Below are 115343 nucleotides of genomic sequence, written 5' to 3' on the forward strand. Positions count from 1 at the left end.
GCTGTGAAAGAATCGGTGGAGCGGTAGTTCAGTTGGTTAGAATACCTGCCTGTCACGCAGGGGGTCGCGGGTTCGAGCCCCGTCCGTTCCGCCACCCTATTAGGGGCGTAGTTCAATTGGTAGAGCACCGGTCTCCAAAACCGGGTGTTGGGGGTTCGAGTCCCTCCGCCCCTGCCAGAAAACGATCCTTTGCTTCGGCAAAGGATTTTTTTTGCCTTTAAAAAAGCAAAAAAGAAAAACCAGCTAAATCTAACTGGCCTCTGATCTTCTCTGCTTACTGTCCTGCCTGCAAATTCAGCTATTTTGCCTGACCAGAATCGGGAATTTAAGCAACTGACGGATATGTGCCTGCTGATCGCTGTTCTGCAACCAGACAGCATAGAGCGGACGAACGGCGACGGGCGTATCCGGAATCACCATCAACTCACTGTACACACTCTGCCAGAAGTCCGGCAGAAATGCGCACGCTCCGGTGGTATGCAGCAGTTCACGGGTGACATGTGCCGACGTGGTGGTCAGTACCGGTACATCATCAGCCCCGGAGAGATAGCTCTGATGCTGATGAAAATCTGCTCCCCATTCCAGCTTGATATAATCATATTTTTCACGCTTCTCGCTCTGCCGGGCGCAGAAAAGCGCCAGTGAAATATGACCAATCTGCTGACTGGTTAACTCATCCATCTTAGGTGCTTCAGTGGTGATCAACAGATCCAGCTGGCGCTCATGGAGTTGCTTAACCAGCAGATGTCGTTGTGCCACGCGCGCTTCTAAGTGCAGGCTCTCCCGATTCTCGTAGAGCGTCTGTAGCCATGGCGTCAGATAAGCCTCCCATAGTGATGCACTGGCACCTATTGAAAGCTCATGGTGCTGCTGAGTGTGAGAAACCTCCTTCTTCGCCATCATCCAGGTGCTCATCAGGCTTTCAGCATAGGGGAGCAGTCGCTCTCCGGCCGCCGTCAGACGTATGTTATTGCGATGCCGTGTAAAAAGGTTAACGCCAAGCTGATTCTCTAACTGACGGATGCGAAAACTGACAGCAGATTGCGTGAGGTAAAGTGCTTCTGCAGCACGCCCGAAATGGCGAGTTCTGCTCACTTCCAGGAAAGTTTTCAGTAATTCCGTATCCACAGCGTTCTCCCAAAAAATGTTTGTCGTATAGATTTAAATGTTTTGTTTTACACTCTGTCAAGCCTATCTAATACTCCGCGCCATTAACAGCACGGCATTAGAAAATCAGGAGCGTGTAACATGGCGGAAAGCTTCTCAACAGAGAATCGTTTCTTTGATAACAAACATTACCCGCGTGGTTTCTCACGCCACGGTGACTTTACTATTAAAGAAGCTCAGCTTCTTGAACGCCACGGTTTTGCCTTTAATGAGCTGGATTTATCAAAGCGTGAGCCTGCAACCGAAGAAGAACGTTTGTTTATTGAAGTGTGTCGTGGCGTGCGTGAGCCGCAAACGGAAGCTGAACGTGTATGGTCTAAGTATATGACCCGCATTAAGCGTCCTAAACGTTTTCATACGCTGTCTGGCGGTAAACCGCAGATGGACACCGTTGAAGACTTCACCGACAGCGACGATTAACAGAGAAGGGGCGAAAGCCCCTTTTTTATTGCAGGCTGTTATGCAGATGGATCATTAATCGATCTATCGTGCGATAGCTGACCGCTTCCTGCAGATGATGCCGGGTGATGTCTGTTTCCCCAGCCAGATCGGCCAGGGTACGCGCCACTTTTAAAATCCGCTGCCATGCCCGTACAGATAAACCCAGTTTCTCCAGCACTGACTCCAGCCACTCCGCATCCTCTTTAGCCGGCTGACACCAGCGCATAATCTCTGCATTGTTTAAATGCGCATTTATTTTTCCTGCACGAGCCAACTGAATGTCACGCGCTGCGACCACACGATGACGAACCTGCTCAGATGCTTCCGCCCTGGGGCGCTGACCGCTGAGCATGCCGCTGGGAAGTAGCGGCACCTCCAGCGAAAGATCAAAACGATCAAGAAAAGGGCCGGATAGCTTACTGAGATAACGCAGCACCTGCTGCGGTGAGCAGCGGTTATGCTGTCCCTGATAGTGTCCGGTTGGACTTGGATTCATTGCAGCAATCAGCTGAAACCGTGCCGGATAGGTAACTTTCGCCCGGGCGCGTGAAATAGCAATGACGCCCGACTCTAATGGTTCGCGCAGGGAGTCCAGCACCTTGCGATCAAATTCCGGTAATTCATCCAGAAACAGCACGCCGTTATGCGCCAGTGAGATCTCACCGGGCCGTGGCAGTGAGCCGCCGCCAATCAGAGCATAGAGAGAGGCGCTGTGGTGAGGTGATCTGAAAGGCCGGGTGCGCCACTGTCGATGCAGGGTATTGCTGTTCACCAGGCTGGCGATTGCCGCGCACTCCAGTGCTTCCTGATCGCTTAAAGAGGGCATGATGCCGGGCAACCGGGTAGCGAGCATGGTTTTACCGGTGCCAGGGGGCCCGATCAGCAACAGGTTGTGCCCGCCAGCCGCAGTGATCTCCAGTGCTCTGCGTCCCTGTTCCTGACCAATGATATCAGCGAGATCGTCAGCAGGTGCATCGCCCTGATGCTCAGGATATTGGGCTGTCGGTAATGTGAGTTCATTGCGCAGAAAGGCGCACACTTCGCTGAGGTGAGAGGCAACCAGCGACGAGCCCTGACGGATTAGCCCGGCATCACACTGATTCTCAGCGGAGAGGACCAGCTGTCGTCCAGCCTGAATGGCTACCATGGCCGCTGGAATCGCGCCCTGTACACCGCACAGTGCACCGTCGAGTGCCAGCTCACCCAGAAACTCATAGTGCGTCAGCTTGTCGGCAGGAAGCTGCTCAGAGGCCACCAGAATGGCAATCGCCATGGGTAAGTCATACCGCCCGCCCTCTTTGGGTAAATCTGCGGGTGCCAGATTGATGGTGACGCGTTTTGCCGGGAAGGCAAAACTGCTGTTGATAATGGCGCTGCGTACCCGCTCACGCGCCTCTTTCACCGTGGTTTCAGGCAGCCCCACCAGCGTTAACGCAGGCAGTCCGTTACTGATGTGTGCCTCGATGGTCACCAGCGGGGCTTCCACTCCCAGCGCTGCCCGGGTCAGAACTTTTGACAATGACATACTCGCTCCTTGTTACCGTCAGTCTGGTGACAGCATCAAAGGAAAGCCAGGGCATCATCAGCACTATTCGGGTCATTGCACAACCTATCAGAAGTTTTTTCACAACCTGTTAAAACGCTGCGTGTCTGCGCGCAAATTCACCAAAAAATTATTACGTCAGTAAAGTGATGAATAATTATCATCATGTAATTATTTCTTGTATTACAAATTGATAGGCCGCGATTTAGCGCCAGGCGCTAAAAAAACTCTGTAAAAAAAGTTGTGTCATGCCCCCTGACTATGATAACTCTGTAGGCATTACTTCGAACAAGCGAAAGAATTGAACAACACATGAAAGCCCTTCTACAAGTGATTAGCCTGGTCGTGATTAGCGTGGTGGTGGTTATTAACCTACCGTGCGGGGCAACGCTTGGAGAAAGAAAGGCTTAAAAATCAAGCCTCGAATCCGAAAAAACCCCCGCACCGAAAGGTCCGGGGGTTTTTTTTCGACCAGAGGAAATATCAGTAAATCCACAAGGAACAAACAATGAACAGTAGCATAAAATTCTGTTGTTCCGGTCAGGACACAGGAGAATAGCGATGACAGGTGCACAGTGGGTAGTTCAGGCTTTACGCGCGCAGGGTGTTGATACCGTATTCGGTTACCCTGGCGGCGCAATCATGCCGGTATACGACGCGCTCTACGACGGCGGCGTGGAACACCTACTGTGTCGTCACGAGCAGGGCGCTGTGATGGCGGCGATCGGTTATGCGCGCTCAACCGGCAAAACCGGCGTCTGTATCGCCACCTCTGGCCCTGGCGCGACCAACCTGATTACCGGCCTGGCAGATGCCATGATGGATTCGGTTCCGGTGGTTGCCGTAACGGGTCAGGTCTCTTCCGCTTTTATTGGTACCGACGCCTTTCAGGAAATCGACGTACTGGGCTTATCGCTGGCCTGCACCAAACACAGCTTCCTGGTTGAATCGCTGGATGAGCTGCCCGCCATCATGGCAGAAGCCTTTGCGCTGGCGCAGTCAGGCCGTCCGGGTCCGGTACTGGTGGACATTCCTAAAGATATTCAGATTGCGCAGGGAGAACCTGCCCCGCATCTGGTTCCGGTAGAAGAGGGAAGCGCGCTGCCGCATCAGGCGATTCAGGAAGCACGCGCACTGATGGCGCAGGCCAGAAAACCAATGCTCTATGTTGGTGGAGGCGTTGGCCTGGCACAGGCTGTTCCGGCACTGCGCGCGCTGGCAGAAGAGACCGGCATCCCGGCAGTGGCCACCTTAAAGGGGCTGGGCAGCGTAAACCCCCACAGCGAGGTGTATCTCGGCATGCTGGGGATGCACGGTACTAAAGCCGCCAACCTGGCGGTGCAGAGTTGTGACTTACTGATCGCGGTCGGTGCCCGTTTCGATGACCGCGTGACCGGCAAGCTGGACACCTTTGCCCCCCATGCCAGCGTGATTCATCTCGATATCGATCCCGCTGAGTTAAACAAATTACGTCGTGCACACGTCTCTCTGCAGGGTGATCTCAACGAACTGCTGCCCGCCCTGAGTCAGCCTCTGCATATCAACGCCTGGCGCGATGAGATGAAAGCGCTTAAGGCCAGTCACCCATGGCGCTACGACCATCCGGGCGAAGCGATCTATGCACCGCTGTTGCTGAAGCAGCTTTCCGATCGCAAACCGGCCAATACCGTAGTGACCACCGACGTCGGTCAGCACCAGATGTGGACGGCGCAACACATGGCATTCAGCGCGCCGGAGAACTTCATCACCTCCAGCGGCTTAGGCACCATGGGCTTTGGTTTACCCGCCGCCATCGGTGCGCAGGTTGCACGCCCGGAAGATACGGTTATCTGTGTCTCGGGCGATGGCTCCATCATGATGAACATCCAGGAGCTGGGCACCATCAAGCGCGGCAAACTGCCGGTCAAAATCGTACTGCTGGATAACCAGCGTCTGGGCATGGTGCGTCAGTGGCAGCAGCTGTTTTTCGATGGCCGCTACAGTGAAACCAATCTGTCCGACAACCCCGACTTCCTCACGCTGGCCAGCGCTTTCAATATTCCCGGCCAGCGCATTACCCGTAAAGATCAGGTCGACGCCGCCCTTGATGCTCTGCTGAACAGCGAAGGTCCTTACTTCCTGCATGTTGCAATTGATGAGCATGAAAACGTCTGGCCACTGGTACCGCCGGGTGCCAGCAATGCAAACATGATGGAGAAAACTGTATGAACCAGCATCAATTGTCTATCGAAGCCCGTTTCCGCCCTGAAATATTGGAGCGCATTTTACGCGTAGTGCGTCACCGCGGTTTTCAGGTCTGTTCTATGAACATGGCCTCAGTCGCCAACGCAGAAAACATTAATATTGAAATGACCGTTGCCAGTCAGCGTTCCGTCGATTTACTGTCTTCGCAGTTAAGCAAATTGATCGACGTTGCATGCGTTCAGATTCAACAACAGACAACACAACAAATCCGCGCTTAGCCGCGAGAGGGAATAACAATGAGCACGAAGAAAGCAGACTTTATTTGGTTCAATGGTGAGATGGTTAAGTGGGAAGAGGCGAAGGTCAGCGTCATGTCCCACGCGTTGCACTACGGTACGTCGGTATTTGAAGGCGTGCGCTGCTACGACTCTCACAAAGGACCGGTTGTGTTCCGCCATCGCGAACACATGCAACGTCTGCACGACTCCGCCAAAATCTATCGCTTCCCGATTAAAAGCAGCGTTGATGAGCTGATGGAAGCGTGCCGCGAAGTCATCCGCGTGAACAAACTGAAAAGTGCTTATATCCGTCCGCTGGCCTTTGTCGGCGATGTGGGCCTGGGCGTGAACCCGCCAGATGGTTTCACCACCGATGTGATCATTGCGGCGTTCCCGTGGGGCGCATACCTGGGCGCTGAAGCCCTGGAGAACGGCATCGATGCCATGGTCTCCTCATGGAACCGCGTAGCACCGAATACCCTGCCAACCGCCGCTAAAGCGGGCGGTAACTACCTATCTTCATTGCTGGTGGGCAGCGAAGCCCGTCGTCACGGCTATCAGGAAGGGATTGCGCTGGATACCAATGGCCTGATCTCAGAAGGTGCAGGCGAAAACCTGTTTGAAGTTAAAGATGGCGTGCTCTTTACCCCGCCATTTACCTCTTCAGCACTGCCGGGCATCACCCGCGATGCCATCATCACGCTGGCGCGTGATATGGGCATTGAAGTGCGTGAGCAGACCCTGTCGCGTGAATCTCTCTATCTGGCTGACGAAGTCTTTATGTCTGGCACCGCGGCAGAAATTACACCGGTGCGCAGCGTTGACCGCATTCAGGTTGGCGAAGGCAAACGTGGCCCGGTGACCAAACGCATCCAGGAGGCCTTCTTTGGCCTGTTCACCGGCGAAACCGAAGACAAATGGGGCTGGTTAGATCCGGTTAACCCATAATCAGATACAGCGCGGGCGTCATCTGACGTCCGCGAGCTTATTCTTACTGGAGTAAATAGAGTATGCCTAAGTACCGTTCCGCCACCACCACCCACGGCCGCAATATGGCGGGTGCCCGTGCCTTATGGCGCGCGACAGGAATGACCGACGACGATTTCGGCAAGCCGATTATCGCTGTGGTTAACTCATTCACCCAATTTGTGCCGGGCCACGTTCACCTGCGTGATCTTGGTAAACTTGTCGCCGAGCAGATCGAAGCGGCAGGCGGTGTGGCTAAAGAGTTCAACACCATTGCGGTGGATGACGGTATTGCCATGGGTCATGGCGGCATGCTGTATTCACTGCCGTCGCGTGAGCTGATTGCTGACTCGGTCGAGTACATGGTCAACGCCCACTGTGCCGATGCCATGGTCTGCATCTCTAACTGCGACAAAATCACCCCGGGTATGCTGATGGCGTCATTGCGCCTCAATATTCCGGTGATCTTCGTTTCAGGCGGACCGATGGAAGCGGGTAAAACCAAGCTTTCTGACCAGATCATCAAGCTGGATCTGGTGGATGCGATGATTCAGGGTGCCAACCCGAACGTCAGCGATGCCGACAGCGAGCAGATCGAACGCTCTGCCTGTCCGACCTGCGGCTCCTGCTCCGGTATGTTCACCGCCAACTCGATGAACTGCCTTACTGAAGCACTCGGTCTGTCGCAGCCTGGCAACGGTTCACTGCTGGCTACGCACGCCGATCGCAAAGAGCTGTTCATCAATGCCGGTAAGCGCATCGTAAGCCTGACCAAGCGCTATTACGAGCAGGATGATGTCAACATGCTGCCGCGTAACATCGCGAACAAGGCCGCTTTTGAGAACGCCATGATGCTGGATATCGCCATGGGTGGCTCCACCAACACCGTGCTCCACCTGCTGGCAGCCGCACAGGAAGGCGATATCGACTTTAATATCTCCGACATCGATCGCCTGTCACGCAAAGTGCCTCAGCTCTGTAAAGTGGCGCCAAGTACCCCGAAATACCACATGGAAGATGTGCATCGCGCGGGTGGCGTCTTCGCCATTCTCGGCGAGCTGGATCGTGCCGGCCTGTTCGACAGCAGCGCCCGTAATATCCTGCAGCAGACCATGCGTGAAACGCTGGATCAGTACGACATCATGCTGACCAAAGATCAGGCGGTAAAAGATATGTTCCGCGCGGGTCCGGCGGGTATTCGTACCACTCAGGCGTTCTCACAGAACTGCCGCTGGGACACGCTGGATGATGACCGTGCCGAAGGCTGTATCCGTACCCGTGAAAATGCTTACTCGCAGGATGGCGGTCTGGCCGTGCTCTACGGCAACATCGCGGAAGATGGCTGTATCGTAAAAACTGCGGGCGTAGACAAAGAGATCCTGACCTTCACCGGTCCGGCCAAAGTCTATGAAAGCCAGGATGACGCCGTTGAAGCGATTCTGGGCGGCAAAGTTGTCGCGGGCGATGTGGTCGTCATTCGCTACGAAGGACCAAAAGGCGGGCCAGGCATGCAGGAGATGCTCTATCCGACCACTTATCTGAAATCGATGGGGCTGGGCAAAAGCTGCGCGCTGATCACCGATGGCCGTTTCTCTGGCGGTACGTCGGGCCTCTCTATTGGTCACGCCTCGCCTGAAGCAGCCAACGGCGGCACCATTGCGCTGGTCAAAGATGGCGATACCATCGAAATCGATATCCCTAACCGCGGTATCAAGCTCGCCGTACCGGATAACGAACTGCACGCCCGTCGTGAAGAGCAGCAGGCACGTGGCGATGCGGCGTATACGCCGGTCAATCGTCAGCGTGAAGTCTCCTTTGCGCTGCGTGCCTACGCATTACTCGCGACCAGTGCTGACAAAGGCGCCGTCCGCGATAAGAGCAAGCTGGGAGGCTAACGATGGCCGAGTCTCAACCGCTACCCGAGGCGCCTTGTGGCGCTGAGTATTTGCGCGCAGTGTTGCGTTCACCGGTGTATGAAGTGGCACAGGTGACGCCGCTGCAGGTTATGGAAAAAATCTCATCGCGTCTCGGCAACACCATTCTGGTGAAGCGGGAAGATCGCCAGCCGGTGCACAGTTTCAAGGTGCGCGGTGCCTACGCGATGATTGCCGGTCTGAACGAAGAGCAGAAAGCGCGCGGCGTGGTAACGGCGTCAGCCGGTAACCATGCGCAGGGCGTGGCGCTCTCCGCCACTAAGCTGGGCATCAAGTCACTGATTGTGATGCCGCTGGCGACGGCAGACATCAAGGTTGATGCGGTGCGCGCATTTGGCGGTGAGGCTTTCCTGTTCGGGGCCAACTTTGACGAGGCGAAAGCCAAAGCGATAGAACTCTCTGAACAGCGCGGTTACACCTTCGTACCGCCGTTTGACCATCCGGCCGTCATTGCCGGACAGGGCACGCTGGCGATGGAGCTGCTGCAACAGGATGCGCATCTCGACCGGGTCTTTGTCCCGGTTGGCGGTGGAGGTCTGGCAGCCGGCGTCGCGGTGCTGATCAAGCAGCTGATGCCGCAAATCAAAGTGATTGCGGTGGAGTCAGAAGATTCAGCCTGCCTGAAAGCAGCGCTGGAGGCGGGTCATCCGGTCGATCTGACGCGCGTCGGGTTGTTTGCCGAAGGGGTGGCGGTGAAACGGATTGGCACCGAAACCTTCCGGCTCTGTCAGGAATACATCGATGACATCATCACCGTCGACAGCGATGCCATTTGTGCCGCAATGAAAGATCTGTTTGAAGATGTCCGTGCTGTGGCGGAGCCCTCTGGCGCGCTGGCGCTGGCGGGCATGAAAAAGTATATCCAGCAGCACGGGATCAAAGGCGAGCGGCTGGCGCATGTGTTATCCGGGGCCAACGTCAATTTCCACGGCCTGCGCTACGTTTCTGAGCGCTGCGAGCTGGGCGAACAGCGTGAAGCGCTGCTGGCCGTAACGATTCCGGAACAGCAGGGCAGTTTCCTGCGTTTCTGCCAGACGCTGGGTGGACGGTCGATTACCGAGTTCAACTACCGCTACGCCGATGCGGACAAAGCCTGCATCTTTGTTGGCGTACGACTGACGCGCGGCGTGGAAGAGCGCAGCGAGATCATCAGCGAGCTCACCAGCGGCGGTTATCAGGTGGTCGATCTCTCGGATGATGAGATGGCGAAACTGCACGTGCGTTACATGGTGGGTGGACGTCCTTCTAAACCACTGCGTGAACGCCTCTTCAGCTTTGAATTCCCGGAGGCACCCGGCGCGTTGCTGAAATTCCTGCAAACGCTGGGCACCCACTGGAATATCTCGCTGTTTCATTACCGCAGCCACGGCACCGATTATGGCCGTGTGCTGGCCGCTTTTGAACTTGGCAGCGATGAGCCACGCTTCGAAGAGCATCTCACCGATCTGGGTTACGACTTTCATGACGAAAGCCAGAACCCGGCATTCCGCTTCTTCCTGTCAGGCAACTGATTACAGCTGGCTCCAGAAAGCACTGATCAGCGGCTCTCCGAGCCGCTTTTTTTGCACGCAGATGCCGAGTTCGAACGGCGCAACCGAGTCAATATTCTCCAGTAGCAGCACGCGGTTACGCACCGGATCCGGGCTGTTTTCCAGCACCACATCCGGTAAAAGTGCGATACCGCAGCCCAGCGCCACCATCGAAACAATCGCCTCATGCCCCGAGACCGTGGCGTAAATCACCGGATTCGGGATGCGCTGGCGGCGGAACCAGAGATCGATACGTCGCCGTGCCGGTCCCTGCACCGGCAGGATAAACGGAATTTTTGACCAGTCGGGCTGCGGCTGTGTTGCCTGAGTACGAACGGCACAGGGCAGTGCAGGCGCGATCAGCACCAGCGGGATCAGCCCCAGTGGCATAAAATCAATGCTGGCGGGCAGCGTTTCAGGACGGCCGGCAATGGCCAGATCGGCATCGCCGGAGTGCACTTTTTCCACCGCATCCGCGGCATCGCCGGTATCCAGTTTGATTTCGACCTGCGGATGTTCAGCGCGAAAGCGGTCCAGGATGGGCGGCAGATGACTGTAGGCCGCCGTCACCGAACAGAACAGGCGCAGCTCGCCGCTGAGCGACGGACCGTTAAGATCCATCACATGGCGCAGTTGCTGATACTGCAACAGCGTCTGCTGGGCAAACTGGCGCAGCCGTTCGCCCGCTTCTGTCAGCGTCACGGTGCGGTTATCGCGCAGAAACAGCGCATGGCCGACATCTTCTTCAAGCCGCTGGATCTGGCGTGACAGCGTGGAAGGGCTGACGTGCATAGCACGCGCAGTGCGCCCGAAGTGGCAGCTTTCTGCCAGATGAAGAAACAGTTTCAGATCCCGTAAATCCATGTGCGCGTCGCCTCTGGGTGGTGTTGCATTTATTGCAATGTGACGTTGTTAATATATCAATTTAAGCAACAGAATTCCTGTCATATGATGGGGTCATTCGCGGCGCTGCATGACACGCCGTTCCTGAACAAAAAAAGCAAACACAACCTTACCGGAGTACCCATGGCTAACTATTTCAACACATTGAACCTGCGCAACCAGCTGGCGCAATTAGGCAAGTGCCGTTTCATGGCGCGCGATGAATTCGCGGATGGTGCCAGTTTCCTGAAAGGCAAAAAAGTCGTTATCGTTGGCTGTGGTGCGCAGGGCCTGAATCAGGGTCTGAACATGCGTGATTCCGGTCTGGATGTGGCCTATGCACTCCGTGCTGAAGCAATTGCGGAAAAACGCCCTTCATGGCGCAAAGCGACCGATAACGGTTTCAAAGTGGGCACCTACGAAGAACTGATCCCGCAGGCTGACCTGGTGGTAAACCTGACGCCAGACAAGCAGCACTCCGCTGTAGTTCAGGCTGTTCAGCCGCTGATGAAAGATGGCGCTGCGCTGGGCTACTCGCACGGTTTCAACATCGTTGAAGTGGGCGAAAGCATCCGTAAAGACATCACCGTGGTGATGGTGGCACCGAAGTGTCCGGGTACAGAAGTTCGTGAAGAGTACAAACGTGGCTTTGGTGTACCGACGCTGATCGCGGTTCATCCGGAAAACGATCCAAAAGGCGAAGGCATGGCGATTGCCAAAGCCTGGGCAGCAGCAACTGGCGGCGATCGTGCTGGCGTGCTGGAGTCCTCTTTCGTTGCAGAAGTGAAATCTGACCTGATGGGTGAGCAGACTATCCTGTGCGGCATGTTGCAGGCTGGTTCACTGCTCTGCTTCGACAAGCTGGTGGCTGAAGGCACTGACCCGGCTTACGCAGAAAAACTGATCCAGTTCGGCTGGGAAACCATCACCGAATCACTGAAGTTTGGCGGCATCACACTGATGATGGATCGCCTCTCTAACCCGGCTAAACTGCGCGCTTATGCGCTGTCAGAGCAGCTGAAAACCATCATGGCACCGCTGTTCCAGAAACATATGGATGACATCATCTCCGGCGAATTCTCTTCCGGCATGATGGCGGACTGGGCTAACGATGATAAAAACCTGCTGACCTGGCGTGAAGAGACCGGCCAGACCGCGTTCGAAACCGCTTCACAGTATGAAGGCAAAATCGAAGAGCAGGAGTATTACGACAAAGGTGTGGTGATGGTTGCGATGGTTAAAGCGGGCGTTGAGCTGGCGTTTGAAACCATGGTGGACGCCGGCATCATTGAAGAGTCTGCTTACTACGAATCACTGCATGAGCTGCCGCTGATCGCGAACACCATCGCCCGTAAGCGCCTGTATGAAATGAACGTGGTGATCTCCGATACCGCCGAATATGGTAACTACCTGTTCTCCTTCGCCGCGGTGCCGCTGCTGAAAGAGTTCATGACCACGCTGCAGCCAGGCGATCTGGGTAAAGCGGTTGAAGGCACGCAGGTTGATAACGCGCAGCTGCGTGACGTTAACGAAGCGGTTCGCCAGCATCCGATTGAAACCGTTGGCCGTAAGCTGCGTGGCTACATGACCGACATGAAGCGTATCGCTGTGGCGGGCTAATTATCGTCATCACAGTTTTCAGCAAAACAAACCCCGGCTTGCCGGGGTTTTTTGTTGGTGAACAACGGCTGGACGGTTCTCTGTGAGACCGTGCCTGCACTGCTGTGAGACCGTGCCTGCCTGCTGTGAGACCGTGCCTGCACTGCTGTGAGACCGTGCCTGCACTGCTGTGAGACAGTGCAGGCACATGGAATACGGTCAGATCGGAAAGACGCAAAACCGCCATCCATGGCATGCTCGGCCCGCGCGATTACGCACCTCATCCCTGAGGTGCGCCCGTTTCCGGGCCAACGCTTTGCGTTGTTCAAAAACGCTCCCGGCGTTTTTGTCCCTGGCGCGGGACGCTTTCCTCTTCTGACCGTATTCCCTGTGCCCTTAAGCTTCTTTATTGCTGCCAGTATCAATACGCTTTTCAGCGAGGTCCGGTTTTTTCAAACAGAAAGCTAACCCGCTTAAGGCGTATGCTCCCTGAGCCTGTCGCCTGACCATAAGGCGATGTTTTGTTTAGCCCTTCAGAGCGGTTGTACTCTGTGAGCCTGCTCCATAAAAAAACCCGGCAGCCGCCGGGTTTTCACTGACCTTCATCCAGCCGGATTAAACGTCATACAGCGTCTGATTACGCGTCTCTTTACAAGCGAGCAATGCAATCAGCGTCAGCACGGCCATCGACGCCAGATAAAGTCCCACCGCCTGCAAACCATAATGCGCATTCAGCCAGGTCGCGATATAAGGCGCAACAGAGGCACCCAGAATCGATGAGAGGTTATAAGAGAACGATGCGCCGGTATAACGCACTTCGGTCGGAAACAGCTCCGGCAGCAGCGCCCCCATCGGACCAAAGGTCAGGCCCATAATGCTCAGACCCAGCAACAGAAACGCCATCACCAGCGCCTGCGATCCGGAACCGAGCATCGCCGGGAACAGGAACGAAAACGCGATAATCATCAGCGTAATGGTAATCATCGTCTTGCGGCGACCAAAACGGTCAGCCAGCAAACCGGCAATCGGCACCATCACTCCAAAGCCAATCACCGCCAGCATCAGCATCCACAACATACTATTACGCGGAATACCCAGACCGGCCGGTGCTGCCGTGGTGCCGTAGCTCATCGAATAGACGGTCATGATATAGAACAGCGTATAGGTCGCCAGCATGATAAAGGTGCCGAGAATGGTGGCAGTCAGATGCTTGCTCAGCAGCGCTGCAATGGGCACCCGAACCTGCTTCTTCTCTTTCTGTACTTTGGCAAACACCGGACTCTCATGCAGCGAAACGCGCACATACAGGCCAATCAGCACCAGCACGGCGGAGAGAATAAACGGCACGCGCCAGCCCCACTGCATAAACTGCTCGTCGGTCAGCAGCCACGAAAGCAGCAGAAAAGTGCCGTTAGCGAAGAAAAAGCCAATCGGCGCACCCAGCTGAGGGAAGGAACCGTAAAGCGCACGCTTCTTCGCCGGGGCATTTTCCGTCGCCAGCAGCGCCGCGCCACCCCATTCACCACCCAGTCCCAGTCCCTGTCCAAAACGCGCCAGCGCCAGCAGCAGCGGAGCCATCACGCCGATGGTTTCATAGCCGGGCAGCAGACCAATCACCACGGTGGAGATCCCCATGGTCAGCAGCGAGGCAACCAGCGTGGCTTTGCGACCCACGCGATCGCCAAAGTGACCAAACACGGCGGAGCCAATCGGACGCGCGATAAAGGCGATAGCAAAGGTGGCCAGCGACTGTAGCGTCGCGACCGTGGCATCACCCTGCGGGAAGAAAATGTGCGGGAAAACAATCACCGCAGCAGTGGCATAAATATAAAAGTCGAAGAACTCGATGGCCGTTCCGACCAGCGAGGCAATCACCACTTTACTGCGTGAGTTAACCGGCGTGGGATCCTGCTGTTTGTCGAGCGTGTCTGTGAGGGAGGCTTGCATAACTGTTTCTTATTTGTAAATACAGACAAAGAATCTTACGCATCTGCCAGAGCGCATTCAATGAAGAAAACCCGCGCCGCGTCTGGCTTCAGCGGGCAAAAAGAGGATAATTTCTGAGGTGCGACGAATGTCGGGTGATACCGGGGTAATCCGGACGATATCTGGCGGGATACTCTACGAAAGGGCTAAATAAAAGTGACCCCTCAGCTATTCATCCTGTTATCTGGTTAAAAAATAGCCGAGGGGTAATATTTTCCGCTGTTGTTAACGGATTACGATGATTTGTGTCGTGACGCGCTGCCCGCTTCAGGCATTTGTGGGTCGTCTTTATATTTGGCGGTGGCGATCCACGCCGCACAGAACAGCGTCAGACGGGCGAAGAAGTAGAAAAACGCCATCAGGCCGAGCACGGAACCAAAGGCCGCACCGGAAGGCGAGGTCGCCAGCTTCGGCAGCGTTAGCGTCATCACAAACTTGATCACCTCAAAACCGATTGCCGCCAGCAGCGTGCCGCGGAACAGTGCTTTCTTACGCGGCTTATGACGCGGCAGGATCCAGAAAATCCACAGGAACAGCAGATAGTTAGCCATAACGGAAATCGAGGTGGCAATAATGGTCAGGGCGGGCCGTAACCAGTCGATGCCATCCAGCCCCAGTGCGCTGACGATCATTGCCTGCGCTGAACCGGCTACCGAGGTCAGCGACAGCGTAATCACCAGCGCCAGCATCAGACCGGTCAGCGACAGGAAATCGCGAATATAACGCTTCCAGATCTTCTCTTTGTCATCCGGTTTGCGTTCCCACACGTCGCGCGACTGGGCACGAATCGCTTCGCGCAGGTTACCCATCCAGTTAAGACCGGAGTAAAGCGCCAGCAGTAAACCGGTAATACCCACGGTGGCACGCTGCTGAATGGCGGTATTTACCGTATTCTTCAGCGTGGTTGCCAGCGTCGGGTCGCTGATGCTGCTGACGATTTTGTTGATGATATCGGTCAGCAGATCCTGGTTCGATGCCAGCACAAAACCCACGGCGGCAAACGACACCATCAGAATGGGGATCAGCGATAAAAAAGAGAAATAGGTAATGGCCGCGCCAAACTGGCTGCCGAGCCGATCATTAAAGCGGTCAAGGGCGCGAATAAAATGCGCCACTGCCGGGATCGCCTGAAACCAGGCGGCAAAACGCGACACGCGCACTATCGAATGATCAACCGTCTCGTTGCCGGTTTTAATATCGATAAGTGGCTTTTGCGGCTGCGTATCCTGCGGATTTTCCTGCTTGTCTGTCATAGACCTTCACTGTCCTGTTTATCATTAAAATCAAAGTATAGCCGCTCAGGTGACGTACTCCTGTAACACCTGACTCAGCCACTCCATAAAAACCCGCACGCGACGCGCCACATTGCGCCGGTGCGGATAGAGCAGGTGGATCGGCATCGGTCTGGCGGGAAAGCGATGCAGCACTTCTACCAGCTCGCCTCTTTCCAGTAATGTCTGAATCCCGGCGGCAGGCACCTGAATAATGCCTAACCCCGCCAGACAGGCGGCGCGATAGGTTTCGGTGCTGTTCACGGTGACCACACCGCCGGTGTGAACATAGTGACACTGCCTGCCATCAAAATATTCAAAACCCGGTGAGGCCTGACCCAGTTGCTGGCTGTAATGCACCATCGCATGCTGCGACAGCTCTTCCAGCCGGATCGGCATGCCGAAACGCGAAAGGTAGCCAGGGCTGGCGCAGTTGATCAAGGTATGGGTACCAATTTTTCGCGCAATCAGGCCAGAATCTTTGAGCTCGCCGACGCGGATTACGCAGTCAAACCCTTCCCGGATCACATCCACCTGACGATCGCTGCTGCTCAGCTCAATCTCTACGCCGGGGTAGTGCTGCAAAAATTCCGGCAGCCGTGGCAGGATAAAACTGGTGGCCATGGCCACAGACATATCAATCCGGAGTTTACCGCTGAGCGAGGCAGGCTCGTGCTGGAACAGGCTGTCCATATCGTCAATCATTGACAATAAATCCAGACAGCGATCGTAATAGACCAACCCATCCTGGGTTAGTTGCACCCGGCGCGTGGTGCGATGCAGCAAACGTGTTGCCATTTGATTCTCCAGCGCCTGTATCTGCCGCGAAACGCTGCCTTTAGGGACACCTAAACTCTCTGCCGCGCGGGTAAAACTGCCCATTTCGGCCACCCGCACAAACACCTGCATTGCGTGAATTTTGTCCATGTTGTTCACCGATTGTTGTTTTTATTGAAACAGTGATGCGCATTTAACACTGTTTATAGATCAATAATTCGCGAATATCCTTAACCTGTGTTCAATTTTTCAACAGGTGCGAGAGATGAATCAGAAAGTGGCGTTAATTACCGGTGCAAACCGCGGTTTAGGCCGCAATGGCGCGTTAAAACTGGCGGCCAGGGGGACAGACATTATCCTGACTTACCGCAGCCATGCCGATGAGGCACAGACGGTGGTGAAGGAGATCGAGGCGCTGGGGCGACGTGCAGTGGCGCTGGCGCTGGACGTCGGCGAAACCGGTCAGTTCGATCGCTTTGTCGTCCAGGTGAAAGAGGCACTGCAACAGCAGTGGCAGCGGGAGCGCTTTGACTATTTAGTGAACAACGCCGGACACGGACACTACAAGCCGTTTACCGACACCACCGAGGCGGAATTTGATGCGCTGGTTAATGTGCATTTCAAAGGGCCTTACTTCCTGACCCAGAAGCTGCTGCCGCTGATCAACGACGGTGGCCGCATCCTGAATATCTCCAGCGGTCTGACCCGGCTGATCTATCCTGGCTCCTCGACCTATGCGTCAATGAAAGGGGCGATGGAGGTACTGACGCGCTATCAGGCGAAGGAGCTGGGCGAACGGCGCATTCGCGTCAATATCCTGGCACCTGGCGCGATAGAGACCGACTTTGGCGGTGGCCGGGTACGCGATACCCCAGAGATTAACCATCAGATTGCCGGGCTCACGGCGCTGGGCCGGGTCGGACTGCCGGATGATATCGGCGACGCCATCAGCGCGATCCTCAGTGACGAAACCGGCTGGATCACCGCTCAGCGTATTGAAGCCTCAGGCGGGCAGGGGATTTAACCGCTGGCGGCGTCGCGGAAAGCACCCCGCGACGTCGCCGCCGCCTTTTACAGCGTAATGGTGCCATCGATGACGGTAACGGTATTACCGCCAATCCAGATGGTTTCACCATTAAAGGTTACGTTCACCCGACCGGCACGCTGCAGGGCAGTACCCTGACGCACGCGATAGGAGGTGGTATGGCCTGCGGCTGCAAAGTAACGCGCCAGACAGGCGTTGGCGCTGCCGGTCACCGGATCTTCGGTCAGGCTGCCATTTTCCACCAGCAGGCCACGCACTTCATACTGTTCATGCTCGCCCGAGGGCAAACGGCCAAAAGGCATCACGCCCGAGACACCCGCATGTTTAATCAGGCGCTGCAAATCGCTGACATTGGGCTGCAGCGCCAGCACGGCCTCGGCGCTGACCATCGGCACCAGCAGCCAGCGGATACCCATATCCACCACGGTCGGGCTTTGCGTCAGATCGAATGCATCGCTGTTTAAGGCGTTACCCATCAGCGCATCCTGCCATGGCATCAGGGTGGCAGCTGGCGCGGCAAAGGCCAGTCCGCCCGTCTCATTAATCTTCACCGTCACGTTACCGACGCCGCACTCCTGCACGATTTCACCCGGCGTACGGGTTGGCCAGCCCGCCTCCAGCAGCGCGTGTGCGGTGCCCAGCGTCGGGTGACCGGCAAACGGCAGTTCGCCTTCAACGGTAAAAATACGCACCCGGTAGTCCGCCTCTTCATGTTGTGGCGGCAGCACAAAGGTGGTTTCCGACAGGTTAGTCCAGCGGGCAATCGCCGCCAACTGGCTGTCGCTCAACCCCTGAGCATCCATAATCACCGCCAGCGGATTGCCATTAAAGGCTGCTGAGGTAAACACATCGACTTGCTTAAACGCGACCTTCATGGTGACTCCTTGCGATTGGGTTCAGTGCGGCCTTTTCTCTGCCGGATGATTGCTTATAACAGCTAACAGCGTTATCAATAAGTTAAAGATTTTACCGGAGACTGTGAATGCTAACGATCCTGGGACGCGCCTCCTCAATCAACGTGCGCAAAGTATTATGGCTGTGTGACGAGCTTGACCTTGATTACCAGCGCGAAGAGTGGGGCGATGGATTCCGCTCAACGCACCTGCCCGAATTTATGGCACTTAATCCCAATGCGATGGTGCCGGTACTGAAAGATGATGACTTTGTGATGTGGGAATCCAACGCCATCCTGCGCTATCTGGCGAATGCCTATGGCGGCGAGTGGCTCTATCCTCATCATCCGCAAACGCGTGCGCCTGTCGATCAGTGGATGGACTGGCAGTCCACTGAACTCAACACCTCATGGCGCTACGCATTTATGTCGCTGGTGCGAAACTCACCGGCTCATCAGGATCCACGTCTGCTGGCCGCGGCCAGCAAAGGCTGGGCACACACCATGAGCATTCTCAATCAGCAGCTGGAAAAAACCGGTCGCTACGTTGCCGGACGTAATTTCACGCTGGCAGACATTCCGATTGGTCTGGCGGTGAACCGCTGGTTTGAAACCCCGCTCGAACACCCTGATTATCCGGCGGTACGCACCTATTACGAACGCCTGACTGAACGCCACGGCTATACCGTCTGGGGCCGCAACGGTACACCCTGAGCCTCGCCGCAGGATACTCCCGCCAGTTCACAGGCGATTTCGCCCGCGCGTCTGATCGCCCAGCTGTAGCGCGCATCAAACGGATAGCAGCAGGAGAGGCGCAGTGCATGGTTGTAGCGCTCGCTCAGCGAATAGAGCGCGCCGGGCGTGACGCAAATCTGCTCCTGCAGCAGCCGATCAAACATCTCGGTGGTATTTACGCCGCCCGGTAACTCGACCCAGAAGACGAAGCCACCGCGCGGCAGCGTCGCGCGGGTGCCCTCCGGGAAGTAGCGGGCGATCAGTCCCCGCGCCTCATCCAGATTGGCCGCGTAGCGACGGCGCAGCGTGCGCAGATGGTGGTCATAACCGCCGGAAGCAAGAAACTCCGCCAGCGTTTCAGAGAGCAGGGCGGATTCTGCCATCGACGACACCGCTTTCAGTCGGGCAATCGCATCATGAAAACGGCCAGCGGCGGTCCAGCCAATACGGAAATCAGGTGCCACGGTTTTGGTGAAGCTGGTGCAGTAGATCACCCAGCCGTCGCGATCAAAGGCTTTTACCGCGGGCGAGAGCGGCCAGTCGAACTGCAACTCGTCATACAGCCCATCTTCTATCAGCGGAACGTGGTAAGTATTCACTAACTTCGCCAGCCGCTTCTTGTTCTCCAGCGACATGCCGCAGCCCAGCGGGTTCTGTGCGCTCGGCATCGCAATCAGCGCCTTAATTCGCTGCTCCTGAAGCAGCATCTCCAGCGCATCCAGCGACAGCCCATGCTGCGGATCGGTGGGGATTTCCAGCGCCTTAAGGCCCAGTGAAGCCAGCAGCGGGAAGAGGAAAAAGTAGGTTGGCGACTCCAGTCCGACGCAGTCGCCGGGCTGCGTGACCGCCCGCAGCGCCAGCTGAAGCGCCTCCATGCAGCCGTGGGTCAGGGTGATCTCATCGGCGGTGAGCGTCTGTCCGGCGTGCAGCGCCCGTCGCGCAATCTCCTCCCGTAAGCGCTCACTACCGGGCGGAAGCGCATAGCGCCCAATCATGTTCGGATGACGGCGCAGCAGTGAGGCGGTAATCCGGGCAATACGCGCCGCAGGAAACAGCTCGCTATCCTGGGGACAGGCCAGGGAAATATTGATGTAGTCGGGATGGTTCTGCGCCGCAAATACCTTATCGATCAGGTCGAGCTTGCTGCTGCTGGGGTCGCGTACCCGGGTTTTATGCTGACCATGACGGGTCACGGCGGGCAACACGCCGCGCACGTAATAGCCCGACTGGGGACGCGCCTCAATCAGCCCGCGATCTTCCAGCAACTGCCAGGCATTCAGTACCGTATTGACGCTGACCTGATGTGACTGGGCGACGCGGCGGATCGCCGGAAGACGTTTGCCGGGTTTCAGCGTGCCCTGATGGATAGCCTCAGCGAAGCTGTCTGCCAGCTGCTGATAGAGCGGCTGATCGGAAGTAGGAGCAAGGGACACAGTAGCCTCCGGATTGGATGGGTACAATTGCTGTTAACGGGAACTGTAACCATAACAATAGTGATTTTGTGTCACTGTTACCATCCCTTTTGCCGCCGTAGCATAGAACTCTGTCTGTTTTCAGGAGAGTCACCATGCTCGATCCCTCTTTCTTCAGTTACGTTACCGTCATGTCGATTACGCCAGGCCCGAACAATCTGCTGCTGGCGACCTCAGGCGTCAATTTCGGCATGCGCCGCACGCTGCCGATGGTGTTTGGCATACTGGTAGGTTGTGCGCTGCAAACGGTGATCGCCGGCGTTGCACTGGAGGTCTTACTGCACTGGATGGCGGCGATTCGCCTGCCGCTGACGCTGGCAGGCTGTGCCTATCTGTTGTGGCTCTCGTGGAAGATTTTCCGTGCGTCTGCGCCTGAAGTGCGCAGCAAGCCGCAGCCCATGACGCTGCTGGGCGGAGCCTGTTTCCAGGCGATCAATCCCAAAGCCTGGCTGATGGCGACCAATGTGGCGCTGTTGTACAGCGCCAGCAGCGGCGTGCTGACGGTGATGATCGGCTTTATGCTGCTGAACCTGCCCTGCATTCTGATCTGGGCTGCGCTGGGCGATCGCCTGCGCAGCCATCTGCAGGTTGCCTGGAAGCGTCAGTTATTCAACAGCCTGATGGCGCTGTCGCTGGTGGCGACTACCATCTGGATGCTGACCGACGCCTTGCTGGCCGCTTAATCGGGTGCACCAGGTGCTGTGGCCGACGGCCATTTCCAGTTCTGCACCTCCGGCACATCTTCACCATGTTCACGCACATAGCGATGATGTTCCGCCAGACGCTGCTGTAAATCCTCCAGTAGCTCAGGATGCGCATCGGCCAGGCCAGGCACGCGCAGAATCGCCTCCTGCGCCAGATGATAGCGGTCAAGTTCGTTCAGCACCGTCATATCAAATGGCGTGGTGGTGGTTCCCTCTTCATTAAAGCCGCGCACATGGAAGTTGCGGTGGTTGGTTCGCGAATAGGTCAGGCGATGTATCAGTGCGGGATAGCCGTGGAAGGCGAAGATCACCGGTTTATCCTGGGTAAACAGCGCGTCGAACTCCGCATCAGACTTGCCATGCGGATGCTGATCCTGCGGCTGCAGCGCCAGCAGATCGACCACGTTCACCACGCGGATACGCAGCTCGGGCAGCATACCGCGTAGCAGATCCACCGCCGCCATCGTCTCCATGGTCGGCACATCACCGGCACAGGCCATCACCACATCCGGCTCCTCATGATCTGGCGTGGTGCCCGCCCAGCGCCACTCGCCCATGCCCGCTTCACAATGGGTCACCGCACTCGCCATATCCAGCCACTGCGGCGCAGGCTGCTTGCCCGCCACAATCACATTGATGCGGTCCCAGGTGCGCAGGCAGTGATCGCCAACCCACAGCAGGGTATTGGCATCGGGCGGCAGATAGATGCGCACAATGTCCGCTTTTTTATTGGCAACGTGATCGATAAATCCCGGATCCTGATGGCTGTAGCCATTGTGATCCTGTCGCCAGACGTGCGAAGAGAGCAGATAGTTCAGCGACGAGATCGGCTTACGCCAGCCCAGTTTACGCGACACTTTCAGCCACTTGGCGTGCTGGTTAAACATCGAATCGACAATGTGGATAAAAGCTTCATAACAGTTAAACAGCCCGTGGCGGCCAGTCAGCAGATAGCCCTCAAGCCAGCCCTGACACTGATGCTCACTGAGAATTTCCATCACCCGGCCATCACGCGCCAGCTGCTCATCGTAAGGCTCTGTTCGTTCCAGCCAGGTACGGCTGGTCACGTCGAAGACCGGCGTCAGGCGGTTAGAGGTGGTTTCATCCGGGCCAAACAGGCGGAAATTATCGCGGTTGCGCTGGAACAGCACGCTGAGATAGCGGCCCAGATGCTCAGTGGCCTGCGCCATCTGTGCGCCTGGCTCGCTGACATCGCAGGCAAACTCCGCGAGTTCAGGCGCATCCAGCTCACGGCGCAACAGGCCACCATTGGCATAAGGCGAAGACCCCATGCGTTTATCACCTTCCGGTGCCAGCGCCTGCAGTTCCGGCTTTAAGCGACCCTGTTCATCAAACAGGTCGTCTGGCTGATAACTCCGCATCCACGTCTCAAGGATCTGGCGATGTCCTTCATCTTCGCGACAGGCCGCGACCGGCACCTGGTGTGCCCGCCAGAAATCTTCCACTTTCTTGCCGTCGACCGTTTTGGGGCCGGTCCAGCCTTTGGGGCTGCGCAGAATAATCATTGGCCAGCGCGGCACCCCGGTGGTGGCTTTGCCCTGGCGCGCCTCGCGCTGATAATCGGCGATTTTACTGAAGGCACTATCCAGCGCCTCCGCCATCAGCGGATGCATTTTTTCAGGCTCATGCCCGCAGACGAACAGCGGCTCATAGCCGTAGCCACTGAACAACTGGTGCAAATCTTCATCGCTGCTGCGACCCAGCAGCGTCGGGTTGGCGATTTTGTAGCCATTGAGATGCAGAATCGGCAGGACCGCGCCGTCACGTTCAGGATTCAGGAATTTAATGCCGTGCCAGCTGGAGGCCAGTGGACCGGTCTCCGCTTCGCCGTCGCCAATCACGCAGGGTACAACCAGTTCGGGATTATCGAAGGCCGCGCCAAACGCATGGGAGAGCGAATAGCCCAGTTCACCGCCTTCATTAATCGAGCCAGGCGTTTCCGGTGCCGCGTGACTGGGAATGCCCCCCGGAAAGGAGAACTGTTTGAACAGACGCTGCATGCCCGCCGCATCCTGCGTGATGTGCGGATAAATTTCGCTGTAGCTGCCCTCAAGCCAGGTATTCGCCACCATGCCGGGGCCGCCATGTCCTGGTCCGCAGATGTAGATCATATCCAGGTTTTGCTTCCGGATAACGCGGTTGAGGTGGGCATAGATAAAATTCAGGCCTGGCGTAGTGCCCCAGTGACCCAGCAGACGCGGTTTAATGTGTTCAGGCCTGAGTGGCTCACGCAACAGCGGGTTATCCATCAGGTAAATTTGTCCGACGGAGAGGTAGTTTGCGGCCCGCCAGTAGCGGTCGAGCAGCGTGAATTCCGGTGAAGCAGGGGAGTAAGACATGCAGTTTCCTCCTGATCGTGCAGCTAAAAGATGCCTTAACCCTAATAGAGAATGCCCGGATCAACCAGGTAACCGGCCAATAAAAAAGGCCCCGCAGTGCGGAGCCTTTTTATCAATGGCGCTGAATTATTTGCCGACGACGAACGCGGTTTCACGTCCTTCATCGTTTGCTGCCATCGGGGTAACCGGCGAATAGTCGAGCTGCAGAATCCGGCTGGTTTCGGCTAACACTTTCTCTGTCAGCGCTACGTCGCCGTTCAGCTTACGTCCCCAGGATGGGATCACCGTACGGATTTTGTTCTGCCATTCCGGCGAAGCCATCTGCTCAGGACAGACCTTGTGCAGCAGCTCCAGCATGATCGGTGCCGCCGTAGAAGCGCCAGGCGATGCACCCAGCAGTGCTGAAATCGAGCCATCCTGTGAGGCGACCACTTCGGTGCCCAGGCGTAACACGGCGCCCTCTTTCTCATCTTTCTTGATGATCTGCACACGCTGACCGGCAGTCACTAAGCGCCAGTCCTCCTGCTTCGCCTGCGGCACATAGGCGCGCAGGGCGTCCATCCGGTCGCGATCGCTTTGCAGCACCTGATCCATCAGGTATTTCACCAGATCAAAACTTTTCAGTCCTACTTTCACCATCGGCAGCATATTGCTGCTGTTCAGTGAGGTGAACATATCCATCAGCGAACCCTGCTTCAGGAACTTAGTCGAGAAGGTGGCGAACGGGCCAAACAGCAGCACCTGCTTGCCATCCAGCACGCGGGTGTCGACGTGCGGCACGGACATCGGCGGCGCACCGACGCTGGCTTTGCCATAGACCTTAGCCATGTGCTGCGCGACGACCTGCGGATTTTCCGTTACCAGGAATGAACCGCCCACCGGGAAACCAGCGTAACCGTTGGCTTCCGGGATGCCAGCCTTCTGCAACAGCGGTAACGCTGCGCCGCCAGCACCGATAAATATTCTACCCGCCGTCAGTGTGCGACGCGTGCCGCTGTTCAGACACTGCAGCGTCACCTGCCAGCGACCGTCGGCGAGCTGCTTCAGCTCACGCACTTCCTGACGCAGACGCAGCTGGAAATTCGCTTTCTTCTCTAACGAGGCGATCAGCTGACGGGTGATTTCACCGAAGTTCACGTCGGTACCCATCTCCGTCCAGGTCGCGGCTACTTTCTGGCTGCGGTCACGGCCATTCATCACCAGCGGGATCCAGCGGGCAATCTGCTGCGGATCTTCGGAGTAGGCCATGCCACGGAACAGGGTGCTTTTCTGCAGCGCCTTAAAGCGCTTGCGCAGGAAGTCGACATTGTCGTCACCCCAGACAAAGCTCATGTGCGGCGTGCTATGAATAAAGCTTTTAGGGTTGCGCAGGTTGCCTTTCTGAACCTGATAAGCCCAGAACTGGCGGGAAATCTGGAACGATTCGTTGATCGTTACCGCTTTAGAGATGTCGATGCTGCCATCCGCCTGCTGAGGCGTATAGTTCAGCTCTGCCAGCGCCGCATGACCGGTGCCCGCGTTATTCCAGCCGTTGGACGACTCTTCGGCCACGCTATCCAGCCGCTCCACCATTTCGATGGACCAGTCCGGCTCTAAATCCTGCAGCCACGCGCCGAGGGTGGCGCTCATCACACCTGCGCCAATCAGCAGCACGTCAACGTCTTTGCGCTCCTGCGCGGTAGTAGTGGTGTCCTTTGCCATGGCACTCATCGCGAGCGCAAGGTTTACAGCTGAATTGCACATGAGGCGACATCTCCTCTTCTGTTGACCTGAAGCCCAACAGTTTTGCAGGCGAAATAGTCACGCTTCTTACGAGCGCGTTGCGCTATTTCTCAAAGGTTAAGTCTCAGGTATAGGGTTAAAGCGGTAATAACGCGTTAACTGCACGTTATGCTTTGTCATCTGAATATAACATTCTCGCATCTGAATTAAACATTTGTTTATTTTTTAAATGCAGAAATGATTCAGCATAAGAATTAATCATCAGGGCCAGCGGCGTATTAGGGTTTTTTTAGTGTGAAGTCAGTGGGTTAACGGAAATGGCATGTTGCTGAAAAGCCCCATGCTGGTGCAACGACGGAATGGATATGAACCGTGCGGAATTATTTAATCCGCTGAAATTTAGCGATTTATTATGCAGTAAGGAATAACGGGAATCGGGGGAAGAGAGCCTGAAAGGCTGCTTGTGTAAAAATAATGTTACATTTTTGTGAGTCCGAAAATGCGTGCACACCGGCGCACGCATCGGATTCACTTATGACAGACTGGCGCTGGCGGGCAACTTTTTCAGACTTATCGCCATGCGGTTGTAGGTGTTCATCAGACCAATCGCGATGTTCAGATCGACAATCTCTTTTTCACTGAAGTGCGCTTTCAGTGCGGTATAGCGGTCGTCTGGCGAACCCTGCTGAGCAATCAGGGTCAGGCATTCAGCCCAGTGCAGGGCAGCCTTCTCTTTATCACTGAACAGCGTACCGGATTCCTGCCAGACCGAGGTCAGCACGATCTTATCCCAGCCCATGCCCGCTTTATTCAGTGCTTTGGTATGTAAATCAATGCAGTAGGCACAGCCATTAATCTGCGATATGCGCAGGAACAGCAGTTCCAGTAAAGTGAGCGGCAGATCGGTTTGTGCCAGATAACTGTATACGCCGCCCAGCGCTTTCATGCCTGCCGGTGCTGCACTGTGAAAATCGATACGTTCGCTCATCTTATTGCCTCATTCAGGGTTGATAAGGCGATTTTCAGCCTTTCAATGGAGCAGATAAAGTGCCAAAAAATGAGAGTCTGACTGGTCCATCGCCGCTTTCCACGCTGACACTGCAGCGCGGCGCGTCACGTGGCCTCAGTGAACAACTGCGCCAGCTGATCGAACAGGCGATTGGTGAAGGACGTTTACAACCTGGCGCACGTCTGCCTTCCTGCCGCGATCTGGCGGCTCAGCTCGGCGTGGCGCGTGGCACCGTTCGCGCCAGTTATGACATGCTGGTTGATGGTCAGTTTCTGCAGGCCAGAGGCGCAGCGGGTACCTTCGTCAGCCCATTACCGCCGTTAAAACCGGTCAATGCCGAGGCTGAACGCCAGCTGCTGGAGGGTGCAGAGGAGTATGAAGCGCCACCGCTGACCTTCCAGATGGGCATTCCTGCCAGCGATGCATTCCCGGCCAAAGTCTGGCTGCGCATTCTGCAGCGTCAGACGCGCATGCAGGTCAGCAGACCGGCCAGCTATCCCGATCCCCGCGGCAGCTTAGCGTTGCGGCAGGCGCTGGTGGCCTACCTGGCGGTGGCACGCGGCCTGCGCTGTCAGGCGGACCAGATCATTATTACCAGCGGCTATGCTGGCGCAATGGGACTGATTGGGCTGGCGATGAATTTTCAGGGTAAAACAGCATGGCTGGAAGATCCCGGATTCTGGGTGGCGCGTCGCGCGGTTGAAGCGCTGCGCGTCACGCCGGTTGCCGTGCCGGTTGATGCCGAAGGGTTGCAGGTTGAGGCCGGGATTGCTCGCGCGCCGGATGCCGCTTTTGCGCTGGTCACACCGGGACAGCAGGCGCCGCTTGGCATGACGATGAGCCTGGCACGCCGCCATGAATTGCTTAACTGGGCCAGCCGCGCGCAGCGCTGGATTATCGAAGATGACTATCTCGGCGAGCTTCAGCCCGGCAATCGCGCCGCGCCGGCACTGGCCGCGCTCGACAGCCAGGGGCGGGTGTTGCACATCGGCACGTTCAGCAAGACGCTGACGCCGCAACTGCGTCTCGGTTTTATGGTGGTGCCACCCGCGCTGACGGCCCGATTCGGTGAGGTCTGCGCGTTGCTTTCGCCTGCCTCCTCCGGATTGCTGCACAACGCGGTGGCGGAATTTCTGCGGGATGGCCACTTTATGCGGCATCTGCGGCGCATGAAGCGCGTCTATCATGAGCGGCTGGAGCAGATGATCGCGGCGCTGCATCCTCACTTTCCTGACCTGCAACGCGCCGGGCTGGCGGTGATTGTCCGTTTACCCGCCGGTTCACCGGATCAGGTGATTGCGCAGCAGGCGGTGGAGTGGGGCATGGCACCGTCGCCGCTGTCGATCTGGTATCAGCAGGCGGATCAGCGCGGTGCGGGCCTGTTACTGGGGACGGCCCATCTGCCACGTGAAGGTTATGCGCGCAGTGCCGAACGGCTAAAAGCGCTGGTCGATGCGCAGGCGGTCAGCCCCTGAACCAGCGACGCCAGACAAAACGGATAACAAAAAACTCCAGTGCGCCCAGCAGCAAAAACCAGACGCAAAACACCACCGTGTAGAGCTGATTCAGGTCCTGCAAATGGAACATCTGCAACAGATGCTGCGCTACCGTCACGCTAAAGGCGGGCGCGGGCAGCAGCAGCGCCGAGAGAAAGCCCAGCAGTAAAATGCCACCAGGCACGATCAACGTTTCAAAAGGGTTATTCATAACCGGTATCCCATATTTATCAGCCCGGCATTTTCCGGTAAACGGCGACACGGTTCAATGGTGGCGCGCTGCTTCGTGCGCATCCGGCATACTACATGGCCAGAGAAATGGTCAGAAAATGCTTTGCTACCATCGACTTAGCGCGATTCATAGCGGATGATAAGAGTTATAGCCTTTGCTATACTTAAATCCCTGATTTTACTGTCTTTTTATCTTTGGGTTTGCATGGTAGACTGCGCCCACTTTTTCATAACTGAACACTTTGTGTGGTGAATTCAGCGTGAATTGCCGCTTTTTCGCCCCAGGTGAATAAATCATGACCTTTATTGCCACTTTAATTCTTGCGCTGGGCATGTCGATGGACGCGTTTGCTGCTGCTCTGGGCAAAGGTGCCACATTGCATCGTCCCGGTTTTAAAGAAGCGCTGCGTACCGGTCTGATTTTCGGCTCAATTGAAGCGCTGACGCCGCTGATTGGCTGGGCGCTTGGCCTGGCCGCCAGCCGTTACATCATGGCGTGGGATCACTGGGTCGCCTTCATCCTGCTGGCGTTTCTGGGTGGCCGTATGATGATGGAAGGCTTCCGTCAGACTGCTGTTGCAGAACCCTGTGAAGCCCCGCAAAGCCATGGCTTTATGGTACTGGCGACCACCGCGGTAGCGACCAGCCTGGATGCGCTGGCTGTCGGTGTGGGTCTGGCTTTCCTGCAGGTGAACATCATTACTACCGCGCTGACCATTGGTGCAGCCACTACGGTGATGGCGACGACTGGCGTATTAGTCGGGCGCTTTATTGGTCCGATCCTGGGAAAATGGGCGGAAGTGCTGGGTGGAGTAGTGCTGATTGCCGTCGGCTCCACCATTCTGTTGCAGCATCTCGGCTACACCGCGTAGGGCTTTTGCACATAAAACCGTCATTTTTGTGATCTGGTTCAAATTTATTTGCTGTTAAAACGCACAGGAGCTATACTTTTTCGGTATATGTTCAACTAAATTTGAATCAGGTGTTCCATGAAACGTATTTTTAAACACGTGTTCCGCGCTTACGTTGAGACGTTCAAACACGTACCGCCGGGTGCCATGTACTAAGCACCTCGCAAGAAACCCTCGATAATCGCGGTCAGGGATCGACCTGTGATTATCACCTTTTCTGCTTTTTCTGCCTTTGCTTCTGCTGATTTAAACCCGCGTTTTTGCACTTCGGGTGCATCCTGTTTGTTGCTACTCCTCTCCTTCTGATTTCCCGTTATGCGCCACTTTGAGCCAGAAAAGACGTTGCTGCAGTGATCTAATCTGCCCGGGAGATTTCCGGATGCCAGACAAAATGGCGGCATACCTTAAACAGGAAACAAGCACTTTTAATGGGTCACGGGATTGCCTGTGCCGAAACAAAGATTCACGGTTAACCCTGATGATTCTTCCTGAATATTTCAGTAAACCATTCGATAAAGACCCGGACCTTAGGCGGAAGATAGCGTCGGTCAGGGTAGAGTATAGAAACCGGTTTCGTCACAGTCGCATAACCCGATAATACTTCCTTCAGCTGGCCTGTTTCGAGGCAGGGCTTTAATGCCGTATATAATGCGTGAAGCATGCCGAGGCCCGCCACGCCACAGGAAAGAAGGACGTCAGAATTGTTAACTCGTATGCTGCTTCCCGGATGCCGTGAAACAATTTCGCCATTCATGACAAATTTCCATTCCTGGATGTCCCGACTGTGTTCATTAAAAAAATAAATGGCTTTGTGATCTTTAAGGTCATCAGGCGTTAAAGGAGTGCCATATTTATCCAGATAAGAGGGTGCTGCACAGGTGACCATCTGCAGGCTGCCCATTCTGCGCGAAATAAAATTCGAATCAGCAAGCTCACCGAGACGAATAACACAGTCCACACCTTCTGTAATTAAATGGGTCAGGCGATCTGAAGCGGTTAAGACTATTTCAATTTCAGGATATAAAGCCTGAAACTCGCTTAATTGTGGGATCAGGATACTGTGCGCCAGCGCCAGTGGAACATCAATGCGCAGCTGGCCACGAGGTCGCTGATTTGAAGAGTAAGAAGCCATTATATCGCTGGCATCACTCAGCAGCGTTTTAGCCCGCTGATAAATTTCCTCCCCTTCAACGGTCACACTCAGACTGCGCGTGGTGCGGTGCAATAGCTTAACGCCAAGCTTGTCTTCCAGTTGTTGTACGGACTTACTGACCGCAGGGCGATGCAGCTGCAAGGCGTCAGCGGCCCGGGTGAAACTACGGAATTCAACGACGTGAACAAAAATATCCATCAATTCCAGCATGTTCGAGCGCATCATTTAACTCCGCAAAAAATATTCCTGCCGAAATAGTGTATTGCGGATTATATCTCATTCCGATTGTTTCTCCTGCAGTAACACTGAAGTCCTTTTACGTGGCTTTTTACGCCTCCCTGCTTTTTTTATCATCGTCCTATTCGATGCATACACATGGGAAATGACAAAATGAAAGCATGGTTACTGAAAGATTTTGGCCTTGAAAACTTAAAGCTTGAAGAGGTGGAAACGCCTGTACCTGGTCCGGGTGAACTTCTGGTTAAAGTTGGCGCGGTGTCTCTGAACTTCAGGGATAAGGCAATAGTAGAGGGCTTCTATGAGCCTCATCTGGTTCCAAAGCCACTGATTCCTGTCTCTGATGCCACGGGTACCGTTGTTGCCACGGGGCAGGGTGTGTCCCGTTTTAGCACGGGTGATCGCGTTAACTCGCATCTCTATTCACGCTGGTTAGAGGGTGAACCTGCGGCCGATGAGCCAGCATGGTGTATTGGAATGCCGTTACCCGGCGGGCTGGCTGAGTACATGATTATTCATGAGGACAGCGCAGTTAAAGCGCCTGACAGCATGACCGATGAAGAAGCTTCTACACTTCCCATCGCTGCGCTTACGGCATGGTACTCGCTAATGGATATCGGCAATCTGCAGCCCGGTCAGACCGTGCTCGTACAGGGAACCGGTGGCGTATCGGTCTTCGCTGCTCAGATAGCGCATGCCTATGGTGCACGTGTCATTGCCACCTCCAGTAACGATGCAAACCTTGAGCGCATTAAATCACTGGGAGCAGATGAAGGGATTAACTATAAAAAATACCCTGACTGGGAAAGAAAAGTGCTTGAAATGACTGATGGTAAAGGCGCTGACGTAACGATAGATGTCGCCGGGGGCAATGGCATCAATCAGTCAATTGCTGCGACAAAAGTTGCCGGTACGATTGCTCAGGTAGGATTTCTGACCGGCCAGACAGCACAACTTGATTTGATGCCGTTAATTTTCCGTCAGACAAAAATCCGGGGCATTGCGGTTGCACCACGCTCCTCGTTTGATCGGATGAATCCGTTCCTCAATAAACATAATATTAAACCCGTCATTGAACAGGTTTACAGTTTTAATGAGGCGGTTGAAGCCTTCCGGCATCTCTCCCGTGGTGCATTTGGCAAAATCGTCATCAGAATTAGTGACTGATAACGAATTTTTATTCCTCAATTCTGGCAGTTTTCACCGACTGCCAGATACTTTCGGATCCCATTCTCACCGCGTTAAACCCCTTCTCAAAGCGTACTTATATCCTTTCTGCACATCGTCAAAAGGGCCGCTTTTCGTATCACCACGACCGGCAGCGGTGAGTTACTTTTGCGGGGGGATAAGCCGAAAAGTACGGACAATTTTCGCCCGGCAAAAACGCTCCTGTCTTAAATCGCATCGGCCAAAAATTCAATAAATATCCGTACTTTCGAATTGAGTGCCGAACGTTCGGTGACACAGGCATAGATATTCATCGGCAGGGACTCAATGGTGCTCTCGCCACTGTGACCTGACCAGGACAAAGGCCTTAGCAGACCGCTGTCTATCAGTGGCTGAGCAACAAAACTTGCCAGACGGGCAATGCCGCCGCCGTTTACGGCTATTCTGGCGATGATATCAATATCATCGCTGATAAAACTGGGGTTAAGTTTTGCATTAACAGGCTGTCCGTTGACCATAAACGTCCATGGCAGAAACCGTCTGTCGGTGGGATAGCGGAAAACCAGGCAGGCGTGCTGGCTAAGTTCTCCAGGTGTCTGAGGCGTACCAGCGCGATCAAGGTAAGCGGGAGCCGCACAGAATATAAAGGGTAACGATGCAATTTTTCTGGCGATTAGTTGATCATTCAGCTGTGCTTCGATGCGGATACTGACATCGACGCCTTCCAGGCGATGATCGACGTTGCGATCGGTACTGATCAGTTCAATATCTATATCGGGGAAAGACGCTTTGAAAGCGGGCATAAGGGGAGCCAGAACGTACCGACCAAACGCGGCTGTCGTAGCGATACAAAGTGGCCCCTGTGGTTTGGTTTCATTCGCAGCAGCCTGAGAGGCGAGTTCGATATCATGTGGGATGTGACGGACTTTCTCGAAATAGCGTTTACCGTTTTCCGTTAAGGTCATGCTGCGGGTGGTGCGCGATAGCAGTCGCACGCCCAGATGCGCTTCAAGACGGGAAAGACTCTGGCTGACTGCTGCCGGACTCATACCTTTAGCGCGTGCCGCCGCTGCAATACTGCCGTTTTCCACCACGCGAATAAAAGTGCTAATCAGCCCTAAAATGTCCATCGTATCCTCAACCGTTAATTCGTCACTTTTACTTAATAATGATTAAAGCATAACCGCTCTACAACCCCCCGCATAAGCTTGTTAAGTTAGCCACAGTCTTATCTACTTTTGTTAAACAGGATATTCAGATGACTGATGCTGCAACAAAAAAAACCTTACGAACCCGCTTGCCGGTGCGCACGACACCTTACATATTTGCGCTTTATATGGCGATCATCATGGCGTTCCTGATGAGTCTGGTCATCACGTTAGCCGAATTCGGAATGGGGCCTCATTACATGACAAATGTGATGAATGCTTACCGGGTCGCCATGCCAGCGGCTTTCTTTTGCATACTGGTTGTCCGTCCTGTTGTTATCCGGCTCGTAGGATTGACCGTTCACGGTCACTGAGACAGTCAGCATGCCCAAAATGGGCGGACAGGTAGGGTTTAGCCCGCTTCTCGCTCATCGCGGCAGGCTGCTTCTGCACCAGAATGGAGGCGGGTGGCAAACCTCCAGCATTTCAGATGCAGGGTGAGGGCGGGCAGGTCGTCCGGATACTGACCGGTATCAGGATGAAAGATACCGAAGAGCCGGGCGTACGATATGCAGCAGGTAAAGCTCACAGATGAAGAGGGCGGTGACAGCGCTTCGCTGGCCGTGCGGAAATTTTTAGGCGATGTGACATTACAGGCTCTGTTTATTGTTAAGCATCAACGTTAAATCGGCACCGTCATTATGACAGGATTAGCCTGCTCCTCTTCGCACACAGCGGAGCCTGAAGCACTTCCTGAGCAGTCAAAATAAAACAGCCATTCAGCCATCTGAGCGTTTAAATGGTTAAAATAAATAAACATATACATTGCTAAATTATTATCGCTATGTCTTAATGCGTCATCGGTTTGGAACACAGACCTTATGAAAGCAGTTTTAGTAAAGTAGTCCTCAGTTCAAGTGTTATCCACAGATATCCTTCTTCGAGAGCCTCCTCCTAAGTGCCCAATAAGTAAATCTCTAACTACAGGCCATCTTCGCCGCTCTTAGTGGCTAATCGATTAAGGAAATATCTATGTCTAACAAAATGACTGGTTTAGTAAAATGGTTTAACTCAGATAAAGGTTTTGGCTTTATCACTCCCGATGATGGCAGCAAAGATGTATTCGTGCATTTCTCTGCTATCCAGGGTGATAACTACAAAACGCTTGATGAAGGTCAGAAAGTCTCCTTCACCATTGAAAATGGCGCCAAAGGCCCTGCAGCTGGCAACGTCACAGCGCAGTAAGCCGCGCTCATTATCAGCGATGCTTACAATAGCGATGAAGACATAAGTCTGAGCAGATAAGCTCTGCTGATAATAAAAGAAACCCGCCCATTGCGGGTTTTTTATTGCCTGAAATTCGTATTATCTCTGGTCCGTTGACCTGCTCCACGTTTATCAGGCTACCCCGATGTTAATCCTCTCTTCATAAGCCCTGCCCGTGATGAAATGTTACGTTAAGCCATCGGGCAAAAGCCATAACGCGCCTTTTGAAATCAGCGATGCTCCCCTGAGGTGTATTACTGATTACCAGCAAGTAATCCATTTCTTTTGCTAACGCTGGATATCGGGCATTGAATGTAAAGCGATACTCCTCGAGTGTTTCAGTCATTGCCTTCCCGCTTACACCAGACAGATCTCCCGCCAGAGTTCATCACCCGCAATGCCAGCGTCTTCTTAGGCGAAACCCCATACTTTTTCACACCATCGCGCGGATAACCCGCCTGCTGCCTGATCCCGACCTACACTGAATTATTCTCCCCAAACCAGGAGCAGCGGATGATCCAGAAGCATCGACGAAAACAGGCAGCGATTGTGGCAGGTGTTGGATTGGGTGTGGCGGCCACGTTATGGGGCATGAAACGCTGGCGGCAACTTAAGGAGACGCCGCCGGTGTCGCCGAACAGTCATCACGCCGGTCTGGCCGGTTATTATCAGCAGATTGGTGACTGGCGCATGTTTACCCGCGTTACGCCCAATGAGGATCAGGGACTGCCGGTCGTGTTAATCCACGGTCTGGTGATGTCGGGCCGGGCGATGGAGTCACTGGCGCTGGCGCTGGGGCGCGACTATCACGTGCTGGTGCCGGATCTGCCCGGTTTTGGCGCCAGCACACTGCCCCCTTCTGCGCCGATCATGTCGGTGGATCAGCTGGCGGATGCGCTGTGGCTGTGGTTACAGCATAACGGTTTCCAGCGCGCTATCTGGGTCGGCAATTCGTTTGGCTGCCAGATTCTGGCCGCGCTGGCGGTGAAACATCCACAGGCTGTGGCGGGACTGGTGCTGCAGGGACCGACGGTCGATCGTCATGCCCGCAGTCTGCCGCGTCAGCTCTGGCGCGACTGGCGTAATGGCCGGCTGGAATCCCGTCGTCCACCGGGGCCACTGGCCCGAATCGATTACGCCAAAGCGGGCCTGCGGCGCGCCTTCGGTACCCTGCGCGCCATGATGCGCGACCGCATTGAGCATCGCCTTACTTACATTAACGCACCCACGTTGCTGCTGCGGGGCTCGCGCGATCCCGTCTGTCCGGCGCGCTGGCTGGATGAACTCGCCGCCCTGATGCCGCGTAGCGAAAGACTGACATTACGCGACGGGACGCACACTTTGCACTACGTCTACCCGTGGAGTTTCTGTCACGCCATCCGCCCGTTCCTGGCACGTATTCAGCAGGAGGATCAACATGAGTAAACCACCAAGAGGGATTGCCCGCTTTGACTCTGCTGCCGCCATGCTGCTGGCGCTGGCGAATGCGCTACACGATCGCCCCTTTGCCAGCCCCAGCCAGTCACCGACGCTGGATCGCCTGTTGCCGTCGCTTAACCGGCTGCCGACCGGGCTGCGTGAGTGGGGCTATGCGCTGGGCGGCATGGCAGAAGGCATCAGCCTGCGTCAGGCGGGTGAACTGGATGTGGAAGGGATCGCCGAATGGATGGTGAGTGAATACCCGCAACAGGATTATCCGGCGGCCTTTATCGGTTCATCGAACGGTGCACTGGTGCATCTGGCGGCGGCGATGGGTGTGCCCTGGTTGCCCCAGACTTTTCTTTGCCCGGTGCGGGCCGCAAATAACGATCCCGATGACGCACAGACCAGCTTTGAGCAGGGCAAAGAGATTGCTGCCGCGCTGCTGGCTGCCTGGCCACGGCTGGCGGTGCACCATATGCAGGACCCGAATCAGGATCGGTTGATGCTCGATCAGATGCGCTACTTCCGGCTAAAACTGCGCGAGCTGCCGCTGGCCTTCAACGAATTCCTGATGGGAAGTCTGCCCGCCGGATCAACGCTGTTTATCAATCATTGTACCCGACAGTGGCCGGTAACCCGCACCAGCGATCGCTCGTTTTTCCAGTTTGGTGCGCTCGGCGGCGCAACCGAAAAAGAGTACTTACAGGGCGGCCCGCGGGTGGCGGAATATCTGGCACGCTATGGCATCGATCGCGAGCGCTGGACGCCGCCGGCCATTACTGACCACGTGCCGGAAGCGGAGTGGGGACTGGATGGTTATCTGATTTCGCCGCTGAAAAAACTGGCGGAAGCTCAGAACTGGAAGCTGATGGAGATTCGTTATGAAGATCCAGAGGCGATGAGCTATGTGGTGGCAGAGATCTACCGCGACTGGTATCTGGCGGCGGGAATTTTACCGACCCGGCTGACGGTGGACAGCTTCCTGCTGATGGACCCGTGGTGCAGCATGCATCAGCACGCCATCCCGTTCTGGCTGGTCTTTTGCACCGAGCCTTCGGCCGCGGCCCTGCAACGCTTCCTGGAAAAACAGCCGCCGTTCCGCAACATCGACATGATGCTCTTTTCTCACGGCACCGACAGCATCGGGCTGGCGGAGATTGACCGCTGGCGGGTGCTGCTCTCCCATGCACGTGATGAAGGCGTATTGATTGGCGTGGATGAAGAACGTTTCCCGCGTGATTTCGCGACGTTTGCCCGCTTCGACTCGGCGCTGCGTGAACGGGCACCGCTGTTGCCACCACCACCCGCGCTGAGCGCGGAGAAGGTGATGACGGGTATTCAGCGTTATGGTGCGAAATATGGGGTCACCCTGACGGCGCTGACGTAGCAGTCGCGCCGTCAGTCGTGATTATTCGCCGTCGGTGATCGGCTGGCGCACCAGCAGCAGGTAGGCGAGTGCGCCAACCAGCGTCACGCAGGCACAAATCATCAGCGCCATGCTGAACGATTTGGTGGTGTCGAGCACCCAGCCGGTGATGACCGGCGCGAACGAGGCGAAGATAAAGCTGGCGAAGTTCTGGATGCTGCCGACAGACGCTGTCATACGGGCGGTGACGTTGGCGTGGATCAATCCCCAGCACGACGTTCCGGCGAAGTGGATACAGAACAGCGCCATCCCAATCAGCGTTACGGCGCTGGTGGTGTCGGTCGCGCGGGTCACCACGGCGGTAAAGCCGGCGGACAGCAGCATCCCGCTGACGATGCAGACTTTGCGGGTTTTCACCGCGTTAAAGCCGCGACGTACCAGCGAGTCGACCACATAGCCATTCAGCAGCATACCCGCCGCACCGAACAGGAACGGAATCGCCGCCAGCAGGCCGGTACTTTTAAGATCGAGATGATAGGTCGACTGCAGGTAGCCCGGCAGCCAGGCGATATAGAGCCAGGCGGTATAGTTGATGCCGCTGAAGCCAATCATCATGCCCCACATGGTGCGCTGCTTAAACAGGCCGCGCCACTCTTTAAAGCTGATCGGCTCTTTACGCGAGGCAACGCTGCCCGCCTGCAGATAGTGGATCTCTTCAGCGCTCAGGGTGTTGTTGTCGCGGTCGCGGTAGATCATATACCAGCCGATAGCGAGGAACATGCCGAGGATACCGATCGTGACGAACATGCCACGCCAGCCCATCACCAGCATCATCGCCGCCAGAATCGGCGGAGCCACCGACAGTCCAATCATCGAAGCCGCATTGAACATCCCCATCGGCATGCCGCGATCTTTAATGTTGAACCAGTCGTTGATTACCTTCACGCCGCACGGGTTCATCGGCGCTTCGCCAATGCCGAGGCCGATGCGCACCAGGATGAACTGGGTAAAGTTATGCACCAGGCCAGAGGCGGCCTGGAACAGCGACCAGATAAACATGCCAATGCCGAGCATAATGCGCGGCCCTTTACGATCCAGCAGCGCGCCGCATGGCAGTTGCGCCAGGCCATAAGCCAGCGAAAAGGCGGAGAGCAGGAAGCCGATTTCGGTGGCGCTCAGCCCCATCTCCTCGCGGATGGTCATATTCGCGACCGACAGCGAGCTGCGATCCAGATAGTTGATGATGGCGGCGAACAGCAACAGCAGCATCGCCGTGATCTGAATCTTGCGGATACGCGGTGAACGCACCACGTCGCTACGCATCGGCACGAAATCCTGGTCTGATGGCGTGTCGCCAGTTGCACTGTCGCGGCCGGTTACTGAAGTCTTTTCCATTGCACTCTCCCGAAACTGGGTACTTATCGTTATGGTGAGAAGGGGTCTGCGCGCAGCGGCAAAAGGCCGCCGTGACGTTGCAGTCGAGACTAAGAGCAAAGGGTTAAGGATGTTGCAAAGATGTTTCTGAATCGTGCGGGAGCTAATGCTTTGTGGTTTTTAATCGGTTTTTAATTGTACTGACCGATTGAGCGCACCATCGAGGTTTTAGCGGTCGCCAGATGATTATGTAATGCACAGAGGGCGTCGACATCCTGACGGCCAATCAGCGCGGTCAGAATCGCCATATGCTCCTCCAGCGCCACAATATTTCGCTGCTTGAGGTCGCTCTCGTCCCACTGATAATGCGAGTGAAAGATCACCGAGATAATCTCCAGCGACTGATTGAAAAATGGGTTGTTGGCGGCGGATAAAATCAGCGAATGCATCTGACGATCCAGCGCGGCAAAGTGGCGATAGTTGCTGGCGATGGTGTCGCGCATCGATCGGTGACGATCCAGCAGATCCCGCGCCTGAACCCAGCGCTCGTCGCCTGCGGGCAGATTCAGGAAGCGGCTCAGGGCGTGGGTTTCCAGCATCTCGCGCAGTTCAAATAGCTTCTCGGCGTAATCCTGGGTGAATTTTTTCATCCGCCACTGGCCGCGTCTGACCGGCTCCAGCAGGTCATAGCGCATAAAGCGCAGCAGGAATTCGCGCACCACCACCGGACTGACTTTCACCTGCTGCGCCAGTTGCAGCTCGCTGAAGGTATCGCCGGGCACCAGCTGCCGCTGATTAATCATATTAAAAAACATCTGCTCAAAGTGGCTGGCCTGCTGCTCAATCGGCGGCGTTAACGCGCTAAAACCGTCATCTTCGCGCGGATCGCGCACGATAACCCAGGTTTGATCCACCTTATCCAGCACGCCGCACTGATGCAGATAGTGCAGGGTGTGGCGCACCGTAGTCCGGCTGATATTGAACATTTCCGCCAGTGCTGCCTGGGGCGGCAGCGGTGAACGAATGTGGTGCTGAGCGATGCTTTCCAGCATCTGGTTGATGACGTTCTGGCGCAAATTCTGGCTGCGGCTCATCTCACTCTCCGGTTTTTTATGCATTAAAAACCATTCAAAGCCCAAAAAAATCGCGGTGCTTCACACTTCCCGCAAACGAACACCGCAGCGCGTGCAGGATTCGCCATAACTGCCTGCAGGACAACCGGAGAATCACCATGACAACAATGAAAGCACTGGTCATCGCTGAACCACGTAAGATGGTATGGACCACCCGCGATATCCCCACGCCCGCCGCTGGCGAGGTAGTGATTAAAATCCTCACCGCGGGAATCTGCGGCACCGACATCCACGCCTGGTCCGGTAATCAGCCATTCTTCAGCTATCCACGGGTGCTGGGCCATGAAATCTGTGCCGAAGTCGTGGCGCCGGGAAGTGGTGCGGAGAGCTTTCAGCCGGGCCAGCGGGTGGCGTTAATGCCCTACATCTCCTGCCTGTGCTGTGACGCCTGCCAGAGCGGCAAGACCAACTGCTGTGAGCAGATCTCAGTGATTGGTGTGCATCAGGATGGCGGGTTCTGCGACTACCTGAGCGTGCCGGTCAGCACGCTGCTGGTGGTGGATGATGTCGCGCCGGAAGCGGCTGCGCTGATTGAGCCCTTTGCCATCAGCGCCCATGCAGTGCGTCGTGCCGCAATTGTGGCGGATGAGCAGGTGCTGGTGGTGGGTGCCGGACCGATTGGGCTGGGTGTTGCCGCTATCGCCGCCGCCAGCGGCGCGCAGGTGGTGGTGGCGGATACCAGCGAATTTCGTCGCCAGCATGTTGCTGACCAGCTCGGCCTGGCGACACTGAATCCGGCTGATGAAGCGTTTTACAGCGCGCTGCGCGAGGAGTTTGGTGGCCGTCTGGCGCTGAAGGTGATCGACGCCACCGGCAGCCCGGCGGCGATGAACAATGCGGTCAACCTGATGCGACACGGCGGCACGATCGTTTATGTCGGCCTGCACAAAGGCGATCTGGTGATCCCGGACAGTGAATTCCATAAAAAAGAGACCACCCTGATGGGCAGCCGCAACGCCACCCGTGAAGATTTCGATCGGGTGCGTGCGCTGATGGCCAGCGGCCAGCTGCGCGCCGAAATGATGCTGAATCACCATCTGGCCTTCTCCACGCTGGATGAAACCTTCGAGGCGCAAATCATCAACAACCGCGAGCTGATCAAAGGCGTGATTCATTTCGACCGGTAACGCGGCCAGTCGGTTCGCGTGGTTCAGGGCGCGGTGAGAGTCTGAAAGAAGTGCGCCCGCACCGCATCAGCATCCACGCCAAGTGCGATGCGTTGGGCGGGCAGGCCGTTAAAGGGATCCTGACGGGATGCCAGCGCGCTCAGCTTACGCACCGTCTGACCGCAGGCGATGCCCTCCGTGATCACCCGCAGCGGGCTTTCGGTCAGGGTAAACGCCTGTGGCAGAGTGAGCCACGCCACCGCCAGGGTGTCGTGCAGCGCCATTCCCTCGAACCCCTCTTTCTCCAGACTGTAAGCCAGGTAAGGGCGACAGATCGCACTCAGCACCGGCTGATTCAGACGCTGAACCTCATCGCCGCTGATCAGCACCTTGTGCGTGACATCCAGCGGGATCACCACCACGCTCAGTGCCGAGGCGAGCACCTGATCGGCAGCATGCGGATCTTTCCAGATATTAAATTCGCTGAAGGGCGTCACGTTGCCACTGTGCCCGTCGGTGCCAAATGCGCCACCCATGATGACCAGCTCCTTCACCAGCGGAATAATATCCGGTGCCTGATTAATGGCCGTGGCGATATTGGTCAGCGGACCAATCGCCACCAGGGTGATTTGATGCGGCTGCGCCCGCACGCTGTCGATAATAAATTGCACCGCGCCCGGCGCCTGATCGCTGCACGCATTATCAAACGCATCGCCCAGCCCATCTTCACCGTGCAGTCTGGCGGGCGCAGAGGGTGGCAGCGCCAGCGGTCGTGAACAGCCGCGATAGACCTCCGCGTTAATCGCCATTTTCCCGCAAAACAGTCGGGCATTTTTCACCGCCTGACCCACCGCCACGTTGCCGAAGACCGTGGTAATCCCCAGCAGATGCTGCGTCCGCGCCGCATAAGCCAGCGCAAAGGCGTCATCCACGCCAATATCGGTATCAAAAATCAGGGTACGCATAGGGTCTCCGCAACAGGCTGTAAACCATCAGCATTACTCCGTCTGTGGCGTGCGCGTCAAGGTTTTCAGCCGCCATGACCTCACTGTTGCCAGCCTGAAACGGGCGTCGTATTATCACCGGCTCAAGGTGATGGCGTGCCACCTTTCCCAACCGCCGGTGGGCTTTACACCGGCTGATGACGCCTGACACTCAATCCTTTCGCGGGAGCTGAGGTGTCAGGCGCAGTTTATCTCTGCCTTTCCCCCTCAGCCCGGCGTCAATCTGCAATCAGGAGCAAGACATGTTGAAACCGTTATTGGCTGTGATGATCGGCGGCTCTGCCGGCTGTGTACTGCGCTGGCTCTTTGCGATGCGCTTTAATGCGCTCTTTCCCAATCTGCCGCCGGGCACGCTGCTGGTGAATCTGATCGGCGGTCTGGTGATCGGCGGCGCGATGGCCTGGTTTGTTCGCCATCCCGACATCGACCCGATCTGGAAACTGCTGATCGTCACCGGACTGTGCGGCGGGCTGACCACCTTCTCCTCTTTTACGGCGGAATTAATGGGGTTGCTACAATCAGGGAACTATTTCTGGGCGATGACCAGCGCGCTGGTGCATGTGATCGGTTCGCTGCTGATGGCGTTTGCCGGTTTCGCACTGGTCACGATGCTGGGCTGATCCGGCTAAGCGGCGCTTGTCATACTCCTTAAGAGGTAGATACTGTTTCAGGTTTTACGCCCGACCATCCCGCATGAACGGGCGCAGAAGCTGAACGTCACCGATTATTCCGGACGATTAAGGAGCCGAGCAATGCGAACTAACCCCACATTCCTTAACCTGGTGCTGTTAAGCGGTGAACCCGGCCAGAAGCTCCAGGCGGCGCATGACGCCGGTTTCGATCAGGTGGAGATCTGGCGCGAGGATGTCGAGGCGTGCGAGGGCGGCGCGGCGGCACTGGCTCAGATCGCTGCCCGGCAGGGACCTGGCTTTACCAATCTCCAGGTGCTGCGCGATTTCACCGGGGCACCCAGCGCGTTGCGCGGACAGAAGCGCGAAGAGCTGCGCCAGTTTATTCAGATTGCCCAGGCGCTGGGCTGCGACACCATTCAGGCGCCGGCCAGCACCCGCGAGGATTGCTGCGCCGACCAGATTGATGATGACCTGCGCTGGATGGCCTCTGAAGCTGCGCGCTACAACATGCGCATTATGTATGAGCCGATGGCCTGGTGCAGCGTGGATAACACCCTGCCGCTGGCGTGGCAGCGATTGCAGCGGCTCGATCAGCCCAATATCGGGCTGGTGGTCGATCTGTTCCATATCTGCGCGCTGGGCGGCGACGCCTCACAGCTGGACGGCATTCCAGCCGATCGCATTTATGAAGTGCAGCTGTGTGATATGGCCGCCGTTCCCGCGCAGGATAAGCAGAGCCTGATGGCGATGGCAAAGCATCAGCGTCTGCTGCCCGGCGATGGCATTATCGACATTGAACGCTTTGTCGATAAGCTTAAAAGCGCGGGCTATCAGGGGCCGGTGGGCATTGAAGTCTTTAATGATGCGCTGAAACGCCTGCCGCCTGAGGTCGCTGCCCGTCATGCCTGGCAGGCATTAAAGCGCTGCTGGGGTTAATCCTGTATGCACTGCGCGATAAACGCGGCGGCGTGCATGGCACCCTGAGCGGAGATGGTGTGGCCGGTGGCGGGTTCAAATCGCGCTTCTACCGGCACCAATGCGGCCCTGAGTCGTGCTGCGGCAGATTCGCTCTCCTGCCACGGGATCACCTCATCGGCCTGGCCGTGGATCAGCAGCGCGGGCAGATGAGGCTGTGGCGTCAGCTCACCGTCAACCGCCAGACGACCCGAAAAGGCGACCACGCCCGCCAGCGGATAACGGCCAGATGCCAGCGCATCCAGCGCCATGATCGACCCCTGTGAAAAGCCGACCAGCACTACATCCTGCCAGCGGTCGGCGAAGGCGTGCTGTGCGATAACGTCGCTGAGGGTCGCGTCAAACGCCGCCCGCGCGGCCCGTACCCGACCTGGCCGGTTCTCTGGCGTCACCTCCTCCAGGCTGAACCACTGCCAGCCAAAACCGGCGGTAAAACGTTCGGGCGCATTGGGTGAGGCAAAAATCACATCCGGCAACAGCGTCGCCCAGTGACGGCCAATCGGTGCCAGATCGTCGCCGTTACTGCCTACGCCATGCAGAAAAATTACCAGTGCTTTTGCCATTATTGCTCCTTTAAAGACCGTACTCACTCAGATCCGGGCCTGCCGGAACGATTCCGTTCGGGTTCAGTGCCTTGATTGAGTAGTAACCCTGTTTGATATGATCGATGCTGACCGTCTCTCGCACGCCGGAGACTGACAGCATGCTCTTAAGATAGCGATTCAGCAGCGTATAGTCGCGTATCCGGCGCAGGTTGCATTTGAACAGGCCATGATAGGCGACGTCAAAGCGAATCAGGGTGACGAACAGACGAATATCGGTTTCAGTCAGCCGTTCACCCAGCAGAAAGGTGCGACCATCACTGAGCAGGGCTTCCAGTTCGTCGAGCTGGCTGAAGACGTCGTTAAAGGCCTGCTGATAGCTGATTGATGTGGTGGCGAACCCGGCGCGATAGACACCATTATTCAGACGCGGATAGAGACTCTCATTCAGCGCATCAATCTCAGAACGCAGCGCGGCGGGATAGAGGTCGATGCGGTTATCGGCCAGATCGCCAAAGCCGCTGTTGAACATACGCACAATGTCAGCGGACTCGTTGCTGACAATGGTGCCGGTTTTCTTGTCCCACAAGACCGGCACGGTGGCCCGGCCCGTGTAATCGGGCGCGACGCGGGTATAGATTTCATGCAGGTACTGCGCGTGATTCAGCGGGTCCTGCTGTGCGCCGGGAAAATTGCCAAAGCGCCAGCCCTGGGCACCGAGCTGCGGTTCAACCACCGTCACGCTAATCAGCGACTCCAGCCCTTTGAGCTTGCGGGCAATTAACGCGCGCGACGCCCATGGACAGATCAGCGCCACATAAAGATGGTAGCGATCCGCTTCTGCCGCAAATTCAGTGGAGCCATCGCTGCTGATAAAATGCCGGAAACCGGACGTCTGACGGACAAATCCGCCCTGTTTATCGGTCGACTGCACCGGGTGCCAGTCACTACTCCATTTGCCTTCTACTAACATCGCGCGACTCCTCTGTAATGTGAGAAGCAGCTTAACTGATGACTAAACGGCTGATAATGCGGTCATAAAGACAATCATTTCTTCCATTCTGGAAGAAATTACGCGGGCGGAAAACGGGTAAAGTGACTCACCAGGAAGTCGATAAGCAGGCGCGCCCGGTGTGCCAGATGACGGGCGGGCGGATAAACCGCAAACAGGCCAAGTGGTGGCGTGTCAAAATTCTCCAGCAGCCGGACAATCTCACCGCGTTGCAGCGCGGGAGCCGCGATAAAACCGGGCAGCCGCGCAATGCCCAGTCCGGCCATCGCGGCCTGCAGGCAGGCTTCGGTGTTGGCGAAGCGCAGACGCCCGCGGACCGGTACGGTGACAATCTCGCCGCCGCCGCCGCCGCCGCCGCCGCCGCCGCCGGCAAACGGCCAGTGCCAGGGATCGCGAAAATTGGTGTCGATGATGCACTGATGCTGGGGCATCTCGCGCCAGTGCTGCGGCGTGCCAAACTGCTCAAGATAGACCGGCGAGGCGGCGATGCGCACATGCACCTCACCCAGCTTGCGCGCGACCAGGCTGCTGTCGCTGAGGGTGCCGATACGGATCGCCATATCAAAGCCTTCATCGACGATGTTGACGGACCGGTCTGAAAAGCTGACATCCAGTTCAATCAGCGGATAGCGCCGGGCAAACGCCACCAGCACCTCAGACAACACCACAGTACCAAAGGAGCCGGGGGCGCTGATTTTCAGCCTGCCGGTGGGCGTGGTGGCGCTTTCACGCACGCTGGCATCCAGCGTCTCAAACGCATCAAGCAGATTTTTGACCCGCTCATAATAGCTGCGCCCGACATCGGTGGGTGACAGGGCGCGCGTGCTGCGCTTGAACAGCTGGACGCCGAGCCGCTGCTCCAGCTTTGAAACCAGCTTGGAAGCCTGACTGCTGCTGGTGCCGAGACGTAACGCCGCCGCAGAAAAGCTGCCGGTTTCCAGCACCGTGACAAACATCCGGTCACAATCGAGTCGATCCATGGCGGTGTCCTGTGGAGATAAAGTCGCAGTATAGAAGCTGGGCTCCGCTGATGCAGCCTTCACTTTGCGTGCCTTAACCCTTTCGCTGACGCGGAAAACCTGCTTGACTGACTCTCTGCCCGACGTTCTCTGGAGTAATTCATGTCGCTGATTCACCTGACGTCACTGGCGGAGATCCCGGCCGCCGAGTGGGATGCGCTGTTGCCTGATGACCAGCCCTTTTTGCGCCACGCCTTTCTGCTCACGTTAGAACAGAGCGGCAGCGTGCGGTTAGAGGCGGGCTGGCAGCCCGATCATCTGCTGTGGCGGGAGGAAGGGGTGACCCGCGCCGCGCTGCCAGGCTACCGCAAACGCCATTCACAGGGCGAGTACGTCTTTGATCACGCCTGGGCGGATGCCAGCCAGCGCGCCGGGATCCGCTACTACCCGAAATGGCTGGGCGCGATCCCCTTCAGCCCGGTCAGCGGTGCGCGCCTGCTGGGCGAAACCGCTGCCGCGGCGCAACTGCTGTCGGCCCTGCCTGAGAGCCTGTTACAGCAGGGCTTAAGCGGGGCACATATCAACTTTACCGATGCGCAGGCTAACCAGCTGCTGGCCGATCAGCCCGACTGGCTCTCCCGGCTCGGTTGTCAGTATCACTGGCATAACCGTGGCTACCGCGATTTTCAGGATTTCCTGGATTCGCTGATGTCGCGCAAGCGCAAACAACTGCGTAAAGAGCGTGAGCAGGTGATGCAGAGCGGCTTTGAGTTTGACCGCTACCTGGGCTACCAGCTGCGCGAAGATCAGTGGGATTTTGTCTACACCTGTTACGCCAACACCTATGCGGTGCGCGGTCAGCGTCCCTATCTGACGCGTGACTTCTTCAGCCTGCTGGCGGAACGCATGCCGCAGAATATTGTGGTGGTGATCGCCCGTTTACAGCAGCAACCGGCCGCGATGGCGTTTTATCTGCGGGACAGCAACGCGCTCTATGGCCGCTACTGGGGCTGTCTGGCGGAGTTTGACCGGCTGCACTTCGAAACCTGTTTCTATCAGGGAATGGATTTGGCCCTTGATGAGGGGCTGACGCGGTTTGATGCTGGCGCACAGGGCGAGCACAAGCTGGTGCGCGGCTTTGAGCCGCAGATTACCCACTCCTGGCACTATCTGCTGCATCCCGGCCTGCGCGATGCCGTGGCAGATTTTCTGGTGCAGGAGCGGGAAGGCGTGCGCGGCTGGGCGGAAGAAGCCCGCGACGCCTTACCCTATCGACGCGGCGATTAATCGATGCCGACAAAACCGCCGGTCTGATGCTGCCACAGCCGGGCATAGAGACCGTTTTGCGCCAGCAGCTCGTGATGGCTGCCCATCTCGGCAATGCCGCCTTTATCCAGCACCACCAGCCGATCCATCTTCGCGATGGTCGACAGGCGGTGCGCGATGGCGATAACGGTTTTGCCCTGCATCAGTGACTCCAGGCTCTCCTGAATCGCCGCTTCCACCTCAGAGTCGAGCGCCGAGGTGGCCTCATCCATGATCAGAACCGGCGCATCCTTCAGCAGCACGCGGGCTATCGCCACACGCTGACGCTGACCGCCCGACAGTTTCACGCCGCGCTCGCCCACGTGCGCGTCCAGCCCGGTGCGACCCAGTGAGTCAGAGAGCAGCGGGATAAACTCATCGGCGCGGGCGCGGTGAATCGCAAGCTGCAGCTCCTCTTCGCTGGCGTCGGGACGACCATAAAGCAGGTTTTCACGGATTGAGCGGTGCAGCAGCGAGGTGTCCTGCGTAATCATACCAATCTGGCTGCGCAGGCTCTCCTGCGTCACGGCGGCGATATCCTGATCGTCGATCACAATCCGCCCCGCGTTCAGGTCATAGAGGCGCAGCAGCAGGTTCACCAGCGTCGATTTACCGGCACCCGAGGGACCAATCAGCCCAATCTTCTCACCAGGTTTGATGTCGAGGTTAAAACCGTTAATCACCTGACGGCCACCGCCATAATCGAAGCGCACATCCTCAAAACGGATGTTGCCGCGCGTCACCTTAAGCTGCTTCGCCTGCGGCGCATCCTGCACGCTCAGCGGCTGCGCGATGGTTTTCAGGCCATCCTGTACCGTACCAATATTTTCGAAAATGCCATTGACCACCCACATGATCCAGCCGGACATATTCACCAGGCGGATGACCAGACCGGTCGCCAGCGCAATCGCCCCGACGCTAATCAGCGACTGGCTCCATAACCACAGCGCCAGCCCGGAGGTCGAGACAATCAGCAGGCCGTTCAGCGCCGACAGGGTCAGATCCATGCTGGTGACCATGCGGCCGGCGTTCTGGGTTTTTTCGGTCTGCTCCTGAATCGCCTCACGCGCATACTGCCTTTCCAGATCGCTGTGGGCGAACAGCTTGATGGTGGCGATGTTGGTATAACCATCGACAATGGTGCCCATCAGCTTAGATCGCGACTCTGAGGAGACCACCGAACGCGCTTTAACGCGCGGCACAAAGAAACGCAGGGAGGCGCTGTAGGCCACCATCCACAGAATCAGCGGGATCATCAGCCGCCAGTCGGCACCGGCAAACAGCACCAGTGAAGTCACCGCGTAGATCAGCACGTGCCAGATGGCATCCACCAGCTGCACCGCGGAATCGCGCAGTGAACTGCCGGTCAGCATAATGCGCTGGGCGATGCGACCCGCGAAATCGTTCTGGAAGAAATTGAGGCTCTGGCGCAGCACGTAGTTGTGATTCTGCCAGCGGATCATGCTGGTCATGCTCGGGCTGATGCTTTGATGTACCAGCATGTCGTGCAGGGCGATAAAAATCGGCCGCAGAATCAGCGCCACCGCCCCCATCCACAGCAGTATCGGCCAGTTATCCCGAAACAGGGTGGCGGGCGTGGAGTGATTGACCATATCGATAATGCGGCTCAGATAGCTGAACAGCGACACTTCAATCAGGGCTGACGCCAGTCCCACTACCAGCAGTGCCGCGAAACTCGGCCAGACCTGCCGCAGATAGTAGAGGTAAAACGACCAGACCGTTGAAGGGGGCGAGTCGGTGGGCGCGTCATGAAAAATATTGATAAAACGCTCAAAACGGCGATACAACATAGCGATACTCTTTCCGTCCGGTAAAGAGCTACAGCTTAGTGCATGAACCCCGTTCGGCTAAAAGGAGAAAATATGGAAATCATTATTCGGGCACGGGAACCGCAGGATGCCGCCGCCTATCAGCGACTCTACAGTCATCCCGATGTTTATCCCTGGACGCTGCAGCTGCCGTTTCCCAGCGTTGCCACCTGGGAGAAAAAAATCGCCAGAATGGATGCCGAGGGGTTTATCGCCTTTGTCGCGGAGATCGAGGGCGTGCTGGCCGGTGAGCTGACGCTGTTTGTGGATAACAAGCCGCGCACCCGCCACTGCATCAGCTTTGGGCTGGGTGTGCATCCCGATTACGCCGGTCGCGGCGTCGGTGAGCGCCTGATCCGCACCGCGCTCGACTATTCCCGTAACTGGCTGGGGATTACGCGTATGGAGCTGGAGGTGTTTCACGACAACGAACGGGCGCTGCGGCTCTATGAGCGGCTGGGCTTTGAGCGTGAAGGGGTGATGCGGCAGGCCGCCCTGCGCGACGGTCAGCTGCGCGATGTGGTGATGATGGCGAAACTGCTGCACGAGAAGTGATAACCGGAGCGGCAGCGCTGCCGCTCCGCTTTTCATTACGGATTTTTATTGCTGTATTGCTGCATGTTCTGCTGCGTCACCAGTTCAAACGGGATCCACTGGTGGGAATCGACTTTTTCCCCTTTGATCATCTGCTGCGCCACCTCGACCGATTTTTTGCCCTGACCCACGGCATCCTGGAACACGGTGACGGCCAGTTTGCCGCTTGCCAGGGCTTTCAGGCCATCCGGCGTGGCATCAATGCCGCCCACCAGAATGGTTTTCTTCGGTTTCGCCTGGGCAATCGCCATGGTTGCGCCAATCGCCATTTCGTCGTTGTTGGCGGCGACAATATCGATCTCTTCCCCGTTCGACAGCCAGTTGAGCATTAAATCCATGCCCTCATTACGCGAATAGTTTGCGGTCTGCTTCAGCACCACTTTCATGTCGGGATACTTTGCCACCACCTGCTCGACATCTTTGGTGCGCTGCAGCGCACCCGCATCGCTGAGGTTACCGATGATAATGGCGACCTTGCCACGATAACCCGCCTGCTTCGCCAGCGCTTCCATCTGCAACGTGCCCGATTCGCGTTCGTCAGAGCCGACAAACACCACGCCCGGCGGCAGGGTTTTATCGCCCGGCGTGCGGTTAACGTAGACCAGCGGAATGTGAGCCTGCTGCGCCAGCCTGGTCAGGGCAGGGGTGCTGGCGGAGTCGACCGGATCGACGATAATCGCGTCCACCCCGGAACTGATAAAGCTCTGCACCTGATCGGTCTGACGGCCCACGTCGCCGCGTGCATCTTCGAACTGCGCATCCAGCTGACGCGCTTTGGCCTCTTTCTCGATCGACTGGCGGATAATGGTCAGAAAGTTCTGGTCGAAATAGGCCATTGAGACGCCAATCTTCTCTGCCAGCGCCGACGTGGAAAGAGAGAGCAGACAGAGTATTGCCCATGCACGTTTTTTCATTGCAGACTCCCGAGGTTAACTGAGTGGAATAGATTTTTCATTTATTATAAAAATGGACAAAGATTATCATTTGCAGCTTATGAACAGTCGCCGGGTTTGACAACCGGCCCTTTTAACTCTTGCTAGCGCCGCCACACTTTGCCGTAAAATCGCCGCGTCATAGCTGCCAGCGCCGATGAAATCCTCGACGTGGCGCACACTCTGCGGCAGGCAGCCGCGGCTTTTTGCGCTTTTGTGCAGCATCGCACTGGCCTTTGTGGTGGTTGTCAGAAAACCGTTGAATCGGGCCTGACGATCTCAACATCCGCACAATGATCCATCGTTAGCCTCCTATCTATATTTCCTTAAGCGGGAAATCTCAGCGTTATTCCTGAAAAAAACCTCGTGGCGCAACCTGCCGCTTTTTAAGGAATTCAGCTCATGCTTAAAGACCAAACGACTCACCGGACGTCTCATGTACGCATCTGGATCCTCTGCCTGATCCTCTTTCTGTCGGTCGTGGCTTATGCCGACCGTTCGATCCTCTCGATCTCCGGATCGGCAATCAAAGAGGAGTTCGGCCTGTCAGCGATCCAGCTGGGATTGATCCTCTCTGCCTTCAGCTGGGCCTACGTTATTGGTCAGATCCCCGGCGGGCTGTTTCTTGATCGCTTCGGGGCTAAAAAAGTGTATGGCGTCACGCTGGCGCTCTGGTCAGTCTCGACGCTGGCGATGGGATTCGTTGGTGAGTTCTCCAGCGGCATGACCGGCGCGCTGATGCTGATGTTTGGTCTGCGCTTTATGCTGGGATTGATCGAGGCACCCAGCTTTCCCGCCAATGCGCGCGTGGTGATTATGTGGTTCCCTGGCGCAGAGCGGGGACGGGCTTCATCGCTGTTCAGCTCGGCGCAATATTTTGCCGTCGCCATCTTCTCACCGCTGTCAGGCTGGCTGGTGTCGCGCTTTGGCTGGGAGTGGCCGTTCTTTGTGCTGGGCGGCATCGGCCTGCTGGCGGTGTTTGTCTGGGCTGCCTGGATGCGCGAGCCGCGCAATCACCCTGGCGTGTCAGAGAGTGAACTGCGCCACATCGTCGACGGTGGTGCGCTTGTGGATATCGACTCGGCGCAGACGCTGAAAGCGCGGCCACCGGTCAGTAAAGCGATGTTCAGAAAGCTGCTCACTAATCGCATGCTCTGGTGCGCCTATCTCGGTCAGTACTGCATCATCGCGCTCAGCTACTTCTTTATTACCTGGTTTCCGATCTATCTGGTGCAGGCGCGCGGCATGAACATCATGGAGGCGGGCTTCGCCACCGTTGCTCCGGCGCTGTTTGGTTTTCTGGGCGGGATCAGCGGCGGCTACCTGTCAGACAAGTTAATCGCTCGGGGCTGGAGCGTCTCCTGGGCGCGTAAAACGCCCTATATCGTCGGCATGCTGATGGCGTCCAGTCTGGTGCTGGCGGCGATCATTCCGGGCAATAGCGGCATTATCGCCATTATGTCCTTCGCCTTTTTCGGTAAAGGCATAGCGGCCGGGGCAGGCACCTGGACGGTGATCAGCGACACCGCACCCAAAGAGGCGGTGGGCCTGGCAGGTTCCATTTTTAACGGCATCGGCAATATTGCCGGTTTCACCACGCCGCTGCTGTTCGGCATCATCGTCGGTCTGACCGGCAGCTACAGCATCGGGCTGGCGTTTGTGGCGGCACACTGCGTGGTAGCGGCGCTGCTGTTCCTGCTGGTGATGGGACCGATTGAACGCGTCGGTGAAGAGAGCGATCGCCCGGCATCCTATAACAATCAGGAGAAAGAAGATGGCATTAAAGCAATGTAAGGTGCTGATCAGAGGGAAATTCCTGCCGCCGCAGCTGATAGAGAACATTGAAAAGACGTTCACCGCGTTCCGGCTGTGGGAGGCGGAAGATGAGGCAGCCTTTCTGGCTGAGCAGGGCGCAGATATCGACATGCTGGTCACCAGCGGCAACGCGGTGATGGGCGCACCGGCCGCGCTGATCGCCGCGCTGCCAAACCTGAAAGCGATCTGCAGTAACGGCGTCGGTTATGACAGCATTGATACGGAAGCCGCCCGGTCGCGCGGCATTGTGGTGACCAACACGCCGGAGGTGCTCAATGATTGTGTCGCCGATCTGGGGATGGCGCTGCTGCTGGATGTGGCGCGCCGCATCAGCGAGGCCGATCGCTTCACACGCGCCGGTCACTGGACGCAGGGCCGCTTTCCGCTGAGCAGCAAAATCGGTGGCAAGGTGTGCGGTATCGTCGGGCTGGGCAATATCGGTCAGGCGGTAGCAAGGCGCGCGCAGGCGTTTGATATGGCGATTCACTATTACAACCCGCGTTCACGCCCCGATGTGCCCTACACCCGTCATGAGAGCCTGGTGGCGCTGGCGCAGCAGGCCGATTTTCTGGTGCTGACCCTGCCGGGCGGTGCCGCGACGCGCCACATTATCAATGCGGAAGTACTGCAGGCGCTGGGACCGCAGGGCTATCTGATTAACATTGCGCGCGGCAGCGTGGTGGATCAGCAGTCGCTGGTGGATGCGCTGGAAACCGGGCAGATCGCCGGTGCCGGGCTGGATGTGTTTGAACAGGAGCCGCAGGTGCCTGACGCACTGCGCCAGCGCGACAATGTGGTGATCACGCCGCATATCGCCAGCAGCACCCGCGAAACCATGGCGGCGATGGCTGACCTGGTCTTTGAGAATATGCTGGCGTTTGCCCGTGGCGAGCCGGTGCTGACCCGGGTAGTGTAACCGCAGCGGCGTCTTAACCCCCCTGCTGAAACGGGGGCGAGGCAGGACGACTCTCCTCTGACCACTCACCAGACCCTCACCTTCGCACAAAACAGCCTGAAGAAAATTTGTCCGGCTGCCGATATCACCTTACCACCCGCTGATATTAAAGAGTGATAGCGTGATAAAGCTGATTACCATTGATGAATTGCGCCCAGGGATGTTTATCCACAAGCTGGAGGTCTGGTGGATAAAAGACCAGCGCATTCATAATGAGATGCTGATCACCGATCCCCGACAAATCGCCATGCTTCGCACTGAAGGGATCCGCCAGCTCTGGATCGACCTAGATCGATCGGTGCAGGCGCCGATCGCCTCCACGGTCGCGAAGAGAACCATTGGCCGCACCCCGTTTTTCCAGGAACTGGATCAGGCACAGCAGATCTTTTTGCAGGGCAAACCGAAAGTGCTGGCAATGTTCAACGAAGCGCGGCTGGGTAACGGCCTGAAGCTCGATTATATGATGGATCTGGTGGATGAAATCGCCGGATCGATCACGCGTGAACCCTCCGCCATGCTGAGCGTGGCGCGACTGAAAAATCATGATGACTACACCTATCTGCACTCCATGGCGGTCTGCGGGCTGATGATTGCGCTGGGTAAAAAACTCGGGCTGGATGAGCAGGAACTGCGTCGGGTGGGCATGGGCGGTTTACTGCATGATGTCGGCAAAGCGGCTGTGCCGCTGGCAATCCTGAACAAAGCGGGCAAGCTGACTGAAGAGGAGTTCAGGGTGATGCGTGAGCATCCGGTGGTCGGTGCGCAGATGCTGATAGAAGCCGACGCCGATGACGATCTGCTCGATATCACCCTGCATCATCATGAGAAATATGATGGCAGCGGCTATCCGCACCGCCTGAAAGGCGAGGCGATTTCGCTCTACGCCCGCATGGCGGCGGTGTGCGATGTCTATGATGCCGTGACCTCGACCCGCTCCTATCGCAACGGCTGGACACCCGCCGAGGCGATGCACCAGATGCTGAGCTGGCGCGGCCATTTCGACCCTGGCTTGCTGCACACCTTCGTACGGACCATCGGCATCTATCCGGTGGGATCGCTGGTGCGTCTGGCCTCCGGCCGGGTGGCGCTGGTGGTGAAAGCGGGCGAAAAATCGCTGATGCGTCCCTGCGTGCATGTCTTCTGGTCGCTGCACGCCCAGCGTGAAGTGAAACCGGAAGAGCTCGACCTTGGCGACAGCTTCTGCACCGACAGCATTGTGGGCGCAGAGGACAGCACGCTGTGGGGTAACGTCGATCTCAATCGTATCTGGGCGCTGGAAGTCGCCTGATTTTTCGCCATTTTTACACTATTTTTACGCCCGCCCGCTGCATTTTAACCCCTTCTTTATACGCCTCCGCGCAAGCTAAGCCATAAATCCAATCCTCTGGAGGTTCCTGTGAGCGTGGGCGTAATAACCGGCATTGTGCTGGTGGTGTTGTTACTGGGCTATCTGATCTATGCCCTGTTAAATGCGGAGGCCTTCTGATGGCGGCCAATGCTTTTTTACTCATCGCATTCTATCTGCTGCTGCTGATGGTGCTGGCGCAGCCGCTCGGACGGGGTCTGGCGTCGTTAGTGGCTGACAAGCCGGTGTTTACCCGCCTGGAATCGCCGCTGTGGCGACTGCTGGGCGCGCAACAATCGGACATGCGCTGGCCGCACTACCTGCTGGCGATTCTGCTGTTTAATGCGCTGGGTTTCGTGGTGCTGCTGGCAATATTGCTGATGCAGGGCGCGCTGCCGCTGAATCCGCAGCAGCTGCCTGGCCTGAGCTGGCATCTGGCGCTGAACACCGCCGTGAGCTTCGTCACCAACACCAACTGGCAATCCTACAGCGGCGAAAGCACCCTGAGCTATTTCAGTCAGATGGTGGGCCTGACGGTGCAGAATTTCCTCTCAGCCGCGACCGGTATCGCCGTGGCGTTTGCATTGATCCGTGGTTTTGCTAATCGCAGCTCTGCGACCCTGGGTAACGCCTGGCGCGACCTGACGCGCATCACGCTCTATGTCTTACTGCCTATCAGCCTGCTGATGGCGCTGTTCTTTGTCAGCCAGGGCAGCATCCAGAACTTCGCGCCTTATCACAGTTTCTCCACGCTGGAAGGCGTGCAGCAGACGCTGTCGATGGGACCGGTAGCGTCGCAGGAAGCGATCAAAATGCTGGGCACCAACGGTGGCGGCTTCTTTAACGCCAACTCCTCCCATCCGTTTGAAAACCCGACGGTGCTGACTAACCTGGTGCAGATGCTGAGCATCTTCCTGATCCCGGCGGCGCTCTGCTTCGCGTTTGGCGAAAGCGTGCGTGACCGTCGTCAGGGCCACATGCTGCTGTGGGCGATGACGCTGATGTTTGTGGCGGCGGTATCGGTCGTCATGTGGGCCGAACTGCAGGGCAACCCGCACTTCCTCCAGCTGGGTGCTGACAGCGCCATCAACATGGAAGGTAAAGAGACGCGCTTTGGCATTCTTAACAGCAGCCTGTTCGCGGTCATCACCACCGCCGCCTCCTGCGGTGCGGTGAATGCCATGCACGACTCCTTTACCGCGCTGGGCGGCATGGTGCCGATGTGGCTGATGCAGCTGGGCGAAGTGGTGTTTGGCGGCGTCGGTGCCGGTCTCTACGGCATGCTGCTGTTTGTGCTGCTGGCGGTGTTTATCGCCGGGCTGATGATCGGTCGTACCCCGGAATTCCTGGGCAAAAAAATCGACGTCTGGGAGATGAAAATGACCGCGCTGGCGATTCTGGTCACACCGGCGCTGGTGCTGATCGGTACCGCACTGGCGATGATGACCGACGCCGGACGCAGTGCCATGGCCAATCCCGGCATTCACGGCTTCAGCGAAGTGCTCTACGCGGTCTCCTCAGCGGCCAACAACAACGGCAGCGCCTTTGCCGGACTGAGTGCTAACACGCCGTTCTGGAACCTGCTACTGGCTGCCTGCATGCTGCTGGGCCGCTTCGGCATCATCATTCCGGTGATGGCGATTGCCGGTGCGATGGCGGTGAAAAAAGTGCAGCCGGTGGGTAACGGCACGCTGCCAACCCACGGTCCGCTGTTTATCGGACTGCTGATTGGCACGGTGCTGCTGGTGGGTGCACTGACCTTTATTCCTGCTCTGGCGCTGGGCCCGGTGGCTGAGCATCTGCAACTTGTTCAGGGACAATCCTCATGAGTCGTCAACAACAGGCGTTATTTGACGCAGCATTGCTGCGTACCTCGGCCTGGGATGCAGTGAAAAAGCTCGATCCCCGGGTGCAGTTCCGTAACCCGGTGATGTTTGTGGTCTACCTCGGCAGCATTCTGACCTCGCTGCTGGCGCTGGCGATGCTGACCGGCCGGATCAGCGGCAGCGCCAGCTTTACCGGGGCGATTGCGGTCTGGCTCTGGTTCACCGTGCTGTTCGCCAACCTGGCGGAGGCGCTGGCAGAAGGGCGCAGTAAGGCCCAGGCCAGTAGCCTGAAAGGGGTGAAAAAAACCAGCTTTGCCAAAAAACTCTCAGCGGCGCGCTATGGCGCCGAGTGGCAGCAGGTCAGTGCCGATGAGCTGCGTAAAGGTGACGCGGTGCTGGTGGAAGCGGGCGACATCATCCCCTGCGACGGTGAAGTAATGGAGGGCGGTGCCTCGGTGGATGAGAGCGCCATTACCGGTGAGTCCGCACCGGTGATCCGTGAGTCGGGCGGTGACTTCGCCTCCGTCACCGGCGGGACCCGCATTCTCTCTGACTGGCTGGTGATCACCTGTAGCGCCAACCCGGGCGAAACCTTCCTTGACCGGATGATCGCTATGGTGGAAGGCGCGAAACGCCGCAAAACCCCGAATGAGATTGCCCTGACCATCCTGCTGGTATCACTGACCATCGTGTTCCTGCTGGCGACCGTGACACTCTGGCCGTTCTCGGCATGGGGCGGAACGCCAGTCAGCATCACGGTGCTGGTGGCGCTGCTGGTCTGTCTGATCCCGACTACCATCGGCGGCTTACTGTCGGCGATTGGCGTGGCGGGGATGAGCCGGATGCTGGGTGCTAACGTCATTGCGACCAGCGGGCGTGCGGTGGAAGCCGCGGGCGATGTGGATGTGCTGATGCTGGACAAAACCGGCACCATCACGCTGGGTAACCGTCAGGCGACCCAGTTCCTGCCCGCGCCGGGCGTCAGCGAAGAGCAACTGGCCGACGCCGCACAGCTCGCCTCGCTGGCCGATGAGACGCCGGAAGGGCGCAGCATCGTGGTGCTGGCGAAACAGCGATTTAATCTGCGTGAGCGCGATCTCAGCAGCATGGGTGCCAGCTTTATTCCGTTCTCTGCGCAGACCCGCATGAGCGGCGTGAACGTGCAGGATCGACTGATCCGCAAAGGCGCGGTCGATGCGGTACGTCGCCACATCGAAGCGAACCATGGCCGTTTCCCGGCCGAGGTCAATGCGCAGGTGGAAGAGGTGGCACGCAGTGGCGGCACGCCGCTGGTGGTGTCAGAGGGCGCGAACGTGCTGGGCGTGGTGGCGCTGAAAGATATCGTCAAAGGTGGCATCAAAGAGCGCTTTGCCGAACTGCGCAAAATGGGTATCAAAACGGTGATGATCACCGGCGATAACCCGCTGACGGCCGCAGCGATTGCCGCGGAAGCGGGCGTGGATGACTTCCTGTCAGAGGCCACGCCGGAAGCCAAGCTGGCGCTGATCCGCCAGTATCAGGCGGAAGGGCGTTTAGTGGCGATGACCGGCGACGGCACCAACGATGCGCCAGCACTGGCGCAGGCGGATGTGGCGGTGGCGATGAACTCCGGTACCCAGGCGGCGAAAGAGGCGGGCAACATGGTCGATCTCGACTCGAACCCGACCAAGCTGCTGGAAGTGGTGCATATCGGTAAACAGATGCTGATGACGCGCGGTTCGCTGACCACCTTCAGTATCGCCAACGACGTGGCGAAATATTTCGCCATCATTCCGGCGGCGTTTGCGGCGACCTATCCGCAGCTCAACATGCTTAACGTGATGCACCTGCACTCGCCAGCCAGTGCGATTCTGTCGGCGGTGATCTTTAACGCTCTGGTGATTGTCTTCCTGATCCCGCTGGCCCTGAAAGGCGTCAGCTACCGCCCACTGAGCGCTGCTGCGCTGCTGCGCCGCAACCTGCTGATTTACGGTCTGGGTGGCCTGCTGGTGCCGTTTGTCGGCATCAAAGCGATCGATCTGCTGTTAGTGTTTTCAGGCATGGCCTGAGGAGAGAAAAATGAGTCAGTTACGTCCGGCAATTTTACTGTTGTTGCTGCTTACGCTTGTTACCGGCGTGGTTTATCCTTTGCTCACCACCGGTCTGGCGCAGTGGCTGTTTCCGTCCCAGTCCAGCGGCTCGCTGCTGGATGAGGATGGCGTGGCGCGCGGATCGGCGCTGATTGGCCAGAACTTTACCCAGCCCAACTATTTCTGGGGCCGCCCTTCAGCCAGTGGCGATAAACCTTATAATCCGCTGGCCTCAGGGGGCAGCAATCTGGCCGCCAGCAACCCGGCGCTGGACAAAGCGGTAGCCGATCGCGTCGCTGCGCTGCGGGCCGCGAATCCGCAGGCACCGGCCGCCGTCCCGGTTGAACTGGTCACCGCGTCAGCCAGCGGGCTGGACCCGGATATTTCGCCACAGGCCGCCCTTTGGCAGGCACCGCGTATCGCCGCCAGCCGCCAGTTGCCGTTGCCGCAGGTCGAGGCGCTGATAGATAAGATGACGCATCGTCCGCTGCTGCCATTCCTCGGCACACCGACCCTCAATGTGTTGCAGCTGAATATGGCGCTCAACGAACTGTAATGGTGTTAAGAGCCTATCCCATTAGGCTATTTTATTTGTCAGTCTGAACCTGGGCAGTGCTCACACAGGCTGCTTTAGCAACCTGAACGCCCGTCAGGGCGGCCCTGAAGGGGCGAGCGCAGCGAGTCATCCTCACGTACTACGTGTACGCTCCGGTTGTTCCGCGCTGTCCGTGTCCAGACTGTCTGCAACAATTACGCCTACTGGCATAGGCTCTAAGGAAGCGATGAACCACGAACCCCAGCGTCCCGATCCCGACGCGCTGCTGCAGGCTAACCGCGAAAGTCATCGTGGGCAGCTGAAAATTTACTTTGGTGCCTGTGCGGGCGTGGGTAAAACCTATGCCATGCTGCAGGAGGCACAGCGGCTGCGCGCGCAGGGTCTGGATGTCTTAATCGGCGTGGTAGAGACCCATGACCGGCCGGAAACCGCGCAGCTGCTGACAGGGTTAACTCTGCTGCCGCGTCGCGCAACCGGCCGCTCGCGTCATGCGGAGTTTGATCTCGATGCCGCGCTGGCTCGCCATCCGGCGGTGATCCTGATGGATGAGCTGGCGCACACCAACGTGCAGGGCTCGCGCCATCCCAAGCGCTGGCAGGATATTGAGGAGCTGCTGGAAGCGGGCATCGATGTACTGACCACCGTCAACGTACAGCATCTTGAGAGCCTCAACGATGTGGTGGGCGGCGTCACCGGCATTCAGGTGCGCGAAACCGTGCCCGATCCCTTTTTCGACAGCGCCGACGAAGTGGTGCTGGTCGATCTGCCGCCCGACGATCTGCGGCAGCGGCTGAAAGAGGGCAAAGTCTATATTGGCGACCGCGCGGAACGCGCCATCGAAAACTTTTTCCGCAAAGGTAACCTGTTCGCCCTGCGTGAGCTGGCCCTGCGTCGTACCGCCGATCGGGTGGATGATCAGATGCGTGCCTGGCGCGATCAGCAGGGACGGGAGCGCGTCTGGCACACCCGCGACGCCATTCTGCTCTGCATTGGCGACGACAGCGGCAGTGAAAAGCTGGTGCGCACCGCCGCCCGACTGGCGGCGCGGCTTGGCAGTGAATGGCATGCGGTCTATGTCGAAACGCCCCGGCTGCACCGGCTGCCGGAAGCGCGGCGACGGGCGATTCTGCGTACGTTACAACTGGCGCAGGAGCTGGGCGCGGAAACCGCGACTCTCTCTGAGCCCGATGAAGCCGAAGCGGTACTGGGTTACGCCCGCGCGCACAATCTGGGCAAAATTGTCACCGGTCGTCGCCCGCTGCGGCGCTGGCGGCGTGACAGCTTTGCCGAACGGCTCGGCCAGCTGGGGCCGGATCTCGATCTGCTGGTGGTGGCGCTGGATGAGCCGCTGAAGGATGCGCCGCATCCGCTGCCGGATGGCCGCGTCACCAGCGAAAAATGGCGTATTCAGCTGCGCGGCGTAATGATGGCGCTGGTGCTCTGTATCCTTGTAACCGCCGCCGGGCAGTCGGTGCTGATCGGTTTCGATCCCGCCAACTGCGTGATGATCTATCTACTGGCGGTGGTGATCGTGGCGCTGCGCTATGGCCGCTGGCCGTCGGTGATCGCCACGGTGATGAATATCGTCGCCTTTGACCTCTTCTTTGTCGCCCCCACCGGCACGGTGGCGGTCTCCGATCTGCAATATCTGGTCACCTTTGGCGTGATGCTGGCGGTGGGCGTAATCGTCGGCAATCTCACGGCAGGCGTGCGTTATCAGGCGCGGGTGGCGCGCTACCGCGAGCAGCGGGCGCGCCAGCTCTATGAGATGGCGAAATCGCTGGGCAGTGCGTTAACGCCGCAGGATATCGCCGCCACCAGCCAGCGGGTGCTGGATGCCACGTTACAGGCGCGCTGCCTGCTGCTGCTGCCGGATGAGCAGGGCGAACTGCAACCGGTGGGCGATGCGTTACCAGCCAGCGAGCCGGATCGCGCGATTGCTAAATGGAGTTACAGCAAAGGCCAGCCTGCGGGTGCGGGCACTGATACCTTACCGGCGGTGCCTTATCAGATCCTGCCGCTGAAAAGTGGCGCGCACTGCCGGGGTTTGCTGGTGGTGGAGCCGCAGAACCTGCGTCAGCTGATGATCCCCGAGCAGCAGCGGCTGGTGGAAACCTTTACGGTGCTGATTGCTAACGCACTGGAGCGAATGGCTCTGTCGCATAGCGAGGCGGCGTCCCGGCTCTCGGCGGAGCGTGAACAGCTGCGCAATGCGCTGCTGTCGGCGCTGTCCCACGACCTGCGCACCCCACTGACCGTGCTGTTTGGTCAGGCGGAAATGCTGATGCTCGACCTGGCCAGCGACAACTCAAAATATGTGCCGCAGGCCAGTCAGATCCGCGAGCAGACGCTGAGCACCATCCGGCTGGTGAGCAACATGCTGGATATGGCGCGCATTCAGTCGGGCGGCCTCAACCTGCGTGAGGAGTGGCTGGCGCTGGAAGAGGTGGTCGGCGGGGCGCTGAGCAGCATGGCACCGTCGCTGAAAGGGCATGAGGTCCGGCTCGATCTGCCGGACGACATCGTGCTGATCAAAGGCGACAGCACGCTGCTGGAGCGGGTCTTCACCAACCTGATTGAGAACAGCCTGAAGTATGCCGGTAACAGCGCACCACGCGGCATTCGCGCCTGGCGTGCGGCGTCACGGCTGGAGATCTCGGTCTGGGATAGCGGACCGGGCATTGCCGAAGACGATTTAAGCCGGATATTCGATAAATTCTGGCGGGGCGACAAAGAGTCGGCGGTGCCGGGCGTCGGGCTGGGTCTGGCAATCTGTAAAACCATTATCGAGAGCCACGGCGGTCAGATCTGGGCAGAGAACAGGGCCGAAGGTGGCGCGGCATTTCGTCTCTCGCTGCCGCTTCCGCCGGTCCCTGAAATTTCTGACGAAGGGCTGAAATAACTTCACAGTTGATCGGTTATACTTCCGGACCTGTTTGATTATTCGTGGGATTGTATGGAACGTTTTACCGAAAACCTGATGTATGCATCGCGCTGGTTGCTGGCCCCGGTTTACATTGGACTTTCGCTGGGATTACTGGCGCTGACCATTAAATTTTTCCAGGAAATTTTCCACCTGCTGCCCAACATTTTCAGCATTGCGGAAAACGATCTGATCCTGCTGCTGCTGTCGCTGGTGGATATGACGCTGGTTGGCGGCCTGCTGGTGATGGTGATGCTGTCGGGTTATGAGAATTTCATCTCTAAGCTTGATATCGACGAAGATAAAGAGAAGCTGAGCTGGCTGGGCAAGATGGACTCCGGCTCGCTGAAAAACAAAGTCGCCGCCTCCATTGTCGCCATCTCCTCGATTCACCTGCTGCGGGTGTTTATGGAAGCGCGCAACGTCGAAAACGACAAGCTGATGTGGTACGTGATTATCCACCTGACCTTTGTGCTCTCCGCCTTTGTGATGGGCTGGCTGGATCAGATGTCGCGCAGCGATAAAAAACAGAAGTAACCTCTCTGGCGGCCCGCTGAGGCGGGCGCCTGCTTTACCCTTTCCGCTCTGCTCCCCCTGAACGACCCGCTGGCTGTGAGGCCGGACGCGTGCCCGCCAGCTGCGGCATCACCTCTTTGATCATGGCAAAAAAGTGTTGCAGCCTGGCCGGGTAGTAACTCGCCCAGGGATAGGTCAGCCACACCGGCAGCGGCGGTGCCTGCCACGCAGGCATCAGCTGAACCAGGCCGCCATCCGCCAGATCTTCCTGCACCGCCCAGGACGAGACGATCGCGGCTCCCATCCCCGCCAGTGCCGCTTTACGCACCGCATATAAACTGTCGCTGCTCAGCCGGGGCGTAATCGCCAGGTTGACCGGCTGGCCATCGTCAATCTTCTGCAACGCCACTTCGTTACGGTAAAAACTGGTCAGTGCCAGCCACGGCAGGTCGCGCAGCTGTTCAACCCGCTCTATCGGCGGCTGCTGCGCCAGCAGGTGCGGGGCGGCCACCACAATACGTGGCACTTCTGCCAGCAGTATCGCCACCACCGAAGGATCGGTTGGCGCACCGACCTGAATGGCGCAGTCCACATTCTCCGCCATAAAGTCGGGCGTGCGGTCATTCAGCATCCACTCAATATTGAGCCGGGGGTAGCGGTGCAGATAGTCCACCAGCGGGGCGATCAGCTGATCCTGACCAAAGGCGTGTGGGGCGCGAACCCGCAGCGTACCGACCGGGTCATCGCTGGCCCCGGTCAGCTCATCTTCCAGCGCATGCCAGGTCGCCAGCAGCTGCCGCGCCTGGGCGTAGCAGCGCTCGCCATCATCGGTAAGCTTCAGCGCATGGGTGGTGCGCAGGATAAGCTTGAGGCCCAGCCGCTGCTCCAGGCTCTGCAGTCGGCGGCTGACGGTGGGTTGTGTCGTGCCGAGCTGCGCGGCGGCGGCGGATAAGCTGCCGCTCTCGACAATACGGATAAAAGTCTGCATCAGATCGATGCGATCGCTGCTGTTAGGATTGTTCATACGCACCACGCATAACGGTTTTGCCTGATGTCAGTCTACCGCGTATAACCGCAATGCGCTTTAATGGCAGGACGAAATGATGAGGATTACAGCATGTCAGCCATACAGACCCAGACTCAAAATGAACCGCTCTCTGCGCCGCTGGTGTTTACCCTGGCCGCCGGTGCCGGACTCAGCGTCGCGTCGATCTACTACAGCCAGCCGATGCTGGATATTATCAGCAAGCAGTTTAACGCCGGCATCGGCGCGGTCGGCATGGTGCCGATGCTGACCCAGGCGGGCTATGCGCTGGGCATCCTGCTGCTGGCTCCGCTGGGCGATCGCCATGACCGGCGCACCATTATCTTTATCAAAGGCTTAATGCTGGTGGCGGCGCTGCTGCTGTGTGGTTTTTCCGGTGGACTCAGCGCGTTGCTGATTGCCAGTTTTATCACCGGCCTGACCGCCACCGTGGCGCAGGATATTGTGCCCGCTTCGGCGGCGCTGGCGCCGGAACGCAGCCGGGGTAAAACAGTCGGCACGGTGATGACCGGGCTGCTGGTGGGCATCCTGCTGTCGCGGGTGGTCAGCGGGGTGGTGGCAGAGTATTTCGGCTGGCGCACCATGTATATGATTGCCGCGCTGGCGGTGCTGCTGATTACGCTGACGCTGTGGCGGGTACTGCCGCGTTTCGCGCCAGGCACCTCGGTGAGCTATCCGCGCCTGTTGCTGTCGCTGGTGCACCTGTGGCGTCACCATCAGACGCTGCGTCGTGCCGCACTGGCTCAGGGGCTGTTGTCAGTGGGTTTTAGCGCCTTCTGGTCGACGCTGGCGTTAATGCTCAGCGACCGCTTTCATCTGGACAGTGCCGTGGCCGGGGCGTTTGGTTTAGCCGGTGCGGCGGGTGCCATGGCGGCACCGCTGGCGGGCAGTTTTGCTGACCGCATCGGTCCGGCAAGGGTCACGCAGGCTGGCGCCGCGCTGGTAACAATCTCCTTTGCGCTGATGTTTCTGCTGCCGCTGCTGCCAATGCCAGCCCAGCTGGCGCTGATTGTCCTCTGTACCATCGGCTTCGATTTAGGGGTGCAGGCCACGCTGGTGGCGCATCAGACGCTGGTCTATGGCCTGGCGCCGGAAGCACGCAGTCGCCTGAATGCGCTGCTGTTTACCGTGGTGTTTATCGGTATGGCCACCGGTGCGGCGCTGGGAAGTCTGGCGCTGGCACACTGGGGCTGGAATGGCGTGGTTGCGCTCTCGACCTTAGCCGGTGCAGCCGCGCTGGCGGTCCGCTTCGCCAGTCGACACCTGAAAAACTGACACCTCGCCCGTCAAAAAATGTGCCAGGCTTATTCATAAACCCGAAATAATCTGGAGTGTTATGAACTTTTTAGCCTGGACAGCAGCGACGGGCGGCCTTCTGCTGCTGATGTCGCTGGCTTCCGGTTGGATTCACCGGGGGCCAGTCACTTCATTTGGTCTGTTCCTTATCGCGGGCATGCTGTGCGGCCCGTGGGGATTTGATGTTATCCACATCGATATTGTTACCCATTCCGAAGCCGTGGCGCACATCACTGAAATCACCATGGCTGCCTCGCTGTTCATCACCGGCCTCAAGCTGCGTCAGCCGCTGCAAAATAACTGCTGGCACACCGGGCTGAAACTGGCTTTTCCCGCCATGCTGCTGACCGTGGCCGCGATGACCCTGCTGTCGCACTTCCTGGTGGGATTAGACTGGCCGATTGCGCTGGCGTTTGGTGCCATTGTTGCGCCGACCGATCCGGTGCTGGCGAGCTTAATCTCGGTCAACGATGCGCAGGATGATGACTCGCTGCGCGTGGCAATCTCCAGCGAAGCGGGTATGAATGATGGTTCCGCGCTGCCGTTGCTGATGCTGGCGCTGCTGCTGTTTAATGGCGAAAGCCTGAGCGTGGCGATGCTGGGGCACTGGGGTGCGGTCGAGGTGCTCTGGGCAATTGGCGGCGGTCTGATCATCGGTTTCGTGCTGGGGCAGTTGATTGGCCTGCTGGCGACCCGACTGCGCAATGCCAATGGCGATGTGGCACCCAATGATTTCCTGGCGCTGGCGCTGATTGCGCTGAGTTATTCACTGGTGGAGTGGCTGGGTGCCTCCGGCTTCCTGGCTGCCTTCGCCGCCGGGCTGGGATTACGCCGTGCTGAGATGGGCGTATTCCGTCGCCATCAGCCGGACGATCTCTCTGACGACGAGCGCGTGCTGCCCTCTGAAGCACTGGTGAACCCTAACAAACGCCTGGCGCATCAGGGCGACAACAATATGGTGAAGTCGATAGGGTTTGTAGTAGGCGACGCCCTCTCTTTTGGCGATACTATTGAACGTTTACTGGCGGCTGGCATGATGGTGGTGCTGGGCGTCACACTGGCGCAGCACTGGAACATCTACGGCGTGCTGATTGGCCTGGTGCTGTTTGTGGTGGTGCGGCCACTGGCCGTCTGGCTGGTGACGCTGCGCGCCGGACTGCCGCTGGGGCAGCGTCTGCTGATTGGCTGGCTGGGCATCCGCGGGATTGGCAGTCTGAACTACATCGCCTATGCCTGGACGCACGGTATGGAAGGCCCGCAGATGGAAATTATGACCAATATGGCGTTAACGCTGGTGGTCTGCAGCGTGGTGGTCCACGGCACCACCGTGTCGCCGCTGCTGAACTGGCGTCAGAAACGCCTTGAAGCCCTTCAGCGTAAGGTTTAACCCGAACTAACAGGAGTTAAGAATGAAAGTAACTCAGATAGTGCTGCTGAGCATCCTCGCCACCGGCAGCGCGCTGGCGGCGGACGAGGCTGACACTGAGCAGAATGTTTATGCCAGTCAGCTGTGCCACATTGTCAGCGGCGAGAAAAAGGTCGCCAGTGCGGATCAGTATGTCGAACAGATGAAATCGACCGTGGCGCGCAGTCAGTCGCCGTCGGCGATGAATCAGCCTGAATTTGATGAAGAGTCCGCGCGTGAAGTGGCCAGTGCCTGGCTGCAGCTGGGTGATGATGAGCGTGCCAAACTGCGCGTTAACGAACAGCAGTGTGAGCAGGCCGTGATGGCGCAGTTCCAGCAGGAAGATTAACCGCATCGGATTAAATAAAAACGCGCCTGCCGGGCTAATGCCAGCCAGTTAAGCGACAGGTGATAACGCAGTCTGGTGCCGCTCAGGGGCTGGCGGTCCTCGCGCCGCTGCGCGGTTCCTTCACTTCATTCGCCTGCCTGACGGACCGCCGGGGATGGCACATCCTGTGCCGCCCCGCCTTTCGCCCGCGTCCTGCGGGCTCTCCTGGCAGACTCATTCTGTTCAGCGCTGCGGATTGCCTGCTCCTGATCGCCACCGGCCTGCTCTGAAACTTCAGTGTGCATTGTTAAAAAGGGCACGAGAGTGGAGGCCTGAGCGCCTCTGCTGCTGAAAGGGTTATCCGCAGCGCTGAGGCGTGACGGTGGGCCAGAAGTCCACGCCGGGAAGCGTGGACAGTTCGGGGCCGGCCAGGGAGGGCCGATCCCCGAACGGTTCGTCGGCACGACGTCAAAGCCGAAGGTACCGCGTGAGCGGCGCGAGGACGGCCCGGCAGCAGCAGAGGTGCTCAGGCCCGCACTGCGGCTCGCTCGCCCGGAAAAAAGCTGCCACGTTTGACCGTGACAGCCTTTACAAATCTAATCTTAACTGATCAGCATTACGCCTGGCGGGCGCGTTTTTTTATGGCTTTTCAGGGGCCATTGCGTACATAATCGCCAGCCATGGCACCCGACTTGCATCTGTTGATTCTACCGCAGCCTGCCGCAACGGTTTGCTCACTCTTCTGGTATCACATAACAGGCATTATGATTACGCGTCGACGCTTTATTCTCGGCACGGGAGCGCTCGGGCTCTCCATGACCACCGGCAAAATATTTGCCCGCGATGACATTATTCCCCTCTGGCCGGACGATCCGCCCGGCGGCGGCGGCCCATCGGGCCAGTTGCATATTAACAGCACCGGTTCCTGGTCAAATATCGTCAGCCCGGCGATTCAGCGCTTTAAACCGGAAAATCCCAATGGCGAAGCGGTATTAATTGCAGCGGGTGGCGGTTATCGCTGGATCGGCATGGGACGCGAAGCCTGGCCGGTCGCGCGCTGGCTCAATGCCAATGGCTATACCGCCTATGTGCTCAGCTACCGGCTGCCGCATGAGAAGTGGCAGGCGGGGCGGCTGGCACCGCTGCAGGATGCGCAGCGTGCCATCCGGCTGGTGCGATCCTTTGAGCGCAAGGTGCATGTGCTGGGCTTCTCGGCAGGTGGGCATCTGCTGGGGCTGGCGGCGGCGCGTCCGGACTTTGAATCCTATCCGGCCATCGATCCGCTGGATGAGGTGGTGCCCAAAGTCGATAGCGTTGGCCTGATCTATCCGGTCATCACCCTGGAAGCACCTTATCAGCACACCAATACCCATCTGATGATGGTCGGCAAAAATGCCACGCCGCAGGATGAGGCGAACTGGTCAGTGCAGAACTACGTGACCCGGCAATATCCGCCGACGTTTCTGGCGCAGGCCGAGGACGATCACACCTCAAATCCATTTAACACCGAGTTGATGCGCGACACCTGCCGCCGTAATCGTGTGCCGGTTGAGCTGATTCAGATCAGCAAAGGCGGGCATGGCTTTGGCCTTGGCAAGGCGGGCACGCCAGCGGCGTTATGGGATCAGGCTTATGTTCGCTGGCTGGATCGCGTGAGCTGAGTTGCACTGGCGCGGTGCACGACTGCACCGGGGGATCCGTTCTCCCCCTGCCTGGCGCAAGGTCACCAGATCGAAGGTGGCCTTTTGTCCCGGTCCCGGTTAATGCTGCGTCCTCTGTCATCTTAAATCTCCCAATCCAGAGCCAGGCCCAGCCCCTCAATATTGATATCAGCGGACTATGCTGACAGGTCAGGGCGCATTAATAACTCATTCTTATTTATCACGTTAACGAGGGTGTACGGAGCTAAGGGGCACTCACGCTTATTTCTGACTCTGTATACAATGAGATGACAATCTCCTGCCGTTAGTAGGGTACAAAATAGCTAAATAAGGACGCTTTAATAATTATCTTAATAAACAAACGGATCTGATTAATTCCCGGGCAAAGAACATTCCTATCTCATATCTTTTGCTTCTGTTTTTCCGCCATTACTTTGCTTTTTCCATCGATATATTGCCAGTTGATACAGATCAAAAATTGGCCAGAAATATCAGGTCTTATGGATTATAAAAAAACTAATGAAAGCGTTGAAGCGGGCGTGTTCGGATGACGCAATCGTCTTTCAATCCAAAGCGATTCTTCTTTTAAGCTTTATTTTGGCTGATTCTGCTACAGATGGTCGTAATAAAAACCGTAAGTTTTGAACTAAAATAAAAATCCCACTTTATTGTCTTCATTAACGTTAGATGATTTCATAACGGCTACGCATAAGATGAGGCAAATCAGACAGCAATCCATCCTGGTCAGTTTATCGGTGGTTTCTGATTTAACTAAGAAATATTTAAGTTTTCTTGCCGGCGATGATAAGCAACAACATCTTATTGCACTCTGTCGGATGAGTATTAAGGTCAGTCTGCTTCTCCGCCAGAACAGACTTATTTATTATTACTTTTTATTAACGATGTGGCGAGGTGGATAGCCAGGATTTTAACACACAACAAAGGGTTATATGCATGACGATCATCGAGGCATCGCTATTACAGACCAGGAACAATGGAAAGACGTGGCCAGGGCTGATTAAAAAGTGATGTACAAATAATGAAGGGATGTTTTTTAAATACCTGAATAAAAGTTATTATCTTGTTTTCATCATTGTTCTGGAGAATATCATGCTACCGGGTAATGAAGTAAATTTTATTGGCTATCTTATTGAAGAGAACGTGGTTTATTTACACAAGACAAAGCGACTAATTTGTCTGAATGGGTATGGTGAAGATATCATCCTGAGAAAAACCATGTCGCACGTATTAGAGTATCTTTTTGAAAATGCCACTATTGATGTTGTCACGGATTCGGAACTTATGGAGAACGTCTGGGATAAACATGGACTGAGTTCTTCTACGCAGCGGGTCTGGCAGGTTATGTCTAATTTAAAGTCGAAGCTCTTTTTTCTGGGTTTAAGTGATGATGTGATCCTGAGAGTTTCGAAGAAAGGCTATCTCCTCAAAAGCGACAGCGTGGAGAGGTTATTTAGCAGTCGTATCACTTCAAACATTCATTAAGCACAGCGATAAATTCACTAACGATAATCCTGTGGAAATGGACGCCGCGCCTGTGAATATAATCGGTAGTCATTAAATAATTTCATATATAAATGGATTTAATTACTGTCGGTTCGGTTTTTTCGCTGTTAATCAGCCTGGCTCTTGCTGGGTGTTGATAATATGAAGAGAAACGCAGGTTTTACATTTCGCGTCAGCGGGCGCATTAATTTTCGTTGAGCGAAGTTGCAGGAAAAAACTGGCCCTGATGACCAGTTTTTCCCAATAGTATTTTGTTCGGGGAATTAACGCATCGTCACGAACTCTTCGGAGGCGGTCGGATGGATCGCCACGGTGTTATCGAAGTCCTTTTTAGTGGCACCCATTTTCAGCGCCACAGCGAAGCCCTGCAGCATCTCATCCATGCCGAATCCGATACCGTGAATGCCGACAATCTTCTCATCTGCACCCACACAGACCAGCTTCATGCGACACGGCTGACGATGCTGGGTTACCGCAGTGTACATGGCGGTAAATGACGATTTATAAACCTTCACCTGGTCGTCGCCATACTGTTCCCGTGCCTGCGGCTCGGTCAGTCCCACGGTACCAATCGGCGGATGACTGAACACCACCGTCGGAATATTGCTGTAATCCAGATGCTCGTCCGGTTTGTTGTTAAACAGACGCTCAGAGAGACGACGGCCCGCCGCGACCGCAACCGGCGTCAGCTCAACCGCACCGGTGTTGTCGCCCACGGCGTAGATGCCTGACACATTGGTGTTCTGGAATTTATCGACTTTGATATAGCCTTTGTCGTCCAGCGCGACGCCAGCGGCGTCAATATTCAGGGCATCGTTGGCGGGCTCACGGCCAATCGCCCAGACCAGGCAATCCACGGTATATTCGCTGCCGTTTTCCAGCTGCAGCGTCAGACTGCCATCGCCGTTTTTAATCACAGCTTTTGGAATAGATTCGGTGTGCAGCGCCGGGCCTTCGCTGTTCATCACTTCGACCAGCGTTTCGGTAAGCAGCGGATCGAAGCTGCGCAGCGGCGCGTGTTTACGGACGAACAGATGCGTTTCCGATCCCAGCGCGTTAACCACGCCAGCCAGCTCAACCGCAATGTAGCCTGCGCCGATGACCGCAGTGCGTTTTGGCAGCGCGTCCAGCTCAAAGAAACCGTCGGAATCAATGCCGTACTCTGCACCCGGGATAGAAGGGTGGACCGGACGACCGCCGGTGGCGATCAGAATATGGTTAGCCGTGATAATCTCGCCGTTGACTTCAACACTGTGCGCATCGACAAAGCGGGCAAAGCCTTTGATCACTTCAACTTTGTTTTTACCCAGCACGTTGTCATAGGAGTTGTGGATGCGATCGATGTAGGCGCTGCGGTTTTTCACCAGTGTGGCCCAGTCGAAGCGATTCACGGTGGTGTCGAAGCCATAATCCGGTCCGTAGAGATGGATCGCTTCGGCGATTTGCGCGGCATGCCACATGATTTTCTTCGGCACGCAGCCCACGTTCACGCAGGTGCCGCCCAGCTCTTTCGCTTCAATCAGGGCACATTTCTGGCCATACATAGCCGCACGGTTAATTGAGGCGATGCCGCCACTGCCGCCGCCAATGGCGAGATAGTCGAAATGTCGGGTCATTGAAGTATCCATCCGGTTGCATAAAAAATTGGGGTTGAGTGTAACGCTGCGGGTCGAAATGACGCAAAGTTTGCGCCTATGATTGTAATAGGGTTCTGTTTTTTCACTCGCTTACAGGGAAGCATACCATGCACCTTACTTTTCTCGGCACCGGCGGCGGTGCTCCCAGCCTGCAACGTAACGTCACGTCTATTGCTTTTACCCGCGCGCTGAGTGGTGAAACCTGGCTGTTCGACTGCGGGGAAGGCACACAATTACAGTTTATGCGCTCCAGCCTCAAACCGGGCAAGCTGGATAAGATTTTTATCACCCATCTGCATGGCGATCATATTTTCGGGCTGCCGGGATTACTCACCAGCCGGTCAATGGCCGGGCTGACCACACCGATGACGGTCTATGGCCCCAGGGGATTAAAAACCTTTGTTGAGACGGCGCTGTCGATCAGCGGCTCCTACACCGACTACCCGCTGACCATTGTTGAGATTGAGGCGGGCTGGACGCTGGACGACGGTGAGTTTCGTATCAGCGCCTGGCCGCTGAGCCATCCGGTGGAGTGTTTTGGCTATCGCATTGAACAGCATGATAAACCCGGCCTGCTGGATGCCGCGCGGCTGAAAGCGGAAGGTGTGCCACGCGGCCCGTGGTTTCAGCAGCTGAAGCAGGGTGAATGCGTGACGCTGGAAGATGGGCGGGTAATCAACGGTGCTGACTATCTTGGCCCCGCGACACCCGGCAAAACGCTGGCCATCTTTGGCGATACGGCACCTACTGAGGTCGCGCTGCAACTGGCGGCCAATGTTGATGTGATGGTGCATGAAACCACGCTGGAGGCCGCGATGGTGGAAAAAGCCAACGGGCGCGGGCACTCCACCACACTGCAGGCCGCCGAAGTGGCAAAACGCGCCGGGGCAAAACGGCTGATCGCCACCCATTTCAGTTCACGCTATCTGGCAAAAGACATGAACCGCCTGCTGGCGGAGTGCCAGACGATTTTTCCCTGCACCGAGCTGGCCTGGGATCTGGCGGTTTTTAACCTCTAATGATGCAGTGCGGGATAAGTGAAAAACAGCAGATGGGTCAGGTTAAGGCCAAAGTGCAGGGCGGTCGCCAGCCATAAGCGGCCGCTCCAGTGCCACGCCAGCCCATATAACAGCCCGGCCAGGGTGGCGAAGATCACCAGCAACAGGCCGCCGCTCAGATGCACCAGACCAAACAGCAGCGCGCTCAGTAACAGCGCAGAGATGCCGCCTACTACCTGCTTTAATCGCTGCTGCAGATAGCCACGAAACAGGGCCTCTTCCGCCAGCGAAACAAAGAACAGGTTGGCGAGCATAAATGGGCCCAGCCAGTCCGGTGTATGTCGCTCAAACGCTAATCCGCCCAGTAATAGCGCGGAGTACAGCAGCAGCGGAATGGCAGCGATCAGCGCCAGTGCGGCGGGTAGTCGATAGCGTGGTGGCGTGGCAGGCGCGCGAAACAGCGTCGGCAGGCAGGCCAGCAGTACAAAAGGAATAAGCGCTTTATCGAAGTTAAACCCGAAGCTGAAAGGCACGCTGCGCGGTCCGGCCTGCACATCCTCTGCCTTAAGGGGATTATTAAAGCCTGGAAAAAGATGGAGGAGCAACCCGATGGCGATCAGCACCAGCAGCGCTTCGGTCCCTATTTGTCGTCGATGATGGTCACGGTCATAAATACAGAGTGCCACCACAGCGGCGGTGCCGGTAAACAGCAGCAGCGCCGGCCACGCTAATACGTCCTGATAAAAACCCAGCAGTGTGGCGAGCGCCAGTAATAATAATGCCAGCCGTCGGGCCGGTTGCAGCGCGGCCAGCGCGCCAGCCAGTATGATCCACATGGTAAAGACCTGATACAACGCCGCAGCACCGGTAGTGAGCGGCGTAGAAGACAAAGAGAGTTATTCGGGTACGATCTGGTTAACCGCGTAGTGGCCGGTACCCGTCGGAACCAGTTTCTGGTGCAGCCAAGGCAGCAGGGTATTCATCTGCTGGGCCAGTTTCCACGGCGGGTTAATCACGATCATGCCGGAGGCGGTCATGCCGCGCTGATCGCTGTCCGGACGGGCCGCCAGTTCGATCTGCAGAATATTGCGAATGCCGGTCGCTTCCAGGTCGCGCAGCATATGTTTGATCTGCTGGCGTAAAACCACCGGATACCACAACGCAAAGACGCCGGTGCCAAAACGTTTATGGCCTTCCTGAATCCCTTTCACCACTGCCTGGTAGTCGCTTTTCATCTCATACGGCGGATCGATCAGCACCAGACCGCGACGTGACGGCGGTGGCAGTTTCGATTTTAACTGCTGATAACCGTCGGCACGATCGACGCGGGCGCGGTCATCTTTGCTGAATTCGTTACGCAGCAGCGGATAGTCGCTGGAGTGCAGCTCAGTGAGTTGCAGTTTGTCATCTTCACGCAGCAGATGGCGGGCAATTAGCGGCGAGCCGGGATAATAACGCAACGTCCCGTTACGGTTTAATGCACGAATCGCATCAAAATAGGGTTGCAGCAATTCCGGCGCATCGGGCTGCTGCCAGATACGTGAGATGCCTTCCAGATATTCACCGGTACGCTCGGCGTGCTCGCCGCTGAGCTGATAGCGACCTGCGCCCGCATGGGTATCCAGGTAGAAAAACGGTTTCTCTTTCTCTTTCAGCGCCGTGATGATCAGGCTCAGAACGGTGTGCTTCAGCACGTCGGCGTGGTTGCCAGCATGGAAGCTATGGCGATAACTCAGCATTGTTTATCCTGTTGAATGTATAAGGTTTTAATTGATGGAAAATCAATTTATACCAATTATTACCTCACGTATTACCCACAGAACGACGCACAGCAACCGACGCAGGAAAAGCATGAGAATCCGCGATTATATCAGGGATGACCTGTTGATGGGCCAGAAGCGTGATAACAAATCGGGATTACCGCGAGCCGCTCAGGGCGGGGCGTGTGGTTCCCGGCACGCAGTCACGGAAAGCGACCGCAAATCCTCCCCGACGCGCCAGCCAGCATTACGTGCATGAGATAAAAGCGTGCATCTTCCGTGCTGCTATTCGCGCGTTTCTTCCCCACCTCATCCTGGCTGCCATTGATTTTCGCTACACTAAGCCGCATGTTACTTAGATTGCGTTGCGCGACCCGCTGCGCCCCATACATCTATAAAGGACTGCGCTATGACCAATCCGCTACTGACATCTTTTACGCTACCCCCTTTTTCTGCCATTAAGCCTGAACATGTGGTGCCTGCCGTGACGGAAGTGCTGAGCCACTGTCGCGCAGAAGTCGAAAAAGTCGTGGCGCAGAGTGCGCCGTATACCTGGGATAATCTGGTTCAGCCGCTGGCGGAAACTGACGATCGCCTGAGCCGTATCTTCTCACCGGTCAGCCACCTTAATGCGGTGAAAAACAGCCCGGAGCTGCGTGAAGCCTATGAGCAGACGCTGCCGCTGCTCTCTGAATACAGCACCTGGGTTGGTCAGCATGAAGGGCTCTATCAGGCGTATCGCAACCTGAAAGAGGGCGATCAGTACGCTGCACTGGATCTGGCGCAGAAGAAAGCGGTCGATAATGCCCTGCGTGATTTCGAACTCTCCGGCATCGGCCTGCCAAAAGATAAACAGCAGCGCTACGGCGAAATCGCCGCGCGCCTCTCTGAGCTGGGCTCGGCTTACAGCAACAATGTGCTCGATGCCACCATGGGCTGGAGCAAGCTGATTACCGATGAAAGCGAGCTGGCCGGTATGCCGGAAAGCGCGCTGGCGGCGGCTAAAGCACAGGCTGAAGCCAAAGAGCAGGAAGGCTGGCTGCTGACGCTGGATATCCCAAGCTATCTGCCGGTCATGACCTACTGCGACAACGCTGCGCTGCGTGAAGAGATGTATCGCGCCTATGCGACGCGCGCCTCCGATCAGGGTCCGAACGCCGGTAAGTGGGATAACGGCCCAATCATGGCGGAAGAGCTGGCGCTGCGTCACGAGCTGGCACAGCTGCTGGGCTTCGACTCCTACGCCGATAAATCGCTGGCGACCAAAATGGCGCAAAGCCCGTCCCAGGTAATCGACTTCCTTAATGACCTGGCGGAACGCGCCCGTCCGCAGGGTGAAAAAGAGCTGGAGCAGCTGCGCGCCTTTGCCCGTAAAGAGCACGGCGTGACCGAGCTTAATCCGTGGGATCTCACCTATTACGGTGAAAAGCAGAAGCAGCATCTCTACACCATCAGCGATGAGCAACTGCGCCCTTATTTCCCGGAAGAGCGTGCGGTCGCCGGTCTGTTTGAAGTGGTGAAACGCATTTACGGCATCACGGCGAAGCAGCGTAACGACGTTGAGGTTTATCATCCTGACGTGAAGTTCTTCGATCTGTTCGATGAAACCGGCGAACTGCGCGGCAGCTTCTATCTCGATCTCTACGCCCGCGAACATAAACGTGGCGGTGCCTGGATGGATGACTGCGTCGGCCAGATGCGTAAAGCCGATGGCAGCCTGCAGAAGCCGGTTGCCTACCTGACCTGTAACTTTAACCGTCCGGTGAAAGGCAAACCTGCGCTGTTCACTCATGACGAAGTGATCACCCTGTTCCATGAGTTTGGTCACGGCCTGCATCACATGCTGACCCGTATCGAAGCGCCTGGCGTCTCCGGTATCAGCGGTGTGCCATGGGATGCAGTCGAACTGCCAAGCCAGTTCATGGAGAACTGGTGCTGGGAACCGGATGCGCTGGCCTTTATCTCGGGCCACTTTGAAACCGGCGAACCGCTGCCGAAAGAGCTGCTGGATAAAATGCTGGCGGCGAAGAACTATCAGGCTGCGCTGTTTATCCTGCGTCAGCTGGAGTTCGGCCTGTTCGATTTCCGTCTGCATACCGAGTTTAATCCGGAGAAAGGCGCACAGATTCTGGAAACCCTGCGCGAAGTGAAAAGCCGCGTAGCAGTGGTTCCGGGTCCGGAATGGGGCCGTTTCCCGCACGCCTTCAGCCACATCTTTGCGGGTGGCTATGCGGCGGGTTACTACAGCTATCTGTGGGCAGACGTGCTGGCGGCGGATGCTTACTCCCGCTTCGAGGAAGAGGGCATCTTCAACCGTGAAACCGGTCAGTCATTCCTGGATAACATCCTGACGCGTGGCGGTTCTGAAGAGCCGATGGAGCTGTTCAAACGCTTCCGTGGCCGTGAACCGAAGCTCGATGCGATGCTGGAACATTACGGCATTCAGGGATAAGTCGGTTCGTGAAAATCTGTTTGCTCGATGAATCAGGCGCCGGAGACGGCGCCTTATCACGTTTAGCGCAGCGCTGGCAGCTGGAGCACGATGAAGACGCACTGCTGGCGCTGGTGCAGACCCCGACGCACCTTGAACTGCGCAAGCGTGATGAGCCAAAGCTGGGCGGCATTTTTGTTGATTTCGTCACTGGCGCGATGGCCCATCGCCGTCGCTTCGGCGGTGGACGCGGCGAAGCCGTCGCCAAAGCGGTCGGCATCAAAGGCGGTTATCTGCCGGATGTGGTCGATGCCACCGCCGGGCTGGGACGAGATGCGTTTGTGCTGGCGGCGCTGGGCTGCCGGGTGCGAATGCTGGAGCGCCATCCTGTTGTCGCTGCGCTGCTGGAAGATGGATTGCAGCGCGGGTATCAGGATGCGGAAATTGGCCCCTGGCTGCGCGATCGTCTGACGCTGATTCATGCGGCCAGCGCGCAGGCGCTGGGAGATATCACGCCGCCGCCGGATGTGGTCTATCTCGATCCGATGTATCCCCATCGCCAGAAAAGTGCGCTGGTGAAAAAGGAGATGCGGGTGTTTCAGTCGCTGGTGGGGCCGGATGAAGATGCTGACGCATTACTGGAACCCGCTCGCCGGCTGGCGAAGAAACGCATCGTGGTTAAACGGCCAGACTACGCCCCGCCGCTGGCGGGTATTGTGACGCAGGCGGCCGTGGTGACCAAAAGCCATCGCTTTGATATTTACCCACCGCTTTAAAGCATAAAAAAGCCGGCTCTGCGCCGGCTTTAATCATTTATACGGCGAAATTACGCCTCGTCTTCATCGCGCAGCGGCACAATCAGCATGTCGATATGCACGGTGTTGATCAGCTGACGGGCTGAGGACATCAGCTTGCTCCAGAAATCCTGATGATGACCACATACTACAAGGTCAACGTCATATTTTCTGATCGCGTCAACCAGTACCTGGCCGAGGTCGCCACTGCCGCTCAGCGTCTCACTGATCGGGTAGCCCGCCGCATCTGACAATCCTTTCAGCGCCGCATGCGTCTCTTCAGAGATACGCTTCTGCATATCCCCTAAGTTGACATCAATCAGGCCGGTGTAGAGGTCGGAGTAATTGACATCAACGTGAATCAGGGAAATTCTGGCATCGTACGGACGAGCCAGCGAGACGGCCTTATCCACCAGCAACTGGCTTTCGGGAGAAAGGTCTACTGCAATCAGGATATGTTTATAAGCCATGATAAAACTCCTTTCACGAGGTTAAGGATGGCATCCGGTGTTCCTGCCGCGTCACAGCTTAGCGAAATCCCTTGCGCGAGCGGGCGATGAGCGCCACCAAAGTGTCTACCTGCATTGCAGGTGATGATGTTGTTATGTCCTCAGTATAGCCTTCTCCCACTGTAAATGCTGCCGTTGCCGCCTGGCTTATGAATAAGATCAAGGCTATGCCAGATTTACTCGCGCTGAACGAAAATCATCGTTGGAAAAAATGTAAAGATTTCTCCTACACTGAAAAAAGGCGGTCCGATTCGCAACCGCTCAGGGGGTCGAAAAACTTTCGCAGTCCGGTGATTCAGTGGCTGGTTATTTCTGCAGGTGGACTCAGTGTCTGACGCTGGGCCTGTTGCTGCGATTCCAGCCGGGAGGGGGAGAATATGATCAGCACTATTGCGCTTTTTTGGGCGCTTTGCGTGGTGTGTATCGTGAATATGGCGCGCTATTTTTCATCTCTGCGCGCTCTGCTGGCGGTATTACGCGGTTGTGATCCGCTGCTGTATCAGTATGTCGATGGGGCGGGTTTTTTCACCTCTCATGGTCAGCCGAGCAAGCAGGTGCGGCTGGTCACTTATATCTGGGCAAAGCGCTATCTTGATCATCACGACGATGAGTTTATCCGGCGCTGCGAGCGGGTGCGTGGGCAGTTTATGCTGACCAGTGCGCTGTGCGGACTGGTGGTCATCAGTCTGGTGGCGCTGGCGATCTGGCATTAAAAAAGGGCGACTTGCGTCGCCCTTTTTTTAGCTGGCATCACACCAGTTTTAAGGCAATCCAGTAGAGCGAACCTGACAGCAGAATACAGACCGGCAGGGTGAAGATCCACGCCATGGCGATGTTCTTGATGGTCCGGCTCTGCAGCCCGCCACCGTCGACCAGCATGGTACCGGCAACCGATGAGGAGAGGATATGCGTGGTGGAGACGGGCATGCCGGTATAGCTGGCGACGCCAATCGACAGCGCTGCTGTCACCTGTGCTGACATTCCCTGCGCATAGGTCATGCCTTTTTTACCAATCTTCTCACCAATGGTGGTGGCAACACGACGCCAGCCAATCATGGTGCCGATGCCCAGCGCCAGCGCGACGGCCACAATAATCCAGATAGGCGCATACTCGATGGTGCCAAGCAGGTCGCTTTTCAGCTTATTGAGGAAGCGTTTGTCATCTGGCGAGGTTTCCTGCAGACGAGCCGCTTTATCGGCGGTATCGGAGATACACAGCAGCAGACGACGCATCTGACCGCGCTGATCAACCGTCAGCTGATCGTAGCTCTGCAGGTTATTCAGCAACACCTGCGCACCCTGTACCGCCTGTAATGCGCGCGCGCTGTCACAGTGGAACTCCTGCGGGCTGGTTGCTGGCACTTCTTCCGGCGTTGGCAGCTTAGGCGGTGCCATCTGGATGATATGGGTCAGCGAGGCGTTATGCTGCTGATAATACTGCTCCAGGTGATTGACCGCATCGCGGGTTCGCGTGATGTCGTAACCGGAGGCATTCATATTCACCACGAAACCGGCAGGTGCCACGCCAATCAGAACCAGCATGATCAGGCCGATCCCTTTCTGACCGTCATTCGCACCGTGGGAGTAACTCACGCCAATTGCCGAAACAATCAGGGCGATACGGGTCCAGAACGGCGGCTTTTTCTTGCCGTCGATCTTCTCACGGTCAGCAGGCGTCATATGAATACGCGCACGCTTTTTGGTATTGCTCCAGTAGCGACGCAGTATAAAGATTAAGCCGCCCGCCATCACCAGACCGACAATCGGCGACAGGATCAGAGAAAGGAAGATGTTCAGCACTTTCGGGATGTTGAGCGCATCAACCACCGAGGTTCCGCTCATCAGGGCGTTGGTCAGACCGATACCGATAATGGCGCCGATCAGCGTATGGGAGCTGGAGGCTGGCAGACCGAGATACCAGGTGCCGAGGTTCCAGATAATCGCCGCCAGCAGCATAGAAAACACCATGGCGAGACCGTGAGCCGATCCAACGTTTAACAACAGATCGGTGGGAAGCATATGAACAATAGCGTAAGCGACACTCAATCCACCGAGCAGCACGCCAAGGAAGTTAAATACACCCGCCATGACCACAGCAAGCTGGGCACGCATGGCACGCGTATAGATGACCGTCGCAACTGCGTTGGCCGTGTCGTGGAAACCGTTGATCGCTTCGTAAAACAATACAAACAGCAGGGCAAGAACCAATAACAGGCTAGTACTGAGGTCTAGACCAGCAAACAGATGTAGCATAAACGTTACGCCATTTTTGGAGGACATGAACGCGGCGCATTATCCGCGACAACGTGCTGTATGGGAAAGGAAAATATAGCGCTAATTTAACCTTTCGATGTAAGGCGTAAGGGTAACTCAGAGAAAAAGGGTTAGATATTAGACAGATACAATATGACACATTTGCGGCATTTTTTTGACGCTGGCGTCTCAGTGAGCAGATCACTACAATCTGCGCCTTTCCAGTTAAGTGAGCGAGTCGTAGTGGAACAGTTTGACGTTATCATCATTGGTGCCGGTGCCGCAGGGCTGTTCTGCGCCGCCCAGGCCGGGCAGCGGGGACGCCGCGTGTTACTGCTGGATAACGGCAAAAAGCCGGGACGTAAAATTCTGATGTCTGGCGGTGGCCGCTGCAACTTCACCAATCTCTACACCGAACCGGCGGCGTATCTGTCGCATAATCCTCATTTCTGTAAATCGGCGCTGGCGCGCTATACCCAGTGGGATTTTATCGATCTGGTTAATCGCCACGGTATCGCCTGGCATGAGAAAACCCTGGGCCAGCTCTTCTGCGACGACTCCGCCCAGCAGATTGTCGATCTGCTGCTGGCCGAATGTGACAAGGGCAATGTCACCCTGCGGCTGCGCAGTGAAGTGCTCAGCGTGGCGCGCGATGAAAGCGGCTATACCCTGCAACTTAACGGCAGCACGGTTCAGGCGGAGAAGCTGGTCATCGCCAGCGGCGGTCTGTCGATGCCAGGCCTGGGCGCCACGCCGTTTGGCTATAAAATAGCGGAGCAGTTCGGGCTGAGCGTCTTTCCGACGCGGGCGGCGCTGGTGCCCTTTACCCTGCACAAGCCGCTGCTGGAGCAGTTGCAGACGCTGTCAGGCGTCGCGCTGGAGACCACTATCGATGCCCAGGATGGCACCCGCTTCAAAGAGGCGATGCTGTTTACCCACCGCGGCCTCTCCGGCCCGGCGGTGTTACAAATCTCCAGCTACTGGCTACCCGGAGAATTCGTCACCATCGATCTGTCGCCTGCCACGCCGCTTGAGGCGTTTCTGACGGCGCAGCGTGAAGCACACCCGAATCTCAGCCTGAAGAACAGCCTGGCGAAAATCCTGCCGAAGCGTCTGGTGGAAGTATTGCAGGCGCTGAAGGTGGTGCCGGATATCACTCTGAAGCAGCTCAACAGCAAACAGCAAACCGAGCTGGCGCAGACGCTGCACGCCTGGCGCATTCAGCCAAACGGTACCGAGGGATATCGAACTGCTGAAGTGACGCTGGGCGGCGTGGATACCACACAGCTCTCCTCGAAAACGATGGAGGCGCGTGCAGTGCCGGGACTTTACTTTATTGGTGAAGTGGCTGATGTCACCGGCTGGCTGGGCGGCTATAACTTCCAGTGGGCGTGGAGTTCCGCCTGGGCCTGCGCCCAGGCGTTGTAAGGCGCTTACCAGCGCTGATGCACGTGAGGCGCGATCTTCTCCTGGTAGATCTGCTTCAGCGCCGCCATCGTATCTGCAGAGAGCGCATCGACATCGCTGGCGCGGGCATTGGCTTCAGCCTGTTCGCGGTTTTTCGCGCCAGGGATCACTACGCTGACATCTTCGTTCATCAGGATCCAGCGCAGGGCAAACATCGCCATGGTGGTGTCGCCAGTGACAAAGCGGCGAATCTCTTCAACCGCCTCCAGCGCCACCTCATAAGGTACGCCGGAAAAGGTCTCGCCTTTATCGAACGCTTCGCCATTACGATTAAAGGTGCGGTGGTCGTCAGCGGCAAACACGCTGTCGGCACGCATTTTGCCGGTCAGCAGGCCCGACGCCAGCGGCACACGGGCGATGATCGCCACATCACGGCGTTTCGCTTCACGCAGCAGCAGTTCAGCCGGACGCTGGCGGAAAATGTTGTAGATCAGCTGAATTGACGAGACGTTTGGAAACTCCAGCGCCTTCAGACCTTCTTCAACTTTCTCAACGGAGACACCGTAGTGACGGATTTTTCCGGCAGCGACCATCTCATCCATCACCGCAAAGACGTCCGGGTTGTAGTAGACCTCGGTCGGCGGGCAATGCAGCTGCACTAAATCCAGCGTGTCGGTTTGCAGGTTCTCGCGTGAACGGTCAATAAAGGCGTTGAGGTTTTCAGCATTGTAACCTTCAGCCACATGTGGCGAGAGGCGACGCCCCAGCTTGGTGGCGACAAACGGACGTTCACCGCCGCGCTGATTCAGCACCTCTGCGATGATTTTTTCGGAACGGCCATCGCCATAGACATCGGCGGTATCAATAAAGGTAATGCCCGCATCCAGCGCAGCATTCAGCGCGGCTTTGGCATCCTCCATGCTCACTTCCCCCCAGGTTCCGCCAATGGCCCATGCGCCAAAGCCAATTTCGGAGACGCGCTGACCGGTACGGCCCAGTGTTCGTAGTTTCATGCAAACATTCCTCGATGCGTTTCAGACAGGGTGACAGAAAGCGGCTAACCAATGAGCTTAGCGCTTCCTGGCAGAGAGGCGATGTGACGTCGTTGCAGACCTGCACGGTAAAAATACGATGCTGCTACGCCATGCTGCTGGTTACGTTGAAGATTTCAGCGGAAAACGGCATGGGCAAGGTGACTACCGCTTCGCTAATTAATTGATTTTAAGAAATTTCACCCGAAATTAAACAGGCGAGAGTGTGGATTCGGTCACATACTTCAATTTTAAGGCCAACAAGTGGATCGCTATGTTTAAATTTGTTAAGTCGGTCTTTGCCAGTCCGGATAAGTTTCTGCAGATCATGACCCGTCAGGATATCAACGACTCGATCGCTGAAGGTGAGCGCATCATTATTGATGAAAACGGCAATATCTCGGTCAACACGCTGAGCGAGGAAGTCCATGAAGATTTTGCCCGCCACGTGAATACGTTAAAGGGAGTGTGAGGTGGGTACCGCAATATTTATGGTGTTGATGGTCAGTGGTTACTGGTACACCAGCCGTGATTTGAACAGCCGCTTTAAAATCCGTCGTTCGTCGGGCTGGGATGTCTATTTCCTGGTCGCGCTTTACGGTTGTATTTTCGTCCTGCAGGGTGTGTTTGCGACCGGTATCATCTGGCTGGTGCTGCTCTGTATCTCCGGCATCGCCAACGCCGTCCAGATGATCCCCGGCGTCCACCTGAAGTGGCAGGTGGAGTTTATGAACTGGAGTTTCCTGGGCATCCAGGCTCCCGTGGTGATCATGCTCACCTTTGCCATTCTTCTCTGCCTTTACCGCTCAAACTGGGCAGGCAGTGCACGACTGAACGTCTCCGGTCGTAAAGACCTCTATCAGCAGCTGTCACGCTCTAATGGTGTGGAGCAACTGTTATTTCAGTGCATGGAAGAGGGCGAACTGGCGTGGATTACAATGAAGTCGCGCCGCATTTACATCGGCATGATTCATGCTTCGACTTTTGAATATGAGAGCACCAAAAATATCGTGCTGATCCCGATGCTGAGCGGATATCGCGACAGCAAGACGCTGAAGCTGGCGGTGGAACATAACTACAGCAAGTGGTACGCCGAGCACGACATCACGCTCGACTCGAAACCCAAAGATGCGATGTCGTTCCGTAAAGTGATCATGGTTGACCAGATTGAGAGTCTGTCGCTGTTCGACCCGGCCAGTGCGGCTGCGCTTTCGATGGGACATCCGCAGGAAGTGGAGAAGAGCCAGGGTAATGACGATGCGGACAGCCCGGACGATAAAAGCCGGGATGCCGCGGGTTAATCGAGCCCAATCTGTTTCCCTTAATGACAGCGCTTCATCAGGGGAAACAGTTTCCACCTCACACCATATTTTCCGCCGTAAACAGCCGAAAGGCCACTTTGCCCGCCTGATAGACATCTGGCTGATAGCCGGTTTCGAGATGACTCAGCATCAGATCAATCGCTAAACGGGCATGCTGCTGAGCATGCTGATCCAGGGTAAAGGCCACTTCATCGTTCAGCAGTAGCTGGCGGGTGACATCATAAAGCTCATGGGTGATGTAGGTGCATTTACCCAGCAGCTGGTGGGCGCGCAGGGTGTCGCTGACATCACTATTCCCCATCCCGGTGTTATAGACCCCTGCAATCGCCTGCGACGGACGCAGATGGCGGGCCAGTTCACTGCGAATGGTTTCCCGCTGATCCTGACCCGACAGCACTTCACGCAGATGACGCTGCGGCGCGCGCTGCTCCATGGCCTCACGAAATCCCGCGATGCGCTGACGATGGGCGCGGTAATCAAAACGGCCACTGACCATCATAATGTCGCCGGGCTGATTCACTGTCTTACTCATCAGCAGTCCGGCTGTGCGTCCCGCCTGATACTGGTCGATACCAACATGACACAAGCGGTCGGCATCGGGCAGATCGGTGACGATGGTGATCACCGGCACATTGCGGCTGCGGCACAGCGCCAGTGCCCGATAGATGGGCGGCGAGTCATGCGCAAAAACAATGATGCCGTCGCGGGTGCTGCTGCGGGCGATAATGCTTTGCGCCAGCTGCTCAGGCTGCGCTTCGGCCACCAGGGTTTTGTGTAGTTTCAGGCGGCGATAGCCAAGCTGACTGGCGACCTCGCTGAAATGGGTGGTGAGCTGTTGAAAAAAGGATGAGCCGTTATTGCTGAGGAACACCTCAATCTGCCACGGATGCTGGTACTCCTCTGGCAGCAGACGCTTCAGCCCCACTTCGCGTGCGGCTTTCAGGACTTTACGGCTGGTCTCCAGGGAGACACCGCCGCGCTCATTCAGCACCCGATCGACCGTCGCAATCCCGACGCCTGCCATTTTTGCCACCACCTCTAAGGTGAGCTTTTTCATTCAGACTCCATGCGAAAATGGCAAATTGACTGCTGCCTGCCAGACTGTTTATCTCTTCTAACCGGTTAAAAGTAAAAGATAAAGCGATTTAATGATGGAAAACCATCAACAGCGCTACGCCGTGGGGTTTTACCTGCAGTGCGGTCGTCTGGCTAAAAAGCACAACTGGCCGCTGCCTGGGCAGATTTACCGTTAAGCTTGTGACGAGACAATCAACGAGGAATGAATATGGCTCAGCAAAAAGAGGTTCTGATTATTGGTGCTTCACGCGGTATCGGTCTCGCGGTGGCACAGGCCTTTGCCGATGAGGGCTGGCAGGTCACGGCCACGCATCGCAGTGGCATCCCGGAACAGGGTAACCGGCCAGACATTCACTGGCATTCGCTGGATATGACCCACTCATCAGCGGTTCAACAGTTTGCCAGCCAGCTCAGTGGCAAGTCGTTCGATGCGATTCTGATTAACGCCGGGATTTCCGGGCCTGCGCACCAGAAAGTGTCGCAGAGTGACGATCAGGCGCTGGCGCAGCTATTCCTGACCAATGCGATCGCCCCGGTTCGCAGCGCAGAGATCCTGTTGCCGCTGCTGAAACAGGAAGGCGTGCTGGCGCTGACCTCATCTCAGCTCGGCAGCCTGAATGAAAATCCGGAGGCGCAGATGCCGATTTACTCGGCCAGCAAAGCCGCACTGAATATGCTGAGCCGCACGCTGACTCCGGCAGTGGAAGCGCAGAGCGGGACGCTGCTGACGCTGCATCCCGGCTGGGTGAAAACGAATATGGGCGGCGAGAGTGCGCCCCTGACGGCAGAAGAGAGTGCCGCCGGTATCGTCCAGCAGCTGATCCAGTGGCGCGGTCGTGGTGGTCATCACTATGTCGATTACGCCGGCCAGCAACTGCAGTGGTAGGCTGAAGCGGGGCGGTTACGCCCCGATGTCACGCAGCGCTTTACCCTTCATCAGATTGCGTTCAATGTGCTCCAGCGTCACATGTTTGGTCTCCGGCACCAGCATCAGCGTCAGCACGATAAATACCAGGTTGAGTGCGCCGTAGAACCAGAAGGTGTTGGCATTACCCAGCTGATCCAGCATGGTCAGGAAGGTGGCGCCAACAATCATATTGCCGACCCAGTTAGTGGTGGTGGAGGCGGTAATGCCGAAATCACGCCCTTTCAGTGGCTGAATCTCTGAACAGAGCAGCCAGATCACCGGTCCGGCCGCCATCGCAAAGCCGACGATAAACATCAGCAGCATCGCGACAGCAAAGTATTTGCGGAAATCTGTTTCAACGCCGATGTGCAATAGCGTTCCCAGCACGCCCATGCCAACCGCCATCACCAGAAAACTGGTGGTGAGCATCGGCTTGCGACCCCAGCGATCGACAAAGAAGATCGCAATCAGCGTGGCCAGCATATTGACCAGCCCGACAATCACCGTGCCCCACATCTGCTCACTGGTGCTGGAGAAGCCGGCGATGTTGAAGATTTTAGGCGCGTAATACATCACCACATTCATGCCGGTAAACTGCTGCATAACCTGTAGCAGCATACCCAGCCACACCGCGCGGCGGAAATTGCCATTAGAACGGAACAGCGACCAGCCGCGCTGCTTCACCTGCAGGCTTTCCCGGATCTCTTCCAGTTCCTCCCGGGCCTGTTCGCTGCTGTTACGCAGCCGATCCAGCACCCGCTGCGCCTCGTTAAAGCGTCCGTGCGCCGCCAGCCAGCGCGGACTGTTGGGCAGAAACAGCACGCCGATAAACAGGATCACCGCCGGAATGGCGATCACGCCGAGCATCCCGCGCCAGTTACCGCTGTAGCTGAACGCGGTGTCGGAGAGATAGGCCACGACAATGCCGGTGGTCAGCATCAGCTGGTACATCGAAATCATTGAGCCACGAATACGTTCAGGCGCAATCTCCGCCAGATAGAGTGGCGCGGTGTAAGAGGCGATTCCCACCGCCAGACCCAGCATCACGCGGGCACAGACCAGCGACTCCACATCCGGTGAGAAGGCTGACCACAGCGAGCCAATGACAAACAGCGTCGCGCCCGCCAGCATACTTTTCTTGCGTCCCAGCTTTGATGACATCCAGCCCGCCGCTAGTGCGCCCAGCGCCGCGCCAAACATCATCGAACTCACTACCCACTCCTGCTGATGGTTAGTGATCTGCAAATCCTTCGCCAGAAACGGCAAGGCACCTGCAATGACGCCGATATCCAGACCAAACAGCAGGCCGGACAGCGCAGCCATAAAACAGACGAACCAGGTAAAGCGGTTCTGTTGATTTCCCGATTTTTTTGCCGCGACCATGCGAGTCTCCTTGCGGGGGGTCAGTGTCAAGATTGTTAATGTTATGTAAACATAGTCGATGCCAGTGTGGGGGCGATCACACTTCCGGCTATCACCGGTGCCACACAGCATTGCTGCGATAAGAAAGCATCAGAGATCAGCGGGTTGGTTCAGGAGAGGGAAACCGCGGCCGGGGCACGATTACGCAAAACAGGGCGCGTCAGGTCAGGTTTTGCAACTGCCCGCCTGCGGCATTACACTGCCGCTTTACTGCTATTGATTGAAGGTGCTTATGTCTGAACCTTTCCAGCGTCAGCCGCTGCCTCTGCCGGGCGGCCATAAAAAAGTCCTGCTGCACTCCTGTTGCGCACCCTGCTCGGGTGAGGTGATGGAAGCGATGCTGGCATCCGGCATTGAATACACGATCTATTTCTACAACCCGAATATTCATCCGCTCAAAGAGTATGAGCTGCGTAAAGAGGAGAATATTCGCTTTGCCGAAAAATTTGGTGTGCCGTTTATTGATGCGGACTATGACCGGGATAACTGGTTTGAGCGGGCGCGCGGCCTGGAGTGGTCACCGGAACGGGGTGAACGCTGCACCATGTGCTTTGATATGCGCTTTGAACGTACGGCACTCTATGCCCATGAGAACGGCTTTCCGGTGATGACCAGTTGCCTGGGTATTTCGCGCTGGAAAGATATGAAGCAGATTAACAGCTGCGGAGTCCGCGCAGCGGCGGCGTATCCGGATCTGATGTACTGGGATTTTAACTGGCGTAAAGGCGGCGGGTCGTCGCGCATGATTGAAATCAGCAAGCGCGAGAGTTTCTATCAGCAGGAATATTGTGGCTGTGTCTATTCACTGCGCGACACCAATCGTCATCGCGTCACCCAGGGACGTGAGCGTATTAAGATTGGTGTGCAATATTATCAGCCGGATGAATCCTGATTAACCTGGATCGCGGAAAGCGTCTGCCGGCGCATATCCGCGCGCTGAGCGCGTAACAGGCCGGATTGTTACGCCACAGCTCTGCTTTATGCTTTCCGCCCGACCGTAACTGCACAACGCACAGGGATCATCAACGTCGTCCAGCTGCTGCTTTGCCTCGTCCTTCATCAGACGTTTACGGCAGACGCTCGGCGTGCAACCCATAATCTGCTTAAAAGATCGGGTAAAAGATTGCTGGCTTTCAAAATGGTATTTCAGCGCCAGGCTGATGATGGGCGTGCGGCTGTTTTTTAAATCATGAACACTGGCGTTAAGCTTTTTCTTACGAATATATCGCGCCAGGGTTTCATTATGATAACGGGCAAAAAGTTTCTGTAAATACCACTTAGAGTAACCCGCCTTTTCTGCAATATCATCAACGCTTAAACGCTGATCCAGATTATTATTAATCCACTCAGTGATAGAGACGATTACGCTTTCGTTATATTTATTTTCGTTCATAGAACCCCCTGTTTGATTTAAGAAGATTCTAAAATATTTATCTTAATGTGCTTATTCTTTGCGTAAAGATTTTTCAGGATTTTAATCGTTATCTCTGAAGATATTCATTTGAGGGGGTGTTATTAATAAAAAAGATGAATTGTGATTAATCTGTTGGTAATTGTAGGTGAATGAATAAGTGGTTCCGCGGGACAATAATCAAAATGAGCCGTGAGTCCGCAGCCAGACTCACGGTTTACCTTGCCGGAATCTCTGTAATCACGGCTATAGCACGGCACATCAATAGATTTTTGGCTGCGACATGCCAGGCTTACGGCTCACCTTTAACCTGGAGAACCCCCCGGATGAGCCCGACATACGCGCTGAAAAAACCGCTTGCCGCCTTGCTCACCTCGCTGGCGTTATTTGCTCATGCACCTGCCAGTGCCGCTGGTGTGTATGGCGAACAGCTGGAAGGATTTCAATACCCCTATCCGTTGCAGCATTTTGATTTTAAATCCCAGCAGCAATCGCTGAGTATGGGCTATATGGATGTGAAACCGGCGCAACGGGCCAACGGCGAAACCGTGGTGCTGATGCACGGTAAAAACTTCTGTGGCGCGACCTGGGAAGAGACCATTCGCGCACTCAGTCAGCAGGGATATCGCGTTATCGCGCCCGACCAGATTGGCTTCTGCAGCTCGACCAAACCAGCCAGTTACCAGTACAGTTTTCAGCAGCTGGCAGATAACACCCATCAGTTGCTCACCCGGCTGGGTGTGAAGAAGGCGGTGATTATGGGTCACTCCACTGGCGGGATGCTGGCAACACGTTATGCGCTGATGTACCCGGAACAGACACAGAAGCTGGTGCTGGTTAACCCGATCGGGCTGGAGGACTGGAAAGCCAAAGGCGCACCGTGGCGATCCGTGGATCAGTGGTATCAGCGCGAACTCAAACTCAGCGCAGAGGGCATTAAGAAGTATGAGCAGCAGACCTACTATGTCGGTCGCTGGAAACCCGAATATGACAAGTGGGTTGATATGCTGGCCGGACTCAACAGTGGGCCAGGGCACCAGAAGGTGGCGTGGAACTCCGCCTTAATCTACGACATGATCTTCACTCAGCCCGTATTTTATGAATTCGGCGATCTGAAAGTGCCCACCACGCTGATGATCGGCACCTCAGACACGACTGCCATCGGCAGTGATATCGCTCCGGCAGAGGTGAAAGCCCGGCTGGGTGATTACGCGGTACTGGGGAAAGAGGTCGCAAAACGCATTCCGGGGGCGCGCTTAATCGAATTCCCCGGTATGGGACACGCGCCGCAAATGGAAGAGCCGGCAAAATTTAACCAGACGCTGCTCGACGATCTGGCGCGTCCCTGAACCGTCAGGCGCTGCGGCGCCTGACCTTAGATCGCCACGCGTTTCTGCTTTTTACTGAGGTACATCTGCTCATCGCTGTCGTGCAGCAACTGCTCCAGCGATTGCGGATGCGCCGCGTCAAACTCCACGACGCCGGACGAGAATTGCAGGCGGTAACGGCGGTTCAGACTGACTGATTGCTGTTGCAGATAACGGTCAAACTGCAGGAGCAGCGCTTCGCTCTGCTGCTGCTGCAGACCATTAAACAGCACCACAAACTCATCGCCGCCCAGACGGGCAAACAGATCCGAATGCTTAAACACCACTTTCATCGCATCGGCAAAGTCCATCAGCGCGCGGTCGCCTTCGCGGTGGCCCAGCGAGTCATTAATCTGCTTAAATTTGTCGAGATCGAGAAAGGTCAGGCAGGCGGGCCGGTTTTTCAGCCGGCACTCGTTCAGCACCATCTGTCCCAGCGTCATAAAGCCGCGACGATTGGTGATCTGCGTCAGTTCATCACAGGTGGCAGTCTGAAAGGCGACCAGTTCCGCTTCGGCCATGGCGGCCAGGTCGCGCATCGTGGCCTGATCCTCTTCATTAAACTGACGCGGTTCACGACCAATGATACAGAGGGTACCCATTTTAGCGCCGCCCGGTGCCCGCAGCGGACAGCCGGCATAAAAGCGGATGTGCGGTTCGCCGGTAACCAGCGGATTATCATAAAAACGTTCATCTTCTGCGGCATCTTCAACGATCATAATCTCATCCTGCAGGATGGCATGACCGCAAAAGGAGATGTCGCGGGGAGATCCTGCGGGTTCATAGCCCTGAGCGGATTTAAACCACTGATGATCAGCTTCCAGCAGGCTGACTAACGCGATAGGAACGTCATACAGGCGGCGCGCCAGACGGGTTAAACGATCAAATCGTTCTTCCGCTGGTGTGTTCATTATGTTCAGCGCACGCAACTGCGATAAACGTTGTGCCTCGTCGGCAGCGATTTCAGGTGCTTTCATCACAGAGCCCTTTATTTTTTTAGCTCAAGCCAGGTTCTGGTGTTTGCCTTACGGCGAAGAAGAAGAGCGTGACATAGCCATCACGCTCTTTATAAGGAGGGGATCAGAGCACTTTTTGTTCGGCGAGATCAAGGGCGAAATAGCTGAAAATAAGGTCTGCACCGGCACGTTTAATCGCACCCAGGCTTTCCAGCACCACATTGCGTTCATCAATGGCACCGGCCTGAGCGGCAAATTTGATCATCGCGTATTCACCACTCACCTGATAAGCCGCCAGCGGCAATTCGGTACGTTCACGGATATCGCGCAGGATATCCAGATAAGCACCTGCCGGTTTCACCATCAGTGAATCCGCGCCCTGTGCCGCGTCGAGCAGCGATTCACGGATCGCTTCACGGCGGTTCATCGGATTCATCTGGTAGGTTTTACGGTCGCCTTTTAGCGCCGTTCCGGCCGCTTCACGGAACGGGCCGTAAAACGAGGAGGCGAATTTGGTGGAGTAGGACATGATGGCGGTCTGAGTGAAGCCCGCCGCGTCCAGTGCCCGGCGAATCGCCTCAACCTGACCATCCATCGCCGCTGACGGGGCGATGAAATCCGCACCGGCTGCTGCGGCAACGACGGCCTGCTTACCCAGGTTTTCCAGGGTAGCATCGTTATCGACGCCGTGATCACACAACACGCCACAGTGGCCGTGGCTGGTGTATTCACAGAAGCAGGTGTCAGACATCACGATCATTTCTGGCACGGTATCTTTGCAGATGCGGGACATACGTGCCACCAGACCGTTCTCGTTCCAGGCATCGCTGCCGGTGGCATCGGTGTGGTGCGAAATACCGAAGGTCATCACCGAGCGGATACCCGCTTTGGCGATGCGCTCAATTTCATAGGCGAGACGTTTTTCCGGAATACGCATCACGCCAGGCATCGCCTGAATCGCTTTGTAATCGTCGACTTCTTCTTCAACAAAGATGGGCAGAGCCAGATCGTTCAGGCTCAGTGAGGACTCCTGGAACATTTCACGCATTGAGGCGCTGGCGCGCAATCTTCTTGGGCGCTGGATAAGGGAATAATCAGACATTTTCATTCTTACGCAGGTGAAAAAAGTGACAACAGTTTACTCCCTTTGCCCGCGAGGGATGAAGGTTTGTGTGCGGTCAGAGAGGGGGAAAAGAACTCTCCCGCCGGACGGCGGGAGAGCAGAACGGTTACTCGTTGATATCCGGATGCTGCTGCACCAGGTTTTTACGTTTCGCTTCCAGGCGGGAGATCTCTTCGTCGATATCTTCGATTTTGTGCTCGATGTTATCGTGATGTTCCTGCAGGATTTCGCGCGCTTCTTCCATATCAGAAGCCGCCGGTGTCGCGCCTTTCAGGGGCTTATTGGCAGTTTCTTTCATGTACAGACCGGTAATCAGACCAATCACTGCCACCACCATCAGATAGTAGGCTGGCATGTAGAGGTTATTGGTCGTTTCTACCAGCCAGGCGGCCAGCGTTGGCGTCAGACCGGCAACCAGTACCGAGATGTTAAACGCACTCGCCAGCGCACTGTAGCGGATGTGCGTCGGGAACATCGCAGGCAGTGAAGAGGCCATCACGCCAGTAAAGGCGTTGAGGATTACCGCCAGCAGCAGCAGACCACCAAAAATCAGTCCCAGTACGCCACTGTTGATCATCATAAAGGCGGGAATTGCGAAGATCATCAGGGCGATACTGCCGATGATGACAAACGGACGACGACCGAAACGGTCACTCATCATGCCGATCATTGGCTGGACAAACAGCATACCGATCATGATGGCGATGATAATCATCACACCGTGGTCTTCGCTGTAGTGCAGGTTATGTGACAGGTAGCTCGGCATGTACGTCAGCAACATGTAGTAGGTGACGTTAGTGGCGATAACCAGACCGACACAGGAGAGCAGGCTGCGCCAGTGTTTGGTCGCAATCTCTTTAAACGATACCTGTGGACCATCCTGCAGGCCTTCGCGGTCGCCCTGTTCCAGTTTGTCTACGTGCTGCTGGAATGCCGGGGTCTCTTCCAGCGCATGACGCAGGTAAAGACCGATAATTCCCAGCGGCAGCGCGACGAAGAACGGCAGACGCCAGCCCCACTCAAGGAAACTCTCTTCTCCGATAATGGAGGAAATCAGCACCACCAGGCCCGCACCGAGCACGAAGCCCGCAATCGAACCAAAGTCGAGCCAGCTTCCCATAAAGCCGCGTTTACGGTCAGGCGAATATTCGGCCACAAAGATTGAGGCACCGGTATATTCACCGCCCACCGAGAAGCCCTGAGCCATCTTCGCTAACAGCAGCAGAATAGGTGCCCAGATGCCGATGGAGGCGTAGGACGGTATCAGGCCGATACAGAAAGTACTGACCGACATGATGATGATGGTGATGGAGAGGATTTTCTGACGACCATATTTGTCGCCCAGCATACCGAAGAACAGTCCACCCAGCGGGCGAATCAGGAAAGGAACAGAGAAAGTGGCGAGCGCCGCTATCATCTGAACGCCCGGCGAAACGTCCGGGAAAAAGACCTTACCCAGCGCATAGGCCACAAAGCCATAAACACCGAAGTCGAACCACTCCATCGCGTTGCCCAGAGAGGCCGCGGTGATGGCTTTACGTAAACGGGTATCATCGATGATAGTCACATCATCGATCCCAATTGGTTTTACACGCTTCCTACGCAATTTCATAGAATTACCCTGTATTGGAACACGAAAGTCCTCAACGGCGCGAGCCGGGTGTGAGTCGTTCAGACCGCTGCGTTGAGAAATTTAAGCATAGCCGTAAATAAGCACTGTTTATGCGCCGGCAGACACAATAATTACTGTTGTGATTATTGCGAACAGCGACAGAGTATACCGTTTTTGTGTGATATCTGTCATGTTTGGGCTACATCCGGCCTGTTTTTACAACAAATAGAGCTGTTTGCAACCGCAGAAAAATTATCACTGAGCGTGACGACCGCCGTTTTTTTCAGCAAAACAGGGTCAAAGAGAGGGAAGTTACGGGCCATGCTGGCACCGGAAGCGGTTATCCGCTTTGCATCACAGGGCGGAGAGCAGAAAGATGAGTGAATGTTGCTCGACTGGCGGTTCAGCTGCAATCTGCTCTGGTTCAGACGTCGGGTTCCTGCCGGGTCTGAAGAGCCAGCTCCCGCTCAATCGGCTGTTCGCCCCGATCGGTCAGCCAGGCAACCAGCGCCGTGTTGTCCATCGGGCGGGCATAATAATAGCCCTGGATAAAGACCACGCCGCGCCGTTGCAGATAGCTGAACTGTAACGCGGTCTCAACGCCTTCTCCCAGCACTTCCAGCTCAAGCTCATGGCTGAGCTGGATAATGGCGTCCAGCACCGGCGTTCTGCCTTCCAGAGATTCAATCGCGTTGATAAAGCCGCGATCGATTTTCAGATAATCTATCGTGAAGGTCTGTAAATAGCTCAGCGAACAGTGACCGGTCCCAAAATCATCAATCGCGACCTTCATTCCGCAACCACGTAACTGCTCCAGCTTGCGAGCCACCTCAGCGCCATCTTTGATCAGGCTGCGTTCGGTCAGCTCCAGGGTAATCAGGAACTGCTTATCTTTGATCCGTTCGGCAAACTGCAGCATATCGTCGACAAAGTCAGGATGCTGCAGATGATCCGCCGCCACGTTAATGGCCAGGTGGAAATGGGGCTCAACCTGCCACGCCTGCACATCCTCTGCAATTAAATCGAGCAGATGGCGGGTCAGCGGCACAATCATGCCTTCCGCTTCTGCTGCGCCGATAAAAATATCTGGCCGCACGCCTTTACCGTCGGGCGTTGTCCAGCGCAGCAGGGCTTCAGCGCCGCTGCAGCGTTGCAGCCGGTTGTCGTAGACCGGCTGATAGTGCGCCCTGAACTGGCCGCTGGTGATGGCCCGGCGAATCTCATCGCGCCATGAAATACGCCGTTTCAGCCAGTTCGCCATCAGCATCATCAGCAGAATAGAGAAGATAGCGGCCATCGGCATGATGATAAACATCACCTGACGCCAGGCCGAGATCAGTTCAGAGGGTGAGGCAATGAGGGTGACAGAGAGCGGATAGCGGTGGGAGAGGGCCTGATAAATCATGGGTTCAAACCAGCTGGACGCGGCGATGTGCGGATCGCCAAACGAGATCGGCGCGCCGCCGCTGAACGTCATGCTGAAATGATAGAGATGGCTGCTGCTGATCGCGCGCATAAAATCGATCAGATACTGGCCATCAATCACTGCCCAGAATCCCTCGCCATCGGGCAAATCGCGCATAAAAATCACGGCCGGACGATTCGGTACGCCCGATGTCCCGGCAATGGACAGACTCCACCAGGCTTTTCCGGTAACCGGCGCGTCGCGCATGATCATCTCTTTCAGCAGGCCTGGGCGTGAACCATACACCGACGAGCAGGCGATGTGATCCTGCTCCATTTTACCGATCGCGCGAAAATAGGGGTTGAGCGAGCCAATGCGCTGCAACTGGTTTTCAATCTGGCTGCAGGGCTGATGATGAAACTGGCGCAGCACGGTAATCATATCCCAGGCGCTGTCGCTCATTCTCTCAGCCTGAGATAACAGCGTATTCGCCGCGGTGACCTGCTGCTGATGCACGGTGTGGCGCGCATCCAGGGCGGTGAAAAAAATGCCAATAATCAAAGGCAGCACGCCGGAAATAATAATCACCAGCCTGGCGTAGTCGCGTTTTCGTTTCAGTAGCGGCACCGCTGAATCCTCTGAGTATTATTGGTGTTATGCGGAGGTGCTGATCAGTGGCGCAGCATAGCATCTCTCCGGGCGGTGCAGATTAGCGTTTTTGCGATCAAGAGAACTGACTAAGGTCAATTATCGACCAGACATTGCATTTTTTGACAGGTTGTTTGGTTTTCGTTGCGATGCAGCAAAACAATCAGGTGAAAACGGGAGGCAGGCAGGGTAAAAGGCCGATCCGCCGCAGTGGCCAGGAGAGACCCTGGCCCGTCACAGGGCGGGCGCAGGGCAGGACGTTTTACTTAATCGGCAAAATAGATCTGTTTCAGCGCTACTTCAACGCCGCGCAGTTCGGCAAGGCCTTTCAGGCGGCCAATGGCGGAATAACCGGGATTGGTGCGCTTATGCAGGTCGTCCAGCATCTGATGGCCGTGATCGGGACGCATGGGAATCGCCCGCAGGTTGCCCGCCCGACGGCGGCGCTGCTCTTCCGCCAGAATAACCTTGATCACGCCGACCATATCGACGTCGCCCGCCAGATGCGCTGCTTCATGGAAGCTGGCTGGGTTTGCCTCGCGTTTCGTGGCGCGCAGATGGATAAAATTAATGCGGTCGGCATAGGTTTCCGCCATCTCAACCAGCGCATTGTCGGCACGCACGCCATAGGAGCCGGTACAGAAACAGAAACCGTTGTGCAGACTGTCCACGGTTTCTTTCAGCCACTGCATATCTTCCTGGGTAGAAATAATGCGTGGCAGGCCCAGAATAGGACGTGGTGGGTCATCCGGATGCACCGCCATTTTAACGCCCGTTTCCTCCGCAACCGGCACAATGGCGCGCAGGAAGGTGGCCATATGCTCGCGCAGTTTCGCTTTGTCGATGCCGTCATACTGCGTCAGCTGCGCCTGAAACTGCTCCAGGGTGTAACCCTCTTCGGCGCCTGGCAGACCGGCGATAATATTGCGCACCAGGGTGCTTTTCTCTTCTGCGCTCATGGCGGCAAAGCGCTGAGCGGCGGCCTGCTGCTCGGCAGCGCTGTAATCCTGCTCCGCCCCCGGACGCTGCAACAGATAAAGCTCGAAGGCCGCGAAAGCGTCGGCGTCGAAGCGCAGCGCTTTTGCGCCATCCGGCAGCGTCCAGGCGAGGTCGGTTCGCGTCCAGTCCAGCACCGGCATGAAGTTGTAGCAGACGGTATCAATGCCGCAGGCGGCCAGATTGCGTATCGACTGCTGATAATTAGCGATATAGCGAAGGTAGTCACCACGCTGGGTTTTAATCGCCTCATGGACCGGGATGCTCTCTACCACCGACCAGACCAGACCTTTTTCCGCCAGCAGTGCCTGACGCGCTTTAATCTCCTCAACCGGCCATACCTCGCCGTTAGGGATATGGTGCAGCGCCGTCACAATGCCGGTCGCGCCCGCCTGACGCGCATCATCCAGTGAGACCGGGTCGTTGGGGCCGTACCATCGCCATGTATGTTCCATTTTTACTCCTCAACTGTGATGTGGCCCAGTGGTCAGGCCGCTGGGCCAAGAGTATGATAGTGGACAAAACAGGGCCGTGATCCGGATCGCAGCATGACAAACTGCATCGGTGAAGAGATCGCTTTTACGTGCAATCAGAGGAGAGGGTGATGACGCTGCCAGTAATAAAAACCGAGCGCCTGTACCGTCAGATCGCCAACGTCATCATGGCCGGTATCACGCGCGGTGACTTTGTGGCAGGTGGGTTGCTGCCACCGGAGCGTGAGCTGGCAAAACAGCTGGGTGTCAGTCGTTCATCAGTGCGTGAAGCATTGATTGCGCTGGAGATGACCGGCTGGGTCGATATCCGCACGGGCAACGGCGTTTACGTCGCCCAGCCGTTGCCGCAGGCTGCGGTTCCGCAGGAGAGCGAAACCTGCAGTCTGCAGGATCTGTTGCAGGCGCGTGAAGCCTTTGAAGGGATGCTGGCAGGATTTGCCGCACGTAACGGCACTACCGTTCAGCGGGCAGCACTGCTGGCGCTGACCGCTGAACTGCAGCAGTACAATGAAAACGACGCGGCCTTTCTGGAGCAGGACAAGCGCTTCCATCTGCTGATCAGTGAGATGAGCGGCAATGATGTATTACGCGACCTGCTGGAGCAGTTATGGAACCGGCGCCACAGCCCGCATGTGCAGCGACTGGAGCGCCATTATGCCGATAACAGCTTCGCGCAGGAGATGAACGCTGACCATCAGCAGATCGCCAATGCGATTGTGGCGGGCGATGAAGCAGCAGCCCGTCAGGCGATGGAGAGCCATCTCCAGCACGTGCAGCAGCGGCTACTTGGTTAATGCCCGTGCCCGCTTAGGTCGTCCGGTGCCCAGCATAATCGCCAGACGGCTGCCGCCTGGCGTGGTTTCCATCAGAATTTTAGTAATGCTGGTGAGCGGCACCGAGAGCAGCATGCCGACCGGACCGAGCAGCCAGCCCCAGAATACCAGCGACAGAAACACCACCAGTGTCGATAAGCCAAGACCGCGCCCCATCAGGCGCGGCTCCAGCATATTGCCAAACACCATATGAATCGCGGTAAACAGCGCCGCCACCATCGCGGCATCAAACAGGCTGTTCAGTAACAACGCCTGCAGGAAGGGCGGGATACCGGCAATAATCGGGCCGATATTGGGAATAAAGTTGAGGATAAACGCTACGACACCCCATAACAGCGCAAACTTCACATCCAGCAGATAGAGACTCAGCCAGACCGCGATGCCGGTTATCAGACTCACCAGGGTTTTCAGCGCCAGATAGTGCGTGACGCCTTTCAGCGCTTTATGCAATCCGGCGATGCGGATTTTCGGATTCACCAGCGCGTTGCGCATTTTATAGGGCAGGTGATGGACCTCAAACAGCATAAAGACCACGGTCAGCACCAGCAGCACGGTATTGGTCATCGCGCCGGAAAAGCCGCTCAGTGCCACGGTAGCCAGGTTCATCATGGTATTAGGATCGAAACGCTGTACCAGCGCATCGGTTGAAATATTAAGATGAAAGCCCGCCGCCAGATGTTGCAGCACCGTCATTTTCTGCTCCATGGTGGCGCGCAGTTGCGGATAGAGATCGGAAAACTCGCTCATTGAGCTGGCAATAATGGCACCCAGCAGCACGAGAGCGCAGAAGATCACCGTGATCACCAGTCCAATCGCCAGTCCACGGCGGAAGCCACGCCGCATCAGCATCGTCACCAGCGGATTCAGCACAATGGCAAAGAACGCCGCCAGCAGCAGCGGAACCAGAATATCGGACGCTGCCCGAACCCCGGCGAGGATAATGACCAGCATCGCCAGTTTTATCAGAATATTTTGTCCGATCTTTTCCCGTTGCAGCTCGCTCATTCTCTCTCTCATAACGTAATTTGGCTGTTGAAAGTGTAGCTGAAACAAAATTAACAATCTGATTTATCAGAGAAACGGTAAAGCGCGGTGGCAGGTGGGTGAGGTAATCAGCGCCACAGCACTCAGCTATCGCGGCAGAGCAGCAACTCCCCATTGTTCCGGTTTTTACCCGGCTTTCTGCTGCACGTCCGGGCAGGGGCAGCCGCCCGATAGCCGTGTCATTAAGATGCGCCAGTGGCGAAAGCGGGTATAGTTAAAGGATAAACCTTATCATTCAGCCAAATACGAGCGCGAGGACTCATGCCTGAACAGCCTGCCGCGGAACCGAACACCCCATCCGGAAACCTGCACATCTCTCTGCTGATCCTCTCTATCGTGGCCTACAACTTTGCCAGCTATCTCACTATCGGTCTGCCGCTGGCGGTATTGCCAGGATGGGTGCATGACCAGCTGGGCTTCAGCGCATTCTGGGCGGGCCTGGTGATCAGCCTGCAATATGTGGCGACGCTGCTGAGCCGCCCACACGCCGGACGCTATGCCGATCTCTGGGGGCCAAAGAAAGTGGTGGTGACCGGCCTGGTGGGCTGTCTGATCAGCGGGTTATGTATTTTGCTGGCGGCGCTCATCGAATCACCGCTGTTAAGCCTGACGCTGCTCTGCGTGGGCCGCTTGATTCTGGGCGTGGGCCAGAGTTTTACCGGCACCGGCACCTCGTTGTGGGGTGTGGCGCGGGTGGGTTCGCTGCACATTGGCCGGGTTATCTCCTGGAACGGCATTGTCACTTATGGCGCGATGGCGATTGGTGCGCCGCTCGGCGTGGTGATATTCCGGGCGGGTGGCCTGCTGTGGCTGTCGCTGGTCATTGTTGCTATCTGCGTGGTAGGCATCGTCTGCGCGGTGCCGCGTCCGGCCGTAAAAGCCAGCCGGGCCAGACCTCTGCCGTTTCGTGCGGTGCTGGGGAAAATCGCCGGTTTTGGTGCGATTCTGGCGATGGGTTCGGCGGGTTTCGGTGTCATCGCCACCTTTATTACCCTGTTCTATCAGGATAAAGGCTGGGAAGGGGCCGCCTTTGCGCTCTCCCTGTTCAGCGGCGCTTTCGTCGGCGCGCGCCTGCTGTTCCCGAATGCGATTAACCGCCACGGCGGTCTGCGGGTCGCCAGCATCTGCCTGGCGGTTGAAGCCGCCGGACTGTTTCTGGTGGCCGCAGCGGGTGATCCCTGGATGGCAAAAGCAGGCGCATTTCTGACCGGTGCCGGGTTCTCGCTGGTATTCCCGGCGCTGGGCGTGGTTGCGGTAAAAGTGGTGCCGCAGCAGAATCAGGGCAGCGCGCTGGCGACCTACACCGCCTTTATGGATCTGTCGCTGGGCATAACCGGGCCACTTGCCGGATTCATCATGACTTATGCGGGTGTCTCACGCGTCTACCTGCTCACTGCGCTGCTGGTCTGCGTCGCTTTTTTCTGCACGCTGCGCATGCAGCGGCGTCAGGCGGTGTTGCCGGCAGCAGACGATTCTTCAGGATAAAAAAAATGGCCCAGCAGCGGGCCAGAACGTCTTTTCAGACACAGATAAACCGATTAATGGTGCGCGCAAAGCGCAGAACAGGATTCAGGCTTGCAGCAGTTCAATACTGTTGCGGATCTGGCGTTCAACCTCCGCAGGGGTCCAGTTGCTGAGCTGACTGGAGAAAGGCTCAAAGGCATAAACGCCCTTATAGCCAAGCATCTCCAGCCGCTTCACCTGCACCACGCTCTTCAGTACATCGTTATCACTTAGCATGATGCGTTCTTCATCGGTCAGTTCGGCGGTCGGACGGCGATCTTCCACGCCCGAAAGGTGCACCAGACCAATCTGGTTAACATCAATGCCTGCTGGGAACTCCTGCTCAGCCTGCTCATAGAGATGATGGTGAAAGGTATCCAGCAATAACTTAAAGGGCACGTCCGCCGCGGCGATCAATTGCTGCGTTTGTACCGCCGAACGCAGCGAGCTGACCGGAAAACCCAGCGGCTCCACCAGACCCTGAATGCCATAGTGGGCAAAACGCGGGGCCAGCTGCTGCATCGCCGCCTGGGTTTGCTGAGGCGACACGGCAATTCCCTCATTCAGCGGACACATGACCAGCGCCTTTGCACCAATCTGTTGTGCTGTCTGTAACAGTGCTTCGGCCCGGGCCAGTAGCGCGTCATCAATGCGGTTAAACGGATAGAGCGCATTAATGGTGATGATATCAATATGATACCTGTCGGTCAGAGCGCGCAGCTGATCGGTGCTGAGATCGTCAGTGACGCTGCCGCCCGGCATGTCATTACGCAGTTCAACCTTGCTCAGCCCCAGACGCTGAACCAGCTGAAAAAATGCCTCCAGCGAGAGCCGGGGCGCAATTTTGCGGTTGATACAGAAACGGGTTGGATCGATGGCCATGCGCTGACTCCGGGACAGGAGGATGATGCGACCAAAGAGAACATTTATTTCATTAATAGTGAATAATGAAACGCAAATTATTAGATCAGCCTCGCATTAATTTCATATTCCGTTTCAGCCCGATGCATAAAGGCTGGATCGACTTCGCAGTAAAACGCCCAAACCACTCCCCGGCTATTACCCTGCTACGCTAAGGCTGGCCGCTATTAGTGGCCTCCCGTCATCGTGATGCCGCGAGAGACTAAGTGGCGGGAAAAATGCGATCTGTGCCGCTAAAATCAAATTTTCCAAAAAGAACCATTTGAAAAATTTGTTCCACTGTAATAGCTTCATAGCACGCTTTCAGGTTTGCCTGGTCAGGCAGTGTGGCAGGTCGCATGGTCCGTCTGCAGGGAACTTAACCATCTAAAGAGGCAACATCATGACAATCATAGGTAACTTTATTGGCGGTAAAACCACTTTCAGCGCCAGCAACGAAACCATTCCTGTTTACGATCCGGCAACCGGCAAAGTGGTACGTGAACTGACGCAAAGTACCGCTGATGAAGTGGCCCAGGCGATTGGTGTCGCGCATGACGCTTTTGCTGCCTGGTCGAAAACCTCGCCGCTGCGTCGCGCCCGCGTTCTGTTCAACTTTAAAGCTCTGATGGAGAAGCACCGTGATGAGCTGGCGGCGCTGATTGTCTCTGAGCACGGCAAAGTCTGGTCTGATGCGCTGGGTGAACTGACGCGTGGCATCGAAGTGATTGAGTTTGCCTGCGGGATCCCCCATCTGCTCAAAGGCGAATATTCCCCGAACGTCGGCAGCGGCGTTGACAGCTACTCGCTGATGCAACCGGTCGGCGTCGTGGCGGGCATTACGCCGTTTAACTTCCCGGCGATGGTACCGCTGTGGATGTTCCCGATAGCCCTGGCCTGCGGTAACACCTTTGTGCTGAAGCCACCGGCGCTGGATCCTTCCGCGGCAGTGCGTATGGCTGAACTGCTGACCGAAGCGGGCCTGCCCGATGGCGTATTTAACGTCGTACACAGTTCCAATGAAGATGCTGAGCAGCTCTATAAAGATCCGCGTATTGCCGCGGTGAGCTTCGTCGGTTCTTCTGGCGTGGCTGAGCATATCTATAAAACCGCCAGTGCCCACGGCAAGCGGGTACAGGCGTTTGGCGCGGCGAAAAACCACGCTATCGTTATGCCGGATGCCGACCTGGATGCCACCGTCAACGCCATTATGGGTGGTGCGTTTGGCTCTGCTGGTGAACGCTGCATGGCGCTGCCGGTTGTGGTCGCCGTGGGCGATGATACCGCCGACAAGCTGATCGCCCGTCTGACTCCGCTGGTGAACGCGCTGCGTATCGGCCCTGGCATTAATCAGGGCGCTGATGAAAATGAGATGGGACCGGTCGTTTCGGCGGCGCACCAGAAGAAAGTGCTGGGCTACATCGACAAAGGCGAGCAGGAAGGCGCGAAGCTGGTGGTCGATGGCCGTAACGTGCAGGTTGCAGGTCACGCCGAAGGTTACTACGTCGGCGGCACGCTGTTTGATCATGTCACCTCTGAGATGGTGATCTGGCGTGAAGAGATTTTCGGGCCGGTGCTGAGCATCATGCGCGCGCCGGACTACGACAGTGCGCTGCAACTGGTTAACAGCCATGAATTCGGCAACGGCAGCGCGATTTTCACCAGCAACGGTCACACCGCACGTGAGTTTGTGCAGAACGTTGAAGCGGGTATGGTCGGTGTCAACGTGCCGGTTCCGGTGCCGATGGCGTTCCACAGCTTCGGCGGCTGGAAGCGTTCAGTGTTTGGCGCGCTCAATGTTCATGGGCCGGATGGCGTGCGTTTCTATACCCGCATGAAAACGGCCACCGTACGCTGGCCATCCGGTCAGCAGACCGTATCTGAATTCAGTATGCCAACCTTAGGCTGATTCATTTCAACGCTGATCCCGGTGCGCGACCGGCAGGATAATCTGCCGGTCGCTTTGTTCGCTGGCACCGCGCCCGCGAGCCCACCGCAGCGTCAATCGTGACAGAGAGGAGTATCAGGATGTCTTTACTGTCGAAAGCACAAGCCCCTGACGCGCAGGGTCGTATTCAGCATGTGACGCCTGAGCGCGCCGGCTGGCGTTATGTGGGATTTGATGCCTATTTGCTGAAGAAAGGGGAAACCCTGCGTCTCAGCAGTGGTGATAAAGAGCTGTGTCTGGTGCTGGTGGCCGGGCTGGCCTCGGTAAAAACCCGCCATGCTGATTTTCCCGGTATCGGTCAGCGCATGTCGCCTTTTGAGCGCGTACCGCCTTATTCCGTTTATGTGCCGCATGATGATGAAGTAGAGGTTTACGCTGACAGCGATCTTGAGCTGGCGGTCTGTAATGCGCCCGGTCAGGGGAATCTGCCTGCGCGCCTGATTGCACCAGCCGATGTCGGCGTTGAGCATCGCGGAAAAGGGCGCAACCAGCGCCTGGTTCACAATATCCTGCCTGACAATGAACCGGCTGATAGCCTGCTGGTGGTGGAAGTCTATACCAACGAGGGCGATACCAGCTCTTATCCCAGCCACAAGCACGACCAGGAGGAGAGTGAAAACGAAACCTACCTGGAAGAGACCTACTATCACCGTTTCGATCCGGAACCTGGCTTTGCCATGCAGCGCGTCTACACCGACGACCGTTCCCTTGATGTCTGTATGGCACCCTATAATCGCGACGTGGTGATGGTACCGCGCGGCTATCATCCGGTAGCGACGCTGGCGGGATACAATAACTACTATCTGAACGTGATGGCGGGGCCGGTGCGGCTGTGGAAATTTACCTGGGAGAAAGATCACGCCTGGGTGAACAGCGACAGCTATCCACGGAAAGCGTAAGTCTTCGCTGAAAAATAAACAGCAATCACGGTTTATAATCCGCGTTCATATCAGTAAAAAGGGCAGCCTGTCGCGCTGCCCTTTTTTGTGTGTGGAACTCAGCTGGTCTTTGCGTTGTTCAGTGCCAGCGAAACCGCCAGCGTCTGTGCCAGGCAGAGTGAAGCGACCTGCGAACGGAAGCCATCGACCTGCGCTTCACGTACCACAAAGCAGACATCGCTGAAGGCGGCCAGCGGACTGACCTGACTGTCGGTAATGGCAATCTGATGCGCACCGCGTTTGGCACCCATTTCAACCACCTCGACCGCTTCACGTGCATAAGGCGAGTAGCTGATCGCAATCACCACATCTTTCGGGTTGACCAGGCTGAGCTGCTCGGTAAACATCCCGCCCAGTCCATCAATCAGGAAAGCGCGGCGCTCCAGATGACGCAGCGCGTAGACCAGGTAGGAAGCGACGCTGAAAGAGCGGCGCAGGCCGATAACATAGATATTCTCAGCCTCATTCAGCAGTTTCACCGCTTTGTTCAGCTGCTCAGGATTAACCTGCATCGCCAGCTGCTGCAGCGCCTGGCTGTTAACCATGGTAAAGACGTTGAGGATTTCCGCCGGACTTTCAGGCGCACTGGCGCTGTCGTCCGTGGAGGTCTGGCGAAACAGGCGAGCGCGCTCGGTATAGTTGACCGTCTCCTCCATCAGGTGCTGACGAAAAACCTGTTTCATTTCGTTGAAGCCGCTGAAGCCAAAAGCATTCGCAAAGCGGATCAGCGTCGACGGTGGCACATCAGCCTGCTGAGCAATCGAGGCGACGGTATCGAAAGCAATACTGTTACTGTTATCAAGGATGTAGCGCGCAACCTGTTTAAGACGCTTGCTCAGCGTTTCATAGCGGCGACGAATATCGTCCTGCAAGAGAGAAAGTTGGGTGGGATTATTGTTCATCACTTCTGCCCGTATAATTAGAATAATGGCTGCATAATGAGCGCTATAGTATCAGATGGATGGAAAATTTCATTTCTTTGCGTCAACGACGCGGTTTATTTCATGGCTTTATGAAATGGTTCACAGATTAGCCTCAGCGCCCGAGGCGCGCCTCTGCACAGGTTATAACAGGATGAAAACCGGCGTGGAAAGTCAGTGAGGAGAAGAGGGATGCGAGTAAAAACGCCATCCCGGGTGTGATGGCGTGAGATTGTTGAAAAGTGTGCCCCTTCCAGCTGTAAGACTGTGCAGGCTCAGGTAACACGGTCAGATCGGAAAGTCGCTAAAGCCATCCCTGGCCGCTCGGCCCGCACCGTCCCTGGCGCGGGACGCTTTCCTCCTCTGACCGTGTTACCTGCGCATTGAGCTTATTCGTTGCGGCAACATTCACCCTGCTTTGAATGAGTCAGCAGTCTGAGGCTATCCTGGTTGAGACAGCCTCTGGCAGAGCAGGAAATCAGGCGCGGGCAGCGCGCCAGTACTCAATCAGTCGCAGATAGTTGCCTTTAACCGTCTCAATCAACGCCTGATCGTCCAGCTCCCCCTGTAACCACTGGCGGGAAGGCTGACCAAAGATAGTGCGGCCTACCGCAAAACCTTTCACCCAGGGCGCTTTGGCCGCCGCGGCGAAGCCCGCTTTAAGCTTCTCTTCGGGCGCATCCAGACCGAGTAACAGGATGCCGCGACAGTGGGGATCCTGCTGCTCAATCAGACCGCTGATCGCCTGCCAGCTTTCCGCCGACAGCGGTGGCAGTTTCCACCAGTCAGGCTGGATGCCCAGACTGTAGAAATGGCTCAACATATCAAAGTAATACGTTTCATTCTTATCCGGATTGTTGTCAGGCAGAATCACTTCCAGCAGCAGCTCATGACCGCTTTTGTTACAGCCGTTCCAGACGTCGAGCACCAGCTCATCCTGCTCTTTACGCAGTTCAGCACTGTCATGCGGATGATAGAAGACCAGACATTTCACCACGTGTTCGGCAGGCCAGTCGATCAGCTGCGAGCCGATGTTGCCATGCTCCAGGCGCAACGGACGCGAGCTCGGCAGCTCAATCGGGCGGCCAATCCACCAGTTCTTACCGGTGATGGCGTTCAGCGCCTTCTGACCGTAGGTCGTATCCGCCAGAATTCCGCTTTTATTCTCTAATCCTGCCTCTCTGGCAGCCTGCTGAGCGGCTTCCAGCAGCAGCAGTTTCAGCTCCGGAATGCGGCTCTCGTCCACGCCCGCTTCCTGCGCCATATCCGCCAGCTGTTTGCGGTGGTCAAAGGCGAAGACATTCAGCTCCGGCCACTGCTGCTTGCGGGTAGTCACGCGGTGCAGATGGTTCAGACGGCTGTCGAGATCGGGACGCTTCACCTCTTTGTCGCGACTCAGGAAATCATCCAGCTCCGCTTTGGTTGGCATGGCGGGCGCACAACCGTGGCGTGACACCACCAGCGCTCCACAGGCGTTGGCGTAACGGCACGCCTGAGTCCAGCCCTCATCATTCAGCCAGCCGCGCAGCAGGCCAGACATAAAGGCATCGCCCGCGCCCAGCACGTTGAGAACCTCGACGCGTACGCCCGTGTGCAGCTCAGTCTGTTCCCAGCTATCCGGGATCTCGCCTTCAAACACCACGCAACCCAGCGGTCCACGTTTGCAGACCAGCGTCGCCTGACTCGCCTGACGCACGTTTTTCAACGCGGTCAGGGTGTCGGTGCTGCCACCGGCAATATGAAACTCCTCTTCGGTGCCGACGATCAAATCGAAATAGTGCACCACTTCCTGTAACTGCTGCGTGACCTGTGACGACTCAATAAAACGCGTTTCACCGTCGCCCAGAGAGGTCAGTCCCCACAACACTGGGCGGTAATCGATATCCAGCGCCGTGCGCAGGCCGTTGCGGCGGGCGATATCCAGCGCTTTCAGCACTGCTTCGCGGGTCTGAGGATGGGATAAGTGAGTGCCAGTAACCGCCACGGCGCGCGCAGAGGTAATAAAGGCTTCGTCGATATCGTCCGGAACCAGGCCCATATCGGCGCAGTTATCGCGGTAGAAAATCAGCGGAAAAGTCTCTTCATCTTTGATGCCGAGGATCACCAGTCCGGTCAGACGCTGCGGATCGGTGATTAGCGCATCGGTGTTACAGCCTACGCGCTGCAACTCTTCACGCAGAAAGCGACCATTATGCTCATCTCCCACCCGCGCCAGCATCGCCGATTTCAGCCCCTGAATCGCGGTGCCATAGGCGACATTGCCCGACGAGCCGCCCAGATATTTAGCAAAGGAGGTGACATCTTCCAGTCGCGCCCCGATTTGCTGGCCATAAAAATCAACGGCGATGCGCCCGATACAAATCACATCAAGCGGTTTCTGTTGTGTACTCATACCTGTGGTTTCCTTCTGTGATTAGCAGCGCTGGCGGGCGTAAAGACCGACACCAGTTTCGCTCTGCTTCCGGGTCTGTAGGTGTCTGACTGGCTATGAGGGGAGTATGAGGAATAAAAATTCCATATTCAATACGAAATGAAATATCCATCGCAATTTTGTGAACCAGGTAAAACTCCTGATTGCCGCCCGCCTGCGCGAACTCTGCCAGCGTGATGTGCGGTATGTCAGGGTTGTGAAGGGGATCGCAGGAATCCGCACGCCAGTCAGGCAAGCTGCTGCATTGAAATGAATTTTTTCATCAGGCACCACTCTCTGTTAAACGTTCCAGATTTCCCCACTGCAATCGCCCGCCAGACCTGTTGCCGTCATTAAATTTGATCTCACTCGCAAAATGAAATGTTTCTTCTGTAATCGTGTTTTATGAAAAATATATTTGTTTATAATCGCCTCACGTTTCAGTTATTCAGGTCGCCTTTTCCGCCGATGACAACGCCTGGCGTGCTGTCGCGGAAGTCGGGGTCCACCAGCATGTAAGGAAGAATATGGGCACTATCAGACTGACCACGGCACAGGCGCTGGTTAAATTTCTTGATAATCAATTCATTGATGTTGATGGCGTTGAGACGAAGTTCGTAAAAGGCATCTTCGCCATTTTCGGACATGGCAACGTGCTGGGGCTGGGCCAGGCGCTGGAACAGGATAGCGGCGATCTGGTGGTCTACCAGGGCCGTAATGAGCAGGGCATGGCTCATGCAGCCACCGGCTTTGCACGCCAGTCGCTGCGCCGCCAGATTATCGCCTGCAGTTCGTCTGTGGGGCCTGGTGCGGCCAATATGATCACCGCCGCGGCGACCGCTACCGCCAACCGCATTCCTCTGCTGCTGCTGCCAGGCGACGTCTTCGCCACCCGTCAGCCCGATCCGGTGCTGCAACAGATTGAGCAGAGCTACGATCTCAGCATCAGCACCAACGATGCCTTCCGCGCCGTCAGCAAATACTGGGATCGCGTCAGCCGCCCGGAACAGCTGATGTCCGCCTGTATCAACGCCATGCGTGTACTGACCGATCCGGCAGAAACCGGCGCGGTCACGCTGTCGCTGCCGCAGGATGTGCAGGGCGAAGCCTGGGATTACCCGGACTACTTCTTCCAGAAACGGGTGCACCGTCTGGATCGCCGCCTGCCGGTGGCGGCGCAGCTGGCAGATGCCCTGACGCTGATTAACCGTAAGCGCAAGCCGATGATTATCTGCGGCGGCGGAGTGAAATACTCCGAAGCGGGCGAGGCGCTGCGCCAGTTTGCCGAGCGCTATCAGATTCCCTTTGCGGAGACGCAGGCGGGCAAAGGCACGCTGGTCTCTGACCATCCGCTGAATGTCGGCGGCGTGGGCGAAACCGGCTGTCTGGCGGCTAACCTGCTGGCGAAAGAGGCCGATTTAGTGATCGGCATCGGCACCCGCTACACCGACTTCACCACCGCGTCGAAATGGATTTTCCAGCATCCCGATGTCAGCTTCCTGAACATCAACGTCAGTAACTTTGACAGCTACAAGCTCGATGGCGTGCAGCTGCTGGCCGATGCCCGCGAAGGGCTGACCGCGCTCACCGCCGGTCTGGCCTCGCAGCACTACAGCAACGACTGGGGCAACCAGATTGAGCAGGCGCAGAGCCAGCTGCTGAAAGAGACGCAGCGTGTCTACCAGGTGGAATATCACGATGGCGACTTTGTGCCGGAGATTGCGGATCATCTCGACCGCGAAGCGGTGTTCGCTGAGTTTAACCGCCTGACCCAGTCGCTGCTGACGCAAAGCAGCGTGCTCGGCACCTTAAATGAGCAACTGCCAAAAGACGCAGTGGTAGTGGCAGCGGCGGGCAGTCTGCCGGGCGACCTGCAGCGCGTCTGGCGCACCAAAGATTACAACGCCTACCACGTTGAATATGGCTACTCCTGCATGGGTTATGAAGTGAATGCCGCGCTGGGTGTGAAGCTGGCGCAGCCGCAGCGCGAGGTCTATGCGCTGGTCGGTGATGGCTCCTTTATGATGCTGCACTCAGAGCTGGTCACCTCGATTCAGGAAGGGGCGAAGATCAACGTAGTGCTGCTGGATAACATGACCAACGGCTGCATCAATAACCTGCAGATGGAACACGGCATGGACAGCTTTACCACCGAGTTCCGGTTCCGTAATGCGGAAGGTGGCAAGCTGGACGGCGGCTTTATCCCGGTCGATTTCGCCGCTATTGCCGCCGGTTATGGCTGTAAAACCTATCGTGTGACCACGCTGGAGCAGCTCAAAGCGGCGCTGGAAGATGCCCGTACCCAGACGGTTTCCACCCTTATCGACATCAAAGTGCTGCCAAAAACCATGATCCACAAATATTTCAGCTGGTGGCACGTCGGCGTGGCGCAGGCCTCGAAGACCGAACGTTCTCAGGCGGTGGCGGACAAGCTCAACAGCCATCTGGATCAGGCACGAAAATATTAATTTCAGGGCCGTGCCGCGGCCCGTTTTGCTCTTCTCCGTACGAACCCTACACAGGTGTAATTATGACTTTGAAACTTGGCGTCATCGGTACAGGTGCAATTGGTCAGGAACATATTCGTCGCTGCAGCCACGTGCTGCAGGGTGCACAGGTGGTTGCCGTCTCTGACATTAATGTCGAAGGCGCGCGTGCCGCACTGCAACGCCTGAATATTGAGGCGGAGGTATTCGAAAATGGACACGACGTGATTCAGTCTCCGAATGTTGATGCGGTGCTGGTCACCTCATGGGATCCGACCCATGAAGAGTTCACCTTAGCGGCGATTGCCGCCGGTAAACCGGTGTTCTGTGAAAAGCCGCTGGCGATGAGCGCCGAGGGCTGCCGCCGGGTCGTGGATGCAGAGATTCAGGCGGGTAAACGCCTGGTGCAGGTCGGCTTTATGCGTCCTTACGATGCGGGCTACCGTGCACTGAAAAAAGTAATCACCGATGGCGATATCGGTGAGCCGCTGATGCTGCACTGCGCGCACCGCAACCCGACCGTGCCGGAGAACTACACCACGCCGATGGCGATCACCAACACCCTGATCCACGAGCTGGATGTGCTGCGCTGGCTGACAAACGATGACTATAAAACGGTGCAGGTGGTCTTCCCGCGCGTCACCTCGAAGTCACACAGTCAGCTGAAAGATCCGCAGATCGTGCTGTTCGAAACCCAGAAAGGGGTCCGCATCGACGTCGAGATCTTCGTTAACTGCGCTTACGGCTATGACATCCAGTGTGAAGTGGTGGGCGAAGAGGGGATTGCGCGCCTGCCAGAGCCCTCTTCGGTGCAGCTGCGCAAAGAGGCCCGCCTGTCGAATACCATTCTGGTGGACTGGAAAGATCGCTTTATCGAGGCGTATGACGTTGAGCTGCAGGCGTTTATCAACGACATCAAAGCGGGCCAGTTGACCGGTCCTTCTGCCTGGGATGGCTTTGCCGCCTCAGTCGCCGCCGATGCCTGCATTAAAGCGCAGAACAGTGGTGCGATTGAGCCGGTAGAGATGCCGCCGCGTCCTGCTTTCTATAACTGATTTAGCTGTCTATGCGGCATGGCCGCTCTCCGCCTGGGAATAAGATAATGAACAAAGAGAATGTAAAACTGGCGATCGCCCCGATCGGCTGGACCAACGATGACATGCCGGATCTCGGCAGTGAGAATACCTTCCAGCAAACCGTCAGTGAGATGGCGCTGGCTGGCTTTACCGGCAGCGAAGTAGGCAGCAAATATCCCCGCGATCCGGCGATTCTGAAACCGATGCTCGACATTCGCGGCATCGAGATCTGCAACGCCTGGTTCAGCACCTTTTTCGCTAATGGCGATAAACAGAAAACCATCGAACAGTTCATCGAGCATATGAACTTCCTGCATGCAATGGGCGCGCGGGTGATTGGCTGTTCCGAGCAGAGCAAAAGTATTCAGGGCACCGGGCTTGCGGTGTTTGAAGAGAAAGCCATTTTCAGCGATGAAGAGTGGCAGTTAACCGCGGAAGGCTACAACGAACTGGCCCGCATCGCGGCGGAGAAGGGGATGCGCGTGACGCTGCATCACCATATGGGCACCGGCATTCAGACCACTGAAGAGATTGACCGGTTTATGGAGATGACCGACGAGCAGGTCGGTTTGCTCTATGACACCGGCCACGTCTACTACTCCGAAGGCTCCCAGCAGAAAATGCTGGCGGTACTGGAGAAATATCTGCCGCGCATCTTCCACGTTCATCTTAAGGATGTGCGTGATGAGGTGGTCGCCGAGGTGCGTGAGAACCATCTTTCGTTCCTGGAAGGAGTGAAAAAGGGCACCTTTACCGTACCGGGCGATGGCGTGATCGACTTCAGACCGGTGTTCAAAATCCTGGATGATTACGGCTATAAAGGCTGGATGGTGGTTGAAGCGGAGCAGGATCCGGCACTGGCCAATCCGTTTGAATATGCGGTGAAAGCGCGGAAATATATTCGCGAGAATGCAGGTTTATAAAAAGCCCTTCTGAACGAAGGCTGGCTTCCCCGTGCAGGGAAGCCAGCCTTTTGTTTTACTTCAGCGTAATGCTTTTCACGATGTTGTCAGCATCGCTCTGCGCCTGCTGCTGATTATCACCTGGCAGCGTAATCTGCAGCGTCACCAGTTTGCCATCTACTTTCGCCAGAACCACTGAAGACCATGAGGTCTGGTTGTTGGCAGAAATCACCGTATCCAGCTGCTGCGCGGGCTGATCTTTCAGCGTCACAGATTTGTTCGACACCACCTGCAACTGCGGATCGCGGTTACGCTGCTGCTGTTCCATACGCTGCGACAGCACATCCAGCCCATCATTGGTCGGGTCGCCGGCAATCACAATAATGGCGCGGGCACCGGTTTCATCCGCATAAACGTGCATGTTAGTGGTCTGCGAACCCAGTTTACCGCTTTTATCGGACATGCCTGGTGGCAGCGAGAAGCTCAGTTTGCCATCCATCAGCGTGACGGTTTGCGCCGACTGACTGGCGCTGACGCCGTTGTCATTCGCCGCTTCATCTTTCTTCTGGTCACAGGCTGCTAAGCCGAGTACCAGTAAACCCATTCCTACATATTTCACCAGGTTGCGCATCAGAATCCCTTTTTAAGTTTCCAGTCAGGCATTAATACAACAGGAATCAGGTTGCAAACGCAACCTGATGATTGTCAGAAGATCTTAGCGGATAGTAGTGGAAACCGTATGGGCGCTTAGCCGAAATTGACCTGGCGGGCGGTCTGGCGTTCAGCCAGACGTTTCAGCGCCGCGTTGAGCAGCACGCCGTAGGCGGGCAGGAAGAAGACCATGCAGATCAGCACTTTGAAGCTGTAATCCACCAGGGCAATCTCAACCCAGTGCTGCGCCATAAACGCATCGGGGCTTTTATAGAAGGCGATAAAGAAGAAGGCCAGCGTATCGCTGATATTCCCGAGAAACATGGCGCAGCCCGGCGCAATCCACCACTGTGGCAGGCGACGCAGACGGTTGAACACGTGAACGTCGAGGATCTGACCCAGCGCGTAAGCCATAAAGCTGGCGCAGGCGATACGGGCAACAAACAGATTCATCACTTCCAGTGCCTGCCAGCCCTGCCATTCACCCTGATAGAACAGCGCCGAGACACTGTAAGAGATAAACAGTGCCGGGATCATCACGGCCAGAATAATGCGTCGGGCCAGTGGTGCGCCAAAAATACGCACGGTGAGGTCGGTCGCCAGGAAGATAAACGGGAAGCTGAATGCACCCCAGGTGGTGTGGAAGCCAAACACTGAAATAGGCAACTGAACCAGATAGTTACTCGAAGTGATCACCAGCAGGTGAAACAGCGATAACCAGAAAAGCGCATGCATGCGCTGACGCGAAGAAAATGCGAGCATATTCAACCTTTTTAATGTTGGGGTGAGGGAACCCATTGCGGGACGCCGTTCGGGCAGCGCCTGGCAGTTTTATGAGCAAAAAGCGGCGGCATCTTACCGCGTTGTGCTTTTTATGCAATGGTTAATTTTAGCGCAATCGTTATCGCCTTGCTTCACCGCCAGCACGCGCTAGAATGAGCGCCCCTTACCTGAACCGAGTTGATTATGAGCGATGCTTTTTCCTCTGCCGACCATCAGCTGGATGCCCGTGGCCTGCGTTGCCCGGAGCCGGTGATGATGGTGCGCAAAACCGTACGCAGCCTGCAGGATGGCGAGACGTTGCTGATCATCGCCGATGATCCGGCCACCACGCGCGATATTCCCGGCTTCTGCCGCTTTATGGAACATGGCTTGCTGGCGCAGCAAACCGACACGCTGCCCTATCAGTTTCTGATCCGCAAAGGCATGGCGGGTTGACGACAGCCGTACAGGCCGCCGTTAACCTCACTCTTCAGATCAGAAGCCGCCTGCTCAGGCGCGGCGACGCAGTAACCGCAGCGCGTTGGCGGTGACCAGCGCGGTCGCACCCGAATCTGCCAGCACCGCCAGCCAGAGTCCGGTCAGACCCAGCAGGGTTGTGACCAGGAAAATCGCCTTTAGCCCCAGCGCAATACCGATATTCTGACGGATGATGCGCCGAGTCCGGCGTGCCAGCGCAATCATCGGAGCCAGATTGCTGAGCTGATTACGCGTCAGGGCAGCATCGGCCGCTTCCAGCGCCACATCGGTGCCGCTGCCCATCGCAATGCCCAGCGTTGCCGCTTTCATTGCTGGCGCGTCGTTAATGCCATCCCCGACCATCGCCAGCGGCTGTTGCTGACTCAGTTCGCGGATCGCCGCGACTTTATCGGCGGGCAGCAGACTGGCGCGATAATCAATATCGAGCTGGCGGGCAATGGTCGCCGCAGCGCGCGGATTGTCGCCGGTCAGCATCAGGCTCTCAATACCCAGCTTTTTCAGCGCCTTTAACGCCTCGACGGCGTCGTCGCGCAACTGATCGCGCAGAGCCAGCGCACCCAGCGCTTCGCCATCGCGCATCAGCACCACCAGGGTTTCACCTTCAGCTTCCTGTTGCGCTATCTGCGCATTTTGCTGCGGCGTCAGACCGGGTGCATGGCCGGGCGTCAGCAGCTGAATCTGCTGGCCAGCGACTTTCGCGCTGATGCCGCGTCCCGCCTGCACCTGCTGATCCTGCGCGTCAGGAATCACCAGATCACGCGCCTGCGCGGCCGCCACGATAGCGCTGGCCAGCGGATGGGTGGCACCCTGTTCCGCAGCGGCGCTCAGCGCCAGCATCTCTGACTCGCTGGCCGTGCCAAAGCGCAGGATCTGCGTCAGCTGCGGCTTGCCCAGCGTCAGAGTACCGGTTTTATCAAACGCCATTCTGCGCACCGAACTCAGCCGCTCCAGCGCCGCACCGCCTTTGATCAGTGCGCCCTGTCGCGCCGCTGCAGCCAGCCCGGAGGTAATGGCGGCAGGCGTGGAGATCACCAGTGCACAGGGGCAGCCAATCAACAGCAGTGTCAGCCCTTTGTAGATCCACGGCTGCCAGTCGCCTGCGCCGAGCAGTGGCGGCACCACCATCACCAGCAGCGACAGCAGCATGACCAGCGGCGTGTAAATACGGCTGAACTGGTCGATAAAGCGTTCGACCGGCGCACGATGCGTTTCCGCTTCTTCAATCAGCTGCAGGATACGGTCGATCGCGCTTTCACCCGGCTTCGACACCACTTCCAGCATCACCAGGCGATCAACGCTGGTAGCACCGGCGAGGATTTTTTCGCCGCTGGCCCGCGTTACCGGCAGTGATTCACCGG

Annotated in this window: 102 protein-coding genes, 2 tRNA genes and 1 riboswitch (1 of these 105 running past the window's edge); of the genes, 59 read left to right on the plus strand and 45 right to left on the minus strand. The window is 56.7% G+C overall.

All coding sequences use genetic code 11. The annotated features are described in order from the left end of the window. Positions 1-17: 17 nt before the first annotated feature. Together ACVKSX_RS14630 and ACVKSX_RS14635 are read left to right on the plus strand one after the other, a co-directional pair. Positions 18-94 (plus strand) — tRNA-Asp (locus ACVKSX_RS14630). A gap of 7 nt (positions 95-101) precedes the next feature. Next, a tRNA-Trp gene (locus ACVKSX_RS14635) sits at positions 102-177 on the plus strand. Between the two features lie 117 nt (positions 178-294). On the opposite strand, the gene hdfR is transcribed toward ACVKSX_RS14635, so the two are convergent. Further along, positions 295-1128, minus strand: a complete 834-nt coding sequence (gene hdfR / locus ACVKSX_RS14640) for an HTH-type transcriptional regulator HdfR (protein WP_010253571.1) — start codon at positions 1126-1128, stop codon at positions 295-297. A gap of 120 nt (positions 1129-1248) precedes the next feature. On the opposite strand from hdfR, the gene ACVKSX_RS14645 reads away from it, so the two are divergent. Then, positions 1249-1587, plus strand: a complete 339-nt coding sequence (locus tag ACVKSX_RS14645) for a DUF413 domain-containing protein (protein ID WP_010253568.1) — start codon at positions 1249-1251, stop codon at positions 1585-1587. A gap of 25 nt (positions 1588-1612) precedes the next feature. On the opposite strand, the gene ACVKSX_RS14650 is transcribed toward ACVKSX_RS14645, so the two are convergent. Next, on the minus strand, positions 1613-3133 hold the full coding sequence (locus tag ACVKSX_RS14650) for a YifB family Mg chelatase-like AAA ATPase (RefSeq protein ID WP_354439651.1): 1521 nt from the start codon (positions 3131-3133) through the stop codon (positions 1613-1615). Positions 3134-3463: 330 nt separating this feature from the next. On the opposite strand from ACVKSX_RS14650, the gene ilvL reads away from it, so the two are divergent. From ilvL to ilvA, 6 genes are all read left to right on the plus strand, one after another. Continuing rightward, complete coding sequence (gene ilvL, locus ACVKSX_RS14655) at positions 3464-3562, plus strand: ilv operon leader peptide (protein ID WP_072101316.1); 99 nt, start codon at positions 3464-3466, stop codon at positions 3560-3562. 150 nt (positions 3563-3712) lie between these two features. Further along, complete coding sequence (ilvG, locus tag ACVKSX_RS14660; RefSeq protein WP_031593764.1) at positions 3713-5359, plus strand: acetolactate synthase 2 catalytic subunit; 1647 nt, start codon at positions 3713-3715, stop codon at positions 5357-5359. Beyond that, the gene (gene ilvM / locus ACVKSX_RS14665; RefSeq protein ID WP_008926359.1) at positions 5356-5613 is read left to right on the plus strand and encodes an acetolactate synthase 2 small subunit; all 258 of its coding nucleotides are present in this window, start codon (positions 5356-5358) and stop codon (positions 5611-5613) included. The genes ilvG and ilvM overlap by 4 nt, the downstream gene beginning before the upstream one ends. Before the next feature lie 18 nt (positions 5614-5631). Next, positions 5632-6561, plus strand: coding sequence for a branched-chain amino acid transaminase (locus ACVKSX_RS14670; RefSeq protein WP_010253558.1), 930 nt, complete (start codon positions 5632-5634; stop codon positions 6559-6561). 62 nt (positions 6562-6623) lie between these two features. Next, positions 6624-8474 carry a dihydroxy-acid dehydratase gene (gene ilvD / locus ACVKSX_RS14675; RefSeq protein WP_010253556.1) on the plus strand — a complete coding sequence of 617 codons (1851 nt, stop codon included), beginning with the start codon at positions 6624-6626 and terminating at the stop codon, positions 8472-8474. Between the two features lie 2 nt (positions 8475-8476). Further along, positions 8477-10024 (plus strand): threonine ammonia-lyase, biosynthetic, encoded by a 1548-nt coding sequence (ilvA, locus tag ACVKSX_RS14680; RefSeq protein WP_323169702.1) that lies wholly within the window; start codon positions 8477-8479, stop codon positions 10022-10024. Here the strand turns inward: ilvA and ilvY are convergent, their stop codons facing one another. Next, a complete protein-coding gene (gene ilvY, locus ACVKSX_RS14685; RefSeq protein WP_008926355.1) occupies positions 10025-10906 on the minus strand; it encodes an HTH-type transcriptional activator IlvY in 882 nt (293 codons plus the stop codon). A gap of 162 nt (positions 10907-11068) precedes the next feature. Between ilvY and ilvC the strand changes: the two genes are divergently transcribed. Next, entirely contained in the window at positions 11069-12544 is a 1476-nt protein-coding gene (gene ilvC / locus ACVKSX_RS14690; RefSeq protein ID WP_010253551.1) for a ketol-acid reductoisomerase, read from the plus strand. A gap of 594 nt (positions 12545-13138) precedes the next feature. Here ilvC and ACVKSX_RS14695 read toward each other — a convergent pair. The 3 genes from ACVKSX_RS14695 to ACVKSX_RS14705 all read right to left on the minus strand — a co-directional run bounded on the left by ACVKSX_RS14695 (position 13139) and on the right by ACVKSX_RS14705 (position 16707). Further along, positions 13139-14470 carry an MFS transporter gene (locus ACVKSX_RS14695; RefSeq protein WP_010671462.1) on the minus strand — a complete coding sequence of 444 codons (1332 nt, stop codon included), beginning with the start codon at positions 14468-14470 and terminating at the stop codon, positions 13139-13141. A 272-nt stretch (positions 14471-14742) separates the two neighbouring features. Then, positions 14743-15762, minus strand: coding sequence for an inner membrane protein YhjD (gene yhjD / locus ACVKSX_RS14700; protein WP_010671463.1), 1020 nt, complete (start codon positions 15760-15762; stop codon positions 14743-14745). 45 nt (positions 15763-15807) lie between these two features. Then, positions 15808-16707, minus strand: a complete 900-nt coding sequence (locus ACVKSX_RS14705; RefSeq protein ID WP_010253546.1) for a LysR family transcriptional regulator — start codon at positions 16705-16707, stop codon at positions 15808-15810. Positions 16708-16822: 115 nt separating this feature from the next. Here ACVKSX_RS14705 and ACVKSX_RS14710 point away from each other — a divergent pair, with 115 nt between their 5' ends. After that, a complete protein-coding gene (locus ACVKSX_RS14710) occupies positions 16823-17581 on the plus strand; it encodes an SDR family NAD(P)-dependent oxidoreductase (protein WP_122457489.1) in 759 nt (252 codons plus the stop codon). Between the two features lie 47 nt (positions 17582-17628). Here ACVKSX_RS14710 and ACVKSX_RS14715 read toward each other — a convergent pair whose 3' ends face one another. Next, entirely contained in the window at positions 17629-18477 is an 849-nt protein-coding gene (locus ACVKSX_RS14715) for a PhzF family phenazine biosynthesis protein (protein WP_010253539.1), read from the minus strand. Between the two features lie 107 nt (positions 18478-18584). On the opposite strand from ACVKSX_RS14715, the gene ACVKSX_RS14720 reads away from it, so the two are divergent. Further along, entirely contained in the window at positions 18585-19208 is a 624-nt protein-coding gene (locus ACVKSX_RS14720) for a glutathione S-transferase family protein (RefSeq protein WP_010253536.1), read from the plus strand. Here the strand turns inward: ACVKSX_RS14720 and ACVKSX_RS14725 are convergent. Beyond that, positions 19175-20662 (minus strand): aminotransferase-like domain-containing protein, encoded by a 1488-nt coding sequence (locus ACVKSX_RS14725; protein ID WP_022623956.1) that lies wholly within the window; start codon positions 20660-20662, stop codon positions 19175-19177. The genes ACVKSX_RS14720 and ACVKSX_RS14725 overlap by 34 nt on opposite strands. A 134-nt stretch (positions 20663-20796) precedes the next feature. On the opposite strand from ACVKSX_RS14725, the gene ACVKSX_RS14730 reads away from it, so the two are divergent. Further along, positions 20797-21384 carry a LysE family translocator gene (locus tag ACVKSX_RS14730; protein ID WP_010671467.1) on the plus strand — a complete coding sequence of 196 codons (588 nt, stop codon included), beginning with the start codon at positions 20797-20799 and terminating at the stop codon, positions 21382-21384. Here ACVKSX_RS14730 and ACVKSX_RS14735 read toward each other — a convergent pair. The 3 genes from ACVKSX_RS14735 to ACVKSX_RS14745 all read right to left on the minus strand — a co-directional run bounded on the left by ACVKSX_RS14735 (position 21381) and on the right by ACVKSX_RS14745 (position 26475). Then, positions 21381-23765, minus strand: a complete 2385-nt coding sequence (locus ACVKSX_RS14735; RefSeq protein WP_354439656.1) for a phosphoketolase family protein — start codon at positions 23763-23765, stop codon at positions 21381-21383. The two genes, ACVKSX_RS14730 and ACVKSX_RS14735, sit on opposite strands and share 4 nt — an antisense overlap. Before the next feature lie 126 nt (positions 23766-23891). Further along, positions 23892-25508, minus strand: a complete 1617-nt coding sequence (gene mqo, locus ACVKSX_RS14740; RefSeq protein ID WP_033773123.1) for a malate dehydrogenase (quinone) — start codon at positions 25506-25508, stop codon at positions 23892-23894. Between the two features lie 511 nt (positions 25509-26019). Next, a complete protein-coding gene (locus ACVKSX_RS14745; protein WP_354439658.1) occupies positions 26020-26475 on the minus strand; it encodes a carboxymuconolactone decarboxylase family protein in 456 nt (151 codons plus the stop codon). Between the two features lie 59 nt (positions 26476-26534). On the opposite strand from ACVKSX_RS14745, the gene pdxR reads away from it, so the two are divergent. Next, positions 26535-27971, plus strand: a complete 1437-nt coding sequence (gene pdxR, locus ACVKSX_RS14750; protein ID WP_187508366.1) for a MocR-like pyridoxine biosynthesis transcription factor PdxR — start codon at positions 26535-26537, stop codon at positions 27969-27971. Here pdxR and ACVKSX_RS14755 read toward each other — a convergent pair. Next, a complete protein-coding gene (locus ACVKSX_RS14755; RefSeq protein WP_010253517.1) occupies positions 27961-28203 on the minus strand; it encodes a DUF1158 domain-containing protein in 243 nt (80 codons plus the stop codon). The genes pdxR and ACVKSX_RS14755 overlap by 11 nt on opposite strands. 316 nt (positions 28204-28519) lie before the next feature. Between ACVKSX_RS14755 and mntP the strand changes: the two genes are divergently transcribed. Continuing rightward, positions 28520-29095: a manganese efflux pump MntP gene (gene mntP / locus ACVKSX_RS14760; RefSeq protein ID WP_010253515.1), complete on the plus strand. Its 576-nt coding sequence runs from the start codon at positions 28520-28522 to the stop codon at positions 29093-29095. A gap of 117 nt (positions 29096-29212) precedes the next feature. Then, complete coding sequence (azuC, locus tag ACVKSX_RS14765; RefSeq protein ID WP_111534772.1) at positions 29213-29290, plus strand: stress response protein AzuC; 78 nt, start codon at positions 29213-29215, stop codon at positions 29288-29290. 313 nt (positions 29291-29603) lie between these two features. On the opposite strand, the gene ACVKSX_RS14770 is transcribed toward azuC, so the two are convergent. Beyond that, positions 29604-30509 carry a LysR family transcriptional regulator gene (locus ACVKSX_RS14770; protein WP_033781012.1) on the minus strand — a complete coding sequence of 302 codons (906 nt, stop codon included), beginning with the start codon at positions 30507-30509 and terminating at the stop codon, positions 29604-29606. 168 nt (positions 30510-30677) lie between these two features. Between ACVKSX_RS14770 and ACVKSX_RS14775 the strand changes: the two genes are divergently transcribed. Continuing rightward, positions 30678-31691: a zinc-dependent alcohol dehydrogenase family protein gene (locus ACVKSX_RS14775; protein ID WP_083070522.1), complete on the plus strand. Its 1014-nt coding sequence runs from the start codon at positions 30678-30680 to the stop codon at positions 31689-31691. Between the two features lie 227 nt (positions 31692-31918). On the opposite strand, the gene ACVKSX_RS14780 is transcribed toward ACVKSX_RS14775, so the two are convergent. Next, entirely contained in the window at positions 31919-32821 is a 903-nt protein-coding gene (locus ACVKSX_RS14780; RefSeq protein ID WP_354439661.1) for a LysR family transcriptional regulator, read from the minus strand. Between the two features lie 128 nt (positions 32822-32949). Between ACVKSX_RS14780 and ACVKSX_RS14785 the strand changes: the two genes are divergently transcribed. Beyond that, positions 32950-33213: a DUF2798 domain-containing protein gene (locus ACVKSX_RS14785; RefSeq protein WP_010253502.1), complete on the plus strand. Its 264-nt coding sequence runs from the start codon at positions 32950-32952 to the stop codon at positions 33211-33213. 658 nt (positions 33214-33871) lie between these two features. Then, a complete protein-coding gene (cspE, locus tag ACVKSX_RS14790; RefSeq protein WP_010671477.1) occupies positions 33872-34084 on the plus strand; it encodes a transcription antiterminator/RNA stability regulator CspE in 213 nt (70 codons plus the stop codon). A 181-nt stretch (positions 34085-34265) separates the two neighbouring features. Here the strand turns inward: cspE and ACVKSX_RS14795 are convergent, their stop codons facing one another. Beyond that, a complete protein-coding gene (locus ACVKSX_RS14795; RefSeq protein ID WP_346440360.1) occupies positions 34266-34451 on the minus strand; it encodes a hypothetical protein in 186 nt (61 codons plus the stop codon). A 167-nt stretch (positions 34452-34618) separates the two neighbouring features. Here ACVKSX_RS14795 and ACVKSX_RS14800 point away from each other — a divergent pair, with 167 nt between their 5' ends. Next, positions 34619-35530 (plus strand): alpha/beta fold hydrolase, encoded by a 912-nt coding sequence (locus ACVKSX_RS14800; protein WP_010671478.1) that lies wholly within the window; start codon positions 34619-34621, stop codon positions 35528-35530. Further along, positions 35523-36914: a hypothetical protein gene (locus ACVKSX_RS14805; protein WP_287062992.1), complete on the plus strand. Its 1392-nt coding sequence runs from the start codon at positions 35523-35525 to the stop codon at positions 36912-36914. The genes ACVKSX_RS14800 and ACVKSX_RS14805 overlap by 8 nt, the downstream gene beginning before the upstream one ends. Positions 36915-36935: 21 nt before the next feature. Here ACVKSX_RS14805 and ACVKSX_RS14810 read toward each other — a convergent pair whose 3' ends face one another. Both ACVKSX_RS14810 and ACVKSX_RS14815 read right to left on the minus strand, forming a co-directional pair. After that, positions 36936-38288, minus strand: a complete 1353-nt coding sequence (locus ACVKSX_RS14810; protein WP_022623968.1) for an MFS transporter — start codon at positions 38286-38288, stop codon at positions 36936-36938. Positions 38289-38458: 170 nt separating this feature from the next. Next, positions 38459-39361, minus strand: coding sequence for a GntR family transcriptional regulator (locus ACVKSX_RS14815; RefSeq protein WP_010671481.1), 903 nt, complete (start codon positions 39359-39361; stop codon positions 38459-38461). A 137-nt stretch (positions 39362-39498) separates the two neighbouring features. Between ACVKSX_RS14815 and ACVKSX_RS14820 the strand changes: the two genes are divergently transcribed. Then, positions 39499-40527: a zinc-binding alcohol dehydrogenase family protein gene (locus tag ACVKSX_RS14820; protein ID WP_022623969.1), complete on the plus strand. Its 1029-nt coding sequence runs from the start codon at positions 39499-39501 to the stop codon at positions 40525-40527. 23 nt (positions 40528-40550) lie between these two features. Here ACVKSX_RS14820 and ACVKSX_RS14825 read toward each other — a convergent pair whose 3' ends face one another. After that, positions 40551-41471: a nucleoside hydrolase gene (locus ACVKSX_RS14825; RefSeq protein WP_022623970.1), complete on the minus strand. Its 921-nt coding sequence runs from the start codon at positions 41469-41471 to the stop codon at positions 40551-40553. Between the two features lie 117 nt (positions 41472-41588). Continuing rightward, positions 41589-41664: riboswitch (Fluoride riboswitch) on the plus strand. Positions 41665-41752: 88 nt separating this feature from the next. Here ACVKSX_RS14825 and crcB point away from each other — a divergent pair. Both crcB and ACVKSX_RS14835 read left to right on the plus strand, forming a co-directional pair. Beyond that, entirely contained in the window at positions 41753-42130 is a 378-nt protein-coding gene (gene crcB / locus ACVKSX_RS14830) for a fluoride efflux transporter CrcB (protein ID WP_022623971.1), read from the plus strand. A 132-nt stretch (positions 42131-42262) separates the two neighbouring features. Next, positions 42263-43078 (plus strand): sugar phosphate isomerase/epimerase family protein, encoded by an 816-nt coding sequence (locus tag ACVKSX_RS14835; protein WP_022623972.1) that lies wholly within the window; start codon positions 42263-42265, stop codon positions 43076-43078. On the opposite strand, the gene ACVKSX_RS14840 is transcribed toward ACVKSX_RS14835, so the two are convergent. The 3 genes from ACVKSX_RS14840 to ACVKSX_RS14850 form a co-directional block, all read right to left on the minus strand. Next, positions 43075-43680, minus strand: a complete 606-nt coding sequence (locus ACVKSX_RS14840) for an alpha/beta hydrolase (protein WP_354439664.1) — start codon at positions 43678-43680, stop codon at positions 43075-43077. The two genes, ACVKSX_RS14835 and ACVKSX_RS14840, sit on opposite strands and share 4 nt — an antisense overlap. A 10-nt stretch (positions 43681-43690) precedes the next feature. Next, positions 43691-44632: a glutathione S-transferase family protein gene (locus ACVKSX_RS14845; RefSeq protein WP_187492279.1), complete on the minus strand. Its 942-nt coding sequence runs from the start codon at positions 44630-44632 to the stop codon at positions 43691-43693. A gap of 98 nt (positions 44633-44730) precedes the next feature. After that, positions 44731-45651: a LysR family transcriptional regulator gene (locus ACVKSX_RS14850; protein ID WP_354439667.1), complete on the minus strand. Its 921-nt coding sequence runs from the start codon at positions 45649-45651 to the stop codon at positions 44731-44733. 141 nt (positions 45652-45792) lie between these two features. Here ACVKSX_RS14850 and ACVKSX_RS14855 point away from each other — a divergent pair, with 141 nt between their 5' ends. Then, on the plus strand, positions 45793-46917 hold the full coding sequence (locus ACVKSX_RS14855; RefSeq protein WP_010253462.1) for a GNAT family N-acetyltransferase: 1125 nt from the start codon (positions 45793-45795) through the stop codon (positions 46915-46917). Here the strand turns inward: ACVKSX_RS14855 and ACVKSX_RS14860 are convergent. Then, a complete protein-coding gene (locus ACVKSX_RS14860) occupies positions 46914-48746 on the minus strand; it encodes an ABC transporter ATP-binding protein (RefSeq protein ID WP_010253459.1) in 1833 nt (610 codons plus the stop codon). The genes ACVKSX_RS14855 and ACVKSX_RS14860 overlap by 4 nt on opposite strands. A gap of 72 nt (positions 48747-48818) precedes the next feature. On the opposite strand from ACVKSX_RS14860, the gene ACVKSX_RS14865 reads away from it, so the two are divergent. Further along, positions 48819-49319 carry a GNAT family N-acetyltransferase gene (locus ACVKSX_RS14865; protein ID WP_010253457.1) on the plus strand — a complete coding sequence of 167 codons (501 nt, stop codon included), beginning with the start codon at positions 48819-48821 and terminating at the stop codon, positions 49317-49319. Between the two features lie 35 nt (positions 49320-49354). Here the strand turns inward: ACVKSX_RS14865 and ACVKSX_RS14870 are convergent, their stop codons facing one another. Next, positions 49355-50272, minus strand: a complete 918-nt coding sequence (locus ACVKSX_RS14870; RefSeq protein WP_061704377.1) for a sugar ABC transporter substrate-binding protein — start codon at positions 50270-50272, stop codon at positions 49355-49357. Positions 50273-50692: 420 nt separating this feature from the next. Between ACVKSX_RS14870 and ACVKSX_RS14875 the strand changes: the two genes are divergently transcribed. From ACVKSX_RS14875 to ACVKSX_RS14915, 9 genes are all read left to right on the plus strand, one after another. Further along, positions 50693-52084 (plus strand): MFS transporter, encoded by a 1392-nt coding sequence (locus ACVKSX_RS14875; RefSeq protein ID WP_010253452.1) that lies wholly within the window; start codon positions 50693-50695, stop codon positions 52082-52084. Continuing rightward, complete coding sequence (locus tag ACVKSX_RS14880) at positions 52065-53021, plus strand: 2-hydroxyacid dehydrogenase (RefSeq protein ID WP_033785708.1); 957 nt, start codon at positions 52065-52067, stop codon at positions 53019-53021. The genes ACVKSX_RS14875 and ACVKSX_RS14880 overlap by 20 nt, the downstream gene beginning before the upstream one ends. A 160-nt stretch (positions 53022-53181) precedes the next feature. Beyond that, entirely contained in the window at positions 53182-54348 is a 1167-nt protein-coding gene (locus ACVKSX_RS14885; RefSeq protein WP_010253446.1) for an HD-GYP domain-containing protein, read from the plus strand. A 108-nt stretch (positions 54349-54456) separates the two neighbouring features. After that, positions 54457-54546 (plus strand): K(+)-transporting ATPase subunit F, encoded by a 90-nt coding sequence (kdpF, locus tag ACVKSX_RS14890; RefSeq protein ID WP_010253443.1) that lies wholly within the window; start codon positions 54457-54459, stop codon positions 54544-54546. Beyond that, positions 54546-56234, plus strand: coding sequence for a potassium-transporting ATPase subunit KdpA (gene kdpA, locus ACVKSX_RS14895; RefSeq protein WP_010671494.1), 1689 nt, complete (start codon positions 54546-54548; stop codon positions 56232-56234). The genes kdpF and kdpA overlap by 1 nt, the downstream gene beginning before the upstream one ends. After that, positions 56231-58279, plus strand: coding sequence for a potassium-transporting ATPase subunit KdpB (gene kdpB, locus ACVKSX_RS14900; protein ID WP_010671495.1), 2049 nt, complete (start codon positions 56231-56233; stop codon positions 58277-58279). Before kdpA ends, kdpB begins: the two co-directional genes overlap by 4 nt. A 10-nt stretch (positions 58280-58289) precedes the next feature. Beyond that, positions 58290-58856, plus strand: coding sequence for a potassium-transporting ATPase subunit KdpC (gene kdpC, locus ACVKSX_RS14905; protein ID WP_354439671.1), 567 nt, complete (start codon positions 58290-58292; stop codon positions 58854-58856). A 226-nt stretch (positions 58857-59082) separates the two neighbouring features. Beyond that, positions 59083-61758 (plus strand): two-component system sensor histidine kinase KdpD, encoded by a 2676-nt coding sequence (gene kdpD, locus ACVKSX_RS14910; protein ID WP_010253433.1) that lies wholly within the window; start codon positions 59083-59085, stop codon positions 61756-61758. 54 nt (positions 61759-61812) lie between these two features. Further along, the gene (locus ACVKSX_RS14915; RefSeq protein WP_187507246.1) at positions 61813-62316 is read left to right on the plus strand and encodes a TIGR00645 family protein; all 504 of its coding nucleotides are present in this window, start codon (positions 61813-61815) and stop codon (positions 62314-62316) included. A gap of 34 nt (positions 62317-62350) precedes the next feature. Here the strand turns inward: ACVKSX_RS14915 and ACVKSX_RS14920 are convergent, their stop codons facing one another. Beyond that, positions 62351-63319 (minus strand): LysR family transcriptional regulator, encoded by a 969-nt coding sequence (locus ACVKSX_RS14920; protein WP_062759567.1) that lies wholly within the window; start codon positions 63317-63319, stop codon positions 62351-62353. A 93-nt stretch (positions 63320-63412) separates the two neighbouring features. Between ACVKSX_RS14920 and ACVKSX_RS14925 the strand changes: the two genes are divergently transcribed. The 5 genes from ACVKSX_RS14925 (at position 63413) to ACVKSX_RS14945 (ending at position 69533) form a co-directional block, all read left to right on the plus strand. After that, complete coding sequence (locus ACVKSX_RS14925; RefSeq protein WP_010253427.1) at positions 63413-64615, plus strand: MFS transporter; 1203 nt, start codon at positions 63413-63415, stop codon at positions 64613-64615. 61 nt (positions 64616-64676) lie between these two features. After that, entirely contained in the window at positions 64677-66023 is a 1347-nt protein-coding gene (locus ACVKSX_RS14930; RefSeq protein ID WP_010253425.1) for a cation:proton antiporter, read from the plus strand. A gap of 22 nt (positions 66024-66045) precedes the next feature. Beyond that, positions 66046-66390: a hypothetical protein gene (locus tag ACVKSX_RS14935; protein ID WP_010671501.1), complete on the plus strand. Its 345-nt coding sequence runs from the start codon at positions 66046-66048 to the stop codon at positions 66388-66390. 743 nt (positions 66391-67133) lie between these two features. Beyond that, positions 67134-68030 carry an alpha/beta hydrolase gene (locus ACVKSX_RS14940; RefSeq protein WP_022623984.1) on the plus strand — a complete coding sequence of 299 codons (897 nt, stop codon included), beginning with the start codon at positions 67134-67136 and terminating at the stop codon, positions 68028-68030. A gap of 1110 nt (positions 68031-69140) precedes the next feature. Next, complete coding sequence (locus tag ACVKSX_RS14945) at positions 69141-69533, plus strand: winged helix-turn-helix domain-containing protein (RefSeq protein ID WP_266094164.1); 393 nt, start codon at positions 69141-69143, stop codon at positions 69531-69533. A 284-nt stretch (positions 69534-69817) separates the two neighbouring features. Here the strand turns inward: ACVKSX_RS14945 and gorA are convergent, their stop codons facing one another. After that, the gene (gene gorA / locus ACVKSX_RS14950; protein ID WP_062759566.1) at positions 69818-71170 is read right to left on the minus strand and encodes a glutathione-disulfide reductase; all 1353 of its coding nucleotides are present in this window, start codon (positions 71168-71170) and stop codon (positions 69818-69820) included. A gap of 128 nt (positions 71171-71298) precedes the next feature. Here gorA and rnz point away from each other — a divergent pair, with 128 nt between their 5' ends. Next, entirely contained in the window at positions 71299-72210 is a 912-nt protein-coding gene (rnz, locus tag ACVKSX_RS14955; RefSeq protein ID WP_022623987.1) for a ribonuclease Z, read from the plus strand. Here the strand turns inward: rnz and ACVKSX_RS14960 are convergent. Together ACVKSX_RS14960 and ACVKSX_RS14965 are read right to left on the minus strand one after the other, a co-directional pair. Then, complete coding sequence (locus ACVKSX_RS14960; protein WP_354439496.1) at positions 72207-73025, minus strand: CPBP family intramembrane glutamic endopeptidase; 819 nt, start codon at positions 73023-73025, stop codon at positions 72207-72209. The genes rnz and ACVKSX_RS14960 overlap by 4 nt on opposite strands. Before the next feature lie 60 nt (positions 73026-73085). Then, on the minus strand, positions 73086-73928 hold the full coding sequence (locus ACVKSX_RS14965; protein ID WP_167423579.1) for a 23S rRNA (adenine(2030)-N(6))-methyltransferase RlmJ: 843 nt from the start codon (positions 73926-73928) through the stop codon (positions 73086-73088). Positions 73929-74040: 112 nt separating this feature from the next. Between ACVKSX_RS14965 and ACVKSX_RS14970 the strand changes: the two genes are divergently transcribed. From ACVKSX_RS14970 to rsmJ, 3 genes are all read left to right on the plus strand, one after another. Continuing rightward, a complete protein-coding gene (locus ACVKSX_RS14970; RefSeq protein WP_156311573.1) occupies positions 74041-74208 on the plus strand; it encodes a hypothetical protein in 168 nt (55 codons plus the stop codon). Positions 74209-74358: 150 nt separating this feature from the next. Next, entirely contained in the window at positions 74359-76401 is a 2043-nt protein-coding gene (prlC, locus tag ACVKSX_RS14975) for an oligopeptidase A (protein WP_342606233.1), read from the plus strand. A gap of 8 nt (positions 76402-76409) precedes the next feature. Continuing rightward, entirely contained in the window at positions 76410-77156 is a 747-nt protein-coding gene (rsmJ, locus tag ACVKSX_RS14980; RefSeq protein WP_010253398.1) for a 16S rRNA (guanine(1516)-N(2))-methyltransferase RsmJ, read from the plus strand. 50 nt (positions 77157-77206) lie between these two features. Here rsmJ and uspA read toward each other — a convergent pair whose 3' ends face one another. Continuing rightward, on the minus strand, positions 77207-77644 hold the full coding sequence (gene uspA, locus ACVKSX_RS14985; protein ID WP_010253396.1) for a universal stress protein UspA: 438 nt from the start codon (positions 77642-77644) through the stop codon (positions 77207-77209). A 416-nt stretch (positions 77645-78060) separates the two neighbouring features. Between uspA and uspB the strand changes: the two genes are divergently transcribed. Beyond that, positions 78061-78396, plus strand: a complete 336-nt coding sequence (uspB, locus tag ACVKSX_RS14990; RefSeq protein ID WP_010253393.1) for a universal stress protein UspB — start codon at positions 78061-78063, stop codon at positions 78394-78396. 37 nt (positions 78397-78433) lie between these two features. On the opposite strand, the gene pitA is transcribed toward uspB, so the two are convergent. After that, the gene (gene pitA, locus ACVKSX_RS14995; protein WP_010253391.1) at positions 78434-79936 is read right to left on the minus strand and encodes an inorganic phosphate transporter PitA; all 1503 of its coding nucleotides are present in this window, start codon (positions 79934-79936) and stop codon (positions 78434-78436) included. 243 nt (positions 79937-80179) lie between these two features. Between pitA and ACVKSX_RS15000 the strand changes: the two genes are divergently transcribed. Beyond that, positions 80180-81364 (plus strand): BaiN/RdsA family NAD(P)/FAD-dependent oxidoreductase, encoded by a 1185-nt coding sequence (locus ACVKSX_RS15000; protein ID WP_010671506.1) that lies wholly within the window; start codon positions 80180-80182, stop codon positions 81362-81364. A 5-nt stretch (positions 81365-81369) separates the two neighbouring features. Here the strand turns inward: ACVKSX_RS15000 and ACVKSX_RS15005 are convergent, their stop codons facing one another. After that, positions 81370-82356, minus strand: a complete 987-nt coding sequence (locus ACVKSX_RS15005; protein WP_010253389.1) for an aldo/keto reductase — start codon at positions 82354-82356, stop codon at positions 81370-81372. A 292-nt stretch (positions 82357-82648) separates the two neighbouring features. Here ACVKSX_RS15005 and ACVKSX_RS15010 point away from each other — a divergent pair, with 292 nt between their 5' ends. Together ACVKSX_RS15010 and ACVKSX_RS15015 are read left to right on the plus strand one after the other, a co-directional pair. Next, on the plus strand, positions 82649-82846 hold the full coding sequence (locus tag ACVKSX_RS15010) for a hypothetical protein (RefSeq protein WP_010253388.1): 198 nt from the start codon (positions 82649-82651) through the stop codon (positions 82844-82846). A 1-nt stretch (position 82847) separates the two neighbouring features. Then, entirely contained in the window at positions 82848-83675 is an 828-nt protein-coding gene (locus tag ACVKSX_RS15015; RefSeq protein WP_010253387.1) for a hypothetical protein, read from the plus strand. 58 nt (positions 83676-83733) lie between these two features. On the opposite strand, the gene ACVKSX_RS15020 is transcribed toward ACVKSX_RS15015, so the two are convergent. Further along, on the minus strand, positions 83734-84753 hold the full coding sequence (locus ACVKSX_RS15020; RefSeq protein WP_033773085.1) for a LacI family DNA-binding transcriptional regulator: 1020 nt from the start codon (positions 84751-84753) through the stop codon (positions 83734-83736). Between the two features lie 228 nt (positions 84754-84981). On the opposite strand from ACVKSX_RS15020, the gene ACVKSX_RS15025 reads away from it, so the two are divergent. Next, entirely contained in the window at positions 84982-85659 is a 678-nt protein-coding gene (locus ACVKSX_RS15025; RefSeq protein ID WP_354439414.1) for an SDR family oxidoreductase, read from the plus strand. Between the two features lie 15 nt (positions 85660-85674). Here the strand turns inward: ACVKSX_RS15025 and ACVKSX_RS15030 are convergent, their stop codons facing one another. Continuing rightward, positions 85675-87063 (minus strand): sugar porter family MFS transporter, encoded by a 1389-nt coding sequence (locus ACVKSX_RS15030; RefSeq protein WP_010253379.1) that lies wholly within the window; start codon positions 87061-87063, stop codon positions 85675-85677. Positions 87064-87334: 271 nt separating this feature from the next. Between ACVKSX_RS15030 and ACVKSX_RS15035 the strand changes: the two genes are divergently transcribed. Continuing rightward, positions 87335-87994, plus strand: a complete 660-nt coding sequence (locus ACVKSX_RS15035) for an epoxyqueuosine reductase QueH (protein ID WP_010253376.1) — start codon at positions 87335-87337, stop codon at positions 87992-87994. On the opposite strand, the gene ACVKSX_RS15040 is transcribed toward ACVKSX_RS15035, so the two are convergent. Next, positions 87995-88495: a helix-turn-helix domain-containing protein gene (locus tag ACVKSX_RS15040; RefSeq protein ID WP_192073261.1), complete on the minus strand. Its 501-nt coding sequence runs from the start codon at positions 88493-88495 to the stop codon at positions 87995-87997. A gap of 344 nt (positions 88496-88839) precedes the next feature. On the opposite strand from ACVKSX_RS15040, the gene ACVKSX_RS15045 reads away from it, so the two are divergent. Beyond that, on the plus strand, positions 88840-89862 hold the full coding sequence (locus tag ACVKSX_RS15045) for an alpha/beta fold hydrolase (protein WP_010253371.1): 1023 nt from the start codon (positions 88840-88842) through the stop codon (positions 89860-89862). Positions 89863-89888: 26 nt separating this feature from the next. On the opposite strand, the gene ACVKSX_RS15050 is transcribed toward ACVKSX_RS15045, so the two are convergent. The 5 genes from ACVKSX_RS15050 to uxuA all read right to left on the minus strand — a co-directional run bounded on the left by ACVKSX_RS15050 (position 89889) and on the right by uxuA (position 97075). After that, positions 89889-90857: a GGDEF domain-containing protein gene (locus ACVKSX_RS15050; protein WP_010671514.1), complete on the minus strand. Its 969-nt coding sequence runs from the start codon at positions 90855-90857 to the stop codon at positions 89889-89891. A gap of 103 nt (positions 90858-90960) precedes the next feature. Continuing rightward, a complete protein-coding gene (gene hemB, locus ACVKSX_RS15055; protein ID WP_010671515.1) occupies positions 90961-91938 on the minus strand; it encodes a porphobilinogen synthase in 978 nt (325 codons plus the stop codon). Positions 91939-92065: 127 nt separating this feature from the next. Further along, complete coding sequence (proP, locus tag ACVKSX_RS15060; RefSeq protein WP_010253365.1) at positions 92066-93571, minus strand: glycine betaine/L-proline transporter ProP; 1506 nt, start codon at positions 93569-93571, stop codon at positions 92066-92068. Between the two features lie 424 nt (positions 93572-93995). Further along, complete coding sequence (locus ACVKSX_RS15065) at positions 93996-95603, minus strand: EAL domain-containing protein (protein ID WP_089414983.1); 1608 nt, start codon at positions 95601-95603, stop codon at positions 93996-93998. A 287-nt stretch (positions 95604-95890) separates the two neighbouring features. Further along, on the minus strand, positions 95891-97075 hold the full coding sequence (uxuA, locus tag ACVKSX_RS15070) for a mannonate dehydratase (RefSeq protein WP_354439419.1): 1185 nt from the start codon (positions 97073-97075) through the stop codon (positions 95891-95893). Between the two features lie 149 nt (positions 97076-97224). On the opposite strand from uxuA, the gene ACVKSX_RS15075 reads away from it, so the two are divergent. Continuing rightward, a complete protein-coding gene (locus ACVKSX_RS15075; RefSeq protein ID WP_010253357.1) occupies positions 97225-97908 on the plus strand; it encodes a FadR/GntR family transcriptional regulator in 684 nt (227 codons plus the stop codon). Here ACVKSX_RS15075 and ACVKSX_RS15080 read toward each other — a convergent pair. Further along, positions 97897-98952: an AI-2E family transporter gene (locus tag ACVKSX_RS15080; RefSeq protein WP_010253354.1), complete on the minus strand. Its 1056-nt coding sequence runs from the start codon at positions 98950-98952 to the stop codon at positions 97897-97899. The two genes, ACVKSX_RS15075 and ACVKSX_RS15080, sit on opposite strands and share 12 nt — an antisense overlap. Positions 98953-99252: 300 nt before the next feature. Here ACVKSX_RS15080 and ACVKSX_RS15085 point away from each other — a divergent pair, with 300 nt between their 5' ends. Further along, positions 99253-100476: an MFS transporter gene (locus ACVKSX_RS15085; protein ID WP_033785697.1), complete on the plus strand. Its 1224-nt coding sequence runs from the start codon at positions 99253-99255 to the stop codon at positions 100474-100476. An 84-nt stretch (positions 100477-100560) separates the two neighbouring features. On the opposite strand, the gene ACVKSX_RS15090 is transcribed toward ACVKSX_RS15085, so the two are convergent. Further along, the gene (locus ACVKSX_RS15090; RefSeq protein WP_060681237.1) at positions 100561-101376 is read right to left on the minus strand and encodes a TIM barrel protein; all 816 of its coding nucleotides are present in this window, start codon (positions 101374-101376) and stop codon (positions 100561-100563) included. A gap of 421 nt (positions 101377-101797) precedes the next feature. On the opposite strand from ACVKSX_RS15090, the gene ACVKSX_RS15095 reads away from it, so the two are divergent. Beyond that, complete coding sequence (locus ACVKSX_RS15095) at positions 101798-103303, plus strand: CoA-acylating methylmalonate-semialdehyde dehydrogenase (protein WP_010671520.1); 1506 nt, start codon at positions 101798-101800, stop codon at positions 103301-103303. A 119-nt stretch (positions 103304-103422) separates the two neighbouring features. Beyond that, complete coding sequence (iolB, locus tag ACVKSX_RS15100; RefSeq protein ID WP_010671521.1) at positions 103423-104241, plus strand: 5-deoxy-glucuronate isomerase; 819 nt, start codon at positions 103423-103425, stop codon at positions 104239-104241. A gap of 98 nt (positions 104242-104339) precedes the next feature. On the opposite strand, the gene ACVKSX_RS15105 is transcribed toward iolB, so the two are convergent. Continuing rightward, positions 104340-105182: a MurR/RpiR family transcriptional regulator gene (locus ACVKSX_RS15105; RefSeq protein WP_010253340.1), complete on the minus strand. Its 843-nt coding sequence runs from the start codon at positions 105180-105182 to the stop codon at positions 104340-104342. A 496-nt stretch (positions 105183-105678) separates the two neighbouring features. Beyond that, on the minus strand, positions 105679-107592 hold the full coding sequence (locus tag ACVKSX_RS15110; protein ID WP_033773070.1) for a bifunctional 5-dehydro-2-deoxygluconokinase/5-dehydro-2-deoxyphosphogluconate aldolase: 1914 nt from the start codon (positions 107590-107592) through the stop codon (positions 105679-105681). Positions 107593-108137: 545 nt separating this feature from the next. Here ACVKSX_RS15110 and iolD point away from each other — a divergent pair. The 3 genes from iolD to iolE all read left to right on the plus strand — a co-directional run bounded on the left by iolD (position 108138) and on the right by iolE (position 112095). After that, complete coding sequence (gene iolD / locus ACVKSX_RS15115) at positions 108138-110078, plus strand: 3D-(3,5/4)-trihydroxycyclohexane-1,2-dione acylhydrolase (decyclizing) (protein ID WP_010253337.1); 1941 nt, start codon at positions 108138-108140, stop codon at positions 110076-110078. A 62-nt stretch (positions 110079-110140) separates the two neighbouring features. Next, complete coding sequence (locus ACVKSX_RS15120; RefSeq protein WP_033780961.1) at positions 110141-111151, plus strand: Gfo/Idh/MocA family protein; 1011 nt, start codon at positions 110141-110143, stop codon at positions 111149-111151. 47 nt (positions 111152-111198) lie between these two features. Further along, positions 111199-112095 (plus strand): myo-inosose-2 dehydratase, encoded by an 897-nt coding sequence (gene iolE / locus ACVKSX_RS15125; RefSeq protein ID WP_010253335.1) that lies wholly within the window; start codon positions 111199-111201, stop codon positions 112093-112095. A 55-nt stretch (positions 112096-112150) separates the two neighbouring features. Here the strand turns inward: iolE and ACVKSX_RS15130 are convergent, their stop codons facing one another. Both ACVKSX_RS15130 and ACVKSX_RS15135 read right to left on the minus strand, forming a co-directional pair. Continuing rightward, positions 112151-112705, minus strand: a complete 555-nt coding sequence (locus ACVKSX_RS15130) for a DcrB family lipoprotein (RefSeq protein WP_010253333.1) — start codon at positions 112703-112705, stop codon at positions 112151-112153. Between the two features lie 116 nt (positions 112706-112821). Then, positions 112822-113487, minus strand: a complete 666-nt coding sequence (locus tag ACVKSX_RS15135) for a 7-cyano-7-deazaguanine/7-aminomethyl-7-deazaguanine transporter (protein WP_010253331.1) — start codon at positions 113485-113487, stop codon at positions 112822-112824. A gap of 204 nt (positions 113488-113691) precedes the next feature. On the opposite strand from ACVKSX_RS15135, the gene tusA reads away from it, so the two are divergent. Further along, the gene (tusA, locus tag ACVKSX_RS15140; RefSeq protein WP_010253330.1) at positions 113692-113943 is read left to right on the plus strand and encodes a sulfurtransferase TusA; all 252 of its coding nucleotides are present in this window, start codon (positions 113692-113694) and stop codon (positions 113941-113943) included. Between the two features lie 54 nt (positions 113944-113997). Here tusA and ACVKSX_RS15145 read toward each other — a convergent pair whose 3' ends face one another. Continuing rightward, on the minus strand, positions 113998-115343 hold the 3' portion of the coding sequence (locus ACVKSX_RS15145) for a zinc/cadmium/mercury/lead-transporting ATPase (RefSeq protein ID WP_187507252.1). 946 nt of this gene lie beyond the right edge of the window; the window shows 1346 of its 2292 coding nt (coding positions 947-2292); the start codon falls outside the window, past its right edge — the gene reads right to left on this strand; its stop codon occupies positions 113998-114000.

Source organism: Pantoea sp. PvP021 (genome assembly GCF_054056055.1).

Excerpts from the sequence above, each read along its gene's own strand:
- uxuA (WP_354439419.1), bottom strand. The coding sequence starts at position 97,075 with ATGGAACATACATGGCGATGGTACGGCCCCAACGACCCGGTCTCACTG.
- ACVKSX_RS14755 (WP_010253517.1), bottom strand. The coding sequence starts at position 28,203 with ATGAATAACCCTTTTGAAACGTTGATCGTGCCTGGTGGCATTTTACTG.
- proP (WP_010253365.1), bottom strand. The coding sequence starts at position 93,571 with ATGAAATTGCGTAGGAAGCGTGTAAAACCAATTGGGATCGATGATGTG.
- kdpB (WP_010671495.1), top strand. The coding sequence starts at position 56,231 with ATGAGTCGTCAACAACAGGCGTTATTTGACGCAGCATTGCTGCGTACC.
- ACVKSX_RS15105 (WP_010253340.1), bottom strand. The coding sequence starts at position 105,182 with ATGAACAATAATCCCACCCAACTTTCTCTCTTGCAGGACGATATTCGT.
- ACVKSX_RS14695 (WP_010671462.1), bottom strand. The coding sequence starts at position 14,470 with ATGCAAGCCTCCCTCACAGACACGCTCGACAAACAGCAGGATCCCACG.
- ACVKSX_RS14960 (WP_354439496.1), bottom strand. The coding sequence starts at position 73,025 with ATGTGGATCATACTGGCTGGCGCGCTGGCCGCGCTGCAACCGGCCCGA.
- ilvY (WP_008926355.1), bottom strand. The coding sequence starts at position 10,906 with ATGGATTTACGGGATCTGAAACTGTTTCTTCATCTGGCAGAAAGCTGC.
- ACVKSX_RS14970 (WP_156311573.1), top strand. The coding sequence starts at position 74,041 with ATGAGAATCCGCGATTATATCAGGGATGACCTGTTGATGGGCCAGAAG.
- ACVKSX_RS15035 (WP_010253376.1), top strand. The coding sequence starts at position 87,335 with ATGTCTGAACCTTTCCAGCGTCAGCCGCTGCCTCTGCCGGGCGGCCAT.
- ACVKSX_RS14805 (WP_287062992.1), top strand. The coding sequence starts at position 35,523 with ATGAGTAAACCACCAAGAGGGATTGCCCGCTTTGACTCTGCTGCCGCC.
- ACVKSX_RS14785 (WP_010253502.1), top strand. The coding sequence starts at position 32,950 with ATGACTGATGCTGCAACAAAAAAAACCTTACGAACCCGCTTGCCGGTG.
- ACVKSX_RS15050 (WP_010671514.1), bottom strand. The coding sequence starts at position 90,857 with ATGAAAGCACCTGAAATCGCTGCCGACGAGGCACAACGTTTATCGCAG.
- kdpA (WP_010671494.1), top strand. The coding sequence starts at position 54,546 with ATGGCGGCCAATGCTTTTTTACTCATCGCATTCTATCTGCTGCTGCTG.
- ACVKSX_RS14735 (WP_354439656.1), bottom strand. The coding sequence starts at position 23,765 with ATGTCTTACTCCCCTGCTTCACCGGAATTCACGCTGCTCGACCGCTAC.
- mntP (WP_010253515.1), top strand. The coding sequence starts at position 28,520 with ATGACCTTTATTGCCACTTTAATTCTTGCGCTGGGCATGTCGATGGAC.
- kdpC (WP_354439671.1), top strand. The coding sequence starts at position 58,290 with ATGAGTCAGTTACGTCCGGCAATTTTACTGTTGTTGCTGCTTACGCTT.
- ACVKSX_RS14855 (WP_010253462.1), top strand. The coding sequence starts at position 45,793 with ATGTCGCTGATTCACCTGACGTCACTGGCGGAGATCCCGGCCGCCGAG.
- kdpD (WP_010253433.1), top strand. The coding sequence starts at position 59,083 with ATGAACCACGAACCCCAGCGTCCCGATCCCGACGCGCTGCTGCAGGCT.
- ACVKSX_RS15030 (WP_010253379.1), bottom strand. The coding sequence starts at position 87,063 with ATGGTCGCGGCAAAAAAATCGGGAAATCAACAGAACCGCTTTACCTGG.
- ACVKSX_RS14860 (WP_010253459.1), bottom strand. The coding sequence starts at position 48,746 with ATGTTGTATCGCCGTTTTGAGCGTTTTATCAATATTTTTCATGACGCG.
- ACVKSX_RS14915 (WP_187507246.1), top strand. The coding sequence starts at position 61,813 with ATGGAACGTTTTACCGAAAACCTGATGTATGCATCGCGCTGGTTGCTG.
- ACVKSX_RS14815 (WP_010671481.1), bottom strand. The coding sequence starts at position 39,361 with ATGAGCCGCAGCCAGAATTTGCGCCAGAACGTCATCAACCAGATGCTG.
- tusA (WP_010253330.1), top strand. The coding sequence starts at position 113,692 with ATGAGCGATGCTTTTTCCTCTGCCGACCATCAGCTGGATGCCCGTGGC.
- ACVKSX_RS14810 (WP_022623968.1), bottom strand. The coding sequence starts at position 38,288 with ATGGAAAAGACTTCAGTAACCGGCCGCGACAGTGCAACTGGCGACACG.
- ACVKSX_RS14775 (WP_083070522.1), top strand. The coding sequence starts at position 30,678 with ATGAAAGCATGGTTACTGAAAGATTTTGGCCTTGAAAACTTAAAGCTT.
- ilvC (WP_010253551.1), top strand. The coding sequence starts at position 11,069 with ATGGCTAACTATTTCAACACATTGAACCTGCGCAACCAGCTGGCGCAA.
- ACVKSX_RS14705 (WP_010253546.1), bottom strand. The coding sequence starts at position 16,707 with ATGGACAAAATTCACGCAATGCAGGTGTTTGTGCGGGTGGCCGAAATG.
- iolB (WP_010671521.1), top strand. The coding sequence starts at position 103,423 with ATGTCTTTACTGTCGAAAGCACAAGCCCCTGACGCGCAGGGTCGTATT.
- ACVKSX_RS14845 (WP_187492279.1), bottom strand. The coding sequence starts at position 44,632 with ATGTTAGTAGAAGGCAAATGGAGTAGTGACTGGCACCCGGTGCAGTCG.
- ACVKSX_RS15135 (WP_010253331.1), bottom strand. The coding sequence starts at position 113,487 with ATGCTCGCATTTTCTTCGCGTCAGCGCATGCATGCGCTTTTCTGGTTA.
- ACVKSX_RS14840 (WP_354439664.1), bottom strand. The coding sequence starts at position 43,680 with ATGGCAAAAGCACTGGTAATTTTTCTGCATGGCGTAGGCAGTAACGGC.
- yhjD (WP_010671463.1), bottom strand. The coding sequence starts at position 15,762 with ATGACAGACAAGCAGGAAAATCCGCAGGATACGCAGCCGCAAAAGCCA.
- ACVKSX_RS15005 (WP_010253389.1), bottom strand. The coding sequence starts at position 82,356 with ATGAAACTACGAACACTGGGCCGTACCGGTCAGCGCGTCTCCGAAATT.
- ACVKSX_RS14650 (WP_354439651.1), bottom strand. The coding sequence starts at position 3,133 with ATGTCATTGTCAAAAGTTCTGACCCGGGCAGCGCTGGGAGTGGAAGCC.
- ACVKSX_RS14825 (WP_022623970.1), bottom strand. The coding sequence starts at position 41,471 with ATGCGTACCCTGATTTTTGATACCGATATTGGCGTGGATGACGCCTTT.
- ACVKSX_RS14850 (WP_354439667.1), bottom strand. The coding sequence starts at position 45,651 with ATGGATCGACTCGATTGTGACCGGATGTTTGTCACGGTGCTGGAAACC.
- ACVKSX_RS14835 (WP_022623972.1), top strand. The coding sequence starts at position 42,263 with ATGCGAACTAACCCCACATTCCTTAACCTGGTGCTGTTAAGCGGTGAA.
- uspB (WP_010253393.1), top strand. The coding sequence starts at position 78,061 with ATGATCAGCACTATTGCGCTTTTTTGGGCGCTTTGCGTGGTGTGTATC.
- ACVKSX_RS14945 (WP_266094164.1), top strand. The coding sequence starts at position 69,141 with ATGCTACCGGGTAATGAAGTAAATTTTATTGGCTATCTTATTGAAGAG.
- ACVKSX_RS14920 (WP_062759567.1), bottom strand. The coding sequence starts at position 63,319 with ATGAACAATCCTAACAGCAGCGATCGCATCGATCTGATGCAGACTTTT.
- ACVKSX_RS14930 (WP_010253425.1), top strand. The coding sequence starts at position 64,677 with ATGAACTTTTTAGCCTGGACAGCAGCGACGGGCGGCCTTCTGCTGCTG.
- ACVKSX_RS14780 (WP_354439661.1), bottom strand. The coding sequence starts at position 32,821 with ATGGACATTTTAGGGCTGATTAGCACTTTTATTCGCGTGGTGGAAAAC.
- ACVKSX_RS15120 (WP_033780961.1), top strand. The coding sequence starts at position 110,141 with ATGACTTTGAAACTTGGCGTCATCGGTACAGGTGCAATTGGTCAGGAA.
- ACVKSX_RS15010 (WP_010253388.1), top strand. The coding sequence starts at position 82,649 with ATGTTTAAATTTGTTAAGTCGGTCTTTGCCAGTCCGGATAAGTTTCTG.
- ACVKSX_RS14745 (WP_354439658.1), bottom strand. The coding sequence starts at position 26,475 with ATGAGCGAACGTATCGATTTTCACAGTGCAGCACCGGCAGGCATGAAA.
- ACVKSX_RS14940 (WP_022623984.1), top strand. The coding sequence starts at position 67,134 with ATGATTACGCGTCGACGCTTTATTCTCGGCACGGGAGCGCTCGGGCTC.
- ilvM (WP_008926359.1), top strand. The coding sequence starts at position 5,356 with ATGAACCAGCATCAATTGTCTATCGAAGCCCGTTTCCGCCCTGAAATA.
- ACVKSX_RS15080 (WP_010253354.1), bottom strand. The coding sequence starts at position 98,952 with ATGAGCGAGCTGCAACGGGAAAAGATCGGACAAAATATTCTGATAAAA.
- iolD (WP_010253337.1), top strand. The coding sequence starts at position 108,138 with ATGGGCACTATCAGACTGACCACGGCACAGGCGCTGGTTAAATTTCTT.
- ACVKSX_RS14645 (WP_010253568.1), top strand. The coding sequence starts at position 1,249 with ATGGCGGAAAGCTTCTCAACAGAGAATCGTTTCTTTGATAACAAACAT.
- ACVKSX_RS15045 (WP_010253371.1), top strand. The coding sequence starts at position 88,840 with ATGAGCCCGACATACGCGCTGAAAAAACCGCTTGCCGCCTTGCTCACC.
- ACVKSX_RS15095 (WP_010671520.1), top strand. The coding sequence starts at position 101,798 with ATGACAATCATAGGTAACTTTATTGGCGGTAAAACCACTTTCAGCGCC.
- pitA (WP_010253391.1), bottom strand. The coding sequence starts at position 79,936 with ATGCTACATCTGTTTGCTGGTCTAGACCTCAGTACTAGCCTGTTATTG.
- ilvD (WP_010253556.1), top strand. The coding sequence starts at position 6,624 with ATGCCTAAGTACCGTTCCGCCACCACCACCCACGGCCGCAATATGGCG.
- azuC (WP_111534772.1), top strand. The coding sequence starts at position 29,213 with ATGAAACGTATTTTTAAACACGTGTTCCGCGCTTACGTTGAGACGTTC.
- ACVKSX_RS15130 (WP_010253333.1), bottom strand. The coding sequence starts at position 112,705 with ATGCGCAACCTGGTGAAATATGTAGGAATGGGTTTACTGGTACTCGGC.
- ACVKSX_RS14965 (WP_167423579.1), bottom strand. The coding sequence starts at position 73,928 with ATGCTGAGTTATCGCCATAGCTTCCATGCTGGCAACCACGCCGACGTG.
- ACVKSX_RS15075 (WP_010253357.1), top strand. The coding sequence starts at position 97,225 with ATGACGCTGCCAGTAATAAAAACCGAGCGCCTGTACCGTCAGATCGCC.
- ACVKSX_RS15020 (WP_033773085.1), bottom strand. The coding sequence starts at position 84,753 with ATGAAAAAGCTCACCTTAGAGGTGGTGGCAAAAATGGCAGGCGTCGGG.
- hemB (WP_010671515.1), bottom strand. The coding sequence starts at position 91,938 with ATGTCTGATTATTCCCTTATCCAGCGCCCAAGAAGATTGCGCGCCAGC.
- gorA (WP_062759566.1), bottom strand. The coding sequence starts at position 71,170 with ATGACCCGACATTTCGACTATCTCGCCATTGGCGGCGGCAGTGGCGGC.
- ACVKSX_RS15090 (WP_060681237.1), bottom strand. The coding sequence starts at position 101,376 with ATGGCCATCGATCCAACCCGTTTCTGTATCAACCGCAAAATTGCGCCC.
- ACVKSX_RS14925 (WP_010253427.1), top strand. The coding sequence starts at position 63,413 with ATGTCAGCCATACAGACCCAGACTCAAAATGAACCGCTCTCTGCGCCG.
- ACVKSX_RS14875 (WP_010253452.1), top strand. The coding sequence starts at position 50,693 with ATGCTTAAAGACCAAACGACTCACCGGACGTCTCATGTACGCATCTGG.
- ACVKSX_RS15025 (WP_354439414.1), top strand. The coding sequence starts at position 84,982 with ATGGCTCAGCAAAAAGAGGTTCTGATTATTGGTGCTTCACGCGGTATC.
- mqo (WP_033773123.1), bottom strand. The coding sequence starts at position 25,508 with ATGTGCAATTCAGCTGTAAACCTTGCGCTCGCGATGAGTGCCATGGCA.
- uspA (WP_010253396.1), bottom strand. The coding sequence starts at position 77,644 with ATGGCTTATAAACATATCCTGATTGCAGTAGACCTTTCTCCCGAAAGC.
- ilvG (WP_031593764.1), top strand. The coding sequence starts at position 3,713 with ATGACAGGTGCACAGTGGGTAGTTCAGGCTTTACGCGCGCAGGGTGTT.
- ACVKSX_RS14820 (WP_022623969.1), top strand. The coding sequence starts at position 39,499 with ATGACAACAATGAAAGCACTGGTCATCGCTGAACCACGTAAGATGGTA.
- ACVKSX_RS14670 (WP_010253558.1), top strand. The coding sequence starts at position 5,632 with ATGAGCACGAAGAAAGCAGACTTTATTTGGTTCAATGGTGAGATGGTT.
- ilvA (WP_323169702.1), top strand. The coding sequence starts at position 8,477 with ATGGCCGAGTCTCAACCGCTACCCGAGGCGCCTTGTGGCGCTGAGTAT.
- ilvL (WP_072101316.1), top strand. The coding sequence starts at position 3,464 with ATGAAAGCCCTTCTACAAGTGATTAGCCTGGTCGTGATTAGCGTGGTG.
- ACVKSX_RS14770 (WP_033781012.1), bottom strand. The coding sequence starts at position 30,509 with ATGCGCTCGAACATGCTGGAATTGATGGATATTTTTGTTCACGTCGTT.
- ACVKSX_RS14795 (WP_346440360.1), bottom strand. The coding sequence starts at position 34,451 with ATGACTGAAACACTCGAGGAGTATCGCTTTACATTCAATGCCCGATAT.
- rnz (WP_022623987.1), top strand. The coding sequence starts at position 71,299 with ATGCACCTTACTTTTCTCGGCACCGGCGGCGGTGCTCCCAGCCTGCAA.
- ACVKSX_RS14865 (WP_010253457.1), top strand. The coding sequence starts at position 48,819 with ATGGAAATCATTATTCGGGCACGGGAACCGCAGGATGCCGCCGCCTAT.
- ACVKSX_RS14710 (WP_122457489.1), top strand. The coding sequence starts at position 16,823 with ATGAATCAGAAAGTGGCGTTAATTACCGGTGCAAACCGCGGTTTAGGC.
- ACVKSX_RS14715 (WP_010253539.1), bottom strand. The coding sequence starts at position 18,477 with ATGAAGGTCGCGTTTAAGCAAGTCGATGTGTTTACCTCAGCAGCCTTT.
- crcB (WP_022623971.1), top strand. The coding sequence starts at position 41,753 with ATGTTGAAACCGTTATTGGCTGTGATGATCGGCGGCTCTGCCGGCTGT.
- ACVKSX_RS14935 (WP_010671501.1), top strand. The coding sequence starts at position 66,046 with ATGAAAGTAACTCAGATAGTGCTGCTGAGCATCCTCGCCACCGGCAGC.
- ACVKSX_RS14870 (WP_061704377.1), bottom strand. The coding sequence starts at position 50,272 with ATGAAAAAACGTGCATGGGCAATACTCTGTCTGCTCTCTCTTTCCACG.
- iolE (WP_010253335.1), top strand. The coding sequence starts at position 111,199 with ATGAACAAAGAGAATGTAAAACTGGCGATCGCCCCGATCGGCTGGACC.
- ACVKSX_RS14730 (WP_010671467.1), top strand. The coding sequence starts at position 20,797 with ATGCTCGATCCCTCTTTCTTCAGTTACGTTACCGTCATGTCGATTACG.
- cspE (WP_010671477.1), top strand. The coding sequence starts at position 33,872 with ATGTCTAACAAAATGACTGGTTTAGTAAAATGGTTTAACTCAGATAAA.
- ACVKSX_RS15085 (WP_033785697.1), top strand. The coding sequence starts at position 99,253 with ATGCCTGAACAGCCTGCCGCGGAACCGAACACCCCATCCGGAAACCTG.
- ACVKSX_RS14720 (WP_010253536.1), top strand. The coding sequence starts at position 18,585 with ATGCTAACGATCCTGGGACGCGCCTCCTCAATCAACGTGCGCAAAGTA.
- prlC (WP_342606233.1), top strand. The coding sequence starts at position 74,359 with ATGACCAATCCGCTACTGACATCTTTTACGCTACCCCCTTTTTCTGCC.
- ACVKSX_RS15040 (WP_192073261.1), bottom strand. The coding sequence starts at position 88,495 with ATGAACGAAAATAAATATAACGAAAGCGTAATCGTCTCTATCACTGAG.
- ACVKSX_RS15110 (WP_033773070.1), bottom strand. The coding sequence starts at position 107,592 with ATGAGTACACAACAGAAACCGCTTGATGTGATTTGTATCGGGCGCATC.
- ACVKSX_RS14880 (WP_033785708.1), top strand. The coding sequence starts at position 52,065 with ATGGCATTAAAGCAATGTAAGGTGCTGATCAGAGGGAAATTCCTGCCG.
- ACVKSX_RS14800 (WP_010671478.1), top strand. The coding sequence starts at position 34,619 with ATGATCCAGAAGCATCGACGAAAACAGGCAGCGATTGTGGCAGGTGTT.